Below are 92,270 nucleotides of genomic sequence, written 5' to 3'. Positions count from 1 at the left end.
AACGATCCTCTGTCTTGCCTGCGGCAATGAAACTCCGCATCAGATTCTCGCCGAGCACACGGAATCAGTGTGGGATGAAGACAGCCGGGAGGAAATCGGCATAAGAACCTATTTGTTCGTCTGCTGTGGTACCTGTAGAGAAGTTGCCGTCCATCACGACGAGGGCGAAACGACTCAATCGTTGTGGCCATTGAACGCTTATTTAGGGCCAGCTGTTCCAAAAACGGTACAAAAACGGTACCGAGACGCGCTCACCGTTAAGAAGCGCCTGCCATCCGCCTTCGCCGTCCAAATCCGTCGTGCGCTGGAAGCAATGTGCACGGAGCAGGGCGTTAGCGAAAGAAATCTAGCGCAGGCACTGACTGCGCTGGTCAAACAACTGGACTTACCCGCTTTCGCAGTTGACATGGCGAGGGTGTCCCGCCAACTAGGCAATAAAGGGGCACACGATGGCCCAGACGTAACTGAACAAGAAGCCGCCACGCTCGAGGATTTCTTTTTGGCCCTTGTAGAATATGTCTACATTGGTCCGGCCAAACTGCGGTCATACCGGGCTGCACTGTCAAAACTTGATCTCTAAGTATCCGGGCGGGTGGCCCGGTCTGACACCTGTGCAGACCCGAACCGTGATACTAGACTGACCGTTGCACACTGCGGAGGAGCACAGCCTGCTCGGGATGGAGTCTGTCGCAGAAGTCGAGGAAGGCTGTCATGAACTCATCGGGAGCGTGCTGGAGATCCTCCGCTTCTGACTTAGAGAGAATCTCCGGTGCTGCCCTGCTAATCTCCTTCGCTTCTTCGGAGTCAAGTGCAGCCAATCGCCGCCATTCCGTCGGGTGGTAGAGTCCCGTCGCGACGCCGTTCATGGCATGCTCGAGCACCACATGGATGCCTTCTTCTCTCGAGAGCTTCGCCTTCGGATCAAACGTCATCCAGTCCTCGGCGTGACCGTTTCTTACCCACTTGACCGATTCGAGCTTCATCACAAGTTCCACCGAGCTACCGACACCCGGCAACAGCTCTGCGATCTGCTCGTTTGCAACCTTGGATAAGAAGCCCCTCACCGCATCGACTTTCTCGGGTCGTACCAGGAACGTCGCGAAGAATGCTTCTTCCTCGCTCTTGAAAGTGATCGCAAGCTCAGCACCTATCCCGAATGCGATGCAGGCCAGGGAGCGAACCGCGAAGTATTGCACTTTCAGGCCGCCAAGAAAGGTCTTCGTGGTCGTCTTATCGATTTGCTCGATCGCGAATGCTTGCGCGAAAGTCATTAGCGTTCAGGGCCAGTATGACCGACGAGCCGGAAGGAGGCGGGGGGCCCGGTCTGACACCTGTGCAGACCGCGATCGTAAATCGCCAACCGCGACCGGCCCGCGCGGTCGACTTTGCGACAGGTTGCCCGGTACTCTCTGGCTTGAGGTTCGAACATGGTATTCAACTGTTACAAGGACGTCAGGGGCGAATGGCGTTGGCGACTGAAGGCCGACAACGGCGAGATCATCGCGTCCGGCGAGTCGTACAAGAACAAGCAGGACTGCCTTCACGTCATCGACCTGGTGAAAGGCTCCTCGGACGCCGCGGTCGAAGAGACCGAGGATTAGCGCGAAAGCCCGGGCAATCCAACTCCTCGGGACGGGTACTTCGATGCTTCGATCCTTCGATCCTTCGACAGGCTCAGGACAGGCTAAGCTCAGGACAGGCTAAGCTCAGCACAGGCTGAGCTCAGGATGACCGTCAACCGCGCCCACGCAACGCATCACTCACCACGGCAGCCAACTCCTGACGCGGTCAGCGAAGGATTCGTAGCCACGCCTGGCGATTTCTATAGTTGTGAACTGTTCTCCAACTCTGTCACCGCTGAGTGTCTCCGACATGTTCGGCCAGATTGCAACTTGAACGAGCGATCTGAACGATGTGCCGGTCGTCAGGACAACGTATGACCCGGTGCTGTCTTCGTAGAGGGTGCAATCAGGGAACCCGCTTTCGAGCTTCCTGGCGATCTCAACAACCTCGCTGAAGGCTAACTCCTTCGACTTGTATCTGTCGACATCGTGCAGCGAACCACCGAAGCCTGGGGCTGGTCGTTCTATTTTCTCAAGACCGGAAGCGACGAACGCCTCGCGCAGAGCCGCCTCAAGTTTCGCGTCTGGGGTTTGTGCTCTTACAGCAATTCCCGTCCCATAAAGCGCGCCCAGAGACGCGACCCCAACAACGATCCACCAGACCTTCCTCTTCTTTCGCACTCTGTACAGTATGCAACGAATCAGCCAAGTCGGAACCAAACCCTCCACGCTGCGAGTGTGGAGGGATGGTGGGATGGGTCTGATAACAGTCAGCGGCGACCACCCCGCGCGAGTCACGGACGAGCGTCAGCGACGCATTTGATTTGATCCCGGTGAATCTTCCGAGATCGCGGGCCGCGTCTAAGTTTGCCAACGGCCATAATGGTTTTAGCGGAACTAATGGACGGTCATGACATTCAGGATAATCTGGAGTTCGAAAAGATCAACCCTACCCGCCGCGGTTTCCTGAGTTGGATGTCGGGACTAATATATACGGGGCTCTTCCTGGGCGTCGTGGGTCCGATTGCGGCGTTCGTCGGCGACCCGCTGAAGAAGCGACGAGGCGAAGTTACCTGGTCGCCCGTACTGAAAGCGGACGACCTTGCCGACGGCGAAACGCGCGAGGTTTCGTTCGACCTGGATGTGAAACAAGGGTACGTAACGACGCGCCGCACTTATCATGTGTACGTCCATAAGAGCCCGGACGGGCTTAAGGCATTGGATCCCACATGCACGCACCTTGGGTGCCGGGTTAAGTTCAGCCAAGAGGAGGGCAAGTACCTGTGTCCGTGCCACGGCGGTATTTTTGACCAAGACGGAAACGTCGTTTCCGGACCGCCGCCCAAGCCGCTGGATCGCCGTCCCGTAAAGGTAGAAGACGGGCAGATCTGGATCAGTAGCGAAACTGAGACCGCCTGACGCGGGAAGAAGCGCAATGGAAAGCAGAGAGACTGTCGGACAGCCCGAAGCGATGCAGACTGAAGATTCAGAGGGGAGTGCGCAGGTGTTGCCCAAGCTGAAAGAGTGGCTGGAGTCGCGGTTCGGCGTCCTTGGTTTTACCAAGAAGTTCCTAAGCGAGCCGATGCCGCCGGGCGTCGGCTGGTGGCAGACGCTCGGCAGCCTCGTTCTAATTCTGCTGGTGTTTCAGGTCATCACCGGCTTCGCGCTGTCCATGTACTATGTGCCCAGTCCGGCGGACGCGCACGCGAGCGTGAAACACATTTCCGAGGGGGTAACGCTGGGTTCGTTCATCCGTGGTCTGCACAGTTGGGGCTCAAGCGCCATCATCGTCGTGATGTGCCTGCACCTTCTGCGGGTTTTCTTTTGGGGGGCTTATAAGAAACCCCGCGAGATGACCTGGGTGGTCGGCGTCATCCTCCTCCAAGTGATACTCGCCCTAGGCTTCACCGGATACCTGCTGCCGTGGGACCAAAAGGCGTACTGGGCGACGGTCGTAGGCACGAAGATCGCCGCGACCGTTCCTCTCATAGGTGGAATGCTGCAGACGCTCATGCTGGGAGGGGCGGAGGTCGGACCGCTCACGCTGACCCGTTTCTATGCGCTACACATAATCGGGTTGCCGGCGTTGCTGGTTCTCTTGGTTGCGGTGCATCTCTTTCTTCTGCGGCGGCACCAGACGGCCGGTCCGGTCGTGCCACGTCCCGGCAAGCCCTCGCCGTTCTTCCCAGTCCAGGTCTTCAAAGACGCGGTCGTGGCGCTCGTGGGGATGGTGTTCCTCGGCTGGCTGGCGATATCGTTCGCGCCGGAACTCGGCCCGGTCGCAGACCCTTCCGGGAGCGACTTCATACCCCGGCCTGAGTGGTACTTCCTCGGTCTTTTCGAGTTGTTGAAGATGATGCCGCCCGGAATGGAAGTCCTGGCGACCGTCGTTATTCCCGGCGTTGTCATAACTGGGATGCTGGCTCTGCCCTGGCTGGATCGGTCGCCCAGCCGCCGTCCGTCGGAGCGGCGATGGATCGTCGGCATCGGGCTGGCCGTGACCCTGACGATCGCGGCGTTCACGTTCAAGGGGATTGCGGACCTGCCGCCGGAGGGGACTGCATCATCGGGCGAGGACCCCGCGCAGTTCGGACCCGTGAACATGGAACTGGCGGAAACGGGCAGGGCGGTGTTTGAAACTGGGCCCTGCATGAACTGCCACAGCGTAGGTGATGAGGGAGGGTCTACCTTTGGTCCTAATCTGGCTGGCGTGGGCAATAAGTACCCGGACCCGGATTGGCTGATGGAAATGCTCAAAGACCCTGCATCAAAAGGCAAAGTCGGCATGCCCTCTTTCGATGAGCTGGGTGATGAGAAACTGCGGGCGCTGGCAGAGTACCTGCGGTCGCTGAAAGCGTCGGCCGAGTCGGCGCCCTGATCCAGCGCCTTGGGCAGGATGCCCAAGCTACTCACGGCCAAGATGGCCGTGCCACGTCAGCCGCGCCCACCCCGCGCGTCTTTTGGCATCGTGCGACACGTCTTTGGACTCGGGACTCTGGACTCGCGACCCATTTGCGTTACAATGGCAAGCGATGGCCAAAGAGTTTTCATTCGACATCGTCAGCAAGGCGGACATGATGGAGGTCCGCAACGCGATCGACCAGGTGCGTCGCGAGGTCGCCAACCGTTACGACTTCAAGGGCACGAAGGTCGCGGCGGTGTTCGAGAACGACGTGATCACCCTGACCGCCGACGACGAGTTCCGGATGGACCAGCTCAAGGACATCGTGATCAGCAAGATGGTCAAGCGCGGGGTCGACTCGCGGCAGCTCGACTACGGCAAGCTCGAGCCCGGCAGCGGCGTCTCCGTGCGGCAGAAAGTCACGATGAAGCAGGGGATCGAGCAAGAGCACGCCAGGCCGATGATCAAACAGATCAAGGACGAGGGCCTGAAGGTCAAAGCGCAGTTCCAGGGCGACGCAATTCGCATCACCGGCAAGGACAAGGACGAGCTGCAGAAGACGATGGCGTTCGTGAAGGGGCTGAAGCTGCCGATGCCGGTGAAGTTTGAGAATTATCGGTAAGGCGGCAGTCGTCAGTTGTCAGTTTGGAATTGGAGGGAAGTGATGGCGGGATTTGAAGATCTGCTGGTATGGCAGAAGGCGATGGCGATGGTGCGCTCGGTGTACGGCTTAACCACAAAACTGCCACCTGACGAAAGGTTTGGCCTTGTTAGCCAACTGAGGCGAGCAGCAGTCTCCATTCCATCGAATATAGCCGAGGGGCACGGTCGTTCCTCTGACCGCGAGCTGTCTAGATTCTTGTCAATCGCTCTCGGGAGCCTTCGCGAGGTCCAGACGTTGCTTTACTTGGTCAGGGACTTGGGCTTCGCCGATCCTGCCACGGAACTGAAACAGTGCGAGGAGATAGCCAAGATGATCTTCGGACTCAGAAAGTCGTTCCTAGCCGACAACTGAAGACTGTAGACTGTAAACTGTCGACTGAAAACATGATCCGCGAGAACCACCAGGACATCAGCATCGGCACGCTCGTCAAAATGGCCGGGGCGCCAGATTACATTAAGCAGATTCTGCCGCACGGGTTCGAGTCGTTCCAGCTCAACATGTGGGCGCATATCGACGACAACGACCTGCCCGAGATCGCCAAACAGGTCAAAGAAGTGATCGGCGACGATGCGATCATCAGCAGCGTCGGTCTGTACGGCAACCCTCTGCAGGATGACAAGACCGCGCGTGATTGGGAGACGCTGATCAAGAGCGCGCACTACTTTGGCGCGGGGTGTGTTTGCGGATTTGCCGGCGCGCTCGAAGACCGACCGGTGGACGAGAGCATGCCGAAGTTCAAAAAGGTGTTCGGCCACTTGGTCAAGGTCGCTGAAGATGAAGGCGTGAAAATAGCGTTTGAGAACTGCGACATGCACGGTACGTGGCAGAGCCCAAAGTGGAACATCGCGCACGCGCCGCGCGCTTGGGAGATGATGTTCAACGAAGTGCCGAGCGCGTCGATCGGCCTGGAGTGGGAGCCGTGCCACCAGATGGTCTCGCTGATTGACCCGATCCCGCAGCTGCGGCAGTGGATACCGCGCATCCATCACATCCACGGCAAGGACGCGACGATCAACTGGGACATCATCAGCGCTGAGGGGATTCGGTCAGATGCAGAGTGCGTTTGGCACCGGACGCCGGGGTTCGGCGACACGAACTGGGCCGATGTGATCACGATCCTGCGCAAGGCCGAGTGGACCGGCTCGATCGACATCGAAGGCTGGCACGACCCGGTTTACCAAGGCGACCTTGAGATGACAGGGCAGGTGTTCGCGCTGGAGTATCTGAAGAGCTGTCGCGGCGGCGATTACGTCGAGAACCCGACGACGTAGCGCTGGCGTTTTGCGACTAGCGAAGACTCTTAACTCCTCCCCCATCGTCCGAACTTCCGAACCTCCGAACTCCCGAGCCGCACATGCACGATTCCGGGCTCGACGATATTGAACCGTGGCCGAACCCCGAACCGGTCTACAGTTTCTATTCTCGGACGTGGCGGCAACGACGTGGCGAAGACAGGATCAAATGTATAGATCCTAGGCCGCTGTCGCTCGGGAAGTTTAGACCAGTTGAAGTCATCTCTCGCCATGTCGCTCCTCAAGTTCGAAATGAAGATGTCACGTCGATTCACAGGCCAAGCTACATCAAAGCCTCCCTCGGAAATCGTGGTTCTTGACAGCTTGATTGCTAGCAGATCACACCACCTGATTTCAAACTCTCCTCCCACGGGAACGGTTGTCCCGGCAGGATCTATTGACCGACTCGCAGACCCTCCAGTGGGTATCGCATAGCTGACGGTCCTTTCGCTGAATCGTACTGCAGTCGTAGCGACATCGGTATCGTCGAAACCGGGCAGCAGGCTGCGCCTAAACTCAGGCAGGAGAGCGACCGTCGGAAGTCTTGCAAAGGATCTAGCGACGATCATTGTCGCGTTCCAGCCATCATCGCCTGAGAATATGCGCTGCGCTATCTGCTTTGCCCTCGGGTCATCGTAGTGCTGCCAGAGCGGAGCGAAAAGTTTGTCATAGTCGCTGCGCGCATCCCTCTGAATCCTTTCGAGCAGGGCTTCATAGATGTCCCAGCCACTGTCGTCGCCAGCGCAGATCAGAGCCGATGTGAGCGCGCAAGCCTCGGGGCCGATGAACGGGCTCGACTCCTGCTCTAAGTAATGTCGCAGGACCTCCGCCACGATCGTAGTTGATGCTTCGAGATCCCACGCGGCGAGCGCGACGGACATTTTACTCGCTGCCTGAATGAAAACCATTGGCGGATTCTGTCGGTCGACGCTATCCAGAACGGTTCGGGTTCTGGATTCTATGGCGCGGACAACTCGGTCGTGAGCCCTTTCGTCCAAAGATGCCCATTTGTGTCTTGGCGTATCGACCTCGATTCGAGCATTCTCAGCCAATCTTCTGCCGCCAATGCCCGTGATGGTCACCCACGGAGGAATTGACAAATTCTCAGCGGCAGCCAACCAAATCCCCGGGCCGAATCCGTCGAACTCCAAAGCACGGAGCCACTGCTCCTCGATCGGGAGTTCGCGCACAGAGTCCCAGTAGCGTGCTATCAGCTCCAAGTCGTAAAGTCCGGCCTTTGCAGGAAGCGGGCTCAAACTGAGGGCAAATTCTACAAGCTCGACACAGACGCTTCCTGTCGTTGCGAACACTGGGTGGCCGAGCGTTAGACCTGGTTTCCCCACGGCCCGCGAAGCAGTTTTATCGTTCATGTGCGGGATGAGCGCGGCGACGGCCGCCTGGCCGAAGGACTCAAGCATTCCGTCTGGAGAGAGCGATGCAGATTCGAACCGCTGCTGCGGAGGCCGGAATCCGACGGAGTCGTCGAGTCCTTCGACCAAGGCTTCGATCTGTTGGCCTTGGGGCAGTCTTGCGATCTCCTCAAGCGACATTTCCGGAGTTCTTGCATCTACGAGGCGCCTCCGAATATCGACTAGCCAGGCGTCAATGATCCAATGGTTGCTGAGACCCTTCCGTGGTATCCTGCGGAGCCTGACGCCTTTGGCCTCTAACACCTCGTCGAACAAGTTCCGAAAGCGTCGCAGCGACCTCGTTTGAAGATAAGCCTCTTGGTATCTGCCAAATTTTATTTGAAGAGCTGCGTTGATCGTGAGGATTTGATCGTACTGTTGCAGGGCTTCGGTGACGATTCCTCCTTTTATTTGCGGGAAGTTCAGATGCAGGGCCGCTGCCACAGCTCTTTCTTCAAGTCCCAAGGAGTGCAGGAGGAGCGCTGCGATTTTGCTGGTCGGATGCAAGGCGGGCCGATGCTCCACAAAAAAATGAAACCTTTTCGCCTCGACGATGGCACTGCTCCTTTCGAGGTCTTCTTCTACGCTTGCTGCCGGGCCGACTTCGAACTCGTCGTACTTTATTCCGTTCCAGGCCAGGAACGACTTCTTACCGGTGTACTCGTCTATGACGATCCAGCCGTTCAACTTTATTTCGCTTGGCCCGAAGCGGAAAGTCAAGAGCTCTAAAGTGACAGTTCGGTATTCGCCGTCACCAGGGAATTGCAATCCCGCCACTCGGAGGACTTTCGTTGCTTCCTCAAAGTCGGCGACTGTAAGCTGATTGTCGACAGCGGATGCTTGCGCGACCAGAAAAAATGCGAAGGACAACATATCGAATCGTTCCTCTTGTCTATATTCTAGCCGAAGCTATCTGCGATAGGCGCTATCGTTTCTTCTTGCGCTTCGCCTTTTCCGCCACGGCCAGGGCCTTGTCGATCCAGACCGCCAGTTCGTTTGCGTCTGCCAGCACCGACTCCGGCAGCTCCCAATACTTCATCGGCTTGGGCGAATCGTACGGATAGAACGGCTCCATGCCGGCCTCCTCGAAGTCGGACTTGTTAGAATCGTCGACCTTGAAGTACAGCTTGTCCTCGGCGATGAGCGCGAAGAACAGGCCGTCGGAGTAGATGCCGACGCCGCCGAACATCGGCCTCGTCTGTATTGGCGCGACCGCGCTCAGAATCTCCTCGATCCGCTCGCGGTACTCTGGCGTAAACCCCATTCCTGGCAACATACCACCGCTCGCTTTCTAAAAGCGTGGCGCGGACGGCAAGTTGGAACTGAACCCAAGTCGCCTGCATTTCGTCTATGCTTATTCGTCTGACTCAAAGAGTTCCTCATGAAGAAATCCATTTGTATCGTCGTGCTTGGTCTTGCCGTGTTCGCCTTTGCCGTCCAGCGGGGGTTGCCAACTGGTGTCGCGACCCACGTCAGCACGCTGACCAAGGCGAAGTCGTTCACGGCCAAGTTCACGGTGCAGGAGATCGGCGGCACCTTGGAGGAGTTCACCGTCACGTACGGCAAGCCGGACATGCTGCGGATCGAGTCGCCGAGCAAACTCGTCGTCTCTGATGGCAAGACGTTGACAGTGTACGACAAGAAGGCGAAGACGTACTCGGAGGAGCCTGCTTCCAAGGCGATCATGCTGTCGCACATCACGCAACCGTCGCTGTGGGGTTGGGCGTCGTTCTTGCAGAGCGATACGACCAAGCTCATCAAATCAGGAAAGGATGGTCGGAGCCGCCGATTGCGCGGGGTGGACGTAACGGAATCGACTGTAACGCTCGCCGACGGTGAATCGACGGCCACGTTCTATCTCGACGCAAAAATCGGTTTCGCACGGGGGTACAACATCGCAAGCGAAGGGAAGGAATGGATCGTGTGGGCGAAGGAGATTGAAGTGTCGGAAGATGAGTCAACGGACGACTTCGTCTTCCACGCACCGGCGGGAGCGAAACTCGTAGAGGACGTTGCGGCCGGTGGCGCCACTTGGTCCGCGGTCAACGACTTGCTGCAATCAAAGTGTATGCCGTGCCACGGGCGAACGGCCAGCGGGGGAGTCAACATGACGTCCTACCGCCAGCTGATGCGCAGCAGGGTCGTCAATGCGGGCAACCCGAACAGAAGTCGAATCGTGCGGGCTATCAAGGGGCGGGGAGTGACCCGAATGCCGAAAGGACGCGCCGCTCTGAAGGACGAAGAGATCAAGCTGATCGAGGACTGGATTTCGGCTGGGGCGAAAGAGGAGTAGCCGTACTCTTTAGGCTGCGCGTCTGGCGCGAGGGAAGAGTAGCCGCATGCTTTAGCTTGCGCGTCGTGCCGCTGACTTCCGTTTGAAAGCACCGGCCAATACGTGCGTACTTCGGGCAGGTTGGAATGTCAGCGCGGAGCTAAGCGTATGCTGTCGCATCTCGATCTACTAGTTTCTGCTCTTACCAAGTAATTGTACCGGTCGCCTGCTCAATGGATTTGAGTGTAGAATAAACGTGTTCACCGTGCCGATTGGGTTCGGGACAAGTTCTTGGATCAGAGAGGAAGCAATGAGATCACCTATTACCCGGTGTGCAGCGATCGTTCTCGTCAGCGCCTTGACGCTGGGCTCGGCCTCACGGGCTGACGCCATCATCATCATCCGCGATTTCATTGCGCCCGGCGATACGTTCCCTGGCGGTGCTGGAACTGCCGGTTCGGCCAGCGGCTTTCAGGCTGGCGGCGGCAACCTTCAGGCCGTGTTCAGCGCTGCTGCCGACTATTGGGAGTCGGCTCTGCAGGACACGCACACGGTGGAGATCCACTTCGGGTGGCAGTCGCTCGGCGGCGGTACCCTCGCTTCCCACAGGCTTCTGGCCCAGGGCGGATCGCCGAACCGAGAGACTCATGGGCTGGTCCGATTCGATAACGACTCGAGCACTAACTGGTTCACAGATCTGACGCCGTTCGACCCTTCAGAGTACACGACGTTCACGGAGTACACCGCGGATCTCGGCGGCGGGATCATGAACATCGGCCGGGAGTACACGGGCGCGACGGGTTTTGCGTTCGGAAGGCACGACATGATGGCGATCGCAATGCACGAGATCGCCCATGCGCTCGGTATGTCCAGAGCGAACACCTCCTTCCAGGCCGAGAACGCCGACGGCGACATCGACATTAGAGCACCGCTGCCTTTTACAGGCGCTTCGATTTCGACGATCAGCGGCGCACACCTGAATCTTTCGCACGCGAACCTATTCTGGTCGATCTCATCGGGTCGTCGGCGCATGCTGACCCATGCCGACATTCTCGCGAACGCCGAGATCAGCAAGTTCACGCAAGTTAACCTCGACCCTGTGCCCGAGCCAGCGTCGATGATCGCGCTCGGTCTCGGTGCTGCGGCACTCGTTGCGCGACGGCGCAGGAAGACGGCGTAAGCGCTTTCTGTAAGCGTGCTATGGCGGTCGAAGACTCTCCTTCGATCGCTTTGCCATGTCTTTGTCCCAGGGTACTCTCGAGTTTCACAGTGGAGAACAGACAGCGTCATGCCGTTCTATCCTAGAAACTCCAAGGCGGACACTATCCTTGTGCTCGGAATTCTGAGTTGCGTCTTGCTGGGGCCCATTTCTGGCATCCCTGCGTGGCTGATGGGGAGAGCCGAGCTTCGTCACATGAAGACCGGCATTACTGACCCGTCCGACCGGAAATATGTGCGGACTGGAATGGTGCTGGGCATCGCAGGGTCCATCATCAGCCTCGTTTGGCTTGCATGGGAACTGTTTGTTGCAGGTTAGCAGGTCGGTACAAGAGGCGCATTTTACTAGGGACGCTGGAACCGGCTTGACGACATGAAGTAAAACTCGTCAATGGCAAAGAAGAAGTACGACATTAAACCCGCGTCGAGAAGCGAGGTCGCTCTGCTCGTTGCGATGATGGACGCGACGACCAAGTCGTGGAAGGACGACTTGCGCGGTATCTCCGAGAAGGAGTTCAGATGGCAGGCGAAGAAGGGCGCACACTCGATCGCCATGATGATCCTGCACTGCGTGATGGCGGAGTACTGGTGGATTCAGAGCGTTACTCTTGGCAAGGACATGGACATGAAGTTCATCAACGGGCTCGGTTATAAGCGGATGGACATCGCCAACGGCATCTACGGGACTCCGTTGAAGAAGCCGAAGGCCTGGTACCTCAAGCAGATGACCGACATCCGCAGGAAGACGAAGAAAGCCATGAAAGGCCTGAAGCCTTCGCACACCGGAATCGGCAGAGGCAACGAGTTCACGCTGCGCTGGGTGTTGCACCACCTGGTCGAGCACGAGGCGTATCACAGCGGGCAGATGACTCTTCTGCGCGAGTTGTACAGGAAGCGCAGATCGAAGTAGAGCGTTGTTCACCTCGTGGCAATGACGACCATGGCCTTCATCGGGTACTTCATTTCGCCTGACGCCTGTTCGTAATCGCTTAATAACTCTCTTGCTTGCGAGTGCATCGCGGCCAGCTTTTCGTCGTCGGCGGGGTCGTCGGAGACCCATTTCTTTACGTTCCCCTCTACGAGTTGCGTGAGAGAGGCTGACGTCACCATGCTTCGCAGCAACCGGATCTTCGGCCGGGTGATGCCTGCTGACTGCGCCAATTCTTGCAGTGCTGTTGCATCTCCCATAGCGTACGGCGTTGAGTACCGCGCGGCCGCTTCGTCGCCGTAATGTTCACGCACCAAGTTGGCGAGAGTTTCGTGCACAGGATTGTCTTTCCCCGTTGCCCAAACCGCGACGACAAGCCGTCCGCCCGGCGCCAGCACGCGCCATATCTCGCTGAGTGCCTGTGCCGCATCGTCGACGAACATCAGAGCGAACTGGCTGACGACCACGTCGAACGATTCGTCGTCGAACGGCAGATCGCAGGCGTCTCCGATTCGCCAATCTATCAAAGGCTCTTTACTAGCCGCGACCGCCAGCATGCTTTCGTTGATGTCCAGGCCGATAACGGTTTCGCTGACCAAATGCGCGGCGATCGTCAGGACTCCGGTGCCGCATCCGACGTCGAGAACCCGGTCGCTAGAGCAGAGCTTTGCGAAGGGAAGCAGCTTGCCTGGCCAGAGCGCAAGGCGGCCGGGCACCGACTCGCGTTCGTACTCCCGCGCCTTTTCGGTCGTGCCCCAGACGTTCTTGCAGTCGCTCATCTTGCGGTTCTTCCAACCGTTATACCGAGCCGGTCGGATGCCGGCGGTAGAACTGACACATGGCAGGGAAACACTGCGGCATCGATGTGCACAAGAACAGGCAACCTGCCAATAAGTCTGATACCCTATAGTTGAAAGGATGTTTGTGGATCGAGATCAGGGTCCGGGCTGGCGGCTTTACGTGTTCTATGCGGCGATGGTCGCGTTGATTTTTTCGTGGCCCGCGATCATGGACGATGATCAGCCTGTCCGACTTGCGACGGTGCCGTACTGGACGATCGCCGGTGCACTTGGCGTCATGTGGTTGGGGTTTTTAGCTGTCAAGCGGGTCGACGAATGGAGGTCGTGGGCGGAGGACGAGCAGGCTGAATTCAAGTCGGAGTTCAGGACGATCGTGCTCGTAACGCTAGCGTCTACGGTCGTCGGCCTAATTCTGTGCGACCTTTTGTCGTGGACGTACGATGCGCTGCCGTTCCTGATGCTCGGTCCGTGGGCGTTGTTGAAACTGGTTCAGTACATCCGCAGGCCGCGCGTCGACGTTTGGGACTGACTTTAGACTTGCCGCGCTGCGTAACCTGTCGATGAACGTGGCCGTCAAATCGAGCTAAGAGGTTCGCTATTTTGAAAGTTGCGTTTTCAGTCTGTCTTGCGCTGTGGTGCTCGTTTGCTACCGCGCAGCGCTTCACGGATGCGGATTTCTCAAACCATAGGAGCGAATTCATTTCTGAGCAGACCCTTGCTCCGGGCGGAGTCGTCATCGAAATCTACGCGCGGAATCGGAGCGCGATGATGCAACTGTTGCACCGGCTGCACAGAACCGATAAGTGGGAGTACGAAGTCTCTTGGGGCGCTTCAGACTCGGTGACCGTGTGGATTCCGGCCATGCTAAGTCAGCCCAGCGACGATCCGCAACGAACTGTCAGACTCGCGTATCGACGGTTGCTGAGTTCGATCGACATGACTTATAAGGTCGAAGGTGGGCTTTACTATCCTCTGTTCCGGTATAGGAAACTGTTTGTACCGTTCAAGGTGTTGGGCTCGCACGGAGCCATGGACTTCGTATCGGGCGAGGTGAACTCGCTCGACGTTCTTGCTGCGGCGCTCGCGCTGCAAGGTGTTGGCTACCGGGTCGTGCGTGCCGCCGGTAGCGAGGTGTCTTTGCGTGCGCAGAACTGCCCGCTTTCGATGCTCGTGGAAGTGTTGGAGGCTCTCGACGCAGGCATCGTGATCGATCAAACTCTGGGATTCGTCGTTCGACCGCGCGGTCTGTCTTAAGCGGCCACAACCCAACAGGCTAGTAATCCGTAGGAACTAGCGGGGTTGAGAAAGAACGCATGGTCACGGACAATAGGGCAGTTACATACGCGGTCGCCTCGCTCGTGCTCGGAATCATGAGCTTCATGGGCGGCGTCATGCTGACCGGGATTCCAGCTTGGATTCTTGGGAAGGTGGCGATCAAGGAGGTGGACGCCGGCCATGGAACCGAAGCCGACCGTCAGATGGGTCGCATTGGTGTGATTCTCGGCAAACTCGCCGTGCTGATCTCGGTCGTGTGCATCGTCATCGCGGTAGTCGCGGCGGTGTACTACGGTTTTACGTTGAGAAGAAACTTAAAAATTGGTTTTTGATCAACCTCCAAGAACGTCCCGTCGTCGAGCAACAGGAACGGGTCGGTGTCGGAGGTCTCACCGAAACCAAACGCCCTTGCCAGATGCACCCCCGCGCCCTCTAGCGTGGGTTTCGCCTTGACAGTTCGCCTGATCGGTCTGATGGACATCGTGCCTGTCAGTATGTTCGATGCACGGGGAGCGTCACTAGATCCCTCTCCCCTGGGAGAGGCTAGGAGAGGGTGCGAATGGTCAGAACGCTTTCCGAGCGATTGGTAAGGTGGTGCCTTGTTATTCAGATTTCCTCACCATGCCATAGCATGGAACCACTCTGCTGGCTTGCCGTCGCCATAACGGCTCAGTACCTGGTACGTTCCTAAGTTATGAATGCAAGCGTGAGGGTCTTGGTTTGTTGCCTACTGTTGTTGCAGTTTGCGTATTGCCTCGCCCAAGTGCCCACGAAGGCAGATATCGATAAATACGGGAGTAAGTTTATCGCGACGCCAAACAGTGAGCCTGATCCCACTGGCTGTGACTTCATCATCTACTGCGTGAATCGCGAGGCGGCGCTCGAGATACTCAGTAAGTTCCATCAGTCGGACAAGCTGGAGTACGAAGTTGAGTGGGGCAGCATAGACGCTGTCAGAGTATGGGTAAGGCGAGGAGATACAAGGGAAGAGCTTGAATTTGGATCAGTATTGCGATATGCGCTAAACGAGCTGAGCATGACCTATCGAATCGAAGAAGGAGTCGTTCAATTGATACACCGCGGGCTTCCGGCTTATCCGATCAGTTATTCGTTTGATCCTCCGCGTGTTGAGACTTCAGAGAACACCGTTACTATTTTGGAGAACAAAGCAAACTCGCTTGATTACCTTGCTGCTGTTCTCTCGCAAAGAGAAATCGGCTATCACGTATTCCAGGCGAAGGGACAGGAGATTGAACTGCTATTGCGTCGGCGTTCCCTTCGGTATGTGCTCGATCAGATCGACGCTTTAGACAACGGACTACAGATTGACTGGATCAACGGAGTCTCTGTTACTAGGCAGAGCGATCTTCGTGAGCCGGGATCAAATCCTCCAGACCACTAGTTTGGAGGGACGAGAGTCAGTAGCGGTGCCCTAACTAGCTGCACCCGCTTGTCGCGCCGCAGGTGTTGCACTTCAGGCATACACCGTTCCGCACGAGCGTAAACGCGCCACAGTCGGCGCAGGGGTCGCCTTCGTAGCCTTTCATCTTCGCTTCGCGAATCTGGCCGGCGAGCGCGTGCATCGACGCCGTCGGGAGGACTGCGGTCGCTGATGACGACGATTCGAGGGCGGGTTCGGCGTTATCGTTCGACGAACTCGCACCGTTGCCGTTCGCAAGGGAAGACGAGCCGTTCCCGTTAGGATAGACTCCAGCCTCGGTCATGACGGCGGAGGGCTCTTGCCCTTTCCGAAACCCAGGCGAATCGTGGTTCTCGCGGGTCGATCCGGGCACCGGGCCTTCGATGTCCTGCGCCTCGTCCTCGTCCGAGAACTCGAGCAGCGGCTGGGTGGTTCCACCCGCGAAATCGCCTCGCAGATCGTCGGGCGAGACCTGCACCAGGTCGTTGCGGCCTAGGTACGTCATCGCCAGCTCGCGGAACATGTAGTCGATGATCGAGGTGGACATCTTGATGTTCTCGTGTCCGCTGACCGGACCGTTCGGCTCGAACCGCGTGAACACGAACGCCTCGACGAACTCCTCGAGCGGAACCCCGTACTGCAGTCCGAGCGAGATCGCGATCGCGAAGCAGTTCATCAGCGACCGGAACGCCGCGCCCTCGCGGTGCATGTCGACGAACACCTCGCCGAGAGTGCCGTCGTCGTACTCGCCGGTGCGCAGGTAGATCTTATGCCCACCGACGCGAGCCTTCTGCGTGTAACCACGCCTTCGCGGGGGCATCAGACGCCGCTTGGCGATGTACCGGTAGACCAGCTTTTGTGCGATCGCGGAGATCTGTTCGTGCTCGGTTTCCTGCAATTCAACGACCGCCGGGCCGAACTCTTCGCCGAGGCTCGCCTCAAGGATCGCCGCCGCGGCGTCGCCGGAGCTGGCGTTCAGCGGTTGGCTGAGCTTGCTGCCGTCGCGGTACAGCGCGTTCGCCTTCAGGCCGAGCTTCCACGACATCATATAGCTGTCGCTGATGTCCTTTTGCGTTGCGTCGCTCGGCAGGTTGATCGTCTTGCTGATCGCGCCACTGAGGAACGGCTGCGCGGCGGCCATCATGCGGATGTGTCCCTCGGCACTGATGTAGCGGACGCCTTTCAGCCCGCACTTGCTCGCGCAGTCGAACACCGGCAGATGCTCGTCGCGGATGTGCGGCGCGCCTTCGACCGTCATCGCGCCGCAGACGTATTCGTTCGCGATCTGAATGTGCTCTTTGCTGAAGCCGAGATGCGACAAGAGATCGAACGTCCAATCGTTCATCGCCTCTTCGCTGACGCCGAGCTTCTCTGTAAGAAAACCTTCGCCCAGTGTGAACTTGTTGAACGCGAAATTGATCTCGAACGCGTTCTCCAGCGCCGCTTCTAGCTTTTGTATCGCGTCTTCATCGAAGCCCTTGTCTCTTAAGGTCTCGTGGTTGATGAACGGCGCATCTGCCAGCGTCTTGCGCCCGACGGCGTAGTTTACGATGTCCTCGACCTGCTCGTCGGAGTACTTCAGCTTCTTGAGCGCCGCCGGAACGGACTGGTTGACTATCTTGAAGTAACCGCCGCCGGCGAGCTTCTTGAACTTCACCAGCGCGAAGTCGGGCTCGATTCCGGTGGTGTCGCAGTCCATGAGCAAGCCGATGGTTCCGGTCGGCGCCAGCACGGTGGTCTGTGCGTTGCGGTAGCCGTGCTGCACGCCTAGCTCGTGCGCGCGGTCCCATGCCGCTTGTGCAGCCTCGAGAAGCGGGGAAGGGCACTCGGCGCTATCTATCCCCGTCGGCTTGATGTCGATCCCCTCGTACTCGTTCGGCTCAACGTTGTACGTCGCTCTCCGGTGGTTGCGGATCACGCGGAGCATGTCGCCCTTGTTCTCTTCGTATCGCGGGAACACGCCGAGCTGTTCGGCCATCTCCGCGCTCGTCGCGTACGACTCGCCGGTGAGGATCGCCGTCATGGCGCCCGCGATCGCGACCCCTTTCGGGCTGTCATAAGGGATGCCGATCTGCATGAGCAGCGCGCCGATGTTCGCGTAGCCGAGCCCGAGCGTTCGGTAGTCGAAGCTGAGCTGCGCGACCTCCTTGCTGGGGAACTGCGCCATCAGGACGCTGATCTCGAGCACGATCGTCCAGAGGCGGATCGCGTGCTTGTACCCTTCGATGTCGAAATCGACCGACGCCGAGTCGTAGAACTTCGCCAGGTTGATCGAAGCGAGGTTGCACGCGGTGTCGTCGAGGAACATATACTCGCTACATGGATTACTGGCGTTGATGCGTCCGCCGGCGGGGCAGGTGTGCCAATCGTTGATCGTCGTGTCGTACTGGGTGCCGGGGTCGGCGCACGACCACGCGCTGTAGCAGATGTCGTCCCAGAGGTCGCTCGCGCTGATGGTCTTCATCGTTTCGCCCGTCGTCCGCGCGGTCAGATTCCAGTCCCCGCCTGCCTCGACAGCGCTGAGGAAGTCGTTGCTCAGGCGAACCGAATTGTTAGAGTTTTGGCCTGAAACTGTAACATATGATTCGCTTTCATACCCTGCGTCGTAAACTGGAAACTCGATGCTTGTAGCGCCTTGCTCGGCGAGTTGGATGGCGCGCTGGATGTAGTTCGGGCTGATCTCATCCGCTTTGGCCGCAGCGATCGCGTTGTAGAGGTTCTTATTCTGCCGAGGATCGCAACCCTCGCTGCACGCAGCGATGATGGCGTTGAGGTGCTTGTGGTTGAGGATGGAGCCGGTGACGAGCGCCGCCACCTTCTGCTCCTCTATGACCTTCCAGCTTACGAACGCCTCGATGTCCGGATGGTCGACGTCGAGGCAGACCATCTTCGCCGCTCGCCGGGTCGTGCCTCCGGACTTGATCGCCCCCGCCGAGCGGTCCCCGACGCGCAGGAACGACATCAGCCCCGACGACTTTCCGCCGCCGCTGAGCCGCTCGTTCGCCCCGCGGAGCTTGCTGAAGTTCGTGCCGACGCCCGACCCGTACTTGAAGACGAGCGCTTCGCGCCTCCATAGATCCATGATGCCGCCGTCGTTGATAAGATCGTCAGCGACGCTCAGGATGAAGCACGCGTGCGGTTGCGGCCGCTCGTAAGCGGTCTTGCTCCGCTGCAGTTGGCCAGTCGCGTTTTCGACGAAGTAGTGGCCTTGCGCCTTGCCGTCGATGCCATAAGCGAAGTGGAGGCCGGTGTTGAACCACTGCGGGCTGTTCGGCGCTGCTTTTTGGGTCGCGAGCATGTGGCAAAGCTCGTCGTAGAACGCCGCCGCGTCTTCATCGGTGTCGAAGTATCCGTTCTGCTCGCCCCACTGCTTCCAGCACCCAGCGAGCCTGTGGAACACCTGGCGCGCGTCCGTTTCCGTACCTGTCGAGCCGTCATCCAGCGGAACGCCAGCCTTGCGAAAGTACTTTTGCGCGATGATGTCTGTCGCCACTTGCGACCAATCGGCAGGCACCATGACGTCCTCCATGTGGAAGACCGAGCTGCCGTCCGGGTTGCGGATTTCGCTCGTTCTCGGCTTAAATGCGATCCCTTCGTACGGTCCGTTCTCGGCTGAAGTGAAGTATCGGGCTATTTTCATTTTCTTGGCAAATCCTGGTAATCGGTAAGTATCGTTCTTCGCTAAATCAGTTGTTTGATGATCGATGCGGCGACGCCGGGGTCGTTCACGTCGTCCTTCGCCTTCCGGATCGCGGCGACGACCTTCGCGAACTCCTGCGGGCTCTCGAACTCCTGGTACACGCTGGCGAACCGCACAAACGCGACGCCGTCGAGCTTGAGCAGCTCCTCCATGACGCGATTCCCGATCTGCGTGGACGTGACTTCGAGCTGGCAGAGATCGTAGATATCGCGCTCGACTCTATCGACTGCCGCCTGGATATCTTCGACCGGCACCGACCGCTTGTGGCACGCCTGCTGCATGCCGCTGAGTACCTTCTTGCGGTCGTACTCCTCGCGCGGCCCTCCGCGCTTCACGACGAATAATCGCGGCTTTTCCGGCTCTTCGAACGTCGTAAATCTACGGTTGCACTCGACGCACTGGCGTCGGCGTCGAACCGCCTCTCCGTTCCTTGCAGGTCGTGAGTCGAGAACCCTGAGTTCTCGGTGGCCGCAGTAAGGACAAATCATCGTTCAAACCTCAACATATTGATCTGGGCTCATGTTACACCACTACATGTTGTATGTCAAGGGAATTTTTATTACACAGGTTTTCCGCCTGTTTTGCCGTGGTTTTGGTCCGAAGTACGGTGTGGCCAGGGCTGAAATCGATGGCTCAATCCAGGTGAGCGAGGCGGTTTGGTATCCTATAAATCGAACTCACGGAACGAGGAGCCCGGACGGAGAGTTATGAAACGCATGAACAGCCGCTTCACCCCCGCTTTAATCATCTTGCTGACCGCCCTGCCAGCCCTCTCATTAGCCCAGGAGCAGATCAACGACAGACAAATTCGCAGAACCCTCGAGTCGGCGCTTCAAGATGAGATCGCGGCAGGCGACCTTCTGAGCGGCGCTGTGCTTGTTCAGCAACTCAGCCGGGCGACAGCGAAGATCAAGCTGCCAGAGTCGTTCGATCTTTGCGGACCTGGCGACGACCTGTACGCAGCGGTCAAGAGGGCGACGCTCGTCGTCGCGTCCTACAAGGAGTGCGACCAGTGCGGGAAGCACCACCACACGTCTGCGTCCGGGTTCATGATCTCCGCCAACGGCCTCGCAGTAACGAGCTACCACGTGCTGGACCACGAGGACGCTTCGGCGTTCGCGGTCATGACGAGCGATGGCATCATGCATCCAATACTCGAGGTCGTGGCTGCCAGCAAGCGGCACGACGTCGCCGTTATCCGCGTGAAGGGCGGCGGTTACAACTATCTTCCGATTGCGACTACGGCGCGACCGGGCTCCGACGTGTTCGTGCTCAGCCACCCGAACGGCGCCTACTACTACATGACTCGGGGCGTGGTCGCGCGCTACTCGAACAGCGGACGGAGGCCGATTCTGGAAATCACGGCGGACTCGGCAGCAGGATCGAGCGGCGGGCCGGTGGTCAACGAACGCGGACAGGTGGTCGGGATCGTCAAGGCGACGACTTCGGTGTACTACCACACTCCGAAAGAGGGACAGACGCGCGGCGACCTGCAAATGGTGCGCAAGCTGTGCGTGCCAAGCTCCGAGATTCTGGCCCTGTTCTCGTCCGATCGAGCCAGCACTGCGGCTTCGGACTGAGAGTCCAAAGGCCGGGATGCGGACTAAGAGTCCGCGCTCCGAAAATCCCTCCCCCGACCTGCGGACCCATCGATGCCGTCAAGTCCCCATGGCCGGGGGAGAGGGTCCGCCAAAGAACTCTCCAGCGGAGAGTTCGACGTGGATGGAGGGGGCATTCTCTGTTTTCGTTCGATCTGGACTCGTCAGTCTTGGGAGGAGCATGGGTTTATGGATTTCAGCCCCGACCGGAACAGCGGCAGGAGCGCGGCGATTACGATGACCGGGACGATTAGCTCTTCGAGGATCGAGCTAGTCATGAAGCCCCACATGCCTACGAAGATGAGCCCAGACGCGCATGCGGCAATGATCAGGAGCGTGTAGCCCCTGCCGAGAGCCTTTCCGGTGGTGGTAAGGCTCTCAATATAGCCGACGCGAGTTCCTTTCTCCGCGCGCAGAATCGACACTCGTTTTGAAGGTCGCTTGGCTACCAATTTTATTAGGCAGAAAATGAAGTAGATTCCTGAGATCAGGACGGGGAGGATGCCGACCCAGAGGATGACGCGCTGGACCTCATCGCTCATGGAACCGGACATTATTCCCATCGCGACGATTGCGGCGGCAATGGGAAGAGTGCCGAGAACGATAAGGTGTCCGGCTACCCAGGCGACTAATCCTGGCCCAACGAGCTTCAAGTAACCGCTGAACGCGGTCTTGTCTTCGTCGCTCAAAAGCCGATGACGGCAGAACGGCATCGGAGCGTAGTCCCATCTTCCGTCGGCCCGCTTTGTGAACCGGGCTTCTACGAGTCTGTCAGAGAGTTTCACCTTTCGTTATTCAGTATACGCGGGCTGGTGTCGGATGGAGGCGGCGTTTTCTGCCTTCGCTCGATCAGGAGTCTTCAGTCTTTGGAGGAGCGTGGCTCTCCGGATTTCAGCTCTGACCAGAATAGCGGCAAGAGCACTGCGGAGGCGATTGCCAGCGTGTAGAAACCTCCAGGGAAAAGATCTTCGATAGACGCGAAAATGGCACTGAAAGTGAGCGCTGACACCCATGCAATGATGATCAAGACCGTGTACACCGGGCCGAGTGCGCGGCCAGTTCGCCTCGTGCCTTCCAAGTAACCGATCCGTCGACCTTTTTCTGCATTTCGAATCTCGACTTTCACGAAAGATCTTGACTTAGTCATGCGAACCAGGCAATAAGCAATATAGAACAGAGCGAGCACCGAAGGGAGAAATGGTATCGCAATGAGCGCGACTGTCAGTTCCGGAGAGTCTCGTCCGGCTCTTGCGGCTGAGGTAAGAATCAGGATAACAGGAAAGATTACGGCCCATTTGAAGAAAAGCGAAGCTACGAACAAGTGCAGCCCTGGGCTGGCCAACTTCAAGTTGTGCTCGATGGCCGCCTTCTGCGCCTCTGCGAGAATGCGACAGCGCAAGAACGGAAGAGCCGAGTACTCCCATCTTCCGTCTGCCCGCTTTGTGAACCGGGCTTCTACGAGTCTGTCGGAGAGATTCACCTTTCGTTGCGCAGTATACGAGGGTTGTTGTCGGTTGGTGGCAGGAGGGAGGCTCAAGGTGCGAGGTGCGAGGTTCGAGGTGCGAGGTGCGAGGTGCGATCCGTCCGAATCCCTGAACCTTGTACCCCGTACCTCGCACCTGAAGAGCGTTACCCTTCGCTCTTTGGCGACCACGGAGCGACGCCATCCGTAACTACCGGTCCCGAGAAAACGCGTCGTCAAGCCAACGCAACGCAAAGCGCGGTCTTCTGAGCCTGACGAAGGACCGCGCACTCCCAAACCGAACTAACCCGAACAAACCCGAACTAATCCGAACTCTCGCGCTCGACCAGCTTCAGCCCCATCTCAGCCCACTGCTCCGGCTCGATGGTCGAAGGCGCGTCCATCATCGGGTCGTATCCGCCGCCTAGTTTTGGGAACGCGATCACTTCGCGGATGTTCTCGTCGTCGGTCAGAAACATGATCAGTCGGTCGATGCCGGGGGCGATCCCGCCGTGCGGCGGCGCGCCGAACTCGAACGCCTCGATGATGTGCCCGAACCGCTCCTTCTGCTCCTTCTCACCGATGCCGATCAGCGAGAAGATTCGCCGCTGAATGTCCGGCTGGTGGATTCTGATCGAGCCCGACGCCCACTCGACGCCGTTGCACACTACGTCATAGCACTCAGCGCGCATCTTGCCAGGGTCGGTGTCGATGTAGATCAGGTCCTCGGTCTTCGGGGAAGTGAACGGATGGTGCGTCGGATCCCAACGTTTCTCATCTTCGTTCCAATCGACGAGAGGGAAGTCGGTCACGAACACAAAGCAGAGATTCCTCTTGTCTCGCAAATCGCAGCGGTCTCCGATCTCGTTTCTCAGCCGGCCCAATACCTCGCAGCCAGTCTTCCAAGAGTCCGCGATGAAGCACAGTAGATCGCCTGCCTCAGCGCTCGCCGTCTTGACGATCGCGGCAAGCTCCTCGGGCGAGAAGAACTTGACGATACTCCCGCGCAAGTGGAGCCCGTCAATCTCGACGGTGCCATCGCCAGATTCGCCTTGCACGTAGATCGACGCCATGCCTTTAGCGCCGTACCCCTTGCAGAACTCCTCCAAGACGCCAACCTCCTTGCGCGACAGCGAGCCTCCCGATGGGTAGCGAATCCCGCGTACGCGCCCGCCGCCCTGCACGCACTTGCTGAACACGCCAAAGCCGCACTCCTCAACGATCGACGTGACCTCGAAAAGCTCGAGCCCGAACCGCAAGTCCGGCTTGTCCGTGCCAAATCGATCCATCGACTCGTCGTACGTCAGCCGCTCAAACTTGCTCAGCTTTTCTTTTTCCAGTCCGAACTCGTCGATCAGTTCGTTCACGACCGAGACCGTCAGGCCTTCCATCAATTCCAGGATCTCTTCCTGCTGGACGAACGACATTTCGATGTCGAGCTGCGTGAACTCGGGTTGGCGGTCAGCGCGCTGCGCCTCGTCGCGGAAGCACTTTGCGATCTGGTAGTACCGCTCGATTCCCGCGACCATTAGCAGCTGCTTGTACTGTTGCGGGCTCTGCGGCAGCGCGTAGAACTTGCCGGGCTCGAGTCGGTACGGCACCAAGTAATCGCGCGCGCCTTCAGGTGTGGATCGCGTGAAGATCGGCGTCTCAACGTCTAGGAAATCGCGCTCGTCCAGGTAGTTGCGAATCCTTCGGATCGCCGCTGCGCGGATTGCGAGCTTTCTACGCATTGCAGGGCGCCGGAGGTCGAGGTAGCGGTGCTTGACGCGCAGCTCCTCGTTGACCTTCGCCATCTCATCTTCATCGCTGACGGGGAACGGGAGGGTTTTGCAAGCACTCAGGACGTTGTACGAGCTGATCACGACTTCGACGTCGCCGGTCGAAATATTCGGGTTCCGATTCTTCTCGTCGCGCATTCGAACGATGCCGACAACGCTGAGACAGGTCTCGCTGCGGATGTCGAACTCGCCCTGGAATGTGTCGGGGTCGAACATGAGCTGCACCAGGCCTGTCCGGTCGCGCAGGTCGACGAACAGCAGCCCGCCGAGGTCGCGGACCTTATGCGCCCAGCCGTTGAGGGTGATCTGCTGATCGACCTGCTCAGGCCGTATCTCGCCACAGAGGTGAGTGCGTTGGTTGAAGCTCATATCGGGTTGAATGAGGATACCAGCGGGGGAGTAGGGTCAAGGGTCAAGGGTCAAACCCGAAGAAACCCGAACAAACCCGAACACCCTACCCCACCAAATTGTCCAGCGCCATCATGACCACGAACCCGATCATCACGCCGACCGTCAAAGCAAAGGCAACCGAGGGTGCAATTCTGATCGCGATTTCAACACCAATTCGATGTGTGAAGCGTCTCTATTCTTGAATACGAGATAGAAGTTGGAGGTGAAGCAGTGTTTTCCGCCCTATTGCTTGGTGCTTTGATTAACTCAGCAAAGATCCACGTTCTTCAGGATCAGGGCGAACTTGGTGTGCGCGTCGCGACCTACGACCTTGTAACAGGCTCGAAGCTAAGAGAGTCGGTGAAGCTAGACTTGGCCGACGCCTGGGCAACGCGAAGGATCACTTTTTCAAAGAATCGTGAAATTCTTGAGGTTCACAAGTTTGACGATACCGCCGCGAGTGGCTTTCCTGGAATAGTCTATGATCATCCGCCACAGGAAGTGATCGCGCTCTTAGACGTCCGCAGCGGCGAACGGGTCTTCTCGTGGATCGTCAATCCTCGGCAATTAGAACTGCCAGCTAACGGCAACTGGATGCAGGACTCGATTGTCCGCTGGTATGTATGGTTGCATCGAGACCCACCGCAGCGCGCCGGTCTACAGGTCTTCATTGCAGAGAAATCGGAATTTGCGGATTGGTCGCTTAGTTCGATGGCTCTTACTGCAACAGAGGCAGCGGTGCGCGAACGCAATCTCGTACGAGAAGAACAAGCGGTCGAGAGAGCAGCAGCAATGGGTTGGGAGGAGTACAGTTTCTATGAAGGACTAGTGCCCGTTCAACAAGGCTTCTTTGGCTTGGACGTTTGGAGCACATGGAGATCCGCTATGGATCCCAGTAACCAAACGATTGTTCGGTTACTGAGATCGGGAGAAGGAACTATTGAAGCGTTCTATGGCGAAAGGCGTGTCGAGTTAGATCTTAACCTGGAGCCATGGGGCCGAGGTTTGCAAGTTACGTTTCTGAAAGTCCGCGGAGAGTATCTGACGGTAACCCTTGGTGAGCGGACGTCTCGGGCGTATCGAACTGAGAATGAACTCACGCAACTCTCTACGACCCGCGCGCGACGGATTCGTGTCTATTCGCTAGAGACGGGTGAACTCTTGTTCGACGAGCCCGGAGTCGCCGCGTTGATCGACTCGTGATCTATCCCAACAAATTGTCCAGCGCCATCATGATCACGAACCCGATCATGACGCCGAAGGTCGCGGAGCGGGACTTGCCCTTAGAGTGCGTTTCGGGGATGATCTCGTCGGAGATGATGAACAGCATTGCGCCCGCAGCGAAGGCGAGGCCGATGGGGAGCATCGGCTCGAAGAGCGTTACGGAGCCCGCGCCGAGCAGACCGCCGACCGGCTCGACGAGACCGGTCGCAAGCGCGATCCCGACGGCCTTCCACCGGCTGTAGCCTAGCGCGATCAGGGGGAACGCGACGGCCAGACCCTCGGGCAAGTTCTGCAGGCCGATGCCAATGGCGAGCGACGTGCCAGCGCCGAAGTCGCCGCTGCCAAAGCCGACGCCGACCGCCAGACCCTCGGGGAAGTTGTGGATCGTGATGGCGATGATGAACAGCCAGATGCGCTTCATCTTGGTCGAAGGGCCTTCGCGACCGAGGCCGAAGTGCTCGTGCGGAACCATCTTGTCGATCCGGTCGAGGACGACCGCTCCGAGCAAAACGCCACCGGCGACGACAGCGACGCCCCATGAGCCCCACATCCGTGTGCCGTGATCGATGCCGGGGACGATCAGGGAGAACGACGTCGCGGCGAGCATCACGCCCGCCGCACCGCCGAGCAAAGTATTCAGTACTTTATCGGACACTTTCGGTATGAACAGCGCGGGGAGCGCACCGAGGCCTGTTGCGAGGCCGGCCAGGGTCGAAGCGAGCAGCCCAGCCTGAAAGTTCGTCATCTATGGCGCACAATCAGTTTAGGACTTTGCTCAAGATCGCGTCCACCAATCGGCCCATCTTCGCGGCATGTGATCTACGTCACAAGCCAAACGAAAAGGCCCACGTAGAACCCGGCAAGCACGAGGAACAGCGTATGCAGCACGCGGCGACCGATCGCCAATGCCGGTCCGCTGGGCCAATCCTCCTCGCGGAACGCCACAGCGTCTACGATGATTCTGCCAGCCCAGAACAGTGCGGCAAATCCTACGACGCCAACCGCAGCCCTTTCACGCGACACAATCTCTTGCGAGAAGAATACGAGAAATGCGCCCAGCCCGATGATCATCGCCAAGACGTAGGAGCCGTACACCCAGACGATGCGCCGGTTGAGGCCCGTGAGCTTTCCGAACTCTTCGCGCCACCGAAGCTTAGTCGGCACCTGTGCGCTGGCGATGACCGGGGCAAGTGACACGATCCCTAGTGCGACAACAAGAGTCTCCGGTTGTAGCGACGACATCCAGTCGGAGGCCATAGTGTGAAGCGTTCGGATTAAGGGAGCAATGACGCCGTCTAAGAAAACGGGCGGGAAGAGCAGAGGCACAGGGATGATGAACGCCAGCAGCGCCCACCAACTTCCGCGAATGGAGTACCGCCGCTCCACCGCGATCAGGGCGGCTTGGATGAGGAAGTACGAGAGAGGAAGCCCGTACCCTCCACCGGCGGGGTAGGTGATCGCCATCTCGTGCAGTACGCCCGACGCGACGAACGCGATGATCCATGACCTGCGCCTGCCGATTACTCGGTTCGCCCAAGGAATCAACAGCAGTTGGTTCATCTCGACGAACGGTCTGTTCCATCGGCGCGACCAAAGTTCCAGGAGCGACTTGGCCTTCCACGGTTCGTCGAACGCTGGATCGACTTTCCAGCCGAACAGCCGATAGACCGCTGTCAGCATATCGGAAAAACCGAGGTGGACCATCACGAGAACTGCAAGGATGGCGAGGGTTCCAACTGCCCAACTGGCAAGGGCCGGAGAGAAGTAGACGACGGCTGAGAAAAGCACAGCCCCGATCCACATCCGTCCCCATCCGGCCGCAAACCGTTTTGGCTCGTCTTCACTGGACGATTCCTTTCGCTGGAACGGCTCTGGGTCAACGCCCGGCCAAGGAGCAAGATACGGCAAGAGCCAAGCACCGGCGTTCGTGCCGCGCCGGGCGTACAAGGCGGCGACCTTGACCAGCAGCAGCATGAGCATGCTGGCTGCCAGCAGCTTGATCCCAGCAGGCGCGTTCCACTGGATGGCTAGCAGGACGACGCCTAGCGAGAACGGAACAGCCGCGAGCCGCCGTCGCCAATTCTGAGGAATTGCGATGGCGCCCAGAACGGAGACCGCTATGAGGATCAGCCACGGCACAAGGAGCGATGCTGCCACCTTGATCCGAAGTATATGTCAGAGCGGCGTTTTGGTGATGGGAATTGTTTGGTGCGAGGGGCTAGTCCAGCTCCCTTGCTTCGTCATCCATGCGATCGAGCTGTTTTCGCACCATCTGGCTGTGGATGTTGTTCAGCTTTGGCCATCGACACTGGACGCACCCGCAAAACGTGTGGGTACGTGTGATCTTGCCGACCTCGCGCTTGCCTTTCGGCGAATCGGGATCGACCCAGCGCGACGCGATCGAGCGCGCCCAACGTCTGCGTTTTCCCTCCTGCGACTTTCTGTAACCCCAGCTTCTCATCGCGCCTACCATTTAGTGTAACGCACTGAAGCATCTACAGTTCTGCCAGTTCAGAGAATAGTGGGTCGAGCTTATTGGCAGGAGTAATCCGTGAATGTGATCGAAGATCGCGAAAGGTCTGCGCTTGTGTAGAGGGTGACTGACAAAAAGTTCTTGTCGTAAGAGGTGCTCCTATCGCCATCTGTCTTCGTCCATCCTGCTTCCTCGGTCAGGCGATCTTCGAGGTCGAGTGCAGCCTGATCGGCACGGTCGCTCACATCGAAGTTCAGCCATTCGACGTCGCGACAAGGGCCGAATTCGAACATCACAAATGCTGACGTCCGGCGCGGGTGTGAGTCGTAGGCGCCGATAAACCTTAGTTCGCTCGGTAAGTCTGGAAAGCCGGGCCAACCCGTTCCCTTACCTCCAACAACATATCCCGGCAGTGGCTCATCATCATCGAGTGGGGGCACACAGCCGGCGGCGAATCCGAGCCATGCTAGCAGTGCAAGAACTACGGAGAATCCTGTCACGAATCGTGAAATTGGAAAGATCGGGGCCTTCATACTTGCTTAGTGTTGTTGAAAGGCGTGAGCGTTCACTCTGTCATCTGCCCCATGAACTCTCTCACAGCCTTGACAAATTCTCTAAAATCACGCGTACCGCTCGAGATCTTCAGAGCACCGAGCTTGTATGCGAGATAGAATCAAGAGCAGGATCGGAATCCGATGCCAAACGCCGTTAGCCTTTCGATAGTTCTGGAGTGGGAGAACGCAAAGAGCATGGATCGGCAGTTGGCGATAGAGTTCCTCGTCGACTTGGCCCAGCGGATCGATGAAGTCGATCTTCCGCTGCAAAGGCCGGTGGAACTGATGATTGTGTACGACGAAGACGTGAACGAGTCGGACTTGCGGGGCGATGTCGCAAAAATCCACGACCGTTTGAGCCAGGGCGTACACGTCTCCTTTCTGTTTGCGCCTGGCACCGGCTACTACGAAAAGAAAGGGCTGGCGCCGTACTTTCTGGACTCCGAGATCATCGCCTACGCGGACTCCGACTGTACTTATTCCGAAGGTTGGTTATCAAAGATGACCTTGCCGATCCACGAGGGAAGGGCAGATATGGTCTTCGGGAATACGCAGGTGCGCGCGGGCGATAACCTCGTAGAGCGGGCTTGCGAGTTGGCGTGGTTCTTCCCAACCGACGACCCCTCCGATCCCCTAAAATCGAAGTCAGATAATCGGTTCTTCGCGAACAACTTCGCTGTGCGGCGACAGACGATTCTAGATGTGCCAATTCCCCGGTTCGACGCATCCAGAAGCCAAGGTCGACTCTGGCTTTCCGAATTGAGTCGGAGCAAGAAGGTGATCTTGAAAGAGGCTGACGCCGTTGCGACCCACAAACAGTACGGCACGATAGCAGAGTTTCTAGGACGTGCGTGGCTTTTGGGCAAGGATAAGGACGCGGGCAACAGCGTGCTGTCGGCAAGCCGATTCTATCGATTGAGGCGATCGTTCGCCGCTGTTTTTGAACTGAACGGCAAGTTCATCGGCAGGTTTGTATCGGTCGGCTTGCGGCGAATACCATTTCTAGAAGTTCTTCCGGCCTTCATTCTGGGGGTCGTATTTCAGCTTACAGCCAACACGTCGCAGCTGCTAGCCTCGCTCCGTCGCCGAAGCGCAGAGCCGTCGAGGGATTACACCGACCTGATCGGGCTGGCCAGGGCGTACAGCGAGTAAAGGGGTTCAGAGCGAATGCGCTAGTGTCCGTGCGTCGACTTGTAATGTTCTGATCGCTGGCCGAATACGGCGCGAACTCTGCCGACCGCAAACCCGAACGATCGGATCGCCGCTGTTAACGTTCGGCCGCCGTTCAGCGGAGCGACGAGGAGCAGGCCAACTCCGGCGACAGCCTTCACGACGAAGAATCCGACTGATCGGGCTACCACGGTCGGCGTGATTCTCTTGTACTTTCTGTGGAAGGAAGCCATCGCTTGATCCCGCGTTCGGCAGAATTGGTATCGCGCGTTGAGACGGCTCAGCGGCATGAACTCATGGACGACCGCTCCGCTTACCCAGCCAGTCCTTGCTCCTCTGGCACGAGCCGACCTATAGAAAGATGTATCCGAGCCGCCCGAAAACCCGAGTCCCTCATCAAAACGGACTCCACTGTCGTCAAGAAACTCGCGCTTGCACAGCCAGTTGCTGGTGATGATGGTTACGACGTCATCGCGCCCTGCCCTTTGAAGGGCGCTCGCCTTGCGCTCGATCCTCTGATTCCTGCGCACCAGACCGCGCCATATCGCCCTCTGCGTTGCGCTCGCACCGGGCTCGACAGGGTGCAGACGCACGGGTCCACCGACAAGGTCGAGGTCGCGGTCGAGCATTTCGGTCACAAAGTTCTGCAGCCAATGACGATCAACCGTCTCGTCGTCGTCGATGAATGCAACCAAGTCAGTATCGAACCTCTTCGCAATTCTGAGAATGCGGTTGCGGGCGATCGGGATTCCGATGCGCTCCTCTACTTCATAGACCGTCGTCGAATGTTGCGTCTCGCGTTTGAAATCTTCGACGACTTTAGAGAGCGTGGAGCGGGGGTTGTTCTCGACGAGGGCAAACGTGATCTCGTACTTCGAAATGCCTGTCATATCCCGTAGAGAATCCAAGAGCATGACGAACATCTCGGGCCGATTCCGAGTGATGACTCCGACACAAATGCGAAGCGGTGGTTGACCTGTGTCCATCTGTTCTTGTATGGGGAAACGATCTAGGCTGCGCTCGGAATCGCTGTATGCCTCGCTGCAAGACTTCTGTAACGGACAGTTGAAGCTGATGCCCTGGCATTGCAGCCCGTGCCGATTGCGGTCGAGTCTACCGTACATCGAACTTGCTGACAAACGTTGCAAGTCAAGACGGGAACGGGATAGCATCAGATTGGATTGGGACGGACGTGACGGAAAAAACCGTATTTGAGAGCGATCAGGGCTTAGAATTGGCCGCCGCCATCGACCTGCCCGAGGGCGAGCCGAAGGGTTTTGCGCTCTTCTCGCACTGCTTCACCTGCACCAAGGACCTGCCGATCGCTGTTCACATCGGCAAGGCGCTCGCGGCGGAAGGCATCGCTCTGGTTCGGTTCGACCTGCCGGGGCTGGGCAAGAGCCAAGGCGACTTTGCTGAGACGACGCTGAGCGGCAACGTCGCCGACGTCGTGGCAGTCGCCAGGCAGATGGAGGATCGTTACGGTTTGCCGAGCGTGCTCATAGGACATAGCTTTGGCGGGCCGACCGCAATTCTGGCTGCGCATGAAATTCCGAGCGTGACCGCTGTGGCGACCATTGCTGCGCCGTGCTCTTCCAAGCATGTGCGGCACTTCTTCGACGGCGTGGAGTTCGACGACGCCGGGATCGGAGAGATCGACGTCGCAGGACGCCGCTTCCGGATCAACCGCGCTTTCGACGAGGACCTCGACCAGCACCAGATGGCCGAGAAGATTGCGTCGCTCGACAGGGCGCTAATCGTGTTCCACTCGCCGACCGATACTGTTGTCGGGATAGAGAACGCATCGGATATTTTCGGCGCGGCTCGGCACCCAAAGTCGTTCGTCTCGCTCGACCGGGCCGACCACATCGTGTCGGACGCTCCGACCGCCCGCTACCTCGGCCACGTCCTCTCCGCCTGGGCGCAGTACTATCTTTGAGTGCAGCAACTACTAGGCGACGCCACAGCAGGCGACCCATCAATAGAAGGGTCAAGGGGTTAATGTGAAGGCTCACTGCAAGTTCCCTCAACCGTCATCCTGAGCGGATCGAAGGAGCACGGTAGAGGCGACGGCCCTCGCCGCACGATCTAATGGCCGCGCACAGGTCGGGAGACCCGCACCAAAATGGAAGGCATCGCTCCGGCCCACTTTGCTCGCAGGTTCTTTCCCAACATGTGCCAGCGTCGCCATTTGTCGATTGATTCGATGTTAGCCGCAGATTCGTGAATGTGGAAAAACTGGGGGTAACTTGTGAGGCTTTCCAGTAATACGCAGGCATCCTCTCCGCGTGCCTTTTCGTCTTGTAACATGGCAGGCCAAATACGGGCTGCCATTTGCCGGAATCACCCGCTGAAAGGGTGATTTGCTTGGACTAGGCGATCAGCATGGATGCTGTTCAAAGACTGGATGCCCGCCATCTATTGCGAGAGGGACGGGCACCAGTAGAATACGCGGCTATAGCCGCGAGCGACAGGAGCGAAGCCCCGCCGTTCTAGTTGTGACGATACTCGTTGGGCAACGATGGAAGCTAGACGCAAAAGTAAGACATATGAACACGTTATCTACAACAGAATCGACAATCCTCCAGGAAATTCTGGACCATGTTGCCAATCGTGGCGGCGCTCTTCGTGATTGGTAGGCTGGAATCGCCAGAAATCCGGCCAATCGACTCTTTAGCGACCACCGTGTCATGAAAGGGACAGGTTTCTGGATTCATCGAAACACGGATAGCGCTGTTGCTGCGCGGGGCATCGAGCAGCACCTGATCGACCTTGGTTTTGAGGGCGGTGCAGGTGGTGGTGACGCGTCAACGACGTATGTGTATGCGTACAAGAAGACGCTGCACACGGATGAGAATGCGTAAGGAACTTGAGAAGAAGCCGGGTGGTCGCTACCCACCCCGGCTCCCTTTGAATCAGGTAGATTTGAAAACCACTGGTTCGCGAAACTCGGCGGAATTATCGATTTTCCGATCCGTGGGGATTTCAGCCGTGATCGGAATTGGGGCAGCTAGTTGTGAGTGCCCAAGAAAAGATCGTGTCTGGCAAGAGAGGAAGACACCCAAAGTAGAGTGAGTAGGCAGTGAAGAGCAAACGTAACAGAGAAAAGAGAACGCGCTCGGGGTCAAGCGAGGACGACTCACTAAGGCCGGTCACGTTGACGCAGGCCGTAGAAGAGAAGGAGGCAAAGCTTTTTAGCAGATTGCCTGAATGGATGCGTTCTGTCTGGGCGAATTTGAGCTTGATCTGGCGGCTACTTCTTGGACTGCTGGTTGCTCTAACCGTCATTCTTCCTTTATCGAGATCTTTGAGGGGCAATAACGGGCATGATTCTGTGGAGCAAGAATTTGCTGCTCAGGCAATTCTCTCTGGAAGCGAAGACGACGCGGCGGATCAAATTCACTTGTCTTTTAACTGGCGATCTCAGCGGTACGAAGGTGAAGAGAAAAAGATATATGTGGACGCCTTCCAACCGGTGGAAGGCGATTTGATGATTCCTGAGGGAAACAATTGGACCATTGAAGTACTGATAGGTGGAAGTCCTGCGGCAGAGCAAGGCATCTCAGTGAAAAGGACTGGACGACGTTATCGACTCTTTCCGGTAGTCGAATACTGGTATCCCGGTTCTTACGAGATTGTATTCGCAATCTCGGATGGAATCATAACAAGCCGCGAAGCCGTGAGATTCAGCGTCGAGTGGCGCTTTAATTTCGGTCAGTATGGCAGCGGAACGTTCGACGATCCAAGGCGCCTCATTAGGAGGCCTGGTGATGCGCCCGGGACAGTCTCTCACATCTCCGCCATCGGAGCAATACGTTTAGATCCGAACGCCATGGATCTCGCCAATGGAACGACAATTCAGACCATTCCCCTGCCTGGAGATCTGTATCCTCGAATCGTCGGGATACGGTTCCGATACCTTGAATATCCACATGGCGGATTTCAGATCGCGATGTCAGATGCAATCACCGTTCAGCTTGGCGATGGCAACCTCTATGATCTCAGCATTAAGACAGGCGACTACTACTTGGGGAAGGATGGCCAGCGGAAGAGTAAGCGACACAGGGATCGAGATGTAATTCGACTACGCGAACCGTTTGTGGTCGATGAAGATAACTGGATTTGGATTGAAATGTATGATGATCGCATTAGGTTGTCTCGAGGTTCAGATCGTTCGGAGACAATAATTGCCCAACCAATTTCTGAACGGGAGCCTTCAGAAAACCCGGTTATCGCGTTCCGATCCTTCGGAGCAATGGTGGATATTTACGAGATTATCATAAAGTAAGTTCCGACTGGGAACTCTCGACTGACCCTATGGATCGCCAAGGACTTGGTCGGGCATCTCGGCGACCTCTTCATTGAGCAGGGAGCTTCGACCCTGTTTCTCGGCTTCCGGATCGGCTTTGGTTTCATAGCATCCCGAAACGGCCAGCGCGGCCAGAACGATAAGTGGAAGGCCACGTCCTCTCCTCCTGGGCGCAGTACTACCTATAACGGGCAAAGTTGAAAATACGACTATTGTTGGCCCCCTCCTTAGCCCTCCCCCAAGGGAGAGGGAACTTTGCTATTCGCTGTCGCGAGAAACGAACGGCGAGGAGTAGTTGGGCGGCTCTTTGGTGATCCAGACGTCGTGCGGGTGCGACTCGCGCAGACCGGCGTTGGTGATCTGGATGAAATCGGCGGTGGCGGCCAACTCCGAAAGCGAGGCCGCGCCGCAGTACCCCATGCCGCTTCGCAGCCCGCCGATCAGTTGCTCGATCGTGCTTTCGAGCGGGCCTTTATACGGGACTCGTCCCTCGACGCCTTCTGGCGCAACGGACGCTGTGCTGCTGTCCTTCATTTGGAAGTACCGGTCGCTTGAGCCTTGCTGGATGGCTGCGACAGAGCCCATGCCCCGATAGACTTTATACGCGCGGTTGCGGTAGATCTCCGTCTCGCCGGGCGACTCGTCGCAACCGGCGAACATGTTGCCCATCATCACCGTGGACGCGCCGGCGGCGAGCGACTTCACTATGTCTCCCGATGAGCGGACGCCGCCGTCAGCGATCGTCGGGATACCGAGCTTGTTCGCCTCTTCGCAACAGTCGAGCACCGCCGTAAACTGCGGAACGCCGATCCCGGCGACGATGCGCGTAGTGCAGATCGACCCCGCGCCGATCCCCAAGCGCAAACCGTCCGCGCCTACCGCGTGCAGGTCTCGCACGCCCTGCTTGGTCGCTACGTTGCCGGAGATCACCTTTAGATCAGGCAGTCGCTCCTTCAGCATCTTAGTGCATTCGATGACGCCTTCGCTTTGGCCGTGCGCCGCGTCGATCACTACGAAGTCGACGCCAGCCTCGAACAGCTCCTTCGCCCTTTGATAAGGCTCGCGCAGGGGACCGATCGCCGCGCCGACTACGAGACGCCCCTTGGCGTCTTTGGTCGCTTGCGGATACCGCTTGACCTTCTCGATGTCCTTGATCGTGATGAGCCCTTGCAGGATGCCGTTCCCGTCGATGATCGGCAGCTTTTCGATCCGGTGCTCGTCGAGAAGCTCCTGCGCTTGGTCGAGCGTCGTGCCGGGTTTCGCTGTGATGAGGCCGTTGCTCGTCATGCGCTCGCTGATCAGCCTGTCGTAATCGGTCACAAAACGAATGTCACGATTCGTGAGGATGCCGACCAGCTTGTCGTGGTCGTCGACGATCGGAACGCCGGAGATGTGAAAGCGCGACATGAGCTCTGTCGCGTCCCCGATCTTCTTGTCCGCCGTGAGCTTGATCGGATCGGTGATGATCCCGTGCTCCGACCGCTTGACCCGGTCCACCTGGTCAGCCTGGTGCGCGATCGACATGTTCCTGTGGATCACGCCAACCCCTCCCTCGCGCGCAATCGCGATGGCCAGGCGCATCTCAGTCACAGTGTCCATCGGCGCGCTGACTATGGGGATGCTGAGCTGGAGTCCGGGCAGGATTTCGGTGGACGTATCGACGTCGGCGGGGATCACGTCTGACCTTCTCGGCACAAGCAGAACGTCGTCGAAACTGAGTCCGGTGCGAAAATCTTCGGCCATCGAGGTGCTTTTGATATTATGGCGGGTTCGGGATTCGGGTATCAACTACAGAGGGACGAGTGGCGAGCTATGGCGTACATGATAAGAGGGCCGGATGGGAGGGAGAGCGGCCCGATCGAACTGGAAACTCTGGTGCAGTGGGCGCAGTCAGGATCGCTGCCCGCGCACGCGCCGGTGCGGGACCTGGTCACCGGCGTCGTCACCGTGGCGGGCCAGATGGGCGAACTGCGGTCGGTCTACTCGGGTACTGACTTCTCAAAGGTGCCAGAACCGGTCGTCGCGGCCCGGAGCAAAGGTAGCGCGCTGATTCCTTCGGGCAACCCGAATGCGCTCTTGGCATACTACACAGGTGTCGCATCACTCATTCCGTGCCTCGGACTACTTACCGGGCCTGTGGCGATCGTGCTAGGGTTCAAGGGGTTGCGCGTTTATGACGAGAACCCTGCCGTGTTCGGGAAAGGGCACGCTATCGCGGGGATCGTTTTGGGGTCTGTATGTTTTCTGGCGAACATTGTGGGGCTCGTGTGGTTTCGCATTATCGCCCAGCCTTGAGGCTGATCGGGTAAACCGCTCGGCATATGGAATATCGCAGTCTCGGGCGCACGGGCGTCCAGGTCAGCAACCCGTGCCTCGGCACCATGACGTTCGGTTGGGAGCCCGATGATTGGGGATCGACGCAAACCGAGGCGTTCAAGGTCGCCGACCGAGCATACGAGCTTGGGATCAACTTCTTCGACTGTGCCGATATCTATGCGCGCGGCATCAGCGAGAAGATCCTCGGCAAGTGGATGAAAGGGAAGCGCGACAGGCTCGTGATCGCCACTAAGTGCCACGCCAAGATGCACGACACCGACCCGAACGCCTGGGGCAACTCGCGCCGGCACATCATCGAGGCATGCCACGCTTCGCTCAAGCGTCTGGGCACGGACTACATCGACCTGTACCAACTGCACAGGCCGCAGCCCTCGATCCCGATCGACGAGTCTCTGCGGGCGCTCGACGATCTCGTCAAATCCGGCAAGGTGCGCTACATCGGCTGCTCGACCTTCGCCGGGTGGCAGCTCGCCGAGGCGCAGTACGTGGCAAAGTGCCTCGGGATCAACGGATTCGTGAGCGAACAGCCGCCGTTCAACCTGCTCGATCGCCGAATTGAGCGGGAGCTGCTGCCGTTCTGCCGCACGTACGATTGGGCCGTGATCCCGTGGTCGCCGCTGGCTGGCGGACAGCTCAGCGGCAAGTACCTGGACAGGAAGCCGCGGAAGGCCCGCTACGTGAAGTCCGATCCGGCCGGCCGCGTGAACGCGACGACGACGAAGTTGGTCAAGCGGTTGAAGAGGATAGCTGACAGCGCGGACATGTCGCTCGCTACCCTATCGCTCGCGTGGGTTACCAGTCAGCCGGGGATTACGGTGCCGATCATCGGCGCTCGGACTGTGAGTCAGCTAAACGAGTCGGTCAAGGCTTGCCAAACGGTCTTGGAGCCCGACCTGCTCGAGAAGATCGACAAAGTCGTCGAGCCGGGCTCTCACTTGCTGGACTACTACACAGCCAACTTCGGGCCAAACGTGCGACCGAACGTTTAAGCGGTTTCCGTAAGCGACTTGGTCATCCGCGTTACGCGAAACTGACTGCCGAACGCAGGCTTTTCGTACTCGTCGATCGCAGTCCAACCTAGCGCCTGGAACACAGGCTTTGCATAGATCGAGGCCTCGGTGAAAGCTTCGTTGCACCCTGCCTCTCGCAGCGCCTGTTCTGCCGCCTCAAGAAGAGCACGGCCGACGCCTCTATCCGTGTGCTGCGCGTGGACGTACCACATGCCAAGTAGTTCACCCTGTGAGCAGTACGACACGAACCCCATCGGCCGGCGGTTTTCTTCGGCAAGCAGGATAACCTCGCCCTGATCAACCGCACGCACAAACTTGTCCGGTTTGATTCTTTGCAGCCAAACGTCTATTGCATCGCCGTCGTACAGAGGTCGCAAGAGCGCGTCGACCGACGCGCGCTGGATTTCAGCGAGGCACGGGTAGTCGTCGGGAATCGCCGGTCGGATTTGCACGATGTGAGGCTACTCCGCCACGGCTAGTCGCTCGAGCACGAACGAAAACAAACCCGGTGCGCCCGTAGTTGCGTTTGCGAACATCAACCGCTTGTTGTCTTCTGCCAATATGAGGTAGTCAAGAGGCAGCAAGTAATCGAACGCCCCATTCAGCGCGAGCTCTCTTGCGATCCCGGCTTGGGTTCCTTTCTCAGCGCCCTTTTGGAGCTCCTCGCGCACTTCAGCGAGCGGCTTTCCGTTAAACGACACATACGTTAACCGAACTGCATCTGCGACGACCTTCCAAGTGCCCTCGACGGTTGATGGCAGGCCAGGTTTGCCGTAGAAAAACGTGCCGTCCGATTTGAACTGCCAATACTGGCTGGTGTCGACTTCGTCCATTTGCAGAACGTCAAGGCCGAACAACTCGGCAAATGCAGTGTCGAGCTCGTAGGCCGGCGACCATCGCCCATCGATAAACCCTGATATAGATGACAGTGCTTCCGTACTGCCGAACTCTGGCGCCGCAGCGCCCATCGGAACGGTGGGCTCCGGCGGAGCCTTCTCTCCGCAGCCGACTATTGCTGTGACCCCGGCCAATCCGAGGGTCAAGAGCCCGATCGTGCCGTGGATCCTCATAACATCATCATGGCCGCTTCGTACCGCCGGGACGCCCCGTCGAATCGATTAGCTTTAATCTTCGGTCGCTGCCGCCATGCCCGGCCTCTGACCACGGGCGAGTTCGAATTCCTCGCCCAACATCGCTTCCCACTCGGCTATCTGCGCGTCAGTCAGGGTGGCGAGAATCGTCTCGTTCATCTCCTCTAGAAGTGCGAGAAACGCCTCGCGATCAAACCCTTCCTGTCCACCAGTCGGACGGGCTGCCTCGATAGCGTCCTCGATCGTTTTGATCTGGTCGTCGGAAAGCCCAAGCTTTTCCGCTATCGACGGGCGGGCAAGTGCGCGCACGCCCTCTCGCTGCAAGCTGATCTCCTGGTAACGCTGGAATTGGCCGGCGGAAAGAATCACCTGCATATCGGCGTCCGTTTCTTCTCTCAACGCCTGGGCTGCTGCGGGGTCTTGCTGTCCGCCGCCCTCGGGCATCGCCTCTTCGATCGCAGAGATCTGCTCTTCGCTGAGAGACAGCTCTACCTGTACGTCGTCGCGCACGAGCAATCCTGGACCACCCCGGAAGGCCGCGCGGCCACCTCCGCCTCCACCTCCGCCCCCGCCACCTGCTCCTGCGCCTGCCATGGACGGTCGGCTGTCGCGGCGTCCGGTCTCGAGGTCGACACCTGGAACCTCGGCTTTTTCCTGGGAGCAACCGACGAGGGTCGCCGCAAACGCGGCCAGCCAGATGAGGATTGTCAATCGATTCGGAACGAACGTCTTCATACCGCAATGATACTTCGCGGCGGGCCCCTCCGGTTCCGAGACCGCAAAGTTTGTGCGCCGTATTTCAACTTCCCGGTCTTGGGCGCGATCGCCGCTGGCTATCGTTCGTTGCGCCTCACGATCAATTGACGATGGTCCACACAGTCTGATCGAAGCTGATCAGCCACGGGAACGAGAGCACTATGCCAGCTTCCTTGTAGCTGACCTTGGATTTCATCTCCTTCGTGCCGGCCTGTATGAACCGCTCTGGATCGACCGTGATGATCACTTCGACGATCGAGTCCACCATCGTCGCGATCATGAAGTCGACCTGTTCGTACGAGTTGTTGTCGTAGTTCCACAGCTCGATCCACTGTCCTATGTTGTTGATTTCGGCGTGGGCCTCCACTCTGAACCGAAGCTCGGAAGGCGTCTCAGTCGGAGAAGTTCCGACGACGATGAGCTGCACCTGGCGCTCAGCTTGGTTCAGCGTGATCCCCGGCAAAACCGTCATCCAGCTGTCGTCGCTGGCAAGCAGATCGCTCAGTCCGCCGCCGGTCAGAATCCCGCGGAACAGCGAGAAGCTGTCCGGCAAGACCAAGGTCGTCTCCGCTTGTACGGTAGCAGAGAGGTTGTCAATCCAAACCTGATCGAATCGACCGGGACCGTTCGTAATGGTAAACTTGCCGATTCCGGTCGCACCGAATTGGGCGGCCGTAAACGTCATCGGCGGGTCGACCATCATGTTCGTACCGATGATCGGTATGGTTGCAATGAGTACGTCGGAGTTGTCGAACACCTGCACGAAGCCCGCGCTACCCCCGAGATTGACTGCCCAGAACGAAACGATCGAAGCTGGGTTGTCGAAATCGCAAGTTCCGACTTGGTTCGGCGTAGTGACGCCCCACGCGGCTATGCCACTTCGATACGCGTTAAAGTTGCCGATGGAAGTGGCAATTCCGCCGGTGAAGTGCGCCGTGTCTGGAGGCGTGCCTATTGTGAAATCCGTGGATCCCAACGGAATTGTAGGCGGTTCAAAGCTGGTGAAAAGGTTCACCTGAGCCGAGGAAGACGATGCAGCGACGAACAGCCCGACCATTGACGCGATTTTTCTGGTTCTTAGGTTCATATCAATCCTCTCCAAAACAAAACAAAGATCGTTTAATTGACGGACGCAATCCGACGCCAAGTTCAATGCATATGAAAAGGTAAACGTTCCAACTGCTGCCCCAATCGGCTCCAACCCGGTATTTGTAACAGGGCGCGGGGCACGGCCAAGCGAACAGCCTTCGTCCACCGCTTCGGGTTCAACACAGGTACGGCCTAGAATCGTAGCGTCGCTTGAAACGCTAGAATGCCGCCTCTCCACTCTTTATTCGTGATCCCGCCGTACGTAACCGGCATCCGACCGTCGCTGAACAGGTAGTGAACCGCGATTTCGGCATTGCCGTTGATGGCGTAGTTGAAGTCGACCGAATACCAATTGAGTCCGACAGGGTCGCCGCCAAGCAGCGAGCCGTCGGCGTTCTCCCATCCCAGGCTCATATACAGCCGGTCGTTCAGGTCGATGTCCAGTGCAACGTCCACCGCTGTGATTCGGTCATCTCCCATCATGATTCCAAATGCGCCCATGCTAGCAGCGTCGGCCGGTCTGTACCTCTTCCAACTGCCGCGAAGGCCGACCCTATCCGAGACGTCGAACCAAACCTCCGCGCCGTACACGTCGATATTCGCTGGATTGAAGTAAGGTCCGAGACGACCCCAAGACCCCTGGGCTCCGAAGTTGCCCTCGACCATGCTGTACAGGCCTGTTGCTCCCCAAGTCCCGCCACCGTCGTATCTGATAGAGACAGAGGCAGCGGTGTTGTCGTCGCTCAGCACCGACGAATCACCTAAGTAATAGTCAGTTTGCGAAAACGAACCGGCGACGCTGAAGTCGTCGAGGAAGTAGTCTATTTGCGCGCCGTACGTCCGCATGCGGTCTTCGCCAGCACCGACAAATTGGTCGGTGTCGTTGTCCTGCTCCCAGTAGTGGACGCCCTTGATCCGACCGTCAGCGCCGAGCTGGAATTCGAGTTCTAATCCGAACAGCGACTCACCAGTCAGACTGGTGAAGTCGTTGCCGTCCGTGTACTTCAGGTCATCCACGCGAGCGAGCAAGATCGTTAGATCGGTGTTTCCAAAAGCAAACTCGGTGCGAACTCCGTCGAACACGTGCTGGCCGTTGTTCACGCGCGGGTTCTCGTAAAACTCTGCGTAATGCGGCCGAGCCAAGAAGAAAGCGCCGCTGGAGTGATAGAATCTGCCGACTGTGACATCAACGTTCTGATTCGCGATGCTCGTGTCGAACGCCATGTTTGCTTCGTCGAACCAGAAGTTCGTGATCTCCGGTTCGCCGTACGGCATGCCGAACATCGCTCGATTCCAGTTGTCCAGCAGCGTGTCATAGCTGTAGGCGTTGCTCGAGTTGAGAGAGGCCTTCCAGTATGTGGTCTCATCCGGTTGACCACTGAACGTGAAATTGAAGTTGTGGTACATCTGAAACGTCTTATCCATCCCCGCCGACATGAAGTTCTTTCGACCGGCTATCCGACCGGTTTTGGTCAGACCCCACAGTCCGTTCGTGGAGTGTCCAGCCAGCCCCACGAAGATCAGATCTCCGCTGATGTTCACCGAATTGCTTCGCTCTTCCAAACGCGTTACCCGGCCGGCGAGGTTTTCCAATTCCTGCTGCATTGCGTTCACGTCGACGCCGAAAGAGGCCATCTCCTTCTCGAACTCCTTGGCGAGTCGCATCAAGGAAGCGGTGTCGGCCCGCAAACTCTTAATATCGGGAATCCTTCTTATTGCCCTGATCTGCCCGAACAGTTCGTCCATCTGCTCCTCGGTCGCACCCGTCTTCAGACTCTTCACATATGCGTCCAGAGCGTTGACCTGATCGCTGAGGCCGGCCATCTTGCCCATAGCCAAGCTATAGAGGTTGTTGATGGCGACGGCGAACTCGGCTCGACTCATAGGACGGGACGGGCGGTAGAGGCCGTCGGGGTAGCCGAAGAGCACGGAGCCCTTCAGGTTGGCCAGCGCCTCGTATGCCCAGTGGTTGTCGGGCACGTCTGGGAAGTTGCTCTGCGCGGCGGCTGGCATGACCAAGCCGGCGCTGAGTGATGTAATCAGCGCGGTCTTGAGTAATCGGTTCATTGTTTCCCTGTATCGTTCCTAACTAGAATCCTGTTTTACCCTCGCAGCTTCACCCGCTGGCTAAAGTTACGGCTGAGACGCCGAAAAGTCGTCGATCCAAGTCTTGTTGAGGTTGCCGGGGATCGAAGTGTTCGTGACGGTGACTTTGCCGATACCAGCCACGCCAAGCTCTCCCGCCGTGCGAACGATCAGTGCGCTAGCATCCATCATGTTGTCTGTCACAACTGGAATCGTCGCTATGAGCACGTCCGATTCGTCGTAAACTCTGATGATCCCCTGGCCAGAGCCCTGATTTGCAGCGTACAACGCAAACGCGGTAGCCGGGGTGTCGAAATCGGCAGTCGCCACGGTCGAGACACCGCTGATCTCCCACGCCGCGATTCCAGTCCGATATAAATTTGGTACACCTACAGTTAAAGTCCTTCCACCGGTGAAGCGGACCGACTTTGGCGGCGTTCCAAGCGTGAAGTCAGTCGAGAAGGGAGGAAACTCGTTGAATTCGAAGCTCGTAAATTGGTCGAATTGGAAACTTGAAGTGCCGCTGCCACCGCCACATCCCGCGAGCAGCAGGAGCGGGGCGATTGTGAAAGCTAGTAATCGGTTTCGTCGCATAGTATCCGCCCGACTGAAATCGCCAAGCGCTACCGAGCGAGCCAGAACCGCCGCTGAAACGCAAACCCCATTTCCCAGTCTACGGTAGGTAACACGCCCCGCGATAGTTCCGTTCCAAGAGCGTCTCCCTTTTTGAGCCTGCGGACAGATTCGCACATCGCGAACACAGTGGCATCCGATCCCTGCTTTCCCCCCAAATGGAGATTCTTGCGCGCTCGATCGCCAGACAAATGACGCGAAGAAGGGCGCGGCAACGGTACCCGATGTCACGATCCATTCGACCGCTGCTGGCTACTGCGAGTAAGGCATCGCGATCAAGGAACGATCACCCACACCGTCTCATCGAAGCTGATCAGCCACGGGAACGAGAGCACGATGCCAGCTTCTTTGTAGCTGACCTTCGCCTTCATCTGCTTCGTGCCCGCCTCGATGAAGCGCTCCGGATTCGTCGTGATGCTCACCTCGACGATCGAGTCCGCCATCGTCGCGATCATGAAGTCGACCTCTTCCCACGAACTGGTGTCGTAGTTCCAAAGCTCGATCCACTGTCCGATGTTGTTGATCTCGGCGTGCGCCTCCACTCTGATCTGAAGCTCGGTCGGCGTCTCAGTCGGAGAAGTGCCGACGATGACGAGCTGCACTTGCCGCTCAGCCTGGTTCAGCGTGATCCCCGGCTGCACCGTCAAGTAGCTGTCGTCGCTCGCGAGCAGCTCGGCCAGCCCGCCGCCCGTCAGGAACCCGCGGAACAGCTCGTAGCTGTCCGGCAAAACCTCGACTGACTGCGAGTACTTGATTGTCGCATAGTCTTGGAACGTGCCGGAGCTGTACGAATGACCGGTCACATATACGTTTCCTGCCCTATCCAAAGCAAGCGCAACGGCTACATCGGAAATGTTTTCCGGGCCGTGGAAGCGAATTTCCCAAAGCAGGTTGCCGTTCGGGTTGTACTTCAACGTCGCGTACTCGTAGTCTCCAGCCAGATTTGGTGACCCTCCGGTAATGTACACGTTGCCAGCAGTGTCCAATGCAAGCGCAGTGGCGACATTGTTGCCGTTGTTGGGCCCGCTGTAGCGTCTTACCCAAAGTAGGCTTCCGTTACTGTCGTACTTCAGCGTTGTGTAGTCTTTAGCAGTGCCGGAGCCCGAGCTGCTGCCGGTGATATACACGTTGCCACCACTGTCTACGGCAAGCGCAGCGGCAGAATCGTAGCCGCTGGCCGGACCGTTGTAGCGCCTTTCCCAAAGCAGATTTCCGTTCGTGTCGTACTTGATCGTCGCATAGTCTTCGCCCGTGTCGATGCCGCCAAACGAGTCGCCAGTCACATAGACGTTGCCAGCGCTGTCGACAACAAGTGCCGTGGCTTCGTCGAAACTGTTGCTCGGGCCGTTGTAGCGCTTCTCCCACAGGATGTTTCCGTTCGTGTCGTACTTGATCGTCACATAATCTGCCCTCGAACCGGAGCCATTCGATTCTCCGGTCACGTACACGTTCCCTGCGTCATCAATTGCAACTGCAACTGCACCGTCAAAGCCGTTTCCCGGACCGCTGTAGCGCCTTTCCCAGAGCAGGTTGCCGTCAGTGTCGTACTTCAGCGTCATGTAATCCAAGTCAGAAACTATGGCCGACGTGCCGGTCACGTACACGTTTCCTGTCCCGTCTACTGCAATTGCAGACGCACTGTCATAGGCGTTGTCCGGGCCGCTGTAGCGTCTTTCCCAGAGCAAGTTGCCATCAGTGTCGTACTTCAACGTGGCAAAGTCAATTTGTGTGTCAGTGCCCCAGGAATCGCCGGTAACATATACGTTGCCCGCGCTGTCAACATCAAGCGCAGTTGCTCTATCACGATCGTTCCCTGGGCCGTTGTAGCGCCTTTCCCACAGGAGGTTTCCATTCGAGTCGTACTTGATCGTTGCGTAGTCAATACCTGTGCTGGAGCCCCGGGAATCGCCGGTAACATATACGTTGCCCACGCTGTCCAGCGCAATCGCCGCAGCGTAATCGAAACTGTTGTCTGCGCCGTCGAAGCGCGCGACCCACTCCTCCTGCACTTGGCCGAAGGCCGCGCTGGTCACCCCGAGAACGGCGGCGATGCAGAACGGCCGAATGTTGATTCTGGAAATATGACGCACTTCGTTCCTCTCTGGCGCCGTATGAGAGCACCGATCCATCAACTTACCCCGGCCAGCGACTCACCAGACTCGAACGCGCCCGAGAATCCCCGTACATTCACTGGGCTCCTAGGGAGGATCTGCAACCCGGAAAGTCGTTGCCCCGTGCAGTGCGACCGTATCATCCAGCCTTTCCGCCCGGATGGCAGGACGCACAGCCGTGAGGGCGTAGAATAGGGGCGATGGCCGCGACAGCCGTGCCCGATTTGACGATTGATACGATCGCAGGTTCAGATGAGCAGCTCTGACGCCAGCGCCTTCACGGAGAGCGAGCACAGCAAGCGAGACGCGAGGACTGTGCGTCTATTGGTGCTTGTCTCGACAGCTTTAGTCTTGAACGCAATTATGTACGTTTTTCACTTGCAGATAATGCGAGCGTTTTTCTTCGCAGAATTGCTCTACTTGCCTATATGGGCGTTCACCATCGGCACGGCCTGCTACGCGCTGGTCTCATCTTTCATCCATCGGCACGGGAAAGTACTGATCGTCATCACACTTATGGTTGTTTCGGCCTTGTACTTAGCGTTCGCACAACCGGGCTACGCGTTTGCCGTCCGAGCGGATTTCGAACGGTACCGAGCGGAGCGTGAGAAGGTCATCGGGCAATGGGTGCCGGAAGATCAGAGCGAGCGGCCAGAGCCGATTCCCGTAGATGATCGGCTCGCGGAATCCGGGCGTGTGCTGATCCGACAGCGCGACGAAGACACCATCTTCTGCTTCCCGCTCCTCTGGCGCGGATTCGACAACATCGAAGGGTTCGTCTACACGGCCTCTGGTGACCCGCCGCATCAGGGCGACGTCTTTAGAATCATCTATCTCCGGCGCATAGACGACCACTGGTTCTATATTCGGACTTCCTGAGCCGCATTCAGCCTAGATAGAATCCTCGGGGGGCGTAGAATAGGGGCGATGGCAGCGACAGCCGTGCCCGATTTGACGATCGACTCGATCGCCGACAAGGTGTTCGCCGACGAGCGGATCTCCCCTGCAGACGCCGAGTTCTTGTTCTATCACCCGAACTTGAACGACCTCGCGGCTTTGGCAGACCACCGGCGACGTCAAAGGACCGACCCTAAAGTCGTGACTTACGTCATCGGCCGCATCCTCAACTACACCAACGTCTGCTGGGTGCGGTGCAAGTTCTGCGCGTTCTACCGCGTGCCGAACCACGAGGAGGGGTACACGCTTTCTACCGATGAGATTTTGGAGAAGGTGCGCGACACGGTCGAGCAGGGCGGGACGGAGATCCTGTTCCAAGGAGGCTGCAACCCTAAGCTGAAGATCGACTGGTACGAGGACATCTTTTCGACCGTGAAGAAGGAGTTTCCAATGGTCGATCTGCACGCGCTGTCGCCGGCTGAATTGATCTACATTGCGCACATCTCGAAGCTGACTTTGCAAGAAACTTTGGAGCGATTGAAAGCTGTCGGGCAGAACTCCGTGCCGGGCGCCGGCGGTGAGATCTTAGTCGATCGCGTGCGCAAGATCATCGCTCCTTATAAGGACACGACCGACGAGTGGCTGGAATGCATGCGCGCGGCCGCTTCTCAGGGACTGAAGTCTTCGGCGTCGATGATGTTCGGCCACGTCGAAACGATGGCCGACCGCGTCGAGCACCTCGGCCGCATCCGCGACCTGCAAGACGAGTGCCAGCCGTTCCGCGCGTTCGTCACCTGGAACTTTCAGCCAGAAGAGACGAACCTCCCGATCGAGCGCAAGGCGTCGTCGTTTGATTATTTGCGCACCATCGCCGTCTCGCGCGTGTTCCTCGACAACTTCGACCACCTGCAGCTATCGATCCTCACCCAAGGGCCGAAGATCGCGCAGATCGGGCTGGGCTACGGGGCCGACGACTTCGGCTCCACCATGATCGAGGAGAACGTGGTGTCCGCCGCCGGCAACAAGTTCATCCTCAACGCCGAAGAGTTCGAGCGGTTGATCACCGATGCTGGCTACAAAGCACGACAGCGCAACACGCGGTACGAACTGATCTGACTCTATCCCTCAGCCGCTTGCGGTTGACGGATTCTGATTTGCCCGTGTGGACGCGTGGCACTGTTGTTCGGATGTACGCGCCGAACATCAGTGAGCAGATGCGCAGCAAGGGGCTAAGAAGCTCTTGAAGAGTTTGGACCCTCCACACAGTGATAGCGGTTGGATGAACATCGCCGGACCCACAGGCTGAAACCTCTAAAGCGGCACTCTCGTACCTCGACCATGCAAGCCAAGACAGCCGTAATTGCCACCGTCGCCCTCATCGCCGGTATAGGGTTCGGAGTCTCGAGCCGGCCTGCCTCGGCGCAAGACCAAAAGGCTGGCCAGAAGCAGACCTTGGCCGACTTTCCTGACCTGGTAGCCGGATTGAAGGCGACGCCCGGATGCATCGAGGTCACACAGGCCATACTCCCCGGTGGCAAGATGACCGTGTTCGCGTGGTTCGAGAACAAAGCCGCCGTCAACGCCTGGTACACGTCGCCGATGCACCAGGGCGTGATGAAGAAGTTTTTCCCGAACATGCCCGGCAAGAGCGAAGCGATCCCCGCGTTCAAGGACGAAGAGTCACCATTGCTCGTCGTCGCGACGATCACTCCGTCCCAGGAACCGACGATCGCAGGATCGTCCCTCGCCATCTCGCAGATCGCGATCGAGATATACACGCCGGTACCTGGCGGCATCGCGATAGGTGGAGGTTTCGGGCCGGATTCCCTCAAGGTGCCCGGCCTGCGTCGCATGAAAATGAGTCGTGACGGAGTGGCGACAAAGAGCTGATCGGCGTCGCTCACCTACAGTGCTCGATCCTGACGCCAGGTCCCAAGATCGCGCAGTTGGGTTTGGGTTACTGGGCCGACGACTTCGGCTCGACGATGATCGAGGAGAACGTAGTCTCCGCCGCCGGCAACAAGTTCATCCTCAACGCCGAAGAGTTCGATCGGCTGATCACGGATGCTGGTTATGAACCGCGTCGACGGAACACTCGATATGGGTTGATATAGCGTGTTGCTCTCCCTGAAGCCATAAAGGAATAGGCCCTCCTGACCCGCTTGGTCAATTCACGGTCGTAAGGTCGTGCCGATGATACCGGTCGTGGTCAATTGGCCTCGGCGTCCGTAGGTCGGATTTACGAGGACGAATCTCTAGGATTTCACGCGCTAGAAATCGACCATTGGTTGCGATTCGTGACCGCCACACGGCAGCGAAAGTGACGACATGAATCAACGGAGTGGCCTGCGCCGCAAGCGACAGCAGACTGAGCTTTCTCTTGTATTTCTTCACGAATTCTACGGGTGAGGACCAGATATACCAGCCCTCCTCGTCGATGCTCTGAAATAGTGCAGGCGCGATGTAAAAATGGCCGGCGTCGACAACCGCGGTCGTGTCTGCTTCTATCGACGTCACCGGGTCGCTCGGCGGCTCGGCCCACGTATTCGGCGAATCTAACAGGGCGCTGTACTCCGAACGAATAAAGTCTCGCACTTGTTCTTGGTAGTAAAGGGTGCTCTCATCGTTCTTTAAGAAGAACTTCTTGGATGCCCGCCCTACAATCTTCTTCACAAACGCGACGGTGAGATCCCGCTTCTTGAGCTCGCAATAGGAGCGGAATTGATCAACCGACTCGTAGCACGTAACGCGGTGATCGTCGCTTAGACGCGTCTCTGCCGTTGTTCGCAGCAAATTGTCAGCGCATATGAAAGCGATTTGGACGTCGCGCGTTTCTTGGCGGCAGTAGTCTTGTAGAGTCTCCAGGATCATGGCATCTCGGAAACCCTTCTCTGTTGGGGCAGATTTGTCGTCTGCAGCAAATGGAGGAATCCGGTGAATCGCGGAGTGTTCCACGTGCGCCCAGTCGATGCTCGCGTACGGCGTCTCCTGCATTCGCCCCCCTTTTAGATCTATCCAGCGATCAATCTTCTGCTGTGCCAACGTCTCCAGGGTCGACGCTGTCGCGCGATGGCTATACCTCTTACCTGTGTTGCGCTCTATTTTCTCAAAGCTATCGTTCGCCTTCATGAGCAGACCGCAATTGACTTTCGCGTGCTGGTGTATAAGTTCGCCTCGAACTGTCTTAGGAACGACAAGCTCCAGTTGAAAGTCGCTCTTGTACGCCTCCCAAGTCTCGTCAAACACTTGGTCTACGGGCACGTTCTTATCATGGTCGAATAGCACGCTCGTGTCGGGCACGATCACGTGCGTCCCGGGATCCTCACGCTGTACCGCGCCACTGGGAGCTTGCCGGCGCTTTTTCCCACCCATTGCCATTGGTCTGCACAAGACGTTACCCGAGTAGTAGGATTGGCTAGGGCAGACGATTCCTGGCACCGGGCGGGTGGACAGGCTAACGGGTGGCACTGTTGTTTGGATGGGTGTGCCGCCGAGCCGCCGGGTGGTCTGACTAACGATGGGCCACTCGCCTAGTCGTCCGCAAAGGGGTCGTACTCGTCAGATTCGACTGTCGGCGTGCTGCTTTTGGCTTCGTATCGTGCCGCAACGGCCTGAAGGCGAGTAACGAGTTCAGAATCTGAGACGATAAAACGATTCTGATTTGAAGCGGCAACAATGCGCTTTGCGTGTTCTTCGGACAAGCTTTGTGTGCGCTCTAGCGAGTCCGCGATGATATTTCCTGCACGAGTAGTTTGCGCTCTTTCAAGTGTTTGAATTAGAGGTTCGTGCATTTGCCGACGAGTGCGCTCGTTAATCGCGAGCGTGTCTACCAATTGTTCCCTAGTTTCCAAGAGCTCGGATGTCCCCCCGTTTATTGCTTGCACCGATGCGATGAAGCCTTTTGGATCGTTTGGAAGTTTGATCGGTAAGACTAATACGCCTCTCCCGAGCCCCCACCCAACTTCTTGCTGACACCAAAACGACGAGTGAAAGGCAGGAGAGATTACGGCAACTACTGCATGGCAGCTTGCGAGTGAGAGAGAGATTTCTTCCTGCCACTCCAACGTAGGTTCGATGTCCTCATGCGCTATGAACGCATCAATGTGCCTCTTTGCAAGGACTGTTTTGAATTCGGCGACCTGTGCTTTAATTCCTGACTCATGACTCACGAACAGGCGAAACCAACCTGGCTTCCAGATTCGATCTGCATCGCTGACCGATGCGAGTGTTGGCTTGGCACCACTTCTCCAGTCCGATGGAGCATCTAGGTTTGCACCAAGAATGACGTTGGAAACACGGCTGTCCGTACACGTGCTAGTTGCTCTTGATGCCAACTCAGTGAAGCGCTTTTCGATGGATACTTGGTCTGACTCGACTGTAGCGAAGGTCTCAAATGGAAGATTCAAGATGAGGTTATAGTAACTAATCCCCCAATCTTCATTGAGATAGTCGTATTCAGGCTCGCAAACATCGAGTATGGACAAGAGTCGATCATCGCCATCCCTTCGAATAGAGACAGCAATCGCATCGACTACACGTAACGGATCCTCAGGGAGCTTGGCCATGCCTGCTGTAATAGTATGGCCAGACGAGTGGCCGGGCGTAGGGAAAGGGCCGGGATGTCGGGTGGCATTGTTGTTGGGATGCCCGTGTCGGACAGCAGTGGGCTGCGCCTACGACACCGGGTAGGAGAGCGGTTTGAACCTAAAAGCGAGGTTGGAGACGGTCATTTCGGGTGCAGATAGACCCTCCCGGGGCTCCGGGGCTCCTAGGGGACGAAGAACAACTCGCTCGGGGTTCACCGGTGTTCGAAAGGGGTGCAGAAAAACTCTCTCGGGGTAGCCCAACGCTCCTGAGGGGCGGCGGGCGGCTCCATGCTTTAGCATGACGGGTGGCCCGGTCTGACTCGGAGAGTAGACCAGGGGAGTGAGGGGAGAGTCAGCGAGCGGGTCACCGAGCCCGCGATATAATGGAGACGACGTCGTAACTTTCATCATGAACAAGAGTTGGAAAACTTGGTCACCGTTCCAGTCCCGTGAATTGCGCGAGATTTGTGCGCACCTGACGGACGACGAGTTGGACATGTTTGTCGAGCGATCGAGAGACTTCGGCCGCATGATTGCCAAGCGGATTGCTATTCCGATAGGAATCACGGTCGCTGGTGCGTACATGATAATTGCGGACTACGGGGGCTCGATTGCGTTCGCTCTTGTTCCATGTGCTGTAATCCTCGTCAGCTTGGCTCTTTTTCCGTGGCAGCAAAAGAGACAGAAGGAGTTGCTCTGTTCTACGGCTTGGGCAAAAGAGCAAGGCATTGATCCCGACCGCCTGAAGGTGTTCTCGTTCCGGTTTCGCCGCAAATAGACTGCACGCAAATGACGGCAAGGACCACAGTGACCGCGGCGTGGATTTCGATGAGGTTCTAGACGGTTTCAATTCGGCTTGCGTCCGGCTACCACACGAAGTCTGGATCCCATTCACCATCGGAATGCTGGATCTGTTTTTCGCCCGTCAGCCGGTTCGTGCGAGCCGGAAAAGTCACCCACGGGTATTTGCCGTCCTTCCCCATGAGCATGCTCTCCTTCTGCACGTAGCCGTACTCCCACGGAGTCGGCCAAACGAACCACGCGTACAGCAACAGATTGACCGCCATTACTGCGAACCACAAGACAAGTAGCTTCTTCATGCCCGCATATGAGTGTTCTGCTCCACCGCCCATGTTCAATCAACCCGTGAACTGCGGCGAGTGGCTCCATGCTTTAGCATGGTGTGACTTCCCATTTCTCACCACCCTAAAGGGTGGAGCAACCCATTTCCAAACCAAGTAGCGCGCGTACGGACAAACCCTGTCGGGCTGGACCGTGGCACGCTTTCCTTCGTCAAGCTCAGGACAGGCTGGCTCAGGATGACGCTTGTGCACGTCACCCATCGCCCATGGAGTGGCTCAGCGAGACGGGGGGATACGCCAGCAAAACGCTGGCCCGTGTCCGTCCTCCCCGACTTCATGCAGCTCCAGATCGAACGGCAGTTCAAGCTCCTTTAGCGTTCTGCGCAGATCGTCGACGATCGCCTCTCTCGTATGGGCGAAGACGACCACTCGCGTCACGCCTTCCTCGACCCAAACGTCAGTGGCCGCGCCGTGGATTCCGATGAGGTCCGAGACGGCCTCGATGTCGCACTGGTTCGGCTGCAAGTTGCCAACGAACCGCAGACCAAACTCAAAGTCGCCAATGACGTCGTAGTACTTCTCGAGACGCTCTAATGCCCTATCAAACGCCGACCCCATCTTGAATGCCAGTATATCGCCTGTAGGTGGTCTGGAGGCAACAGCGAATCCCTCTCCCTTGGGGGAGGGTTAGGGAGGGGGCGTGTAAACTTCTCCCAATGCTCACCACCCTAAAGGGTGAAGCCACCCAACTCCAAGTCAAGCAGCACACGCACGGACAAACCCTCTCCGGCCTGACCGTGGCACACTTTGGAACAGGTAAAAGGGAGCCACATGGCGACCCAACTCGACGACACGATTGGCAAACAGGCGATCGCGGCGACGGTTGCGCGTCTTGGGGAGTTTCCGGACGTCGAGTATGAACAAGGAGACGGCAGACTGTCGGTAAAGGGTTCACCGGACGGGTTTGACATTGTCGTCCGAGATGAAGGACACGGGGCAACGATTGAGGCAGGCCACTGGCACGACCATTTCTCCGAGCCGGACGACGTCGCCAAATACGTGGTCTGGCTGCTCTCGCCCCGAATGCGAATACAGACAACATACCGTGGAAAGCACGCGGTCAAGAGCGTAGTCGAAAGCAGACTGGAAGATGGCAAATGGATACCCGGCTCAACGTTCGGCACTCTGTTCCCGCTCTTCGGCAAGAAGAGGATCGAGTACTTAAGCAACACGGTCGTCGGCGCAGAGGAGGTTCCGGTAGATTCCCCTAGTCAAAAATGAGTAGATCTGACCGGCTTGTCCGTTGCCGTGATTCGTTTGCGTTGATCTATGCCAGTATAAAGGCAGGGAAGCTGAGAGAAGATGGCACTCATCGAAGTCGAAACAAGGATCAACGCGCCGGTTGAACGGGTCTTCGACCTGGCCCGGAGCATCGACGCGCACGCCAGCAGCACCAAGAACACAAAGGAGCGGGCTGTCGCCGGGCGGACGTCGGGGCTGTTCGAACTGGATGAGACCGTGACTTGGGAAGCGAAGCACTTCGGCGTGAAGCAACTCCTGACGGTGAAGATGACGGCATTCGACCGACCGCACTCCTTCGAAGATCGGCTGATCAAAGGGGCGTTCAAGTCTATGAGGCACCGGCACAGCTTCCAAGTTGATGGCGACGCGACGGTGATGAAAGACGAGTTTGAGTTTCAAGCCCCCCTGGGATTCCTCGGACGAATCGCCGAGAAGGTGTTTCTCACAAACTACATGAAGGGGTTTCTCGTTCGCCGGAACGAAGAGCTGAAGCAGATGGCGGAGTCGGACGAGTGGCGTCGCTTCTTGCCAGAGAGCCACGCGCCCGAGCGGTAATCGAACGGAAGGGGTAAAAGATAATCACGCGATCGCATGACCGACAGCGCGAAACCGAGCGGGCGGATTGTGATAGCCGGGGGCACGGGGTTTCTTGGCTTGAACCTTGCGCGTCACCTGGCCGACTGCGAAGTTGTTCTGATCTCGCGCAACGCTCCGGCTGAGAAAGGCCCGTGGTCGCACGTCACGTGGGATGCCCGCACTCTCGGCGACTGGGCGGATCATCTTGACGGCGCATCCGCGTTGGTCAATCTCGTCGGGCGCACCGTCGATTGCATCAAGACCCCCGACCACTGCGACGAGATCCTGCGCTCGCGCGTCGAGGCGACTCTCGTTCTCGGCGAGGCCGTGCGGCGAGTGCAGAACCCGCCGCCGGTGTGGGTGCAGATGTCGACGGCGCACATTTACGGCGACCCCCCGTCGGTGGTTTGCGACGAGGACTCGCCGACCGGTTTCGGCCTAGCGCCGATCGTCGGCAGGGCGTGGGAGGAGGCGTACGCGGGTTCCGTTCTCCCCGGGATGCGCCAGGTGATTCTTCGCACCAGCTTTGTTCTCGGGCGCGGCGGCGCTCTTCCGCGTCTTGCGAAACCGGTCCGCTGGGGTTTCGGCGGAAAAGCTGGGCACGGACGACAGGGCATGAGTTGGATCCATGAGCACGACATGAGCCGACTGTTCGCCCGCGCGATCGCTGACGAAAGCATGAGTGGCGTGTATGTAGCCTCCGCGCCAAACCCGGTCTCGAACGCGGAGTTCATGCGAGAGTTCAGACGAGCCCTGCGCGTTCCGTTCGGTCTGCCTGCCGCAAGCTGGATGATCCGACTCGCCGCCCCGCTCCTCATGCGCACCGATCCAGAACTTGCGCTGTTCGGCCGGTACTGCGTCTCGCGGCGATTGAAGAAGGAAGGGTTCGAGTTCTCGTTCCCGGACTTGGCGTCGGCGATGAAGGACATCTACAGCCGTTGAGGATTCGGCCCAAGCTATAATTGACGTCAATGGTCAAGAGGCGGAGAAGGTGGATTCTACTCGGCGTCGGGCTGTTCGTTGCGGCGGTCGCAGCGCTGCTGTTTCTTGGGTTGCGCGAGGATCCGCGTTATGTGAAAGCTGCTCGCGGACTCGAGCAGGCCAGGGAAGATGCGAGAGACGCGTTCGGAACGCTGACGTGGGAAGAGTTCCGCGAAGCGAACGGCACCGAGTACCGCGACGACCGCGAGGGTTGGCGGGAGCTAAAGGAGTCGATCCCGGCGAGCGTCGCCGCGTTTTCAGATAGGGACACGACGCCGACGTCGACCCCCGCCGAGGTCTTTCGGGAAGAAGAGGAGTGGTTCCGCGCTCTGGAAGAAAGGATTGCACCGCTTGCTTTGCACCATATTTTCATAGGGGACTGGGGCGACTGGACAGTTGAGTCAACGATAGATGCCAGGCGGGTCATCCAGGCGATGACTGTCGCAATAATTGGCGCAGCCGATGATGGCGACGTAAAGTCGCTGGAGCGGTATACGATGCTAGCATTCGATGTCATTGCCGTTGCCGAGCAGGAGCAAGACACCTCAACATACTTTTCTGGCATGATCAACCGGTCCATCGTCTGGGAAGCACTAGTGACAGCATCGATCAAGAATAGATCGAATGCAAGGGTGATGAGCGTTGCCCGAGCTCTAGTGCAGAAATTGCCGCCAACTCCGTCTCTCGCAGAAGTTGTCGCGGGCGACAGCCGTACACTTGCTCGACTGCTTGAAGCACTGCACACGTTAAACCCGTACCAGATCGGACCCTGGCTTGAGCAGGGCGCTTACGGATATTCATCCGTGGATGACCTTCCGACTCGCTTTGACCGTATGAAGGAACTCTGGGCGAGTCTATTCTCCGATGAAGAAGTCAAAATGCGCCGCACTGGAAACCGCACAGCAGATGCGCTCGAAGCGCGCTATTACGAATCCGTCGTTGAGGCTGAGCGCTTGGCCCGACTTCTCTCACCGGTAGATGGATCAGGAACTGAGGAACTTCGACGGCACTTTATCGAGCTCGATGAGATTAACGATCTGTCGTATGAACTTGCCACAGTGCTGTTGGGGAGTCAGGACACCATTGTTGGCTGGGCGATTAGTTTCGGCTTTGAGCGCCGCAGCAGCGAGGCGGCGATTGACATGTTGGGTCGATATCCAAAGTACGCCGACTTGCCAGACGAACTCCCGCAAGACTTGGCTTTGATCGACCCGTACGGCAGCGGCAGAGATGCCTTGTATAGAAAGACAGGAACGGGTTTCGTCATTTATTCTCGCTGGACAAACGGTAGAGACGACGGGTTCATAGAATCTATCTTCTATGGCGATGAATACGTGCAGTTCCAAGCACGGAGCGGTAACGAATTGGATCGCGGGACGATCGTCAATTACTGGCTGACCAAACCTGATCCCAGATTCTTCTACAGTCCCTGATATGGGTTTTCTTGTTGGTCGATCCGCGCGCTTGGAGGCGCACATCAATCTTTGGTCGGTGCCAAAACCGTTATAATAAGCGTCAAGGAGTCAGAGAATGCTGGCATTGATCTTTGCTGCGGTTGCTGCTCAACCGCAAACCGTCACGTTCACCCACCCGTGCGCGCACTCTTCGATTGTGCTGGAGGCGTTCGGGAAGCAGATCGGCGAGACGATCAAGCCTAGCGGCAGCGTCAACAAGGACTACTTCCTCATCCGCTTCGACGAAATGCCGATCGAGGACGCCAAGGCCGCGATAGCCAAGACCCTCAACGCGACTTGGTCGACGAAGGGCGACGTCCTGTATCTCACTCGCACAAGAGCCCAAGAGCTCGCTGAGGAAAACGCGATCGACGCACAACTCCGGCTGTCCATTCAGCGCAACATCGACCAGGCATTCAAAAGGAACGAGGCCAGAAAGCCGCTGGTCTTGAACGACGTGCTTGAGCTGCTGCGCGACCTACCATCCGACGGAAGCTGGAGCAGCGAACTAAATGAAGAGAATCCTCAGAGGCGCCTTCAAGACAAGATCGCAGCGACGTTCACCGTGGAGGACTTGATGAGCCTGCCACTTGGCACGACGTACTTTTCGGAAGACAAACAGTCTGGCGACCGGCCGATCCCTTCGAATTGGGCTAAAGCGGTCCAAACTTTTCGGGATGAACGAGACGTTTGGCAGCAAGCGATTCCGATCGCCATTTCGGGTGAAGATAGAAGAAACTTGGGCAGGTGGTTCGCATCCGTCGTAAGCAAATTCGAACTAGAGTTCGAGCGAACTTCGAACACGCTGACAATCATGGTCAAACTCGAAGGCCGGGGTTTGAATATGGAGTCCTTGCTGTCCAGAGCGAGTGGCTTGACGATCAGCCAGAACGAATGGAGCGACTTCTATCGCAATTTGCGACAGCCGGTCGAGGTCAGCAAGGAGATTTCAGAAGCGTGGAATTACGCTAAGCCAAGGTGGACGCATTCGAGTCGAGAATCGGATCAGCGCGTGCGGATCCGCTCGAGCATTCCACGGCTGCTCGCGCAAGTCATCAATGACCTGCCGAACAACGAGCCCTTGACGACCCTCGTGTCTTGGCCGATCTTGGAAGCAGCCGAGTACAGAGAGACCAACATCGTCGCGCTGTTCGCCGACGTTATGTTGCAAAGACCGTTCGATCTTTCGATAGAGAAAGGAGTGCCGTTGCGAGCTTTCTTCGTCAACGGGAACACGAGTTTCTTTGCCCAGTACGACGAAGATCTCTCCTGCTGGATGGCTCGCCCCCGCGACCCGGCTGGCGCCCGGAAAAACCGGATGGACCGGGATGTATTCGGTGCGCTCCTTAGGTCAACGTGGGCCGATGGCTGGACTGGACTGGATGACGCCGTCAATTTCATCATGCGCGCGGGCGCGGAGACCCTCACTCCCGGCTGGGAGTCCATCCTCGCTACCAGCGTTTTCCAACTGCAGAACACGCAAACGTGGTTCAGCAACAAGACTGAGGGGCTTGTGGCTACAGAAATCTATGCGAGTCTGACGCCTACGCAGCGGCTACAGGCTACCCGCGGCGGAGTCGAAATTCCGCTTGCTTACTGGCAGCCGGGAGTTTGGCCGGCGCTTGCGCGCGGCGATTGGCAGGGACAGCGCATGCTTCCGCCAGGGCTAGAGCCGTATGATGTCGAGGCTCGTTTCGGGCGTCGTGTTTCGAATCTCCTGCGCCAAAGGCTGCCGAATGGCACGACGATGCGTGTCCAGGTCTTGGAGGACACAGAGCTTTGGGTGGGCTATGACAAGACGGGCGTTCAATTGAACTTAGAAACCTACGCGCGCGCGTTCGTCGGCGCCGAACTAGGCGTACCAGCTAAATATGACGTCAATAGCGTCGCCGTGGGTCCAACGGAAACGCTTATGGTCGAGTTGATCGTTCCAAACGTCGGCTCGTATGAGATGAAGGCCAAATTTGAGCGCATTCCGTTCCTCGACGAACTCGGTTCGGTCGACAAACTTCCTGCGTCGGCGCGGGCTGCGGTTTTGGCGGCGATCGAAAAGGCGTGGGGTGGACGATGATTGCCGCTATAGCCTTGGTCGCAGCCGCCACTCAATGGCAAACGGTCACGTTCACCCACCCCTGCGCGCACTCTTCTATCGTGCTGGAGGCGTTCGGAAAGCAGATCGGCGAGACGATCAAGCCTAGCGGCGGCGTCAACAAGGACTACTTCCTCGTACGGTTCGACGAAATGCCGATCGAGGACGCGAAGGCCGCGATCGCCAAGACCCTCAACGCGACTTGGTCGAGAAAGGGTGACGTCCTGTATCTCACTCGCACAAGAGCACAAGAGCTCGCCGAGGAGAACGCGATCAACGAGGAGCTAAAGAGATCGCTCCAGCTCAGAATCGATGGGGCGATCAAGAGGAATAGAGACCGGAAACCATTGGTCTTGGTAGAGGTAATCGAGGAGATGCGAAACCAGACTTCTCCCAAGCCCTTTGGCGGCTACACCTATAATGAGAGTCCGTTGAGGCGCTTTGAAGACAGGGTCGAAGCGACGCTCACCGTCGACGACCTGATGAGCCTGCCGCTCGGTTCGACAATCTATTCGGACGATCCGCGATTGGAGGAGCGGCCGTTTCCGCCTGCGTGGATGGACGCCGCGAAAGCGTTCAGGCAAGACCGCGAGGTGTGGTACCGGGCGCAGCAAGTATCGGGGCTGACGGATGAAAACAGCTTCGGCTTAAACTACCCCGGTTCCCTAGTCCACAAGATCGAGCTCGAGTTCAACCGAAAGCCCGATTCGCTGGGGATTTCGATCAGTTTTCGTGCTGGCATTCGGAGCTTGAGCTCGGATTTTAGCGGCGGGAGCGGTATCGTCAGCAGCGAAAACGAGTGGCCCGATTTTTATCGAGGTTTGGACGAGCCGTTGGAGATCGGCAAGGACATGAAGGAGGCGTGGAACTACTTTGTGCCAAGAGGGTGGGTTTTCGCTGGTCGCCGGAATCCGCGTGTGATGACGCGCAAGGAGCTTCCGCGCCTGCTGGCCCAAGTCATCGACGACCTGCCGAACAACGAGCCGCTGACGAGCCTGGTGTCCTGGCCGATTCTGCAAGCCGCCGAACGCAAGAAGACCAACATCGTCGCGCTGTTCGCCGACGGCGTCCTGCATTGGCCATTTCGTCAATCTGTCGAAGACGGCATGACGCTGAGCAGCGTCTTCGGATTTGGGTGGAACATCTTTATGGCGACGTTTGACACAGAACTTTCCTGTTGGATCGCCCGGCCCTTCGATCCAGCCGGTGCAAGAAAGAACCGAATGGACAGACCGGCGTTCGCCACGCTGCTGAAGAGAGCGAGGGCAGACGGATGGATCAGGCTGAACAACATGGCCGGATTCATCAGGCGCACGGAGATTGAGACGCTTGAGCCGAGCTGGCAAACCTGGCTTGGCATTGCCGAGTTCTTGGGGGAGGACGATTGGTCTTGGCCCGGCGTTTTCTCAAGAGGTGGCAACGGCACAGCCGTCTATGCCCGATTGTCTACCTCGCAACAGAGGGCTGCATGGTCTGGTGGAATCGAGATACCGCTCTCCCTCTGGCCGAGCGGAGTTTGGGAAGTGCTCGCGACTTCGGACTGGGGGCGGGCGCGCATGATTCCCGCAGGCCTTGATATGTCCTCCCTCGAAGCTCAGCAGGGCCGACGAGTTTCGTCCCTATTTGGGGAGCGGTTGCCAGCGGGTACGACGCTGCGAGTTCAGGTTGTCGAGGGAACGGAGCTTTGGGTCGGCTATGAGAAAACAGGGTTTCAGATGGACTTGGAGAGGTATGCGAATATCTCCGTCAACCCTGATTACGATGGGCTATCAGACCAGAAAGTAGATCGCGTCGCTGTAGGACCTACGGAAACGCTTACAGTCGAACTGGTCGTTCCAAACGTCGGGTCCGTCGTTATGACAGCCCGGTACGGGCGCGTTCCATTCTTCGATGAACTCGGCCCGGTCGAGCAACTTCCGGCGTCGGCGCAGGCGGCGATCGCTGCGGCGATCCAAAAGGCGCGAGGCGGATCGCGGACGTCATACAATTGAAGCTGTGTCGTCATACGTGTGTCGCGCTCCTCGATCACCGGCCCATGCTAGCACCGTCATAATAGCCGCATGACAGTCGAACAACTGAACGACGCGTGGCGCGTGAACAACGCCGTCAACCTCGAGCTGCTGGAGATGTGCGAGGACGAGCACTTCGAGTTTAAGCCCGGGAAAGGGAAGACTATCCGCTCGAACTGGACGCACATCGTCTCAGTCCGAGGCCACTGGTTGAAGGAGCGAATGCAAAAGGAATCAGCGCATCTCAAGAAACTAGATTGGAAGACCGCGACGCGCAAGGACATCCTCTCGGCTCTCGACGTGACGAACGACCTGATGCAACAGCTGTTTCAGAAGATGGAGGAATCGGATCGCGCGGGCCGGTTCGATACGACCGTGAAGTTCTTTGCGTACTGCATCGCCCACGAGGCGCACCACCGATCGCAAATCGAGATCGCCTTGCGCATTAACGGCCACGAGCCCGAGGATATCTTGCTGTACGGGCTTTGGGACTGGCCGAAGAAGTGAGCCCCAAACCCCGGCCTGCTGGCTGACGTTCGTGGCTGACGTTCGTGGCCGGGGGAGGTTAGGAGGGGCCTTGACATCGATGGACTAAGAGTCCACAGGCCGGGATGCGGACTAAGAGTCCGCGCTCCAAATCCCTCCCCAGACCTGCGAGCTGGTGTTCGTGGCTGACGTTCGTGGCCGGGGGAGGTTAGGAGGGGCCTTGACATCGATGGACTAAGAGTCCGCGCTCCAAATCCCTCCCCAGGCCTGCGGGCTCGTATTCGCGGCTGTCGTTCGTGGCCGGGGGAGGTTAGGAGGGGGCCGAGCGTCATCGCGTCGAGAGCGCGGTGTCGCAGGATCTTTCGATCCGCTCAGGATGACGTGTCACCCTTCGGCGAGACCGTTTCGTCCTTCGCAGGCAGGTCTGGAGACCTGCACCACAATGGGTCACTCCGCAGTACGGCTCTTCCGAAAGACCCGAAAGACAACACGCTCAAAGTTCCGGGCTGCCTTGTGGCTCTTCTTTCCAATCTTGTCGAAGAGCCCGATCGGAAACCTCGGTTTCCTGAGCTCGCAGTCGACGTACCGGACCTCGGTGCCGTCGAGCGGGAGGTTCTCCGGACGCCTGTGCGTGCCGAACATGTGGTCCCACACGGCGAAGCCCCAGAGGCCGACGACCGCGAGGTTGCAAGTCGGCCGCCAATGGTGCATCAGATGGAATCCGTATGCGCGGCGCACGACTTTTCCGAATACACGGTTGTTCATCTTGGGTTTCCACCACGTCTCATACGGCAAGTGGGTGATCGCGTGCCAAACCTCGTACGCGCCCACGCAGAGCGTCACGCAGAAAATTGTGCTGGCGACTATCGGAGCGGCGGGGAAGAACAGCTTGAGCGGAATCGCGAACAGCGCGAGGAATACGCCGTAGAAGATCGACACGGCGTAAACAGGGAACATCATGTCGTCCTCCTGATGCTCGTGCAAGATCGGGTACTCGTTCTCAACCGGCACCTTGCGCTCCGGCTCCTTCGGGGTCACGGGGGCCTTCACGCTCGTCAGGCCGTGATGGTGTGTGTGCGCCTTGTGCATCGAACCCAAGAACGGCAGCACGGCCGAGTGCAGCATGTACCTGTGGTAGAGGTACTCGAACAGGCTCAGCGGCACTCCGATCGCGGCTGTCCAGAGCAGGATGCGCCAAGTTTGCGCAAACTCGTGTGCGAACATCGCTGGCGCGATGAGCCAGAAGACGAACAGCACCGCACCGAGCTGCAAGCTGGTCGTTAAAGTGAACCGGCCATAGGGCATGCCCTTGGCCGTTGCAAGCTGTTGCGGATGTTCAGTACTCAATTTCAGTCGGTTTCCAGCCGGTTTATTTGGGGCGCTTCGCACTACCGTGAGCTAACAATCTGTATAGACGCTCAACCGGGTCTCAACGCCGCGGGCACGTCCCAAAAAGGACACGCTTATTATTGAATATTTCGGCGTGACACGTCTGCCGTTCGGTCCGTTTCGTGCCTCACGACGTTCTCCCGCTGCCCTTGACGATCTCGTCGAAGTCTGCTGATACCAATGACTGGACCGTCTTCAGCTTATCTTCAAGGTAGCGCTCCTGACGCCGCAGCCGCGCCCGCTCGACTTCTAGGTCCGCCGTTCGGCTTACCCGAGTCCACATCGTATGTGCGACGCTGAACAAGACAAGCGAGACGATCCCTATGACGAAGAGAATCCACGCAGGCCAGGCTCGGTAATCGGGGGAAGTGAAAGTGACGGCCCAAATCAGGGAGGTCATAATGGCCGTCGCAAACACGTAAAGCGATAATACTGCACGGCGGCGCTTTGCGCGTCCCGAGTTCTCAAGGTCGGCCCGCAGGTGAACGAGTGCATCCAGTTTCGCTTCCAATTCATGCTGGCGAATGAGAAGGGGACGCCTTAGTTGGGACTCAAGCTTCGTCTTCCATTTCTCAAACGATGACTTGACTTCATCTCCTAAGAGCGTTTCGGCCATTCGAAGAAAGCCGATCGTGTACTCGTTTACTTCTTCTAGGTTAATTGCCAGCTTGCGCCGAGCATAAGCCATGATTACATCAGAGTCCCAAGGTAGCGGCGGCAGATACTTGGCTACTTCCAGAAAATCTCCGTAGGACTTAGCGAAGTCCGGAAGCATTTTGTTCAACAACACCCAAGTGCGATCATAGGTCAGGTCATTTCGCAGCAGGCCCTTTAGGCGCTCAACACCCGCCGCAGAGACCGGATCGTACTCCGCAACAATCACGACTTCGTCCGATACCTCACGGCTCATTGCAACGCAAGCAAACACATCCGATCCAGCTTGGGCATCTATTATGATGAATTCATATTCCTCTCTCATTATTTGAACAGCCGACGTCAAGGACATCCGGAAGCGATCCGGTAAGGTGTTCTCTGTATTTTGGAAGGCGAATGTCGCCGGCAAGAAGAATACATTAGAGTCAAGTCTCATGATTCCTGGAGGAGGCCCGTCTCGATCCCACTCGAAAATGCCCAGAGGCTCGTTTCCTTGTGAGATGCTAATCTCGCCCCATTTCCGTACTTCTTGGAGGTTGAAGAGCGTAAGACCGTTGGTGGCAGCGTCGGCGTCGATGAGTACTACCTTCCTTCCGAGGGCCCCGAGGAGCTTTGCAAGGGACGCTGCCACCACGGTTTTCCCTGAACCGCCCTTAGCGCTCGCGAAACACAATGTCTTGCAGATCATCAGTCTGGCCCTCGCCACTCTTCGGCTTCTTTTCTTGTCTGTCTGATTTCGTCCTGTGTTGCCTCCGGCGCCATGATGTCCCCATGGTGTCTGGCAAGTTCTTCGAATGTTTTAGCGATTCGGTCAGTGTCTTCCGGGTTCGCCCTTACCAAGCCAATAAGACCATGTATTCCAGCGTTAAAATGTCTCAAGCGGCGGTACGCTTGGAGAATCCGCTCAACTTCTCGGCCCAGGAACTCGTTTTGATTGCATGGATCGGACTTGAAAACCTCATAGGCGATGCGGAACTCGATGAAGATGTGGGCCACTTGGCTGTCATGCAGGTTTACCAGCCGGTCTACTCGGGAGGCCACCTCGCCACTAATCGCCCCAGAAACCTCGCCCAGGAGATCTAGTTTCGCGCCGAACCTGATAGAGGGCTCTCGGACATAGGATCTGAATGCACTTTCCACGTTCTTATACACGTAGACGACTCGGCCGTCGGGGCAAGACACTTTTACGGTATTAGTGAATGGCCACAAGAGATTCACCGGCGCCTGCTCATTGCGGTGGCAACATAGTAGGAACTTCCTGAGATACTACCTCTTCTGTTTCTCAAGAAGATCCCCTCCATTCGGCTGGATGCCTAACCTGGTTCACCTGTTGGGGCTTTCGGTCTATACCTCCAACATCACCGCCGTCACCTCTCCGCCTCCGATGTCGGGTGTAGTGACCCCGAGTCTGCCGCCCCGGCGCCGTAGCTCCTACATCAGCGTAAGGATCAGCCGGATGCCAGTCATGCCTGTCGGGTGGCCGTGTTCGGTTTGCGCCTGCGGCCCAAGACTATGCAACATCAACACGTCAACTCCCCACCTCGTGTCTCGGCTCGGGGATCGGCTCGTCCGAGTCATGTTTCGTGGTCTGCATCTCTGATGTGCTCCAAGTCTGAACATTGTGCCAGCCGCGCGGTGCATGTCTCCCAAGCTGGACGTGTACTTCTGGGGAAGTGCACCACAGATTCACTCTTCATCCCCCGAACCATGAGACAGGCGTGCCTCACGACCTTGCCCTGCCGCCTTTGAGGTATGAAGGGAATCCTCGGGCCGCAGTCGCTGGCTCGGTTCTAATCCGCTGGTTTTCGATCCTGACTCGCCTATTGAGCAACGCAATTTGTGATCCTCGCAGCGGCTTGTTCGTGATACAGTATTAGTATGCGAAAGTTTGGGACCATAGGGCTCGCGCTCTTGGGAGTCGCCGCGATCGGCGTGAGCACGCGCACGCTGGACACGGTTGACGCGGCAAACGAGTTCCTGGCCTCGCTGGATCGGACGCAGCACCGCGACGCCGTCAAACAGACGGACGACGACTATCGGACGCGTTGGCGGTACACGCCAGCCAGCCGGCAAGGCGTCTCGTGGAAGTCCATGACCGCAGACCAGGAAGAGAAGGCAACAGCGCTCTTGCGATCAGTCTTGAGCGATGTAGGGATGAAGAAGGCGGGCGTCGTAAGAGAGCTGGAGCAAGTCCTTGGCGAGATCGAACGAAACCCGAGGGGGCGCGATCACGAACAGTACTTCTTCACGTTCTTCGGCACGCCGTCCAAGAGCAGCGAGTGGGCGTGGCGGTACGAGGGCCATCACATCTCGCTGAACTTCGCGTACAAGGGTTCAAAGCTGGTCGCAAGCACGCCGCAGTTCTTCGGCTCCAACCCCGCAGAGGTAATGGCGGGTCCGAAGAAGGGTTTAAGGATGCTCCCGAAGGAACAGGACGTCGCCTTGCGGTTTTTGGCGAGCCTCTCTGACGGTCAGCGCTCCAAGGCAGTGCTGTCTCAGCGGGCGCCTCGCGACATCTTCACCGGAGAATCGCGGACTGCCAAGAGGCAGGCTAACGAGGGGTTGAAGTACAGCGATATGACCGGCGAACAGCAGAAGGCTCTCCAGAATCTGATCAGAGTCCACGCCGAAGCGCAGCGTCCGGACGAGGCCAATCGCCGTATGGGTCAGCTTGCGGCCGTCGAGTTCGAGAGCATCGTGTTCGCCTGGATGGGTGGAGCCAAGGCAGGCGAAGGGCACTACTATCGTATCCAAGGGCCGACGTTCCTCATCGAGTACGACAACATCCAGAACAACGCGAATCACGTGCATGCGGTTTGGCGAGACTTCGACGGCGATTTCGGTCGCGACGTGCTGGGCGAGCACTACGCGTCGTCTCCGCACCATGGAAACTAGCACCACGCTCCCCCTATGCCGAGGGGGAGGGAAGGGAGGGGGATCGTCATTCCCGGACTAAGAGTCCGAGGGCCGGGATGCGGACTAAGAGTCCGCGCTCCGTTCAGAGCGTGGCAGGTCATCCTGTGCGCATCATACGGTCTTGCAACACGGGGCTTTCGTCTGGGCGCGAGGGAATAGAGCCGAGCCTGAACGGGCTACACGGCATCGGCATCGACTACTGCACGCTGCCGCGCCGGGCGCGCTTGGCGCAATCGTACAAAGGGTGCTTCCGGTCGATGGTCCTGAGGTAAGCGTCGATCGCCCTCTTCACGCGCTGCGGATCGTGGTTGTGCCAGTGACCAAGACCGTGCAATGCCGCCTCCTGGCATGCCAGATGATCAATTTGCAACGTGTCGATCATCGCGTCAACGCACGCATTTTCGGCTTGCACTTGGGGATCACGGCTATCCCCGACGGGGTTGCGAGAAAGCCAGTTCGTCGTCCGCCAGGACATTGGGAACACGTCCCAGAACATGAAACATATGTACCCACATTTGTCGTCGCCTCTCGCTCCTAATCCCGCTTCATTCGGCAGGTGACGCGCGAACAGCTTGCGATATAGCGTTGGCATTGCATGGATGCACCGTATCGTGTCCTCTTGTGGTACGCGCTGGTCGCATATGTCGAATGCAAATTCAGAGAGGCCGGAACTCACGACGAAATTGATGCCCGCGCCGATTTGGTCTAGCGTAAAACGCTCAAGCAGTGCTTCCGGTTCTTCAAACAGCTGCGTCATGTAGGCGACGGAAGCTTCTGGATGTTTGTCTGAGTCCCACCACTTTGCATCCGTTTCCCAATGCCAATCCGGGTCGTCGTGGTCGAAGACGTGCACGACCCACTCTTCAAAAGAGTTGATCTGGAATTCCTCGATGTTGGGCAAGTCGCACCTCAGCACGCAGCCGACGTTCGCCGGTCCGTTTAGGTTAGCACGCCTATTCGTTGAGCAGCCGCAGGCCGCCGATGCCCCAGCTTTCGTCTTACAGCAGCGCCTTGACGTACGACTACGTGTTCTCGTCGCACCATGGAAACTAGCACCACCCTCCCCCTATGCCTAGGGGGAGGGAAGGGAGGGGCTGCCAGCACCAACTCCGTCAAGTCGAACTGAGACCAAATCGGTCCATAAGTCGTAAACTGATTGAGAGATGAAGAGGAAGCGGGCGTGGTGGTTCATCGGGGGTTTCGCGCTGATCGTCGCGCTGGTCACCTTCGTCTTCATGTCGCAGCGCGAACACCCGGACTACAAGCGCGCGGCCAAGCGTCTGCCCGAGGCAAGGCGGCAAGCCGAAGAGCTGATCGGCCCGATGACTTGGGCGGAGTATCGCAAGGAGCGCGGAGTCGAGGCGAGCGACGACCTCGACGACTGGATTGCGCTCGAAGCCTCGATCCCACAGGTTTTCCAAGAGTACGACGATTCGCGGAGAGCCGGCTCGACCACGATCAAGATTGAGTATGTATTCAGCGCTTCGCGCGAATGGCTCCTTTCGCTTGCGCCGAGGGTTGAGCCCTTGCGACTGACGCGGCCGAAGATGTCCGGAGGTCTGTACGATTGGACTGGCGAAGATACTCGCAGTAGCAGTGCGGTCGCAAGGAGGTTGCCCCTGCTGTTGGTCGGTGCCGCCGATGCAGGCGACGTGCCTGCCGTCAAAGAGGCGGCCCGTATCGCCTGGATGATCTTCGAGCGCCAGATCGAGGAGTACGACCTTGGCTCAATGATGATCTCGGACGGTGGTCTCGCAGGAATGGAGGAGAATATCGTTCTTGCCGCCGTTCGCAACAGGGACGATTCCGAGGTCATGTCAACCCTGCGAGACATCATGGCCGACAGGCCGAAAAGGCCGCCGTTTCGAGAGGCGGTTTTTGGTGAGGCGCGTACCTTCGCACCGCTGATCGAACAGATACGATCGCTGAAGCCTAGCGAAATCGATGACTGGCTAAACGAATGGGTTGGCTCGATGGTCGAGTATCCGGACGGTGATGTTCTTAGCGCTTGGATCAGGTCTTCCTTGCGAAAGCTCCGAGACGACGAGCCCTTTAGCAACCGAAGAGTGGGCCGGCATACAGCAGCCGCGCTAGAGGCGCGATACTGGGAAGCAATGGTCGAGTGTGCCGAGTTGTCGGATCACCTTTCGTACACCGATAGCGACGGCCACCTTCGCTTGGCAGAGCTTGGTGCGTTTTTCGACTCGTACGCGGACAGGTCGTACGAACTTGCTGCTATCTTCATTCCAATTGGCACCGCCGACTTTAGCAATCGCTACTTGGCGCTTGGTGATGCAAGGGAAATCGGCTTGGAGCTCATTTCGCGCTACCCAAGTCTCGAAGATCTGCCAGCGACACTCCCGGAGGATTTGGTTGCTCCTGACGCGTTCGGCGGCGGGCCGCTTCTTTATCGCAAGACACCGCACGGATTCCTGATCTACACACGGTACAGGAACCGCGTAGACGACGGTTTCATACCGTTGTCCGCCGACTACTACGAGATCGAAGCGCGGTCCAGGAGGAGCGTGGACGCCAAGGACTGGGGATTGATCGTCTCCTACGACGACCCCAATCCGCTGCCGTGATATGTGGCCAGGACTCGCCGCTACGCCGCGCTTGTATTTCGATACACTGGAATGCAGAGCTCGCGTGCCACGGTTTCAAAATCGGCGGCACACTTTGCATTTGGAAACGCTTCGAGCAAGGCGCGTCGCTCGCGCATCGAATCATCAAAGGCGGCGTCGTATCGTATGGATCCACCGTATAGGATGTCCGTGTCAAGGTACTCGTGCGCCGTGTTCTTGATCACCCGGAAGACGGAGCGCGCTTCTTGCTCGTTCCTGACTCGGTTGACGATGACGCGGACGATTGCGTCGGGCTCTCGTCGGTACAGCACCTTGATGAGCGCGTAGGCATCGGTTATGCTCGTCGCGTCTGGGGTTGCGACGACCAACGTCTCGTCTGCACGCTTGAGGAAGGCGAACACGCGATTATCAAGTCCTGCGGCCGTGTCATAGATCAAGAATTCGAAGTCCTCTTCCAACTCGTCGATCTGCGAGAAGAAGGTCGCCATGCGCTTGGGTCCGGCGTGTATAAGCTGGGATACTCCCGAACCGCCAGTTACGAGTGAAATGCCCGCTGGGCCGGGGGTCATGATCTCTCGCAAGGTTTTCTCGCCGTTGAGGACGTGCTGGAGGTTGTATTCAGAGTGGCATCCCACCATGACGTCGATGTTTGCTAGCTGGAGATCGGCGTCGAAGAGCGCAACGCGCTTGCCCATCCGCGTCAGCGCGATCGCGATGTTGATGGAGATCGACGTTTTCCCGACGCCTCCCTTTCCACTTGTCAAAGCGATTGTTCTCATTGGTCTTCCCTGACTTTATCTCCACGCCGCGGTGCGGCAGCTCCCCCTGATGTCGTCCAAGGCCTTCAAGAGCGCATCTCGATCAGTCTGCCAGTCGATCCTCGTTGGCCTTGCTGTCTGAACCTGGCGAGGGGCAGTCTGCTCGGGGTCGCATTCCAGCGTGTAGTGGCGGATGATCGCGCTGCGCAGGGCTGTGGGGCCTGCGACGGAAATCTTGAGGGGGAGGTCTTGCAAGGAGCGAATCTTGTCGGTACTCGCAATATCTAGCGGGTCGGCAGTCGCGATATGCAGGCGGAATTCGAATTCGCGGTAAGGCAAGATGAGCATGGCGAACGCCAATCGCCCAGAAACAGCGTGCAACGAATCGCTCTCAGGCTTTATCGTACTCGCATCGACGTAGTCGTAGTCGTATTGGTCTGCCAAGGCTCTGGCTAGGTCCTCTTCTGTCACCCAACCCGCGGCCGTCACAATCTCGCCTAAGCGCATACGGTTCCGTCGCTGCGACTCCAATGCCTGAGCGACCTGCTCCGAAGTCAGTAGACCTCTGTCCACCAGTATTTCACCTAATCGCAGGTACTCTCGATTCATTGGGGTTTCCTTGGTGGCGTTATTCCACGAATGGCCATATTCTCGGTACGATCAGCTTCAATCATGATCCTCCTAGCGAACCGGATAGGGCCGGCTTGTCCACGTTGGCTCACTGCTCTGGCCGTGTTTCACGCTGCACGCCGTCTGGAATGTTCGTCTAAGCCTCGGTCACGGCATCTAGCCAGACTCCAATGAAGCGGATCGTTTCTCCCCAGCACCTACCACAGGGGGAGGGATGCGGAGCGCGGGCGTTTGGCCCGCATCCTGGTCCGTGAGCATTGTCCCGAGCTTGACGCAGAACCGCCAAGCGCGGGCCTGACAGCGGCACACGTGCTCGTTCAGTCCGTGAACACGCGCAAGCCGCCGATGCCCCAGATTTCGTCTTCCAGCAGCGTCTTAACGTACGACTGCGGAACTGTGAAGCCGCTGATTTCGATCTCAAGGTCAGCGCCTGAGTGCGCGATCGTGAACGACAGCGTGTAGACCGCGTTGCGGGGGTACCGCTCGACATAGCCGAGCGTTTTCACCTCAGCCGCGCCCTGGTACCCGGTGTGATAACCGAGCCCGTAACGATCCGGAAACGACTGCAACGGCAGACCAGCCCGGTCGCCCTCGGTGTTGTTGAAAAAGCTCGTGTGGAGCAGCATTCCCACACCAGGGATTCGCACGTCGATGATGTCCGGCCCCGCTCCGTCGCCGTTGCCATCCCAGGAGCCCATGATGAAGAGGTCGATCTCGATGCGGACGTTCTCGTGCTCCCGTAAACCGTCTAGTTTCAGCACCACTGCCTGCTGACCAAACGGGCCGAGGAAATCGCGACCGGACGGGGTCTTCGTCCAGCCCAATCGGCCGAAGAACTTTCCGTGCGCTTCTGTCGCCCAATTTCTTGCAATGTCATCGTCGGGTTGTAACGAATAGATGTTGTTCTCACAAACGACACTCGTCTGCAAAGCAGGTGGACCGAACGGGGCGACATCTTTCACCATCGACATGTACTGCTCGATCTCATCGCGGTGCTGCTGGAACGTGTTTGCCAGGCGACCGAGCGGAAGCTGTCCTTCGTGGTTCATCGCGAACGGATCAGCTCCGTTTGCCAGAAGGAAGCGAGTAAAGTCGCTCCCCCGACTCTTATTGAGAGCGATATGCAGGGGCGTGTTGCCGTTCTTGTCCTTGTGATTCACGTTTGCCCCAAGCCCGATCAGGGTCTTGGCGATGCTGACGGTTCGTGCTATATGCAAAGGTGTCTGCCCTTCAGAATTTTCCGTGTCGATTGACGCACCGCGCCGTAGAAAGAGCTTGAGAATGTCAACGTTCTGCCTAAGCGTTGCGAGTTGCATCGCTGTGTAGCCGAATCTGTCCTCTTGATCGCGGGCTGCCGGGTTGTTATCGAGTATCCGCCGGATACCGGCGATGTCGCCACGGTTTGCGTAGTGGTTGATGATGGAGGGTGTCTGTGTCAGTTCGATCGCGAGGTCAGGCCGCAAACGTCGGAGTTCAGCGATCCCGCCGTCAGTGATCTCCGTCTCGTTGAACGTCACGGTTTGCAGGCTCTTGATTGCTGCGATTCCACCAATCGCCAGGTCTGAGACTCCGACGATGTTGAACGAGAGCCTTGTCAGGTTTGGTAATTGGCTCAAATACCAAATGTCGCCGTCATGGATGTCGCCGTAACTGATCCCCAGTTCGGTCACCGTATCCAGCTGAGTGATGACTTCGAGATGCTCACCTGTCAACGGCGTGCCCCACAAGGTGAGGGTCTTGAGGTTTGAGAATTGCTCAAGGGTTTGGTAGTCGTCGCTCGTGATCGGTCCTTGCCAGAGCAGTTTCTCCAACTGCTCGTGCTTCGGCTCCTCTACATACAACTGCGGCTCGCCGACTTCAACGCCCCAGTTCTTGAGGATTTGCCAAGCGAGGCGGCGTACGTTGTACTCGCGCACTTCGATCCCTCTGTTGCTCGCTGCCGCAGTTCTGGGAACCTCGGACGGGTCTCCGAGCATGCTCTTCATGATCTCGATGGTCTCAGCACTCTCGTATTCGTACAAGGCCTGGACACCAAGGTATCGTTCGTCCGCGTCTTCGGAGAGAATCCACTGCTTCGCGCGCTCGTGTAAGCGTTCATCGACCGGAACATACAGTCCTGCCACCCCAGGTCTTTCGAACTGTCGTTTCCAGATCGCGCCGACATCGGTCTCTGGCGGCTGCATCCTAAACCCGTGGATATAGTTGACGGAGGGGTACTCCCTGACAACTTCGCGTACGTACTTTAACAGGGGCTCAGTGCCGTAGATGAGAGTGAAGTCAAGCTTCGAGACAACGATGTCGACTTCATCCAAATTGATGAAGTTCGCCCTTAGGTCATCCGCAGAGTTAACAAACAGTAAGAGTCTGGTCTGCTCGTTTTTCAAGCGGTCGAGCATTTCGTTCAAGTAGGGAAGTTTCGCTTTGAAGCGTTCATTGTGCCCACCCTTCAGCGTCTCGCTTACTTCGAAGGTGACGACGCGCAAGAAGTAGTCGTCTCGCTCGTCGGGGTAATCGACGATCGTGCCGACGAAGATCGTGCTCGCACGCAACACCCGAATATCGATGCTCTCGATCGGCTGGGGGCCGGGTTGTGCCGCCAACTGAGATGTGAGAAGAACTGAAACGATGACCGCAATGAGCGGCCTAGTCCACGAAGTTGCCATTTCTGCCCTCGGCAATGAGCGTACCACTGCCAATGAGCAAACGGGCAGTCCGGCCAACCGTTTCGTTTGGGTAACGTCCTGCGCTGGTTGGCTTACTCCTTCGATCCTACCGAACGATAACCCACACGGTCTGGTCGAAGCTGATCAGCCAGGGGAACGAGAGCACTATGCCAGCTTCTTTGTAGCTGACCTTGGCCCTCATCTCCTTCGTGCCCGCCTCGATGAAGCGCTCCGGATTCGTCGTGATGCTCACCTCGACTATCGAGTCCGCCAACGTCGCGATCATGAAGTCGACCTGTTCATACGAGTTCGTGTCGTAGTTCCACAGCTCGATCCACTGTCCTATGTTGTTGATCTCGGCGTGGGCCTCCAGTCTGAACCGAAGCTCGGTCAGCGTCTCAGTCGGAGAAGTGCCGACGATGACGAGCTGCACTTGCCGCTCAGCCTGGTTCAGCGTGATCCCCGGCAGCACCGTCATCCAGCTGTCGTCGCTGGCGAACAGGTCGCTCAGCCCGCCGCCGGTTAGAATCCCGCGGAACAGCGAGAAGCTGTCCGGCAGAACTACTTCCGGCACTGTGCGCACGTTCACGAAGATGTCGAAAAAGCCGTTCGTATCGCCAGCCACGAGGTTCGTCGCTGCGCTATCAAATGCAACGATCGTTCCGTCGGCAGAGATTGGGGACAGAAAACTATCCCCGTCGCCTTGCCCTCCTGCCGAGGATTCGCTGACCCTAATCGTCGTGTGCATCACTCGATCATGGACGAACACGTCTGCTTTGTTGTTCGTGTCACCGGAGATCAAGTTGGATGCAAAGCTTGTAAAGGACACGAACCGCCCGTCGGCCGACACGTACGGCGCGAGGCTTTGGCCGTTTGCCTCGATTCCCGACGAATCAACGCTGACCCGCGTGGTCACCTCGGTCAAGAGGTCTCGCACGAAGATGTCGTTTACGCCGTTGCCGTCGCCGGATACCAGGTTGTCCGCAGCGCTGCTGAACGCGACGAAGCGGCCGTCGGTTGAGATAGCGGATCTCTCGTCGCAGTCTCCATTTCCTTGCACGCCGGATGAGCTGACACTGACGAGTTCCAGCTCGATATTCTCTCCGGAAACAAAGATATCTGCGAAACCGTTTGTATCACCCGCTACTAGGTTGCTTGCATCAGAAGTGAACGCGACAGACGGCAAGTTGGATACGTTGCTCGGGCGGTAACTTCGGCCATTACCCTGAAAATTTCCAGGATCGCTGCTGACAGGAAACGTCTGCCCCGTTAGGCGATCACGAACAAAGATGTCGGTGAAGCCATTCGTGTCGCCAGCGACGAGATTGCTTGCGTCGCTCTCGAAGACCACCCACCGTCCGTCGCCGGAGATAGCGGTGAAGTCGCACATGGCATTGCCTTGGACGCCCGCTGTCGAGACGCTCACGCGCTCAGTAACCCCGGTGACGCGGTCATGGACAAAAATGTCTCGGACTAAGTTTGTGTCGCCGGAGACCAAGTCGTCTGAATCGCTGGCGAAGGCCACGAATCGTCCGTCACCGGATATCGAGGGCACATCGGAGGTGTTGCTTGCTTGCGCGCCACCGGAACTGACGCTCACTCGCGTGGTCGCGCCGGTCACGCGGTCGTGAACGAATACATCCTGCCGCCCGTTCGTGTCGCCCGCCACGAGATTATCGGCATGGCTCCCGAACGCCACGTACCGACCGTCCGCCGATATCGATGGGTCAAAGCTGTCGTTGTTCGATTGAGCCGCTGATGAATCCACGCTGACGCGCGTAGTGGTGGCAGCTATCACCAGAGTCGAAACCGCCAGTGCAGCTCCGAAGTATCCAACGGTGGCAAGCGATCTTTTCATAATCTGTATCCAAGCATCGGCTGGCAGTATTCTGAGTCTCCTAGGAGCAAGGGACACGTCAGCAGAATGTCGTCTTCCAGCACGTAGTCAGCTCGGCCAGTCGAGAGTCTATTGCTTATTGCAGAAAAATGTGAAGTACATCAGGCAATTTCCCGCAATTTTACGGGTATGCCAGGCTCGGCCTCGAACGATCCGAACCGACGACGACGCGGCCTGGGCGTTCGGTTATCGGCCTCTTCGACAACAGCCGCCATGTTGCCGAAGAGGCCGTTGATTGCTATGCGTCTACGGGACGATGACCCACGCGGTCTGGTCGAAGCTGATCAGCCACGGGAAGAAGAGCACAATACCGGCTTCTTTGTAGCTGACCTTTGCCTTCATCTCCTTCGTGCCCGCCTGGATGAAGCGCTCCGGATTCGTCGTGATGCTGACCTCGACTATCGAGTCCACAGTCGTAGCGATCATGAAGTCGACCTCCTCGTAAGAGCTCGTGTCGTAGTTCCACAGCTCGATCCACTGTCCTATGTTGTTGATCTCGGCGTGGGCCTCCACTCTGAACCGAAGTTCGCTCGGCGTTTCAGTCGGAGCGGTGCCCTCTATGATGAGCTGCACCGGCCGCTCGGCTTGGTTCAGTGTGATCCCCGGAAGCACCGTCATCCAGCTGTCGTCGCTCGCGAGCAGGTCGCTCAGCCCGCCGCCGATCAGCATCCCACGGAACAGCGAGAAGCTGTCCGGCAGGACCTCGACGTCCTGCACGTACTTGATCGTCGCGTAGTCTACGCCCGTGCCCAGACCGAGCGAGTAGCCGGTCACATACACGTTGCCAGGGTCGTCTACAGCAAGCGCAAAGGCGGTATCCCAGCCGCTGCCCGGACCGTTATAACGCATCACCCAAAGTTGGTTGCCGCTCGAGTCGTATTTCACCGTCGCATTGTCCCGGCCCGTGGAGTTTCCGAACGACCAGCCGGTCACGTATAGGTTGCCGGCGTTGTCCAGCGCAAGCTGGGTTGCGCCATCAATGCTGCTGGCCGGGCCGTTGTAGCGTCTTTCCCAGAGCAGGTTGCCGTTCGTGTCGTACTTCAGCGTCGCGTAGTCCCAGGCCGTGCCGGGGCCATCCGACAAGCCGGTCACGTACACGTTGCCTGCGCCGTCCACTACCAGCGCACTGGCGTTATCTCGACCATTTCCCGGGCCGTTGTAGCGCATTTCCCAGAGCTGCTGTCCATCTGGGTCGTACTTCAACGTCACGTAGTCCGCGTCCGTGTCCTGTCCGAGCGAGAAGCCAGTCACATACACGTTGCCTCCGTCGTCCAGCGCAAGATCAAGGGCGCCGTCAAAAATGTTGGCCGGACCGTTGAAGCGCCTTACCCAAAGTTCGTTGCCGTTCGTGTCGTACTTTATCGTCGCGTAGTCAAAGCCTGAGCCGATGCCCTCAGAATTGCCGGTCACATATACGTTGCCAGCGCTGTCCAAAACAATCGCGGTGGCGTGATCGTTACTGCTACCGATGACCGGACCGTCGTAGCGCGCCTCCCAGAGCTGGTTTCCGTCCGTGTCGTACTTCACCGTCAAGTAGTCAAATCCGGTGCCAGAAGACCTGCCGGTCACATACACGTTGCCTGCGTCGTCCACAGCGATTGCAGTCGCGAAATCGCTGCCGTTGTCGTAGTGCCTTACCCAAAGTTGGTTGCCGTCCGTGTCGTACTTTATCGTCGCGTAGTCCCTGCCCGTCACCATTGGCGTCTGTTCGACTTCCGATGTTCCGGTCACATACACGTTGCCTGAGCTGTCCAAAGCGATCGCGACGGCGGTATCGTTACCGTCGATCGGGCCGTTGTAGCGCATCTCCCAGAGCTGGTTTCCGCTCGAGTCGTACTTTATCGTCGCGTAATCTGTGCGCGTGTCCAGGCCGAACGAGTAGCCGGTCACATACACGTTGCCCCCATCGTCCACAGCAATCGCGTAAGTGCCGTCGCCGGCGTTGCCCGGGCCGTTGTAGCGCGTGACCCACTGCTCCTGCACTTGACCCAGCGCGGCGCTGGCAGCGCCGATTGCGACTGTCACGCAGGCGATCCTCAAAAGCCCCTTCCAAGCGGAGGTTACGATCGCAATCTCCCCCCGGATTGCGGGTAGTTCTATTATTGCCGACAAATCTTTTCGAGATGAATCGTGACTATTACACATGACGCTTTCTTCTTCGCAGCAATCTCAAAATTTGCTGTACCGGTCACGCCATTTGCATAGCGCCATTCTAGTTGACGTGCCACGGCGAGAGAAACGTTCCATTTTGCCGCGCCTATTCTGTCTGTAGCAGCTTTAAGGAACGATGATCCACACCGTCTGGTCGAAGCTGATCAGCCACGGGAATTGGAGCACGATCCCAGCCTCCTTGTAGCTGACCTTGGCTTTCATCTGCTTCGTGCCCGCCTGTATAAACCTCTCTGGATTCGTCGTGATGCTCACTTCGACGATCGAGTCCGCCAGCGTCGCGATCATGAAGTCGACCTGTTCATACGAGTTAGTGTCGTAGTTCCACAGCTCGATCCATTGCCCGATGTTGTTGATCTCGGCGTGCGCCTCGACTCTGATCCGAAGCTCGCTCGGCGTCTCAGTCGGAGAAGTGCCAGTGACGATGAGCTGCACCTGCCGCTCGGATTGGTTGAGCGTGATCCCCGGCAGCACCGTCATCCAGCTGTCATCGCTGGCGAGCAGGTCGCTCAGTACGCCACCCGTTTGAGAACCGCGGAAGAACGAATAGCTGTCTGGCAGCACGTCCCGGACGCCGTCGAGGAACAGGATCCACACCGCGCCGCGGTCGAAGCTGCGGCCGCCGCCGTCGTCATCGAAGGCTGCTCCCACGGCCAGGTCGCCAACGCCGTCGCCGTCGAGGTCGCCCAGCGAGGCCGCCGTGCTGCCGAAGGCATCGCCATTATTCAGCGTGCCTGTGAAGCCGCCTTCTGCAAAGCTGATCTTCCGGTGGGACTTGACCGTTCCGTCGGCGTTGAGAAACAGCACCCAGACCGCACCCGGACCCCCACTCAAGATTTCGATTGCCCCGACGGCAATGTCACCCACGCCGTCGCCGTCGAGATCGCCCAGCGAGGCCACCGAAGTGCCGAACAGATCGTCATCGTCCAGGATGCCGGTGAAGCCGCCTTGCGTGTCGCTGATCTTCCGGTGAGCCTTGACCGTGCCGTCGGCGTTGAGGAACAGCACCCACACCGCGCCGCGGTCAATGCCCCCGTCGTCGTCTCGCCGCGCTCCTACAGCAAGGTCGCCCACGCCGTCGCCGTCGAAATCGCCCAGCGAGGCCACCGAAGCGCCGAAGTAATCGACATTGAACAGGATGCCGGTGAATCCGCCTTGCGTGTCGCTGATCTTCCGGTGCGACTTGACCGTCCCGTCCGTGTTGAGGAACAGCACCCACACCGCGCCGCGGTCAGAGCCCCCGTCGTCGTCATGCCGCGCTCCCACGGCCAGGTCGCCGACGCCATCGCCGTCGAGATCGCCAAGCGAGGCCACCGAAGTGCCGAAGCGATCGCCATCGACCAGTGTGCCGGTGAAGCCGCCTTGGGTGTCGCTGATCTTCTGGTGCGACAGCACCCAGCCGGACTGGCCAAGCGCGCTTGCTGCGATCAGCGCGGCGAGCGCGATCGTCAACGCCCCTTTAGAAATAGTACGAGTGTCCATATTCCCTCTCCAGTACCTATCGACAGTACCGAACTTCTAAAATACCACGACGAGCGACTCCCCAGATTCGAACGCGCCTCGCAATCCCGGTATTTTCACCTGGAGCAGTCAATGCCGTTCCATCACGGGACGATGATCTACACGGTCTGGTCGAAGCTGATCAGCCAGGGGAATGAGAGCACAATGCCAGCTTCCTTGTAGCTGACCTTGGCTTTCATCTCCTTCGTGCCGGCCTCGATGAACCGGCCGACCGTGTTCGGTGCCGCTCTGAATCACCGTACTAATACGCTGCCCCGTATCGACCACAGGTACCCTCACGGCTTCCGGCCATGATGCGCAACACCTCCCTGATGCCAGAGAAGGACAACAAGCAGTTCGACCGCAAGATCCTGCGGCGGGTGATCAGGCTGTTCAGGCCGCACAAGGTCATCATCAATTGGACCGGGCTTGTCATCTCGGTCGCTGTGCTGATCGGTCTGGCCCCACCGTTCTTCCTGCAGCAGATAATCGACGTCGGCCTACAGCAGAAGCAGCTCGACGTGATCGCAAGGTTCTCGCTCCTGACGGTGCTCGCGGTGTTCGTCGGCGCGTCGCTGACTCTGCTCTACGGCTACTGGGGCTGCGTGATCGGCCAGCGCGTCATGTGCGACCTCCGTCGCTCGCTATTCACCCACTTGCAGAGCATGTCGCTCCGGTTCTTCACATCGACGCGCACAGGAGACATCCAGACCAGGCTCATCAACGACGTGCAGGGCGTGCAGACCGTCGTCAGCAACACGCTCACCGACCAACTCAGCAACGCCGGCATCGCGGTTTCCACATTCGTCGCGATGGTCATCGTCGACTGGCGCCTGACGATCCTCAGCGTCGGCATCATGCCGTTCTTCCTCGTGTTCGGAAGGTGGTTCGGAAACTTCGCCCGCCGCGTCACGACCGGCACTATGGAGCAGACCGCAGAGCTGAACTCGATGATGCAGGAGACCCTCAGCGTCAGCGGCATCTTGCTCACGAAGACCTCTGGAAGACTCGATGTGCTCACCGAGAGGTTTGACGTAGAGAACGAGAAGCTCGCCGGATGGCAGATCAAGTCCACCGTCGTGCAGTACATGTTCTTTGGGCTGATCCGCCTGATCACGCAGCTCGCTCCCGCGCTGGTCTACTTGCTTGCGGGGTGGCTGATGATTTCGCAGGGCGACCCATCTCTGACCCTCGGGAAGCTCGTCGCGTTCACGGTGCTGCAGACGCGCATGTTCTTCCCAGTGACCTCGCTGCTGAACGCCCAGGTCGAGATCATGGCCTCGTTCGCGCTGTTCCAGCGGATATTCGAGTACATCGACATGCCGCGCGACATCGAAGAGAAGGAGAATCCGGAACCGCTCGATCGCGTGGAGGGTCGAGTGGAGTTCCGCGACGTTACTTTCTCTTATGATGAAGGTGCAGAGCGTACTACTTTGAGCGGAATAGCGTTCGTTGCAGAGCCTGGCCAGCTCGTCGCGCTCGTCGGGCCAAGCGGGGCGGGGAAGACGACGCTTACGTACCTCATTCCGCGTCTGTACGACACGGATCAGGGTCAGGTGCTGATCGACGGCCACGACGTGCGCGACGTCTCGCTCGAAGACCTCGGCGCGAACATCGGCGCGGTCACGCAGGAGACGTATCTCCTGCACACGACCATCCGCGAGAACTTGCTCGTCGCCAAGCCGGACGCGACGGATGACGAGATCATAGAGGCGTGCAAGTCGGCGGCGATCCACGACCACATCGCTTCATTGCCGGAGGGCTACAGCACGGTCGTCGGAGAGCGCGGCTACAAGCTTAGCGGCGGCGAGAAGCAGCGCCTCGCCATCGCTCGCGCAATCCTTAAAAACCCGCGCATCCTGATTCTCGACGAGGCGACCTCCGCTCTCGACACGCGGTCAGAGCGGCTGATCCAGAACTCGCTGAGCGAGCTGATGAAAGGCCGCACTACGTTCGCGATCGCCCACCGCCTCTCCACCATCCTCGCAGCCGATCAGATTCTGGTACTGGACAAAGGCCGCATCGTCGAAAGCGGAAAGCACGACGAGCTGCTCGCCCTCGACGGCCTCTACGCGAGGCTTTATAACGAACAGTTCTTGTCCCTGGACGAATCTAGCGGCACTAGGTCCTGATCCGTTATCCACGTGAGGAAGAGCCGCCATGCTGTGCGGATCACAGGACCGCGGGAGGGCGAGCGTCCCCGCGAGCCGCGCAAGCAACGGCCTTGAAAGTCTGGGCAAGTACATGGGTCGCACGGACAAACCCTGTCGGGCCTGACCGTGGCACACCGCTGGTAGACGAAGTGCGGGTGGTGCTCCCGCGAAACTGGGCTCCTATTCGGAAAGGACTTTCACTGTTTGACCCCTCACCCTCTCCCTCAAGGGGAGAGGGGATTGCGGCAACGAACTCAAGCCAATAACGTACCTGTTGCATGTGGTTGAAGATCCTAGCGTCTTGTCTGCTAGGCATTATGTGTCTCTTTGCAAGTTGCTTCGCCTGGGCTGCAATCAGGGGTAGGGAGAAGATGGTTCGATCAAGCGAAAATCCAAAAGGGGCCCGTCTATTCTGGATAATCTGGTTCAGCTTCAACGTTGCCGCACTAGTATCCCTCGCCACTGCTGCATTCTTGCTTTGGACTAACTGGACCACGGCTGCTCTTATAGGGCTGTGGCCGCTACTTGCTATCGCCATGTGCCGCATCTTCATCTGGGTGCGAAGAATCCCATTTCCGCCTCTGAAGTAGCTCAATACCTGCGCTCTTGTTGAAGAGCCGTTTTCGTTCAACGGTACGGCGTACTTCGACTTAGTGTGCCAGACTCAGGCACATATGATACGACGTGATTTTCTCAAGGCAGGATTGGCGGGCGGGCTGATCGTCGCTGTTGGCTGTGCATCTCGAAAACCGACAGACACAGAGCCAACAACGGCAGCCGAGGAGCCGTTCGATCTCGACGAATCCACAGTCGAAGAGTTGCAAGAAGCGATGGAGGTCGGAAGCGAGACTGCTGAATCGATCACAGCGAAGTATCTGGAGCGAATCGAGGAGATCGACGGCCACGGACCAACTTTGCGGTCGGTCATCGAGATTAACCCCGACGCGATGGAGATCGCGGAGGCGCTCGACGAAGAGCGGCAGCAGGGCGGCGCAAGAGGCCCGATGCACGGAATCCCCGTGTTCATCAAGGACAACATCGAAACCGGCGACTCCATGATGACGACCGCCGGTTCGCTCGCGATGGTCGGCAACATCGCCAGTCAAGATTCCTTCCTCGCAGCGCAACTCCGCAAGGCCGGCGCGGTCATCCTTGGCAAAACCAACCTCAGCGAGTGGGCCAACTTCCGCTCGACCCACTCGACCAGCGGATGGAGCGGGCGCGGCGGCCAGTGCAAGAACCCGTACGCGCTCGACCGCAACCCGTGCGGCAGCAGCGCGGGGTCCGGCGCGGCGGCGTCGGCAAACCTCTGCGCGGTCGCTATCGGAACAGAGACCGACGGATCGGTCGTGTGCCCGGCTACGACGTGCGGCATCGTCGGGATCAAGCCGACGCTCGGCATGGTTTCGCGCACCGGCATCATCCCGATCGCGCACAGCCAGGACACCGCTGGCCCGATGGCGCGAACCGTGCGCGATGCAGCGACGCTTCTGTCGATCATGGCAGGCCAAGACCCAGCTGATCCCACCGACCGTTACGAGGCCGCAACGGACTACAGGATGTTCCTTGAGAAGGACGGATTGAAAGGCGCGCGCATCGGCGTCGGTCGCCAGTTCTTTGAGTTCAACGACCACGTCGATGCGATCATGGAGGAGGCGATCGCCGCGATGAAGGGCCTCGGCGCAGAGATCGTCGACCCGGCGGACATGGCCACGCAAGGGAAGTATGACGACACTGAGTTCGAGGTGCTGCTGTACGAGTTCAAGGCCGACCTCAACAGGTACATGGCCGGGACAAGCACCGACATCGGACCGAAGTCGCTCGCCGACCTGATCGAGGCGAACGAGCGCATGAAGGACCAGGCGATGCCGTTCTTCGGCCAGGAGATATTCCACATGGCGCAGGAGAAAGGGCCGCTCACCGACAAGAAATACATCGACGCGCTGGCGAAGAACCATCGCATGTCGCGGGACGAGGGGATCGACGCGACGATGGACGAGCACAACTTGGATGCGATCATCGCACCGACCGGCAGCCCCGCGTGGCCGACCGACCACCTGAACGGCGATCATTTCACCGGCGGAAGCTCTACCCCGGCCGCAGTATCCGGCTATCCGAACATCACGGTTCCCGCCGGTTTCGTCGGCGGTCTGCCGGTCGGCGTCTCGTTCTTCGGGCGGGCGTGGAGCGAGCCGGTGCTACTCAAGTTGGCTTACGCATTCGAGCAAGAGACGCAGGTGCGAAAGTCGCCGTTGTTCCTTCCGACCGCCGACTTGAGTTAAGAGTAAAGTGCGCGCCAACGTCCAGCACTCGCAGCGTGCTGGCTTGTCGTTATGGCGAGAACAGTGCAACAATATAGATGGATCGGTAGAATAGACTAGATAACGCTCAGCACTGTCCGTAGGAGAGTTCAATCATGATGATCGCTAGCCTCTTTGCTTTACTTTCGTCTCCTGCTTTGTTGCAGCGGCCTACCGTCGACCAGGTTTTGGACAACGTCCGGTCAGCCGTCGGTTACAGCGCCATAGAGCCTTTCGAAAGTGGCATCGAAATGACGGGTTCGGCCTTGTTCATGGGCACTGACGCGAACTTCCGGTTCGTCTTTACGCCTGACGGGAAGTACCTCTTCGAAATGGACGGCCCGATCCGGGCGACCCAGGCGTGGGACGGAGAGAGGGGCTGGGAGCTCGACGTGACCGGCAGCCCGATGCCCGTCTATTTCTCAGACGTCGAGTATCAGCATGCTACATCGTGGGTGATCGGGCACCGCTGGCTGGCCCCGGACGGGCCGTACGACATCACAATGATAGAGGAGGACAGCGACTCCTACACTCTCAACCTGAAACCAAAGGCCGGACGCATGAGCGTAAAGGTCGAAGTCGATCGGGAGAGTTGGCTTCCCAAGGCCAGCAGCTACATGGACGGCGATATCATGCACCTGATCGAGCTGAGTCAATGGGAGACCACGAGAGGCTTCAAGCTGCCGCACAGGATCGACGTCACCTTTAGCTCCGGAAAGGGCTGGATCAGCGTTGAGCATGTGCGCCCGACGCCGGACGGCGCGACCAGCTTGTTCGAGATGCCTGCCTGGCTCTTGACAGACGACACGACGTACGACGAAGCCAATGAAGGAGTCGTAGAGACGATGCGTGCGGAGTCCGGGCACGTTCTCGTCAGGCCAACTATTATGGGCGAGGACGTCGGCTGGTTCATCCTCGACACTGGAGGCGGAGGGATGGTTGTGGGCAAGAAGCTCGTAGAGCGCCTTGGGGCCGAGGAGTTCGGTTCCTGGTTTGCGATCGCCGAAGGTGGCACGTTGCCCTTGACCTTCACCAAGTTTGACGACTTCAGTCTCGGGCCGGCGACGGTGGCCGAACTGACGTTTGCCGTGCTGGACCTGAGCCCGGTAAGTCTTGCGCTCGGGATCGAACTGGGCGGTATCGTGGGCTACGACTTCTTCAGGCGCACTGTCCTGGAGATCGATGTCGAGGAGTCGATGATCGCCTTCTTCGACCCTCGCAGCTATGAGCTGAAGAAGGGTAATTGGAACGATCTCCTTCTCCTATCGCATCACCCGACCACGCCGGCGAAGTTCGAGGGAGCGCACGAAGGCGTGTTCATGATAGACACCGGGGCGCCTTACGGCCTCGTGTTCAGCTGGCGGGTTGTAAAGGAGCTAAACCTGCTCGAAGGGCGCGAAACGTTGGACGGAGAGATACATGGGCTTGGTGGCGCAGTACCGGCTAAGTTTGGATTCGTCGAGTACTTCGAGATTGACGGCTATCGCTTTGAAGACCAGTTGGCGATCATGTTGGTATCGAACCGCAGCGCATACGCGAGCGAGTATTTGACAGGCTTGATCGGGATACCATTGCTCATGCCGTTCACAGTCGTGTTCGACTATGCGAACAGTCGGATTGCGTTCGTTCGGAAAGAGGGTTGACCTGAACAGAGGCAAGAATGCCGACCGGCACGGCGAAGGAGCCAGTGAACAATGAGAGAGAGTGTGTGCAACGTAGGTCTGGCCTAAATAAGAGGATGAATCACAGGCATTAACTAGAGCCGCCGGATCACCACGTTGTCGAACTGGCCCGTGTCGTCGAACGATCCGAGACCGGCGCGGCCCGTCCCGAACGTCAAGTCACGTGCCTCCATCACAGGATTCGCCATGTCGTCGAAGTAAGTGCGTATCACGCCATCGACGCGGGTGACCCGGATCTTGTGCCACTTGTCGTCCCACGGTGTCCCGGAGTTCGTCTTGTGCGAGATCTTCGTCCGGTCGGCCTTGTTCACGATGAAGACCTGGTTCGCGTGGTCGTCGGTCTGCTGTCCAAAGTGGACATAGTAGAACTGCTCAGGGCCCTGCCATCCAAAGAAGACGCAAAGGTCGCGGTGCTCGTACTTCGCCTTCGTGCTTCGTGCGAGCGCTGTCAGCTCGAAGTCTCCGAACACCTCGTCTTTGATCAGAAGGATGTTGTACGGGCTCCTGTGAGGGGGTTCGTATTCGCTCTGGAGATAAAGGCTGCATACCTTTCCGAAAGGAGTCTCCTTCGTGCGCCACGCGTTTTCGTCCGTAGCCTCCCAACGAACAAGGCCTTCCTCAAAGTCGTCGGAGAAGGTCGTAGGTTGAAGCATCGACATGAGTAGCAGAACCCCGATCATTGGGACAGGCTACCAGTTGCCCGTTACAGACAATGCCTCAGCGTTCACTGCGCTAGTCTCTGAACAAGCCGCCTTGCCCTCGGGCTAGATATACTCTCGATATGTTGCTGACCGCAGTTACTCTCGCGCTTTCGGCGTCGCTATTGCCGACCGTACAGCAGGATGACCGCTCCACGAGGTCGGGTGAGCCAAAGCAGGTGCCGCACGAGTCCATCCCTCACGACACGTGGTCCGGACGGCGATATGCGGGAGGTGGCGTCACGATCACGTACAGGTCGTACTGGGTATACATCGCGGAGCGTGAGTATCCGTTCGACGCGACGTGCGTCAACAACTGTCAGGGCAGCAAGCACCTCGCCCATGTACAGTGCGACACTAGTTGCGACAAGATTTGCAAGTCTCTACATGAGTGGGAGATCAAGCCGAAATTCGAGTTCCGTACCGACTTCAACAGCAGCACAAAGTCCTGGCAAGTCGGGATGATGAAGACCATAGACGACCACGGCGGCAACATCTCACAGGCGAGGCACCTTGCGAACAAGGTCAAGGCGGAAGCGATGAAGCAGATTGAGGGCAATGACAAGTACACCTACAAGTACAAGAGCGGCCACTTCAACGAAGCCCCGTGCTCCACCCAAGACCGGGATTTCAAGTACACGACGTACTCTCTGTTCGCTGATTACACCATTTACAAGGACGGAACGCGCGTAGGCGGAAGCGGAGGTGTCTCGTTCGGTCCCTCAGCACTCATTGGCACTGTCAAGATTCCGCACCAGGAGTTCTATGAGCAGGAGCCAGTTGAGAGCTGCAGGTGCCAGTTCATCAAGGAGAAGCAGCGAGAAATTCGGATCGGCGGATTTATGCCGCTCGATGGCGAAGGAGCGTTCGACGGAGAAGGATCGGATATCCGGCTTGGTGGTCTCTTCATCGATCCTGAGGGAGGCGAAAAGTACGCGCAGTACAACGAGCAGATCGGCAGCAACGTGTCCGTGAGCTACTACCTTGGCGAACTGAACGAATTTCACATTCGAGCGACGAACATGTCGGCGATGCCGATCTCTCTCGCCCTCATGCCGGGAACGACGTTTGAGCCAGATGACGGCAAGTTTCAGTCTATGGTCAACCTCGACCAGTTGCAGTTCACGGTGCCTTCATGGTCCACTCGCGAGTGGGTGATGCCGGCGAGCGGGCCGTCGCAGGACCCGATCGACGTCAAGGGATTCATGGCGTGCCTCAACATGAACAAGAATGAGCCGAACGGGGTCGCGTCGTACACTCTCGGCTCGACGCTCGACACAACGCTGCTGGACATCGGCTACGACATGTCCGCCCAGCGGTTCCGCGGGCCGTGGAACCAAGCGCTGCTCTGGACCTACATGGACGGTGCATCATGGCAGGAGATCAACGAGCGGCTGTTTCCGCCAGTCAGCGAGTCGCGCTATCTCAACAACTTGTACGAGTTGGCGCACAAGTACGGCGTGGATCTGAGCGCAAAGAAGTATGACAAGAGTTGGAATCCGCGACTGATTCTCGCCGATTTTGCGCCGCTCGAACAGCTTGAATGGTTCGTGCAAGAGATGACTGAGCGCGACGCTCGCTCGCTCGCCAACTGGGTGAACGGGAATCGCGGAAAGTTCGCATACATCTTCGCCGCCGACGGACAGGACTGGTACATCGAATACGCGGCGAACGTGGCAACGGCGTTGTGCGGCAGCGACAACGAAGACGTGCAAGCGGCAGGTCTGGACTTCCTCTCACGGACTGTTCCGCAAGGCAAGCGCGCCGCGCTGATGGAGAGCGGCGGTCTCGTGGGCGCGGTCTCTCTCGCGCTAGGCGAGGGGAAGAACGCCTCCGCTGCGATGGCGCTGGTCGAAGAGTACGACGCCGAACTTGCCGAACAGCTGAAAACGGTGCCGGACGAGCTGCCCTTCCCGAAAATCGATCCGCCAAAACGAGCCCGTGCTAGCGATCCCCCCACACTCGCAGTGTGGAGGGTTCTCCGATCATCCATCTACATCAGAACGAGAAGGGAAGCAGCGCCGCGTACGTCACGTGCGGCCACCTCGCGCGTCGTTTGGTGGGAAGTGAGGCGCTTGGGTGCCGCTGGATACTGAGCGGCTCAACAATGAGCGACAGGCTGGGTTGGTCGCCTAAGCGACCGTATCCAGTGGCGTCGAGCCGCCGCACTCCTATCGTCGGGCCTTCGTCGAGCCCCGAGTTCTTACCCTCAACACTGCGAGGGTTGAGGGATGAAAAACAAGCGCGAGCTAGCTAGCATCTGTCTGAACAGTTGCTGTTCCTGTTACGTTGCGCCTTTTGGCCGCCGAAGATCGCGACCTGCTTCCTCGATCTCGCAAGCTGCGGCGGGTTTATCCTGACGGCCGTCGACATGAAGACAAGCGAACCGGTCTTGACGCTGAGCAAGAAGTAAACTGTGCCAATGATTGCGGTTGTTCTTCTGATAGCTCTTCAGCAAGAAGAGATCGTCTGCGAGGGCGCATACAGCGGCCATCTTCAGGGCGTCGCGCGGGACAGCGTCGGCGATCTTTACTGGTCGTTCACAACGACTCTCGTCAAGACCGATAGCACTGGGCATCTGATTCAGAAGACCGACGTCGAGAGCCATCACGGCGACGTGTGCATTGTCGGCGACCGATTGTACTGCGCGGTCAACAAGGGGTTGTTCAACAATCCGGCGGGCAAGGCCGACAACTGGATTGTCGTCTACGACACGTACGATCTGCGCGAAATTGGACGCAAGCCTGCGCAGATTGTGACCCACGGCGCGGGCGGCATATCTTCAGACGGAAAGAAGCTGATCGTCGTCGGCGGGCTGCCCGGGGGCGTCGAGCAGAACTACCTCTATGAGTTCGACTTCTATCTGCAGTTCCATCGCAAGTACGTGATCGAGAGCGGGTGGACGCTTCTCGGTATCCAGACGGCGACGTTTGCTGAAGGGCGCTGGTGGTTCGGCTGCTACGGCAACCCTCCGCAACTGCTGTCGATGGACTCCTCGTTCGGCGATCTTGTGCGGTCGGACTTCGACTGCTCGCTAGGGCTCGTGCCGATGGGCGAGGGCGAGTTCCTCGTCGCGCGGGACAAGCTCGTCCGGGGCCAGGGGCACATTGGCAGCTTGCTCCCAGCACAAACGACTGCGACCGGACGACTTTCGCTACTCTCCGATGAGTGAGGATTCAGCCAGTCTGTAATGGTAAGGGATCAGTTCCAGTGCATCTCTTCGTCGCCGTTCAACGTTTGGATGTAGTTGAGCTGCGCGTCGTGGTATGTCATATGATCCACGGCGAAACCTGCGAGGTCCATAGGGCTCGTCTCACCGTTCGGAGTCTCGATCTTGCGGAACATCTCGTCTTCCGGCACGTTTGCGAACGCCTCGATGATCTCGGCCATCGACTCTTCGAGCTGCGCGACGATCGTGTCCTTATTCTGAAACTCCGCGGGCGCCTCGACCCAGCCATCGAACTTGAGCTCACCGGGATCTTCGCCCCGGATTCTCTTGGATATCCGCTTGTTGATGGTGACGACCTCGTACGTAAAGTCCGCCGGGGTGCGCGAACTTCCGCCAGACGAGCTGGTCAGCTGCTTCTCGTCCAACGCTCGCAGATCGCCGGCGTACGACTTTTTTGCGAACTCAAGTTTGCCTGTCAGGTGCTCTTTCAAGGTTTCCATACCCTGAGTATATCTCGACGCCGACCTTGACGGTCCATAATGTCGTCGTGAGTTGGTCCACCGTTATCGATCTGATCAAGTCAGAGCTGATGTCCAACGCGAAACCGGAGCGTGCAGTCTTCGAGAAGGGCTACCTGAAGAGTGAGCTCGAGTTTCTCGGCGCGACGGTGCCTGCCGTGCGCAAGTGCGCTAAGAGGTTTGCCAAGGAGTATCAGGATCTGTCGCGCAAGGACCTGCGGGCATTCGTCGATGAGATGTGGGCGACCCATATCCACGAAGTGAGAAGCGTTGCGGTCGCGCTGCTCGACCACTTCTCGTCGTTGTTGCGACCGAGCGATCTCGCGATGGTACGCAAGCGGATCATCGACGCAGCAGGATGGGCGCATGTCGATTGGCTTGCCGCAAACGTCTCCGGCTCGATCGTTCTCGATCATCCTGAGTGCATCGACAAATTGGACGAATGGGCTATGGACAGGAGCTTCTGGGTGAGGCGCGCCGCGATGCTCTCGCTTCTGCAACCGTTGCGCTTGGGTGATTTGTCTGAGTGGCCGCGCTTCGTCCGCTACGCTGAGTCGATGGTCGAAGAAAAAGAGTTCTTCATCCGCAAGTCGATCGGCTGGGTGCTGCGCGAGACGAGCAAGCGAAATCCAGCGCCTGTCGGTGAGTTTCTTTTACGCAACAAGGAAAAGTGTAGCGGTCTGACTCTGCGAGAGGGCGCAAAGTTCCTCGAACCAAGTGTGCGGCTTAAGCTCGGCTTGGCCAAAACGTAGCAAGGCCGTTCTGGGCGATGGATCGCCCCACGATCGGCGCGCGGAGTCTCAGTCCGATGAGCCCATGTATGCAAAGTGCCGAGTTGGATCGAACTCCGGAAACGCGCTGTACTCGTTCGCGCCGCCTTCGGCTGTACCGCGCATGAGCCAGGGGCCCGGGTGCTCCCAATTCGTGACTTTGGTACCCGTCGGGATGTAGCGGATGGTCAGCCCGCGCCGCCAACGGCCGGAGGTGTTCGGACTCGAACCGTGGATCAGACGCGGGTCGTGGATGCTGATATCGCCGGGTGCCAGCTCTATGTCTGTCTTAGTTTCGAGGTTGAACATAGACATATCCAGTTCGTTTCCGAGCACCGTCTCTTTCGCCTCGTGCATCTCATCGGTAGTTCTCAGTCGCTCGTTCTGTGTGCCGGGGAGGACGTGCATGCAGCCATTGTCGCTGTCCACCTTGTCCAGCGCGAGCCATACGCTGGCGACGTCCATCGGTTCGAGCGGCCAATAGGAGCCGTCCTGGTGCCATCCGACGGCCTTTCCCGTTTTTGGGGGCTTGGCGATGTAGTGCGAGGCGAACAGCGCGATGTTCGGCCCGAGGATCGGCTCGACGCAGTCGAGCAGCCGCGGGTCGCTGACGAGCCGCAGCCAGAACGGATCGTCCCCGACCAAGAAGGTGTCCAATCCCTCGGGCGGAAGCTGCGGGTTGTTCTCGATCAGCCACTCCACATGTGCCCGTGCTTCTTCGACCAGGTCCTCGTCGATCAGTCCCCGGACGATCGTGTAACCGTCCTCGTCGTACTGCGTCCTGATCTCGCTCGCAGTCATCATTTCTGATGATGTCATGTTCTAGCTTGCCATTGTGCTGCGAGTCCCCTCACCTCTGCCCTCCGCCCAGGCTTGGGGAGAGTGGGCTTTTTGCCGCCGCCGTCACGCTTTCGGAGTGCGTCCAGCACGATCTCGTGGTACTGGTCCCAATCCTCGGGGCGCCACTCGTTCTGCGGCTCGCGCAGCACGCCGATCAACCGACCGATGCACCAGGCTGCGCAGTCCCGAACTTGGAAGGGATTTTCAAATGTCCAGAGGTAGGACGGATCCAATCTTAAGTGCCAGATGTCCGAATCGTCTCCCGACTTCATACGTTGCATTTCCGTAATATAAGTGGTCGCGTCTTCGAGGAACAGTTTGAGTGCCATAAGACGAAGGCTGTTGTTCTTGTCTTTCCATTCGTTCTCATAGATCCCAGAAATCACGTTGATCCTTACGCCAGAGTCTTCCTTCTGGGACTGCCTTACCAAGAGCTCGACTAGATCAGCGTCGCCGACCTCCATGACTTGACCGGCGAGTCGCAACGCCTTGTGATCCTTGAGGGCATCTCCGAAAGGCGCGTCCACTAGAAGAGCGTCTCTCAGCGCCTCTCTTGCTGCCTTCTTGTCGTATTTCCTTATATACCAAGTCGCAGTAGACTTGTGCGAAGCGGTGCCTCTGGCGATCGCTTCACGGAATAGCTCTGACTTTCGCTCGACGGAGAGAGACGACTCATCGATTATCCGCGCGAGGTATTCGTTTGAGTTCTTTTTGTGATCAAGGCTTTCCAGGTACAGGTCGGGAATCTGGTTTGGATAGCGCAGTACGAAAATGTCGACGGGGAGCACGTTCAATGAAATTGTGCTGATACCGTAATTCGGGTTAAGCTCATCGTCATCATGGAAAATGGCGCGTTTGAGGATTTCGATCTCAGGCAGTCGCTTGACGCTGTCCCACCAGTCTTGCGGCTTGACGTCGCTGATGATAACTCTTCGGTTCACATGCTTCGGTGACATCAGGCTGGACACGATCTCTTCGCAGAGCGATTGAACAAACGTGAAGTTATCTATACCATTATGAGATGCACGGCTAAGCCGACGCGTCGCACGACTGTCATCCAGGTGCTTGATCAACGTCGGAACGATCGCGACCCCTCTTGCAAGTATCGCCAAGAAGTACGGATCTTTGAGTCGGTTGTCGTATGCAGGCTCCAATTCCGCTAGACCGTAATAGATCAGCTCATCGACCAGCCGTTCGTCGGTCCCCGCGCGGGAGGTGAACGGTTGCTGTGCGGCGATGACAGCGTCGGCCTGTCGTTGAATCCAGTTCCAGTCTATTCCGTCGTCCAGGTGTTCTCTAACTCCCGCCAACGCGTGCGCGATCTTGGCGACGTCCGCATCTTTGTCTTCGTACTGCGATAAATAGTACTTGGCAACCAACAAGTACGTCCTTCTTCCCACTGTCCGATCCTCGCCGTAGTATCTGTACTCTTCGCCAGAAGCGAAGTGCTGAGCGAGATCGAGATCGCCCATGCTGTACATCTGGATCGCCATCGCCAGGTGACGGTCGATCTCAAACTTCGCCCCGAGGCCATTGAATGATGAGCGATGATAGGCCTTGGCTTCCTCCGCTGAAATCGGCTGTGCGCCCGCAGCCTTCAATCGGTCGTTCGGTTTGTTCGAGGCCGGGAGGTAGTCAAGTCCTCGTAGTAGCCTAGGCACCCGGCCTGGCAGTTTGATTGCAAGATCCCAATGAACTGTCCGGTTTCCATCTCGGTCGAACGACTTGCCAACTGGGTATTTGACCAACTGCGAGCCTTGCGGCGGCAACGGTAGCCCGTACTCTCGATAGACACCGAGTGCGCCCTGAAGTTCAGCGTCCGTCGGGATCGGATATTTCGGGATTTCCGCGAAGTTCTGCTGCAGCAGCACGGCGAATAACGCGATCATTTTTCAAACCCTCGATTACGTCCTTATTGTATCGCAATTGATTGGCAATTGCTCAATGTATGTTTGCCCTCACCTCAGTCCTCTCCCCAGGCTTGGGGAGAGGAGGCCGACCC

Annotated in this window: 85 protein-coding genes and 1 pseudogene; 45 read left to right on the top strand and 41 right to left on the bottom strand. The window is 58.0% G+C overall.

What is annotated here, in order from left to right:
- On the top strand, window positions 1–580 hold a 580-nt coding region (locus IH944_13295; protein MCH7905524.1), incomplete at its 5' end, for a DUF4145 domain-containing protein.
- A 52-nt stretch (window positions 581–632) separates the two neighbouring features.
- On the opposite strand, the gene IH944_13290 is transcribed toward IH944_13295, so the two are convergent.
- Complete coding sequence (locus IH944_13290; protein MCH7905523.1) at window positions 633–1,271, bottom strand: hypothetical protein; 639 nt, start codon at window positions 1,269–1,271, stop codon at window positions 633–635.
- Window positions 1,272–1,427: 156 nt separating this feature from the next.
- Between IH944_13290 and IH944_13285 the strand changes: the two genes are divergently transcribed.
- Window positions 1,428–1,601: a DUF1508 domain-containing protein gene (locus IH944_13285; GenBank protein ID MCH7905522.1), complete on the top strand. Its 174-nt coding sequence runs from the start codon at window positions 1,428–1,430 to the stop codon at window positions 1,599–1,601.
- A gap of 159 nt (window positions 1,602–1,760) precedes the next feature.
- On the opposite strand, the gene IH944_13280 is transcribed toward IH944_13285, so the two are convergent.
- Window positions 1,761–2,243: a hypothetical protein gene (locus IH944_13280; protein MCH7905521.1), complete on the bottom strand. Its 483-nt coding sequence runs from the start codon at window positions 2,241–2,243 to the stop codon at window positions 1,761–1,763.
- A 219-nt stretch (window positions 2,244–2,462) separates the two neighbouring features.
- On the opposite strand from IH944_13280, the gene IH944_13275 reads away from it, so the two are divergent.
- The 5 genes from IH944_13275 to IH944_13255 all read left to right on the top strand — a co-directional run bounded on the left by IH944_13275 (window position 2,463) and on the right by IH944_13255 (window position 6,399).
- Complete coding sequence (locus IH944_13275; GenBank protein ID MCH7905520.1) at window positions 2,463–2,981, top strand: ubiquinol-cytochrome c reductase iron-sulfur subunit; 519 nt, start codon at window positions 2,463–2,465, stop codon at window positions 2,979–2,981.
- Between the two features lie 16 nt (window positions 2,982–2,997).
- Window positions 2,998–4,440, top strand: coding sequence for a cytochrome b N-terminal domain-containing protein (locus IH944_13270; protein MCH7905519.1), 1,443 nt, complete (start codon window positions 2,998–3,000; stop codon window positions 4,438–4,440).
- Between the two features lie 154 nt (window positions 4,441–4,594).
- A complete protein-coding gene (locus IH944_13265) occupies window positions 4,595–5,086 on the top strand; it encodes a YajQ family cyclic di-GMP-binding protein (protein MCH7905518.1) in 492 nt (163 codons plus the stop codon).
- 42 nt (window positions 5,087–5,128) lie between these two features.
- Window positions 5,129–5,479, top strand: a complete 351-nt coding sequence (locus IH944_13260) for a four helix bundle protein (protein MCH7905517.1) — start codon at window positions 5,129–5,131, stop codon at window positions 5,477–5,479.
- A 32-nt stretch (window positions 5,480–5,511) separates the two neighbouring features.
- Entirely contained in the window at window positions 5,512–6,399 is an 888-nt protein-coding gene (locus IH944_13255; GenBank protein MCH7905516.1) for a sugar phosphate isomerase/epimerase, read from the top strand.
- Window positions 6,400–6,428: 29 nt separating this feature from the next.
- Here IH944_13255 and IH944_13250 read toward each other — a convergent pair whose 3' ends face one another.
- Window positions 6,429–8,702 carry a hypothetical protein gene (locus IH944_13250; protein MCH7905515.1) on the bottom strand — a complete coding sequence of 758 codons (2,274 nt, stop codon included), beginning with the start codon at window positions 8,700–8,702 and terminating at the stop codon, window positions 6,429–6,431.
- A gap of 52 nt (window positions 8,703–8,754) precedes the next feature.
- Complete coding sequence (locus IH944_13245) at window positions 8,755–9,093, bottom strand: TfoX/Sxy family protein (protein MCH7905514.1); 339 nt, start codon at window positions 9,091–9,093, stop codon at window positions 8,755–8,757.
- Between the two features lie 117 nt (window positions 9,094–9,210).
- Between IH944_13245 and IH944_13240 the strand changes: the two genes are divergently transcribed.
- From IH944_13240 to IH944_13225, 4 genes are all read left to right on the top strand, one after another.
- Window positions 9,211–10,122 (top strand): hypothetical protein, encoded by a 912-nt coding sequence (locus tag IH944_13240; protein MCH7905513.1) that lies wholly within the window; start codon window positions 9,211–9,213, stop codon window positions 10,120–10,122.
- A gap of 289 nt (window positions 10,123–10,411) precedes the next feature.
- Complete coding sequence (locus tag IH944_13235) at window positions 10,412–11,281, top strand: PEP-CTERM sorting domain-containing protein (protein MCH7905512.1); 870 nt, start codon at window positions 10,412–10,414, stop codon at window positions 11,279–11,281.
- Between the two features lie 150 nt (window positions 11,282–11,431).
- Window positions 11,432–11,638, top strand: coding sequence for a hypothetical protein (locus IH944_13230; GenBank protein ID MCH7905511.1), 207 nt, complete (start codon window positions 11,432–11,434; stop codon window positions 11,636–11,638).
- 72 nt (window positions 11,639–11,710) lie between these two features.
- Window positions 11,711–12,229, top strand: coding sequence for a DUF664 domain-containing protein (locus IH944_13225; GenBank protein ID MCH7905510.1), 519 nt, complete (start codon window positions 11,711–11,713; stop codon window positions 12,227–12,229).
- A gap of 8 nt (window positions 12,230–12,237) precedes the next feature.
- On the opposite strand, the gene IH944_13220 is transcribed toward IH944_13225, so the two are convergent.
- Entirely contained in the window at window positions 12,238–13,026 is a 789-nt protein-coding gene (locus tag IH944_13220; protein MCH7905509.1) for a class I SAM-dependent methyltransferase, read from the bottom strand.
- 139 nt (window positions 13,027–13,165) lie between these two features.
- Between IH944_13220 and IH944_13215 the strand changes: the two genes are divergently transcribed.
- From IH944_13215 to IH944_13205, 3 genes are all read left to right on the top strand, one after another.
- Window positions 13,166–13,576 (top strand): hypothetical protein, encoded by a 411-nt coding sequence (locus IH944_13215; GenBank protein MCH7905508.1) that lies wholly within the window; start codon window positions 13,166–13,168, stop codon window positions 13,574–13,576.
- A 71-nt stretch (window positions 13,577–13,647) separates the two neighbouring features.
- Window positions 13,648–14,301: a hypothetical protein gene (locus tag IH944_13210; protein MCH7905507.1), complete on the top strand. Its 654-nt coding sequence runs from the start codon at window positions 13,648–13,650 to the stop codon at window positions 14,299–14,301.
- 59 nt (window positions 14,302–14,360) lie between these two features.
- Complete coding sequence (locus IH944_13205) at window positions 14,361–14,654, top strand: hypothetical protein (protein MCH7905506.1); 294 nt, start codon at window positions 14,361–14,363, stop codon at window positions 14,652–14,654.
- A gap of 20 nt (window positions 14,655–14,674) precedes the next feature.
- Here IH944_13205 and IH944_13200 read toward each other — a convergent pair.
- Window positions 14,675–14,803: pseudogene (locus IH944_13200) on the bottom strand (pirin family protein).
- A gap of 282 nt (window positions 14,804–15,085) precedes the next feature.
- Between IH944_13200 and IH944_13195 the strand changes: the two are divergent.
- Window positions 15,086–15,724 (top strand): hypothetical protein, encoded by a 639-nt coding sequence (locus IH944_13195; GenBank protein ID MCH7905505.1) that lies wholly within the window; start codon window positions 15,086–15,088, stop codon window positions 15,722–15,724.
- A gap of 34 nt (window positions 15,725–15,758) precedes the next feature.
- On the opposite strand, the gene IH944_13190 is transcribed toward IH944_13195, so the two are convergent.
- Both IH944_13190 and nrdR read right to left on the bottom strand, forming a co-directional pair.
- Window positions 15,759–19,382 (bottom strand): vitamin B12-dependent ribonucleotide reductase, encoded by a 3,624-nt coding sequence (locus tag IH944_13190; protein ID MCH7905504.1) that lies wholly within the window; start codon window positions 19,380–19,382, stop codon window positions 15,759–15,761.
- A gap of 41 nt (window positions 19,383–19,423) precedes the next feature.
- Window positions 19,424–19,930, bottom strand: coding sequence for a transcriptional repressor NrdR (gene nrdR / locus IH944_13185; GenBank protein MCH7905503.1), 507 nt, complete (start codon window positions 19,928–19,930; stop codon window positions 19,424–19,426).
- Window positions 19,931–20,158: 228 nt separating this feature from the next.
- On the opposite strand from nrdR, the gene IH944_13180 reads away from it, so the two are divergent.
- Entirely contained in the window at window positions 20,159–21,022 is an 864-nt protein-coding gene (locus tag IH944_13180) for a trypsin-like peptidase domain-containing protein (protein ID MCH7905502.1), read from the top strand.
- 182 nt (window positions 21,023–21,204) lie between these two features.
- Here the strand turns inward: IH944_13180 and IH944_13175 are convergent, their stop codons facing one another.
- The 3 genes from IH944_13175 to aspS all read right to left on the bottom strand — a co-directional run bounded on the left by IH944_13175 (window position 21,205) and on the right by aspS (window position 24,652).
- Window positions 21,205–21,825, bottom strand: a complete 621-nt coding sequence (locus IH944_13175) for a hypothetical protein (GenBank protein ID MCH7905501.1) — start codon at window positions 21,823–21,825, stop codon at window positions 21,205–21,207.
- Window positions 21,826–21,899: 74 nt separating this feature from the next.
- Window positions 21,900–22,520 (bottom strand): hypothetical protein, encoded by a 621-nt coding sequence (locus tag IH944_13170; GenBank protein MCH7905500.1) that lies wholly within the window; start codon window positions 22,518–22,520, stop codon window positions 21,900–21,902.
- A 305-nt stretch (window positions 22,521–22,825) separates the two neighbouring features.
- Window positions 22,826–24,652, bottom strand: a complete 1,827-nt coding sequence (aspS, locus tag IH944_13165; protein MCH7905499.1) for an aspartate--tRNA ligase — start codon at window positions 24,650–24,652, stop codon at window positions 22,826–22,828.
- A 279-nt stretch (window positions 24,653–24,931) separates the two neighbouring features.
- Here aspS and IH944_13160 point away from each other — a divergent pair, with 279 nt between their 5' ends.
- On the top strand, window positions 24,932–25,876 hold the full coding sequence (locus IH944_13160; GenBank protein ID MCH7905498.1) for a hypothetical protein: 945 nt from the start codon (window positions 24,932–24,934) through the stop codon (window positions 25,874–25,876).
- A gap of 1 nt (window position 25,877) precedes the next feature.
- On the opposite strand, the gene IH944_13155 is transcribed toward IH944_13160, so the two are convergent.
- From IH944_13155 to IH944_13140, 4 genes are all read right to left on the bottom strand, one after another.
- Window positions 25,878–26,642 (bottom strand): ZIP family metal transporter, encoded by a 765-nt coding sequence (locus tag IH944_13155; GenBank protein MCH7905497.1) that lies wholly within the window; start codon window positions 26,640–26,642, stop codon window positions 25,878–25,880.
- Between the two features lie 74 nt (window positions 26,643–26,716).
- Complete coding sequence (locus IH944_13150; GenBank protein ID MCH7905496.1) at window positions 26,717–28,054, bottom strand: hypothetical protein; 1,338 nt, start codon at window positions 28,052–28,054, stop codon at window positions 26,717–26,719.
- A 61-nt stretch (window positions 28,055–28,115) separates the two neighbouring features.
- On the bottom strand, window positions 28,116–28,358 hold the full coding sequence (locus tag IH944_13145) for a hypothetical protein (GenBank protein MCH7905495.1): 243 nt from the start codon (window positions 28,356–28,358) through the stop codon (window positions 28,116–28,118).
- A gap of 71 nt (window positions 28,359–28,429) precedes the next feature.
- Window positions 28,430–28,663: a hypothetical protein gene (locus IH944_13140; GenBank protein MCH7905494.1), complete on the bottom strand. Its 234-nt coding sequence runs from the start codon at window positions 28,661–28,663 to the stop codon at window positions 28,430–28,432.
- 402 nt (window positions 28,664–29,065) lie between these two features.
- On the opposite strand from IH944_13140, the gene IH944_13135 reads away from it, so the two are divergent.
- Entirely contained in the window at window positions 29,066–30,076 is a 1,011-nt protein-coding gene (locus IH944_13135) for a glycosyltransferase (GenBank protein MCH7905493.1), read from the top strand.
- A gap of 20 nt (window positions 30,077–30,096) precedes the next feature.
- Here the strand turns inward: IH944_13135 and IH944_13130 are convergent, their stop codons facing one another.
- The gene (locus IH944_13130; protein ID MCH7905492.1) at window positions 30,097–31,080 is read right to left on the bottom strand and encodes a glycosyltransferase; all 984 of its coding nucleotides are present in this window, start codon (window positions 31,078–31,080) and stop codon (window positions 30,097–30,099) included.
- A gap of 206 nt (window positions 31,081–31,286) precedes the next feature.
- Here IH944_13130 and IH944_13125 point away from each other — a divergent pair, with 206 nt between their 5' ends.
- The 3 genes from IH944_13125 (at window position 31,287) to IH944_13115 (ending at window position 34,382) form a co-directional block, all read left to right on the top strand.
- Window positions 31,287–32,033, top strand: coding sequence for an alpha/beta hydrolase (locus IH944_13125; GenBank protein ID MCH7905491.1), 747 nt, complete (start codon window positions 31,287–31,289; stop codon window positions 32,031–32,033).
- Window positions 32,034–32,784: 751 nt separating this feature from the next.
- Window positions 32,785–32,958, top strand: coding sequence for a hypothetical protein (locus tag IH944_13120; protein MCH7905490.1), 174 nt, complete (start codon window positions 32,785–32,787; stop codon window positions 32,956–32,958).
- A 218-nt stretch (window positions 32,959–33,176) separates the two neighbouring features.
- Window positions 33,177–34,382 carry a hypothetical protein gene (locus IH944_13115; GenBank protein ID MCH7905489.1) on the top strand — a complete coding sequence of 402 codons (1,206 nt, stop codon included), beginning with the start codon at window positions 33,177–33,179 and terminating at the stop codon, window positions 34,380–34,382.
- A gap of 279 nt (window positions 34,383–34,661) precedes the next feature.
- Here the strand turns inward: IH944_13115 and guaB are convergent, their stop codons facing one another.
- Window positions 34,662–36,146, bottom strand: coding sequence for an IMP dehydrogenase (gene guaB, locus IH944_13110; GenBank protein ID MCH7905488.1), 1,485 nt, complete (start codon window positions 36,144–36,146; stop codon window positions 34,662–34,664).
- 18 nt (window positions 36,147–36,164) lie between these two features.
- Here guaB and IH944_13105 point away from each other — a divergent pair, with 18 nt between their 5' ends.
- Both IH944_13105 and IH944_13100 read left to right on the top strand, forming a co-directional pair.
- Window positions 36,165–36,698 carry a DUF4190 domain-containing protein gene (locus IH944_13105; GenBank protein MCH7905487.1) on the top strand — a complete coding sequence of 178 codons (534 nt, stop codon included), beginning with the start codon at window positions 36,165–36,167 and terminating at the stop codon, window positions 36,696–36,698.
- A 26-nt stretch (window positions 36,699–36,724) separates the two neighbouring features.
- The gene (locus IH944_13100) at window positions 36,725–37,729 is read left to right on the top strand and encodes an aldo/keto reductase (GenBank protein ID MCH7905486.1); all 1,005 of its coding nucleotides are present in this window, start codon (window positions 36,725–36,727) and stop codon (window positions 37,727–37,729) included.
- On the opposite strand, the gene IH944_13095 is transcribed toward IH944_13100, so the two are convergent.
- The 7 genes from IH944_13095 to IH944_13065 all read right to left on the bottom strand — a co-directional run bounded on the left by IH944_13095 (window position 37,726) and on the right by IH944_13065 (window position 45,494).
- The gene (locus tag IH944_13095; GenBank protein ID MCH7905485.1) at window positions 37,726–38,202 is read right to left on the bottom strand and encodes a GNAT family N-acetyltransferase; all 477 of its coding nucleotides are present in this window, start codon (window positions 38,200–38,202) and stop codon (window positions 37,726–37,728) included. The two genes, IH944_13100 and IH944_13095, sit on opposite strands and share 4 nt — an antisense overlap.
- A gap of 9 nt (window positions 38,203–38,211) precedes the next feature.
- Window positions 38,212–38,820, bottom strand: coding sequence for a hypothetical protein (locus IH944_13090; GenBank protein MCH7905484.1), 609 nt, complete (start codon window positions 38,818–38,820; stop codon window positions 38,212–38,214).
- A gap of 54 nt (window positions 38,821–38,874) precedes the next feature.
- Window positions 38,875–39,576, bottom strand: coding sequence for a hypothetical protein (locus tag IH944_13085; GenBank protein ID MCH7905483.1), 702 nt, complete (start codon window positions 39,574–39,576; stop codon window positions 38,875–38,877).
- Window positions 39,577–39,697: 121 nt separating this feature from the next.
- On the bottom strand, window positions 39,698–40,684 hold the full coding sequence (locus IH944_13080; protein MCH7905482.1) for a hypothetical protein: 987 nt from the start codon (window positions 40,682–40,684) through the stop codon (window positions 39,698–39,700).
- A 194-nt stretch (window positions 40,685–40,878) separates the two neighbouring features.
- The gene (locus tag IH944_13075; GenBank protein ID MCH7905481.1) at window positions 40,879–42,753 is read right to left on the bottom strand and encodes an S-layer homology domain-containing protein; all 1,875 of its coding nucleotides are present in this window, start codon (window positions 42,751–42,753) and stop codon (window positions 40,879–40,881) included.
- Between the two features lie 66 nt (window positions 42,754–42,819).
- Entirely contained in the window at window positions 42,820–43,365 is a 546-nt protein-coding gene (locus IH944_13070) for a hypothetical protein (GenBank protein ID MCH7905480.1), read from the bottom strand.
- Between the two features lie 314 nt (window positions 43,366–43,679).
- The gene (locus IH944_13065) at window positions 43,680–45,494 is read right to left on the bottom strand and encodes an SBBP repeat-containing protein (GenBank protein MCH7905479.1); all 1,815 of its coding nucleotides are present in this window, start codon (window positions 45,492–45,494) and stop codon (window positions 43,680–43,682) included.
- A gap of 273 nt (window positions 45,495–45,767) precedes the next feature.
- Here IH944_13065 and IH944_13060 point away from each other — a divergent pair, with 273 nt between their 5' ends.
- From IH944_13060 to IH944_13045, 4 genes are all read left to right on the top strand, one after another.
- Window positions 45,768–46,394, top strand: a complete 627-nt coding sequence (locus tag IH944_13060; GenBank protein MCH7905478.1) for a hypothetical protein — start codon at window positions 45,768–45,770, stop codon at window positions 46,392–46,394.
- 48 nt (window positions 46,395–46,442) lie between these two features.
- Window positions 46,443–47,528 (top strand): dehypoxanthine futalosine cyclase, encoded by a 1,086-nt coding sequence (gene mqnC / locus IH944_13055; protein ID MCH7905477.1) that lies wholly within the window; start codon window positions 46,443–46,445, stop codon window positions 47,526–47,528.
- 222 nt (window positions 47,529–47,750) lie between these two features.
- Window positions 47,751–48,302 (top strand): hypothetical protein, encoded by a 552-nt coding sequence (locus tag IH944_13050; GenBank protein ID MCH7905476.1) that lies wholly within the window; start codon window positions 47,751–47,753, stop codon window positions 48,300–48,302.
- Window positions 48,303–48,358: 56 nt separating this feature from the next.
- Window positions 48,359–48,526 carry a hypothetical protein gene (locus tag IH944_13045; GenBank protein ID MCH7905475.1) on the top strand — a complete coding sequence of 56 codons (168 nt, stop codon included), beginning with the start codon at window positions 48,359–48,361 and terminating at the stop codon, window positions 48,524–48,526.
- 52 nt (window positions 48,527–48,578) lie between these two features.
- Here the strand turns inward: IH944_13045 and IH944_13040 are convergent, their stop codons facing one another.
- Together IH944_13040 and IH944_13035 are read right to left on the bottom strand one after the other, a co-directional pair.
- Entirely contained in the window at window positions 48,579–49,718 is a 1,140-nt protein-coding gene (locus IH944_13040; GenBank protein MCH7905474.1) for a DUF4935 domain-containing protein, read from the bottom strand.
- Window positions 49,719–49,942: 224 nt separating this feature from the next.
- The gene (locus IH944_13035) at window positions 49,943–50,977 is read right to left on the bottom strand and encodes a toll/interleukin-1 receptor domain-containing protein (GenBank protein MCH7905473.1); all 1,035 of its coding nucleotides are present in this window, start codon (window positions 50,975–50,977) and stop codon (window positions 49,943–49,945) included.
- Window positions 50,978–51,407: 430 nt separating this feature from the next.
- Here IH944_13035 and IH944_13030 point away from each other — a divergent pair, with 430 nt between their 5' ends.
- Complete coding sequence (locus IH944_13030; GenBank protein ID MCH7905472.1) at window positions 51,408–51,776, top strand: hypothetical protein; 369 nt, start codon at window positions 51,408–51,410, stop codon at window positions 51,774–51,776.
- Window positions 51,777–51,864: 88 nt separating this feature from the next.
- On the opposite strand, the gene IH944_13025 is transcribed toward IH944_13030, so the two are convergent.
- Together IH944_13025 and IH944_13020 are read right to left on the bottom strand one after the other, a co-directional pair.
- On the bottom strand, window positions 51,865–52,098 hold the full coding sequence (locus IH944_13025) for a hypothetical protein (protein MCH7905471.1): 234 nt from the start codon (window positions 52,096–52,098) through the stop codon (window positions 51,865–51,867).
- 258 nt (window positions 52,099–52,356) lie between these two features.
- The gene (locus IH944_13020; protein ID MCH7905470.1) at window positions 52,357–52,698 is read right to left on the bottom strand and encodes a hypothetical protein; all 342 of its coding nucleotides are present in this window, start codon (window positions 52,696–52,698) and stop codon (window positions 52,357–52,359) included.
- 213 nt (window positions 52,699–52,911) lie between these two features.
- On the opposite strand from IH944_13020, the gene IH944_13015 reads away from it, so the two are divergent.
- The 7 genes from IH944_13015 (at window position 52,912) to IH944_12985 (ending at window position 60,998) form a co-directional block, all read left to right on the top strand.
- Window positions 52,912–53,361, top strand: a complete 450-nt coding sequence (locus IH944_13015) for a hypothetical protein (protein MCH7905469.1) — start codon at window positions 52,912–52,914, stop codon at window positions 53,359–53,361.
- A gap of 81 nt (window positions 53,362–53,442) precedes the next feature.
- Entirely contained in the window at window positions 53,443–53,937 is a 495-nt protein-coding gene (locus IH944_13010; GenBank protein ID MCH7905468.1) for an SRPBCC family protein, read from the top strand.
- Between the two features lie 36 nt (window positions 53,938–53,973).
- Complete coding sequence (locus IH944_13005; GenBank protein ID MCH7905467.1) at window positions 53,974–54,900, top strand: DUF1731 domain-containing protein; 927 nt, start codon at window positions 53,974–53,976, stop codon at window positions 54,898–54,900.
- A gap of 29 nt (window positions 54,901–54,929) precedes the next feature.
- Complete coding sequence (locus IH944_13000; protein ID MCH7905466.1) at window positions 54,930–56,372, top strand: hypothetical protein; 1,443 nt, start codon at window positions 54,930–54,932, stop codon at window positions 56,370–56,372.
- A gap of 97 nt (window positions 56,373–56,469) precedes the next feature.
- Window positions 56,470–58,464: a hypothetical protein gene (locus IH944_12995; GenBank protein MCH7905465.1), complete on the top strand. Its 1,995-nt coding sequence runs from the start codon at window positions 56,470–56,472 to the stop codon at window positions 58,462–58,464.
- Window positions 58,461–60,473: a hypothetical protein gene (locus IH944_12990; protein MCH7905464.1), complete on the top strand. Its 2,013-nt coding sequence runs from the start codon at window positions 58,461–58,463 to the stop codon at window positions 60,471–60,473. Before IH944_12995 ends, IH944_12990 begins: the two co-directional genes overlap by 4 nt.
- 69 nt (window positions 60,474–60,542) lie before the next feature.
- Complete coding sequence (locus IH944_12985) at window positions 60,543–60,998, top strand: DinB family protein (GenBank protein ID MCH7905463.1); 456 nt, start codon at window positions 60,543–60,545, stop codon at window positions 60,996–60,998.
- A 426-nt stretch (window positions 60,999–61,424) separates the two neighbouring features.
- Here IH944_12985 and IH944_12980 read toward each other — a convergent pair whose 3' ends face one another.
- Together IH944_12980 and IH944_12975 are read right to left on the bottom strand one after the other, a co-directional pair.
- The gene (locus IH944_12980; protein ID MCH7905462.1) at window positions 61,425–62,324 is read right to left on the bottom strand and encodes a hypothetical protein; all 900 of its coding nucleotides are present in this window, start codon (window positions 62,322–62,324) and stop codon (window positions 61,425–61,427) included.
- Between the two features lie 169 nt (window positions 62,325–62,493).
- On the bottom strand, window positions 62,494–63,708 hold the full coding sequence (locus IH944_12975) for a ParA family protein (GenBank protein MCH7905461.1): 1,215 nt from the start codon (window positions 63,706–63,708) through the stop codon (window positions 62,494–62,496).
- A gap of 83 nt (window positions 63,709–63,791) precedes the next feature.
- On the opposite strand from IH944_12975, the gene IH944_12970 reads away from it, so the two are divergent.
- Together IH944_12970 and IH944_12965 are read left to right on the top strand one after the other, a co-directional pair.
- A complete protein-coding gene (locus IH944_12970) occupies window positions 63,792–64,103 on the top strand; it encodes a hypothetical protein (GenBank protein ID MCH7905460.1) in 312 nt (103 codons plus the stop codon).
- Between the two features lie 795 nt (window positions 64,104–64,898).
- Window positions 64,899–65,915 (top strand): DUF3500 domain-containing protein, encoded by a 1,017-nt coding sequence (locus tag IH944_12965; protein ID MCH7905459.1) that lies wholly within the window; start codon window positions 64,899–64,901, stop codon window positions 65,913–65,915.
- A 217-nt stretch (window positions 65,916–66,132) separates the two neighbouring features.
- Here IH944_12965 and IH944_12960 read toward each other — a convergent pair whose 3' ends face one another.
- Entirely contained in the window at window positions 66,133–66,837 is a 705-nt protein-coding gene (locus IH944_12960; protein ID MCH7905458.1) for a hypothetical protein, read from the bottom strand.
- Window positions 66,838–67,099: 262 nt separating this feature from the next.
- On the opposite strand from IH944_12960, the gene IH944_12955 reads away from it, so the two are divergent.
- Window positions 67,100–68,521: a hypothetical protein gene (locus IH944_12955; protein MCH7905457.1), complete on the top strand. Its 1,422-nt coding sequence runs from the start codon at window positions 67,100–67,102 to the stop codon at window positions 68,519–68,521.
- Window positions 68,522–68,541: 20 nt separating this feature from the next.
- Here IH944_12955 and IH944_12950 read toward each other — a convergent pair whose 3' ends face one another.
- The 6 genes from IH944_12950 to IH944_12925 all read right to left on the bottom strand — a co-directional run bounded on the left by IH944_12950 (window position 68,542) and on the right by IH944_12925 (window position 78,120).
- Window positions 68,542–69,300, bottom strand: a complete 759-nt coding sequence (locus tag IH944_12950) for a MinD/ParA family protein (GenBank protein ID MCH7905456.1) — start codon at window positions 69,298–69,300, stop codon at window positions 68,542–68,544.
- A 15-nt stretch (window positions 69,301–69,315) separates the two neighbouring features.
- Window positions 69,316–69,888: a hypothetical protein gene (locus IH944_12945; GenBank protein MCH7905455.1), complete on the bottom strand. Its 573-nt coding sequence runs from the start codon at window positions 69,886–69,888 to the stop codon at window positions 69,316–69,318.
- Between the two features lie 338 nt (window positions 69,889–70,226).
- Window positions 70,227–72,572: an ankyrin repeat domain-containing protein gene (locus IH944_12940; protein ID MCH7905454.1), complete on the bottom strand. Its 2,346-nt coding sequence runs from the start codon at window positions 72,570–72,572 to the stop codon at window positions 70,227–70,229.
- 106 nt (window positions 72,573–72,678) lie between these two features.
- Window positions 72,679–74,430 (bottom strand): PD40 domain-containing protein, encoded by a 1,752-nt coding sequence (locus IH944_12935; protein MCH7905453.1) that lies wholly within the window; start codon window positions 74,428–74,430, stop codon window positions 72,679–72,681.
- A 285-nt stretch (window positions 74,431–74,715) separates the two neighbouring features.
- Complete coding sequence (locus IH944_12930; GenBank protein MCH7905452.1) at window positions 74,716–76,494, bottom strand: SBBP repeat-containing protein; 1,779 nt, start codon at window positions 76,492–76,494, stop codon at window positions 74,716–74,718.
- A gap of 252 nt (window positions 76,495–76,746) precedes the next feature.
- Window positions 76,747–78,120, bottom strand: coding sequence for an FG-GAP repeat protein (locus IH944_12925; protein ID MCH7905451.1), 1,374 nt, complete (start codon window positions 78,118–78,120; stop codon window positions 76,747–76,749).
- 329 nt (window positions 78,121–78,449) lie between these two features.
- Here IH944_12925 and IH944_12920 point away from each other — a divergent pair, with 329 nt between their 5' ends.
- The 3 genes from IH944_12920 to IH944_12910 all read left to right on the top strand — a co-directional run bounded on the left by IH944_12920 (window position 78,450) and on the right by IH944_12910 (window position 84,234).
- Window positions 78,450–80,270 carry an ABC transporter ATP-binding protein gene (locus IH944_12920; GenBank protein MCH7905450.1) on the top strand — a complete coding sequence of 607 codons (1,821 nt, stop codon included), beginning with the start codon at window positions 78,450–78,452 and terminating at the stop codon, window positions 80,268–80,270.
- A gap of 695 nt (window positions 80,271–80,965) precedes the next feature.
- Window positions 80,966–82,573, top strand: a complete 1,608-nt coding sequence (locus IH944_12915; GenBank protein MCH7905449.1) for an amidase — start codon at window positions 80,966–80,968, stop codon at window positions 82,571–82,573.
- Between the two features lie 134 nt (window positions 82,574–82,707).
- Window positions 82,708–84,234, top strand: a complete 1,527-nt coding sequence (locus tag IH944_12910) for an aspartyl protease family protein (GenBank protein ID MCH7905448.1) — start codon at window positions 82,708–82,710, stop codon at window positions 84,232–84,234.
- 113 nt (window positions 84,235–84,347) lie between these two features.
- Here the strand turns inward: IH944_12910 and IH944_12905 are convergent, their stop codons facing one another.
- Entirely contained in the window at window positions 84,348–84,953 is a 606-nt protein-coding gene (locus IH944_12905) for a hypothetical protein (GenBank protein ID MCH7905447.1), read from the bottom strand.
- 101 nt (window positions 84,954–85,054) lie between these two features.
- Between IH944_12905 and IH944_12900 the strand changes: the two genes are divergently transcribed.
- The 3 genes from IH944_12900 to IH944_12890 all read left to right on the top strand — a co-directional run bounded on the left by IH944_12900 (window position 85,055) and on the right by IH944_12890 (window position 88,143).
- Entirely contained in the window at window positions 85,055–87,067 is a 2,013-nt protein-coding gene (locus IH944_12900; protein ID MCH7905446.1) for a hypothetical protein, read from the top strand.
- A 176-nt stretch (window positions 87,068–87,243) separates the two neighbouring features.
- A complete protein-coding gene (locus tag IH944_12895; GenBank protein MCH7905445.1) occupies window positions 87,244–87,384 on the top strand; it encodes a hypothetical protein in 141 nt (46 codons plus the stop codon).
- A 9-nt stretch (window positions 87,385–87,393) separates the two neighbouring features.
- Window positions 87,394–88,143, top strand: coding sequence for a hypothetical protein (locus IH944_12890; GenBank protein ID MCH7905444.1), 750 nt, complete (start codon window positions 87,394–87,396; stop codon window positions 88,141–88,143).
- 29 nt (window positions 88,144–88,172) lie between these two features.
- On the opposite strand, the gene IH944_12885 is transcribed toward IH944_12890, so the two are convergent.
- Window positions 88,173–88,640, bottom strand: coding sequence for a DinB family protein (locus tag IH944_12885; protein MCH7905443.1), 468 nt, complete (start codon window positions 88,638–88,640; stop codon window positions 88,173–88,175).
- Between the two features lie 47 nt (window positions 88,641–88,687).
- On the opposite strand from IH944_12885, the gene IH944_12880 reads away from it, so the two are divergent.
- Window positions 88,688–89,410, top strand: a complete 723-nt coding sequence (locus IH944_12880; protein MCH7905442.1) for a DNA alkylation repair protein — start codon at window positions 88,688–88,690, stop codon at window positions 89,408–89,410.
- 48 nt (window positions 89,411–89,458) lie between these two features.
- On the opposite strand, the gene IH944_12875 is transcribed toward IH944_12880, so the two are convergent.
- A complete protein-coding gene (locus IH944_12875) occupies window positions 89,459–90,247 on the bottom strand; it encodes a phytanoyl-CoA dioxygenase family protein (protein MCH7905441.1) in 789 nt (262 codons plus the stop codon).
- Entirely contained in the window at window positions 90,244–92,157 is a 1,914-nt protein-coding gene (locus IH944_12870) for a hypothetical protein (GenBank protein MCH7905440.1), read from the bottom strand. Before IH944_12870 ends, IH944_12875 begins: the two co-directional genes overlap by 4 nt.
- Window positions 92,158–92,270: the final 113 nt, after the last annotated feature.

The sequence above is a fragment of the Armatimonadota bacterium genome (assembly GCA_022563855.1).
Classification (GTDB): domain Bacteria; phylum Armatimonadota; class Fimbriimonadia; order Fimbriimonadales; family Fimbriimonadaceae; genus JADFMN01.
Note: the sequence above shows the minus strand (reverse complement) of the source record. Positions and strands in the feature narration are given on the sequence as shown.

Bases quoted from the DNA above. Each gene is read 5' to 3' on its own strand.
- IH944_13290 (MCH7905523.1), bottom strand. From the start codon at position 1,271: ATGACTTTCGCGCAAGCATTCGCGATCGAGCAAATCGATAAGACGACC.
- IH944_13285 (MCH7905522.1), top strand. From the start codon at position 1,428: ATGGTATTCAACTGTTACAAGGACGTCAGGGGCGAATGGCGTTGGCGA.
- IH944_13275 (MCH7905520.1), top strand. From the start codon at position 2,463: ATGGACGGTCATGACATTCAGGATAATCTGGAGTTCGAAAAGATCAAC.
- IH944_13270 (MCH7905519.1), top strand. From the start codon at position 2,998: ATGGAAAGCAGAGAGACTGTCGGACAGCCCGAAGCGATGCAGACTGAA.
- IH944_13265 (MCH7905518.1), top strand. From the start codon at position 4,595: ATGGCCAAAGAGTTTTCATTCGACATCGTCAGCAAGGCGGACATGATG.
- IH944_13260 (MCH7905517.1), top strand. From the start codon at position 5,129: ATGGCGGGATTTGAAGATCTGCTGGTATGGCAGAAGGCGATGGCGATG.
- IH944_13255 (MCH7905516.1), top strand. From the start codon at position 5,512: ATGATCCGCGAGAACCACCAGGACATCAGCATCGGCACGCTCGTCAAA.
- IH944_13250 (MCH7905515.1), bottom strand. From the start codon at position 8,702: ATGTTGTCCTTCGCATTTTTTCTGGTCGCGCAAGCATCCGCTGTCGAC.
- IH944_13245 (MCH7905514.1), bottom strand. From the start codon at position 9,093: ATGGGGTTTACGCCAGAGTACCGCGAGCGGATCGAGGAGATTCTGAGC.
- IH944_13240 (MCH7905513.1), top strand. From the start codon at position 9,211: ATGAAGAAATCCATTTGTATCGTCGTGCTTGGTCTTGCCGTGTTCGCC.
- IH944_13235 (MCH7905512.1), top strand. From the start codon at position 10,412: ATGAGATCACCTATTACCCGGTGTGCAGCGATCGTTCTCGTCAGCGCC.
- IH944_13225 (MCH7905510.1), top strand. From the start codon at position 11,711: ATGGCAAAGAAGAAGTACGACATTAAACCCGCGTCGAGAAGCGAGGTC.
- IH944_13220 (MCH7905509.1), bottom strand. From the start codon at position 13,026: ATGAGCGACTGCAAGAACGTCTGGGGCACGACCGAAAAGGCGCGGGAG.
- IH944_13215 (MCH7905508.1), top strand. From the start codon at position 13,166: ATGTTTGTGGATCGAGATCAGGGTCCGGGCTGGCGGCTTTACGTGTTC.
- IH944_13205 (MCH7905506.1), top strand. From the start codon at position 14,361: ATGGTCACGGACAATAGGGCAGTTACATACGCGGTCGCCTCGCTCGTG.
- IH944_13190 (MCH7905504.1), bottom strand. From the start codon at position 19,382: ATGAAAATAGCCCGATACTTCACTTCAGCCGAGAACGGACCGTACGAA.
- nrdR (MCH7905503.1), bottom strand. From the start codon at position 19,930: ATGATTTGTCCTTACTGCGGCCACCGAGAACTCAGGGTTCTCGACTCA.
- IH944_13180 (MCH7905502.1), top strand. From the start codon at position 20,159: ATGAACAGCCGCTTCACCCCCGCTTTAATCATCTTGCTGACCGCCCTG.
- aspS (MCH7905499.1), bottom strand. From the start codon at position 24,652: ATGAGCTTCAACCAACGCACTCACCTCTGTGGCGAGATACGGCCTGAG.
- IH944_13155 (MCH7905497.1), bottom strand. From the start codon at position 26,642: ATGACGAACTTTCAGGCTGGGCTGCTCGCTTCGACCCTGGCCGGCCTC.
- IH944_13145 (MCH7905495.1), bottom strand. From the start codon at position 28,358: ATGAGAAGCTGGGGTTACAGAAAGTCGCAGGAGGGAAAACGCAGACGT.
- IH944_13140 (MCH7905494.1), bottom strand. From the start codon at position 28,663: ATGTTCGAATTCGGCCCTTGTCGCGACGTCGAATGGCTGAACTTCGAT.
- IH944_13135 (MCH7905493.1), top strand. From the start codon at position 29,066: ATGCCAAACGCCGTTAGCCTTTCGATAGTTCTGGAGTGGGAGAACGCA.
- IH944_13130 (MCH7905492.1), bottom strand. From the start codon at position 31,080: ATGGACACAGGTCAACCACCGCTTCGCATTTGTGTCGGAGTCATCACT.
- IH944_13120 (MCH7905490.1), top strand. From the start codon at position 32,785: ATGAAAGGGACAGGTTTCTGGATTCATCGAAACACGGATAGCGCTGTT.
- guaB (MCH7905488.1), bottom strand. From the start codon at position 36,146: ATGGCCGAAGATTTTCGCACCGGACTCAGTTTCGACGACGTTCTGCTT.
- IH944_13105 (MCH7905487.1), top strand. From the start codon at position 36,165: ATGGCGGGTTCGGGATTCGGGTATCAACTACAGAGGGACGAGTGGCGA.
- IH944_13100 (MCH7905486.1), top strand. From the start codon at position 36,725: ATGGAATATCGCAGTCTCGGGCGCACGGGCGTCCAGGTCAGCAACCCG.
- IH944_13090 (MCH7905484.1), bottom strand. From the start codon at position 38,820: ATGAGGATCCACGGCACGATCGGGCTCTTGACCCTCGGATTGGCCGGG.
- IH944_13085 (MCH7905483.1), bottom strand. From the start codon at position 39,576: ATGAAGACGTTCGTTCCGAATCGATTGACAATCCTCATCTGGCTGGCC.
- IH944_13080 (MCH7905482.1), bottom strand. From the start codon at position 40,684: ATGAACCTAAGAACCAGAAAAATCGCGTCAATGGTCGGGCTGTTCGTC.
- IH944_13075 (MCH7905481.1), bottom strand. From the start codon at position 42,753: ATGAACCGATTACTCAAGACCGCGCTGATTACATCACTCAGCGCCGGC.
- IH944_13070 (MCH7905480.1), bottom strand. From the start codon at position 43,365: ATGCGACGAAACCGATTACTAGCTTTCACAATCGCCCCGCTCCTGCTG.
- IH944_13060 (MCH7905478.1), top strand. From the start codon at position 45,768: ATGAGCAGCTCTGACGCCAGCGCCTTCACGGAGAGCGAGCACAGCAAG.
- mqnC (MCH7905477.1), top strand. From the start codon at position 46,443: ATGGCAGCGACAGCCGTGCCCGATTTGACGATCGACTCGATCGCCGAC.
- IH944_13050 (MCH7905476.1), top strand. From the start codon at position 47,751: ATGCAAGCCAAGACAGCCGTAATTGCCACCGTCGCCCTCATCGCCGGT.
- IH944_13035 (MCH7905473.1), bottom strand. From the start codon at position 50,977: ATGGCCAAGCTCCCTGAGGATCCGTTACGTGTAGTCGATGCGATTGCT.
- IH944_13030 (MCH7905472.1), top strand. From the start codon at position 51,408: ATGAACAAGAGTTGGAAAACTTGGTCACCGTTCCAGTCCCGTGAATTG.
- IH944_13025 (MCH7905471.1), bottom strand. From the start codon at position 52,098: ATGAAGAAGCTACTTGTCTTGTGGTTCGCAGTAATGGCGGTCAATCTG.
- IH944_13020 (MCH7905470.1), bottom strand. From the start codon at position 52,698: ATGGGGTCGGCGTTTGATAGGGCATTAGAGCGTCTCGAGAAGTACTAC.
- IH944_13015 (MCH7905469.1), top strand. From the start codon at position 52,912: ATGGCGACCCAACTCGACGACACGATTGGCAAACAGGCGATCGCGGCG.
- IH944_13010 (MCH7905468.1), top strand. From the start codon at position 53,443: ATGGCACTCATCGAAGTCGAAACAAGGATCAACGCGCCGGTTGAACGG.
- IH944_13005 (MCH7905467.1), top strand. From the start codon at position 53,974: ATGACCGACAGCGCGAAACCGAGCGGGCGGATTGTGATAGCCGGGGGC.
- IH944_13000 (MCH7905466.1), top strand. From the start codon at position 54,930: ATGGTCAAGAGGCGGAGAAGGTGGATTCTACTCGGCGTCGGGCTGTTC.
- IH944_12995 (MCH7905465.1), top strand. From the start codon at position 56,470: ATGCTGGCATTGATCTTTGCTGCGGTTGCTGCTCAACCGCAAACCGTC.
- IH944_12990 (MCH7905464.1), top strand. From the start codon at position 58,461: ATGATTGCCGCTATAGCCTTGGTCGCAGCCGCCACTCAATGGCAAACG.
- IH944_12985 (MCH7905463.1), top strand. From the start codon at position 60,543: ATGACAGTCGAACAACTGAACGACGCGTGGCGCGTGAACAACGCCGTC.
- IH944_12975 (MCH7905461.1), bottom strand. From the start codon at position 63,708: ATGATCTGCAAGACATTGTGTTTCGCGAGCGCTAAGGGCGGTTCAGGG.
- IH944_12970 (MCH7905460.1), top strand. From the start codon at position 63,792: ATGGTGTCTGGCAAGTTCTTCGAATGTTTTAGCGATTCGGTCAGTGTC.
- IH944_12965 (MCH7905459.1), top strand. From the start codon at position 64,899: ATGCGAAAGTTTGGGACCATAGGGCTCGCGCTCTTGGGAGTCGCCGCG.
- IH944_12955 (MCH7905457.1), top strand. From the start codon at position 67,100: ATGAAGAGGAAGCGGGCGTGGTGGTTCATCGGGGGTTTCGCGCTGATC.
- IH944_12950 (MCH7905456.1), bottom strand. From the start codon at position 69,300: ATGAGAACAATCGCTTTGACAAGTGGAAAGGGAGGCGTCGGGAAAACG.
- IH944_12945 (MCH7905455.1), bottom strand. From the start codon at position 69,888: ATGAATCGAGAGTACCTGCGATTAGGTGAAATACTGGTGGACAGAGGT.
- IH944_12940 (MCH7905454.1), bottom strand. From the start codon at position 72,572: ATGGCAACTTCGTGGACTAGGCCGCTCATTGCGGTCATCGTTTCAGTT.
- IH944_12935 (MCH7905453.1), bottom strand. From the start codon at position 74,430: ATGAAAAGATCGCTTGCCACCGTTGGATACTTCGGAGCTGCACTGGCG.
- IH944_12925 (MCH7905451.1), bottom strand. From the start codon at position 78,120: ATGGACACTCGTACTATTTCTAAAGGGGCGTTGACGATCGCGCTCGCC.
- IH944_12920 (MCH7905450.1), top strand. From the start codon at position 78,450: ATGATGCGCAACACCTCCCTGATGCCAGAGAAGGACAACAAGCAGTTC.
- IH944_12915 (MCH7905449.1), top strand. From the start codon at position 80,966: ATGATACGACGTGATTTTCTCAAGGCAGGATTGGCGGGCGGGCTGATC.
- IH944_12910 (MCH7905448.1), top strand. From the start codon at position 82,708: ATGATGATCGCTAGCCTCTTTGCTTTACTTTCGTCTCCTGCTTTGTTG.
- IH944_12905 (MCH7905447.1), bottom strand. From the start codon at position 84,953: ATGATCGGGGTTCTGCTACTCATGTCGATGCTTCAACCTACGACCTTC.
- IH944_12900 (MCH7905446.1), top strand. From the start codon at position 85,055: ATGTTGCTGACCGCAGTTACTCTCGCGCTTTCGGCGTCGCTATTGCCG.
- IH944_12890 (MCH7905444.1), top strand. From the start codon at position 87,394: ATGATTGCGGTTGTTCTTCTGATAGCTCTTCAGCAAGAAGAGATCGTC.
- IH944_12885 (MCH7905443.1), bottom strand. From the start codon at position 88,640: ATGGAAACCTTGAAAGAGCACCTGACAGGCAAACTTGAGTTCGCAAAA.
- IH944_12875 (MCH7905441.1), bottom strand. From the start codon at position 90,247: ATGACATCATCAGAAATGATGACTGCGAGCGAGATCAGGACGCAGTAC.
- IH944_12870 (MCH7905440.1), bottom strand. From the start codon at position 92,157: ATGATCGCGTTATTCGCCGTGCTGCTGCAGCAGAACTTCGCGGAAATC.